Origin of the sequence: Lysinibacillus sp. NPDC093210 (assembly GCF_044753985.1) — a bacterium.
GTDB lineage: Bacteria > Bacillota > Bacilli > Bacillales_A > Planococcaceae > Lysinibacillus.
The window spans coordinates 1-88,233 of sequence record NZ_JBIVOE010000014.1; the positions used below are offsets into that span (position 1 = coordinate 1).

At 36.7% G+C, this 88,233-nt stretch carries 74 protein-coding genes, 1 tRNA gene, 1 rRNA gene, 2 pseudogenes and 4 riboswitches; of the genes and pseudogenes, 17 read left to right on the forward strand and 61 right to left on the reverse strand.

Annotated elements, in window-relative coordinates; all coding sequences use genetic code 11:
• Window positions 1-435: 435 nt before the first annotated feature.
• From ACIP9C_RS21835 to ACIP9C_RS21875, 9 genes are all read right to left on the reverse strand, one after another.
• Complete coding sequence (locus ACIP9C_RS21835) at window positions 436-1,740, reverse strand: NCS2 family permease (RefSeq protein WP_401014580.1); 1,305 nt, start codon at window positions 1,738-1,740, stop codon at window positions 436-438.
• Window positions 1,741-1,871: 131 nt separating this feature from the next.
• Window positions 1,872-1,973, reverse strand: a riboswitch (purine riboswitch).
• 406 nt (window positions 1,974-2,379) lie between these two features.
• Window positions 2,380-3,048, reverse strand: a complete 669-nt coding sequence (locus ACIP9C_RS21840) for an MOSC domain-containing protein (protein ID WP_401014583.1) — start codon at window positions 3,046-3,048, stop codon at window positions 2,380-2,382.
• Between the two features lie 249 nt (window positions 3,049-3,297).
• Window positions 3,298-4,851, reverse strand: a complete 1,554-nt coding sequence (guaA, locus tag ACIP9C_RS21845) for a glutamine-hydrolyzing GMP synthase (protein ID WP_401014586.1) — start codon at window positions 4,849-4,851, stop codon at window positions 3,298-3,300.
• A 155-nt stretch (window positions 4,852-5,006) separates the two neighbouring features.
• Window positions 5,007-5,108: riboswitch (purine riboswitch) on the reverse strand.
• A 35-nt stretch (window positions 5,109-5,143) separates the two neighbouring features.
• The gene (locus tag ACIP9C_RS21850) at window positions 5,144-7,348 is read right to left on the reverse strand and encodes a transglutaminase TgpA family protein (RefSeq protein ID WP_401014589.1); all 2,205 of its coding nucleotides are present in this window, start codon (window positions 7,346-7,348) and stop codon (window positions 5,144-5,146) included.
• Entirely contained in the window at window positions 7,345-8,526 is a 1,182-nt protein-coding gene (locus ACIP9C_RS21855) for a DUF58 domain-containing protein (RefSeq protein WP_401014592.1), read from the reverse strand. The genes ACIP9C_RS21850 and ACIP9C_RS21855 overlap by 4 nt, the downstream gene beginning before the upstream one ends.
• Window positions 8,523-9,467 carry an AAA family ATPase gene (locus tag ACIP9C_RS21860; RefSeq protein WP_401014595.1) on the reverse strand — a complete coding sequence of 315 codons (945 nt, stop codon included), beginning with the start codon at window positions 9,465-9,467 and terminating at the stop codon, window positions 8,523-8,525. The genes ACIP9C_RS21855 and ACIP9C_RS21860 overlap by 4 nt, the downstream gene beginning before the upstream one ends.
• Window positions 9,468-9,864: 397 nt before the next feature.
• Window positions 9,865-10,185 (reverse strand): NAD synthetase, encoded by a 321-nt coding sequence (locus ACIP9C_RS21865; RefSeq protein WP_401014598.1) that lies wholly within the window; start codon window positions 10,183-10,185, stop codon window positions 9,865-9,867.
• 157 nt (window positions 10,186-10,342) lie between these two features.
• Window positions 10,343-11,167 carry an ammonia-dependent NAD(+) synthetase gene (gene nadE, locus ACIP9C_RS21870; RefSeq protein WP_401014600.1) on the reverse strand — a complete coding sequence of 275 codons (825 nt, stop codon included), beginning with the start codon at window positions 11,165-11,167 and terminating at the stop codon, window positions 10,343-10,345.
• A gap of 15 nt (window positions 11,168-11,182) precedes the next feature.
• Entirely contained in the window at window positions 11,183-12,652 is a 1,470-nt protein-coding gene (locus ACIP9C_RS21875) for a nicotinate phosphoribosyltransferase (RefSeq protein ID WP_401014603.1), read from the reverse strand.
• 312 nt (window positions 12,653-12,964) lie between these two features.
• Here ACIP9C_RS21875 and ACIP9C_RS21880 point away from each other — a divergent pair, with 312 nt between their 5' ends.
• On the forward strand, window positions 12,965-13,306 hold the full coding sequence (locus ACIP9C_RS21880) for a P-II family nitrogen regulator (RefSeq protein ID WP_401014606.1): 342 nt from the start codon (window positions 12,965-12,967) through the stop codon (window positions 13,304-13,306).
• A 13-nt stretch (window positions 13,307-13,319) separates the two neighbouring features.
• The gene (locus ACIP9C_RS21885; RefSeq protein WP_401014609.1) at window positions 13,320-14,615 is read left to right on the forward strand and encodes an ammonium transporter; all 1,296 of its coding nucleotides are present in this window, start codon (window positions 13,320-13,322) and stop codon (window positions 14,613-14,615) included.
• Window positions 14,616-14,728: 113 nt separating this feature from the next.
• Here the strand turns inward: ACIP9C_RS21885 and ACIP9C_RS21890 are convergent, their stop codons facing one another.
• Window positions 14,729-15,229, reverse strand: a complete 501-nt coding sequence (locus ACIP9C_RS21890) for a methylated-DNA--[protein]-cysteine S-methyltransferase (protein ID WP_401014612.1) — start codon at window positions 15,227-15,229, stop codon at window positions 14,729-14,731.
• 117 nt (window positions 15,230-15,346) lie between these two features.
• On the opposite strand from ACIP9C_RS21890, the gene ACIP9C_RS21895 reads away from it, so the two are divergent.
• From ACIP9C_RS21895 to ACIP9C_RS21905, 3 genes are all read left to right on the forward strand, one after another.
• A complete protein-coding gene (locus tag ACIP9C_RS21895; protein ID WP_401014615.1) occupies window positions 15,347-16,078 on the forward strand; it encodes an ABC transporter ATP-binding protein in 732 nt (243 codons plus the stop codon).
• The gene (locus ACIP9C_RS21900; RefSeq protein WP_401014618.1) at window positions 16,075-16,827 is read left to right on the forward strand and encodes an ABC transporter permease; all 753 of its coding nucleotides are present in this window, start codon (window positions 16,075-16,077) and stop codon (window positions 16,825-16,827) included. The genes ACIP9C_RS21895 and ACIP9C_RS21900 overlap by 4 nt, the downstream gene beginning before the upstream one ends.
• A gap of 75 nt (window positions 16,828-16,902) precedes the next feature.
• Window positions 16,903-17,877, forward strand: a complete 975-nt coding sequence (locus ACIP9C_RS21905; RefSeq protein WP_401014621.1) for a proline dehydrogenase family protein — start codon at window positions 16,903-16,905, stop codon at window positions 17,875-17,877.
• Between the two features lie 238 nt (window positions 17,878-18,115).
• On the opposite strand, the gene ACIP9C_RS21910 is transcribed toward ACIP9C_RS21905, so the two are convergent.
• The 11 genes from ACIP9C_RS21910 to ACIP9C_RS21960 all read right to left on the reverse strand — a co-directional run bounded on the left by ACIP9C_RS21910 (window position 18,116) and on the right by ACIP9C_RS21960 (window position 34,607).
• Window positions 18,116-18,832, reverse strand: a complete 717-nt coding sequence (locus ACIP9C_RS21910; protein WP_401014624.1) for a 3-ketoacyl-ACP reductase — start codon at window positions 18,830-18,832, stop codon at window positions 18,116-18,118.
• 86 nt (window positions 18,833-18,918) lie between these two features.
• The gene (locus ACIP9C_RS21915; RefSeq protein WP_401014627.1) at window positions 18,919-19,524 is read right to left on the reverse strand and encodes a response regulator; all 606 of its coding nucleotides are present in this window, start codon (window positions 19,522-19,524) and stop codon (window positions 18,919-18,921) included.
• Between the two features lie 15 nt (window positions 19,525-19,539).
• Window positions 19,540-20,685 (reverse strand): sensor histidine kinase, encoded by a 1,146-nt coding sequence (locus ACIP9C_RS21920; protein WP_483869677.1) that lies wholly within the window; start codon window positions 20,683-20,685, stop codon window positions 19,540-19,542.
• A gap of 148 nt (window positions 20,686-20,833) precedes the next feature.
• A complete protein-coding gene (gene desA / locus ACIP9C_RS21925) occupies window positions 20,834-21,865 on the reverse strand; it encodes a Delta(5) desaturase DesA (protein ID WP_401014630.1) in 1,032 nt (343 codons plus the stop codon).
• Between the two features lie 175 nt (window positions 21,866-22,040).
• Window positions 22,041-22,541 carry a GNAT family N-acetyltransferase gene (locus ACIP9C_RS21930; protein ID WP_401014784.1) on the reverse strand — a complete coding sequence of 167 codons (501 nt, stop codon included), beginning with the start codon at window positions 22,539-22,541 and terminating at the stop codon, window positions 22,041-22,043.
• Window positions 22,542-22,767: 226 nt separating this feature from the next.
• The gene (gene metH / locus ACIP9C_RS21935) at window positions 22,768-26,199 is read right to left on the reverse strand and encodes a methionine synthase (RefSeq protein WP_401014633.1); all 3,432 of its coding nucleotides are present in this window, start codon (window positions 26,197-26,199) and stop codon (window positions 22,768-22,770) included.
• Complete coding sequence (locus tag ACIP9C_RS21940) at window positions 26,192-28,039, reverse strand: bifunctional homocysteine S-methyltransferase/methylenetetrahydrofolate reductase (RefSeq protein WP_401014636.1); 1,848 nt, start codon at window positions 28,037-28,039, stop codon at window positions 26,192-26,194. Before ACIP9C_RS21940 ends, metH begins: the two co-directional genes overlap by 8 nt.
• 91 nt (window positions 28,040-28,130) lie before the next feature.
• Window positions 28,131-28,230: riboswitch (SAM riboswitch) on the reverse strand.
• 125 nt (window positions 28,231-28,355) lie between these two features.
• Window positions 28,356-29,744: a protoporphyrinogen oxidase gene (hemG, locus tag ACIP9C_RS21945; RefSeq protein ID WP_401014638.1), complete on the reverse strand. Its 1,389-nt coding sequence runs from the start codon at window positions 29,742-29,744 to the stop codon at window positions 28,356-28,358.
• A 526-nt stretch (window positions 29,745-30,270) separates the two neighbouring features.
• Entirely contained in the window at window positions 30,271-31,560 is a 1,290-nt protein-coding gene (locus tag ACIP9C_RS21950; RefSeq protein ID WP_401014641.1) for a methyl-accepting chemotaxis protein, read from the reverse strand.
• Between the two features lie 673 nt (window positions 31,561-32,233).
• Window positions 32,234-33,520 (reverse strand): SEL1-like repeat protein, encoded by a 1,287-nt coding sequence (locus ACIP9C_RS21955; protein WP_401014644.1) that lies wholly within the window; start codon window positions 33,518-33,520, stop codon window positions 32,234-32,236.
• A gap of 73 nt (window positions 33,521-33,593) precedes the next feature.
• The gene (locus ACIP9C_RS21960; protein ID WP_401014647.1) at window positions 33,594-34,607 is read right to left on the reverse strand and encodes a YdcF family protein; all 1,014 of its coding nucleotides are present in this window, start codon (window positions 34,605-34,607) and stop codon (window positions 33,594-33,596) included.
• A gap of 186 nt (window positions 34,608-34,793) precedes the next feature.
• On the opposite strand from ACIP9C_RS21960, the gene ACIP9C_RS21965 reads away from it, so the two are divergent.
• A complete protein-coding gene (locus ACIP9C_RS21965) occupies window positions 34,794-35,267 on the forward strand; it encodes a hypothetical protein (RefSeq protein ID WP_401014650.1) in 474 nt (157 codons plus the stop codon).
• Window positions 35,255-35,542: a DUF2653 family protein gene (locus tag ACIP9C_RS21970; protein ID WP_401014653.1), complete on the forward strand. Its 288-nt coding sequence runs from the start codon at window positions 35,255-35,257 to the stop codon at window positions 35,540-35,542. The genes ACIP9C_RS21965 and ACIP9C_RS21970 overlap by 13 nt, the downstream gene beginning before the upstream one ends.
• 133 nt (window positions 35,543-35,675) lie before the next feature.
• Here the strand turns inward: ACIP9C_RS21970 and ACIP9C_RS21975 are convergent, their stop codons facing one another.
• From ACIP9C_RS21975 to ACIP9C_RS21995, 5 genes are all read right to left on the reverse strand, one after another.
• Window positions 35,676-37,295, reverse strand: a complete 1,620-nt coding sequence (locus ACIP9C_RS21975) for an S-layer homology domain-containing protein (RefSeq protein WP_401014656.1) — start codon at window positions 37,293-37,295, stop codon at window positions 35,676-35,678.
• A 113-nt stretch (window positions 37,296-37,408) separates the two neighbouring features.
• Window positions 37,409-38,578, reverse strand: a complete 1,170-nt coding sequence (locus tag ACIP9C_RS21980; RefSeq protein WP_401014659.1) for an endonuclease Q family protein — start codon at window positions 38,576-38,578, stop codon at window positions 37,409-37,411.
• 68 nt (window positions 38,579-38,646) lie between these two features.
• A complete protein-coding gene (locus ACIP9C_RS21985) occupies window positions 38,647-38,817 on the reverse strand; it encodes a hypothetical protein (protein WP_401014662.1) in 171 nt (56 codons plus the stop codon).
• A gap of 327 nt (window positions 38,818-39,144) precedes the next feature.
• Complete coding sequence (locus ACIP9C_RS21990; protein ID WP_401014665.1) at window positions 39,145-39,927, reverse strand: heme ABC transporter ATP-binding protein; 783 nt, start codon at window positions 39,925-39,927, stop codon at window positions 39,145-39,147.
• A gap of 5 nt (window positions 39,928-39,932) precedes the next feature.
• Window positions 39,933-40,979, reverse strand: coding sequence for a FecCD family ABC transporter permease (locus ACIP9C_RS21995; protein WP_401014667.1), 1,047 nt, complete (start codon window positions 40,977-40,979; stop codon window positions 39,933-39,935).
• A 148-nt stretch (window positions 40,980-41,127) separates the two neighbouring features.
• A riboswitch (cobalamin riboswitch) is annotated at window positions 41,128-41,320 on the reverse strand.
• 176 nt (window positions 41,321-41,496) lie between these two features.
• Here ACIP9C_RS21995 and ACIP9C_RS22000 point away from each other — a divergent pair.
• Window positions 41,497-42,078, forward strand: a complete 582-nt coding sequence (locus tag ACIP9C_RS22000; RefSeq protein WP_401014670.1) for a YdhK family protein — start codon at window positions 41,497-41,499, stop codon at window positions 42,076-42,078.
• Window positions 42,079-42,135: 57 nt separating this feature from the next.
• Here ACIP9C_RS22000 and ACIP9C_RS22005 read toward each other — a convergent pair whose 3' ends face one another.
• The 14 genes from ACIP9C_RS22005 to ACIP9C_RS22070 all read right to left on the reverse strand — a co-directional run bounded on the left by ACIP9C_RS22005 (window position 42,136) and on the right by ACIP9C_RS22070 (window position 56,307).
• Entirely contained in the window at window positions 42,136-42,819 is a 684-nt protein-coding gene (locus ACIP9C_RS22005) for a response regulator transcription factor (RefSeq protein WP_401014673.1), read from the reverse strand.
• Between the two features lie 6 nt (window positions 42,820-42,825).
• A complete protein-coding gene (locus ACIP9C_RS22010; protein ID WP_401014677.1) occupies window positions 42,826-44,190 on the reverse strand; it encodes a sensor histidine kinase in 1,365 nt (454 codons plus the stop codon).
• 530 nt (window positions 44,191-44,720) lie between these two features.
• Window positions 44,721-45,263: an NADPH-dependent FMN reductase gene (locus ACIP9C_RS22015; protein ID WP_401014680.1), complete on the reverse strand. Its 543-nt coding sequence runs from the start codon at window positions 45,261-45,263 to the stop codon at window positions 44,721-44,723.
• 63 nt (window positions 45,264-45,326) lie between these two features.
• Window positions 45,327-45,944: a nitroreductase family protein gene (locus ACIP9C_RS22020; protein WP_401014683.1), complete on the reverse strand. Its 618-nt coding sequence runs from the start codon at window positions 45,942-45,944 to the stop codon at window positions 45,327-45,329.
• Window positions 45,945-46,009: 65 nt separating this feature from the next.
• On the reverse strand, window positions 46,010-46,993 hold the full coding sequence (locus ACIP9C_RS22025) for a ring-cleaving dioxygenase (protein WP_401014686.1): 984 nt from the start codon (window positions 46,991-46,993) through the stop codon (window positions 46,010-46,012).
• A 51-nt stretch (window positions 46,994-47,044) separates the two neighbouring features.
• A complete protein-coding gene (locus ACIP9C_RS22030) occupies window positions 47,045-47,479 on the reverse strand; it encodes a MarR family winged helix-turn-helix transcriptional regulator (protein ID WP_401014689.1) in 435 nt (144 codons plus the stop codon).
• A 166-nt stretch (window positions 47,480-47,645) separates the two neighbouring features.
• Window positions 47,646-48,116 carry a YusW family protein gene (locus ACIP9C_RS22035; protein ID WP_401014692.1) on the reverse strand — a complete coding sequence of 157 codons (471 nt, stop codon included), beginning with the start codon at window positions 48,114-48,116 and terminating at the stop codon, window positions 47,646-47,648.
• 133 nt (window positions 48,117-48,249) lie between these two features.
• Complete coding sequence (locus tag ACIP9C_RS22040) at window positions 48,250-50,472, reverse strand: YcdB/YcdC domain-containing protein (RefSeq protein WP_401014695.1); 2,223 nt, start codon at window positions 50,470-50,472, stop codon at window positions 48,250-48,252.
• Between the two features lie 123 nt (window positions 50,473-50,595).
• Complete coding sequence (locus ACIP9C_RS22045) at window positions 50,596-51,885, reverse strand: LysM peptidoglycan-binding domain-containing protein (protein WP_401014787.1); 1,290 nt, start codon at window positions 51,883-51,885, stop codon at window positions 50,596-50,598.
• Between the two features lie 389 nt (window positions 51,886-52,274).
• Entirely contained in the window at window positions 52,275-52,835 is a 561-nt protein-coding gene (locus ACIP9C_RS22050; protein WP_401014698.1) for a hypothetical protein, read from the reverse strand.
• Window positions 52,816-53,376 (reverse strand): hypothetical protein, encoded by a 561-nt coding sequence (locus ACIP9C_RS22055; protein WP_401014701.1) that lies wholly within the window; start codon window positions 53,374-53,376, stop codon window positions 52,816-52,818. Before ACIP9C_RS22055 ends, ACIP9C_RS22050 begins: the two co-directional genes overlap by 20 nt.
• Window positions 53,376-53,885, reverse strand: a complete 510-nt coding sequence (locus ACIP9C_RS22060) for an RNA polymerase sigma factor (RefSeq protein ID WP_401014704.1) — start codon at window positions 53,883-53,885, stop codon at window positions 53,376-53,378. The genes ACIP9C_RS22055 and ACIP9C_RS22060 overlap by 1 nt, the downstream gene beginning before the upstream one ends.
• A 357-nt stretch (window positions 53,886-54,242) precedes the next feature.
• Complete coding sequence (locus ACIP9C_RS22065) at window positions 54,243-54,977, reverse strand: hypothetical protein (RefSeq protein ID WP_401014707.1); 735 nt, start codon at window positions 54,975-54,977, stop codon at window positions 54,243-54,245.
• Window positions 54,970-56,307 carry an AAA family ATPase gene (locus ACIP9C_RS22070; RefSeq protein ID WP_401014710.1) on the reverse strand — a complete coding sequence of 446 codons (1,338 nt, stop codon included), beginning with the start codon at window positions 56,305-56,307 and terminating at the stop codon, window positions 54,970-54,972. Before ACIP9C_RS22070 ends, ACIP9C_RS22065 begins: the two co-directional genes overlap by 8 nt.
• Window positions 56,308-56,476: 169 nt before the next feature.
• Here ACIP9C_RS22070 and ACIP9C_RS22075 point away from each other — a divergent pair, with 169 nt between their 5' ends.
• The 4 genes from ACIP9C_RS22075 to ACIP9C_RS22090 all read left to right on the forward strand — a co-directional run bounded on the left by ACIP9C_RS22075 (window position 56,477) and on the right by ACIP9C_RS22090 (window position 63,185).
• The gene (locus tag ACIP9C_RS22075) at window positions 56,477-56,950 is read left to right on the forward strand and encodes a hypothetical protein (protein ID WP_401014713.1); all 474 of its coding nucleotides are present in this window, start codon (window positions 56,477-56,479) and stop codon (window positions 56,948-56,950) included.
• 506 nt (window positions 56,951-57,456) lie between these two features.
• Entirely contained in the window at window positions 57,457-59,205 is a 1,749-nt protein-coding gene (locus tag ACIP9C_RS22080; RefSeq protein WP_401014716.1) for a methyl-accepting chemotaxis protein, read from the forward strand.
• Window positions 59,206-59,358: 153 nt separating this feature from the next.
• Window positions 59,359-62,526, forward strand: a complete 3,168-nt coding sequence (locus tag ACIP9C_RS22085) for an amino acid adenylation domain-containing protein (RefSeq protein WP_401014719.1) — start codon at window positions 59,359-59,361, stop codon at window positions 62,524-62,526.
• Window positions 62,526-63,185 (forward strand): 4'-phosphopantetheinyl transferase family protein, encoded by a 660-nt coding sequence (locus tag ACIP9C_RS22090; protein ID WP_401014722.1) that lies wholly within the window; start codon window positions 62,526-62,528, stop codon window positions 63,183-63,185. Before ACIP9C_RS22085 ends, ACIP9C_RS22090 begins: the two co-directional genes overlap by 1 nt.
• A gap of 521 nt (window positions 63,186-63,706) precedes the next feature.
• Here ACIP9C_RS22090 and ACIP9C_RS22095 read toward each other — a convergent pair.
• The 3 genes from ACIP9C_RS22095 to ACIP9C_RS22105 are packed head-to-tail and all read right to left on the reverse strand — an operon-like array spanning window position 63,707 to window position 66,543.
• A complete protein-coding gene (locus tag ACIP9C_RS22095) occupies window positions 63,707-64,717 on the reverse strand; it encodes an ABC transporter substrate-binding protein (protein ID WP_401014725.1) in 1,011 nt (336 codons plus the stop codon).
• Window positions 64,718-64,727: 10 nt separating this feature from the next.
• Window positions 64,728-65,489, reverse strand: a complete 762-nt coding sequence (locus tag ACIP9C_RS22100; protein ID WP_401014727.1) for an ABC transporter ATP-binding protein — start codon at window positions 65,487-65,489, stop codon at window positions 64,728-64,730.
• Between the two features lie 4 nt (window positions 65,490-65,493).
• Window positions 65,494-66,543: a FecCD family ABC transporter permease gene (locus tag ACIP9C_RS22105; RefSeq protein WP_401014790.1), complete on the reverse strand. Its 1,050-nt coding sequence runs from the start codon at window positions 66,541-66,543 to the stop codon at window positions 65,494-65,496.
• A gap of 246 nt (window positions 66,544-66,789) precedes the next feature.
• On the opposite strand from ACIP9C_RS22105, the gene ACIP9C_RS22110 reads away from it, so the two are divergent.
• Window positions 66,790-67,545 (forward strand): GNAT family N-acetyltransferase, encoded by a 756-nt coding sequence (locus tag ACIP9C_RS22110; RefSeq protein WP_401014729.1) that lies wholly within the window; start codon window positions 66,790-66,792, stop codon window positions 67,543-67,545.
• A gap of 277 nt (window positions 67,546-67,822) precedes the next feature.
• Here ACIP9C_RS22110 and ACIP9C_RS22115 read toward each other — a convergent pair whose 3' ends face one another.
• From ACIP9C_RS22115 to ACIP9C_RS22125, 3 genes are all read right to left on the reverse strand, one after another.
• Window positions 67,823-69,301 (reverse strand): MDR family MFS transporter, encoded by a 1,479-nt coding sequence (locus ACIP9C_RS22115; RefSeq protein ID WP_401014732.1) that lies wholly within the window; start codon window positions 69,299-69,301, stop codon window positions 67,823-67,825.
• A gap of 814 nt (window positions 69,302-70,115) precedes the next feature.
• On the reverse strand, window positions 70,116-72,158 hold the full coding sequence (locus tag ACIP9C_RS22120; RefSeq protein ID WP_401014735.1) for a HAMP domain-containing sensor histidine kinase: 2,043 nt from the start codon (window positions 72,156-72,158) through the stop codon (window positions 70,116-70,118).
• Window positions 72,145-72,831, reverse strand: coding sequence for a response regulator transcription factor (locus ACIP9C_RS22125; protein ID WP_401014738.1), 687 nt, complete (start codon window positions 72,829-72,831; stop codon window positions 72,145-72,147). Before ACIP9C_RS22125 ends, ACIP9C_RS22120 begins: the two co-directional genes overlap by 14 nt.
• Window positions 72,832-73,171: 340 nt before the next feature.
• On the opposite strand from ACIP9C_RS22125, the pseudogene ACIP9C_RS22130 reads away from it, so the two are divergent.
• A pseudogene (locus tag ACIP9C_RS22130) lies at window positions 73,172-73,471 on the forward strand (transposase); the annotation flags it as partial.
• Between the two features lie 79 nt (window positions 73,472-73,550).
• Here ACIP9C_RS22130 and ACIP9C_RS22135 read toward each other — a convergent pair.
• The 3 genes from ACIP9C_RS22135 to ACIP9C_RS22145 all read right to left on the reverse strand — a co-directional run bounded on the left by ACIP9C_RS22135 (window position 73,551) and on the right by ACIP9C_RS22145 (window position 76,657).
• On the reverse strand, window positions 73,551-73,994 hold the full coding sequence (locus ACIP9C_RS22135) for a hypothetical protein (protein WP_401014741.1): 444 nt from the start codon (window positions 73,992-73,994) through the stop codon (window positions 73,551-73,553).
• A gap of 657 nt (window positions 73,995-74,651) precedes the next feature.
• Window positions 74,652-75,572: an iron-hydroxamate ABC transporter substrate-binding protein gene (locus ACIP9C_RS22140; RefSeq protein ID WP_401014744.1), complete on the reverse strand. Its 921-nt coding sequence runs from the start codon at window positions 75,570-75,572 to the stop codon at window positions 74,652-74,654.
• A gap of 224 nt (window positions 75,573-75,796) precedes the next feature.
• On the reverse strand, window positions 75,797-76,657 hold the full coding sequence (locus ACIP9C_RS22145; protein WP_401014747.1) for an alpha/beta fold hydrolase: 861 nt from the start codon (window positions 76,655-76,657) through the stop codon (window positions 75,797-75,799).
• A 184-nt stretch (window positions 76,658-76,841) separates the two neighbouring features.
• On the opposite strand from ACIP9C_RS22145, the pseudogene ACIP9C_RS23135 reads away from it, so the two are divergent.
• Window positions 76,842-77,073, forward strand: a pseudogene (locus ACIP9C_RS23135) (site-specific integrase); the annotation flags it as partial.
• A gap of 53 nt (window positions 77,074-77,126) precedes the next feature.
• Here the strand turns inward: ACIP9C_RS23135 and groL are convergent.
• Both groL and groES read right to left on the reverse strand, forming a co-directional pair.
• Window positions 77,127-78,761 carry a chaperonin GroEL gene (gene groL, locus ACIP9C_RS22150; RefSeq protein ID WP_173478891.1) on the reverse strand — a complete coding sequence of 545 codons (1,635 nt, stop codon included), beginning with the start codon at window positions 78,759-78,761 and terminating at the stop codon, window positions 77,127-77,129.
• 56 nt (window positions 78,762-78,817) lie between these two features.
• Window positions 78,818-79,102, reverse strand: coding sequence for a co-chaperone GroES (groES, locus tag ACIP9C_RS22155; protein WP_173478892.1), 285 nt, complete (start codon window positions 79,100-79,102; stop codon window positions 78,818-78,820).
• Window positions 79,103-79,274: 172 nt separating this feature from the next.
• Between groES and ACIP9C_RS22160 the strand changes: the two genes are divergently transcribed.
• Window positions 79,275-80,039, forward strand: a complete 765-nt coding sequence (locus ACIP9C_RS22160) for a CPBP family intramembrane glutamic endopeptidase (RefSeq protein ID WP_401014752.1) — start codon at window positions 79,275-79,277, stop codon at window positions 80,037-80,039.
• 39 nt (window positions 80,040-80,078) lie between these two features.
• On the opposite strand, the gene tatC is transcribed toward ACIP9C_RS22160, so the two are convergent.
• The 3 genes from tatC to ACIP9C_RS22175 all read right to left on the reverse strand — a co-directional run bounded on the left by tatC (window position 80,079) and on the right by ACIP9C_RS22175 (window position 81,888).
• Entirely contained in the window at window positions 80,079-80,900 is an 822-nt protein-coding gene (gene tatC / locus ACIP9C_RS22165; protein ID WP_401014755.1) for a twin-arginine translocase subunit TatC, read from the reverse strand.
• 20 nt (window positions 80,901-80,920) lie between these two features.
• On the reverse strand, window positions 80,921-81,136 hold the full coding sequence (locus ACIP9C_RS22170) for a twin-arginine translocase TatA/TatE family subunit (RefSeq protein WP_228134172.1): 216 nt from the start codon (window positions 81,134-81,136) through the stop codon (window positions 80,921-80,923).
• A gap of 116 nt (window positions 81,137-81,252) precedes the next feature.
• Window positions 81,253-81,888 carry a redox-sensing transcriptional repressor Rex gene (locus tag ACIP9C_RS22175; RefSeq protein WP_401014759.1) on the reverse strand — a complete coding sequence of 212 codons (636 nt, stop codon included), beginning with the start codon at window positions 81,886-81,888 and terminating at the stop codon, window positions 81,253-81,255.
• 384 nt (window positions 81,889-82,272) lie between these two features.
• On the opposite strand from ACIP9C_RS22175, the gene ACIP9C_RS22180 reads away from it, so the two are divergent.
• Window positions 82,273-84,216, forward strand: a complete 1,944-nt coding sequence (locus ACIP9C_RS22180; RefSeq protein WP_401014762.1) for an ABC-F family ATP-binding cassette domain-containing protein — start codon at window positions 82,273-82,275, stop codon at window positions 84,214-84,216.
• Between the two features lie 464 nt (window positions 84,217-84,680).
• Here the strand turns inward: ACIP9C_RS22180 and tsaD are convergent, their stop codons facing one another.
• The 7 genes from tsaD to rrf form a co-directional block, all read right to left on the reverse strand.
• Window positions 84,681-85,700, reverse strand: a complete 1,020-nt coding sequence (gene tsaD, locus ACIP9C_RS22185) for a tRNA (adenosine(37)-N6)-threonylcarbamoyltransferase complex transferase subunit TsaD (RefSeq protein WP_401014765.1) — start codon at window positions 85,698-85,700, stop codon at window positions 84,681-84,683.
• Window positions 85,700-86,152 (reverse strand): ribosomal protein S18-alanine N-acetyltransferase, encoded by a 453-nt coding sequence (gene rimI, locus ACIP9C_RS22190; RefSeq protein ID WP_401014768.1) that lies wholly within the window; start codon window positions 86,150-86,152, stop codon window positions 85,700-85,702. Before rimI ends, tsaD begins: the two co-directional genes overlap by 1 nt.
• Window positions 86,145-86,852 carry a tRNA (adenosine(37)-N6)-threonylcarbamoyltransferase complex dimerization subunit type 1 TsaB gene (gene tsaB, locus ACIP9C_RS22195; RefSeq protein ID WP_401014771.1) on the reverse strand — a complete coding sequence of 236 codons (708 nt, stop codon included), beginning with the start codon at window positions 86,850-86,852 and terminating at the stop codon, window positions 86,145-86,147. Before tsaB ends, rimI begins: the two co-directional genes overlap by 8 nt.
• Window positions 86,849-87,301 carry a tRNA (adenosine(37)-N6)-threonylcarbamoyltransferase complex ATPase subunit type 1 TsaE gene (tsaE, locus tag ACIP9C_RS22200; RefSeq protein WP_401014775.1) on the reverse strand — a complete coding sequence of 151 codons (453 nt, stop codon included), beginning with the start codon at window positions 87,299-87,301 and terminating at the stop codon, window positions 86,849-86,851. Before tsaE ends, tsaB begins: the two co-directional genes overlap by 4 nt.
• A 111-nt stretch (window positions 87,302-87,412) precedes the next feature.
• On the reverse strand, window positions 87,413-87,766 hold the full coding sequence (locus ACIP9C_RS22205; RefSeq protein ID WP_401014778.1) for a hypothetical protein: 354 nt from the start codon (window positions 87,764-87,766) through the stop codon (window positions 87,413-87,415).
• 163 nt (window positions 87,767-87,929) lie between these two features.
• Window positions 87,930-88,005 (reverse strand) — tRNA-Asp (locus ACIP9C_RS22210).
• A 136-nt stretch (window positions 88,006-88,141) separates the two neighbouring features.
• Window positions 88,142-88,233 (reverse strand): 5S ribosomal RNA (gene rrf / locus ACIP9C_RS22215); the annotation flags it as partial.

Genomic DNA, 88,233 nt, shown 5'->3' on the forward strand with positions numbered 1-88,233 from the left:
GCCAGGATCAAACTCTCCATAAAAGAAATTTGATTAGCTCAAATTGTTTTGCTGGCATCAATTTTGATGTCCAAAATTTTGTTTCGTTCACTAACTAAGTTAGCTAGTAAAAACTATATTGATTACGTTTTGCTTGTTCAGTTTTCAAGGTTCATTTTGCTAGCTACTTAATAAGTAACTTTTTATAATTTAACATACATTCAATATGATGTCAACTATTATTTTCTTTCTGTATGTTGTTCGCTTGTTTCGTAACAACGTGTTTAAATATATCATCTCACATTATAGTTTGCAAGTGTTTAATTAAAATAAAACTATTCAGTCAATATATAATAGTAGTTTCTTCTATATTATTAAGTGCCAGGCACTCAAACAATTTTAAATGAAAAAAGCTCCACTTAGTTTTCACTAAGCAGAGCCCATTTCGGCTTTACATTATCGAACCCAGATAAAGTATGCAAGGAAAACAAAGAATAATCCGTACATCATTGGGTGAATTTCCTTTTTACGACCTGCTAAAAGCATTGTTACTGGGTAGAATACAAAACCGATTGCGATCCCTGTTGCAATGGAATAGCCAAGAGGCATCATTAAAACAGTGAAGAACGCTGGAACTGCAATTTCGAATTTATCCCACTCAATTAAACGTAGTGACGAAACCATTAACACACCTACGATAACAAGTGCTGGGGCTGTTACTGCTGAAGTAACGACCGCAAGTAATGGTGAGAAGAATAATGCTACTATAAATAATACAGCTGTAACAACTGCAGCAAAACCTGAACGAGCACCTGCTGCTACACCAGAAGTTGATTCTACATAAGCAGTAGTTGTTGAAGTACCAAATAAAGAACCAATTGTTGTTGCTAGTGCATCTGCCATAAGTGCACGGCTTGCACGTGGTAATTTATCGTCTTTTACTAATCCAGCTTGTGTTGCCACAGCCATTAATGTGCCGGCTGTATCGAAAAAGTCAACGAATAAAAATGTTAATACAACAACTAAAAATTTAACGTTTATTAACGAACCGAAGTCATGAATAATTGGGTTAAGTGCAACCATAAATGTTGAATCTACACTTGGTATTGATGAGACAACAGCTTCAGGTGCTGCAATAACACCAGTAATCATACCAACGATTGCTGTAATAACCATTCCTAAGAAAATACCGACACTACGGAATTTAAGGATTAGAATGATTGAAATAATAATACCGAATACTGCTAAAAGAGTTGAACCTGTAAATGCTCCTAGTGTTACTAAAGTTGCTGGACTATCAACTACAATGCCAGCTCCTTGTAACCCTACAAATGTAATAAATAAACCAATACCAGCTGATACAGCATATTTAAGTTGTGCTGGAATTGCATTAATAACTGTTTCACGAATACCTGTTAATGAAAGGATAATAAATATAATCCCCGAGAAGAACACACCTGTTAAACCAGTTTGCCAAGGAATGCCATACGTTCCTACTACCGTGAAGGCAAAGAATGCATTTAATCCCATACCTGGGGCCAATGAGATTGGGAATTTAGCGAAAATACCCATAATCAAAGAACCTACTGCTGCTGCTAATGCTGTTGCCACGAAAACAGCACCTTTATCCATTCCCGCACTTTCCAGAATCCCTGGGTTAACAGCTAAAATGTATGCCATAGCAAGGAATGTTGTAATACCACCAATTATTTCGCGGCGATAATTAGTACCTAATTCATCGAACATGAAATATTTTTTCATTTTAAAAATATCCTCCGTATTGTCGTCTTCAATATCGAAAACAAAAAAGACACGCTGACTATTCTACTAGTCGCATGTCTACGATACATTTCATCACTAATAATGTGTGAAATAAATTAGTTATTATACATTCGTATAAAAACTAAAATCGTAGTCAAGTTATTTACGGTAACTTGGTAGAAACTCACGGGCCATATTCCCGACATTATACGACGACTTATTTACTTTACAATCGTAATATATCATTTCGTTTTTTAGATTTCAACCCCATTTCCGAACATTTCTTATAAAAAAAATACGAAAGTTCGTGTAAAATACGGTATTAATGTTCTGATTTTGTAAAAACAGCGTAAAAAAACAGGAAAAGTACTACATTTATACAAGTTGCTTTTCCTGTTTTTTATTTTTGATTAAAGGCTATAATCAACCATTTTGCATTTTTAACATGAATGTAACTAACTATTGAGTAGTCAAAAAACTCCCTTTTATGCGCACATAAAAGGGAGTTTTTCAAATGTATGTAAATGTGTCAAAGACTATTATATCAATTACTCGCCCTACACCCACACAACAAGAAGTCCTTAGGCAATAAATATGAAACCTCAAATACCCATTACGTAAGAGCTCCTACCATTCACCTTACTTCTCTACTCGGCTCTCTAATGCTTGAATTCTTTTTTCTAATTTTAGTTTCCAATCCATCGCTAATGCATCTACTGCTTGAATCCGTTTCATCGCAAGTGCGTTATTGTTTTTAAAATATACTTCATTGCAATGTAAAACCGATATACGAGCAGGGTGTCTTTCAACTATTTCAATTTTCGAATCTGCACAGATTGTTCCCTCACTTAGCACACGCGCTAGAAAGCCTGTATAACCTGTTTCAATTAAACGTTTAAGTAATGTGTCTGCCTTTGTATATTTATCAATCGTACTACACGGAATACGTCCTTGCGTAATTTGAATGACGGCATCACCAATTCTATAAATATCTCCAATACAAACATCCGCTTCTAGCATATTTGTTACCGTTAAGTTCTCACCAAATGCTGCTGTTGGCAATGCTTTACCAAGCTCCCTTTCCCATTGTCCGTAATGCTCAGCAGGATATAGACAAACAGCACGATCAGGTCCACCATGATGCTTTTTATCTGCAACATCGTCTCCTTCAAATCCACGAGTAGCCAAATAAACTTCGTGCACTTTTTGTTTTTCAATCCCTGTAATCATTGATCGCCCTTTACTATAGTCCATTTCTTTCGGCATACCAACAGCAAGTGTATAAATCGTCGCTATACTTTTCTCCATTTTAATCCCCCTAAATTAAACAACAGCGTAATCATTTTACATAAATTCAGTTTACTATATCTAACGCTTTGCCAGCAATTTGCCTCTCTACATTAGTTTATATCATCTTAATATTTCTAGTTAAAATGCTTCAATGGTTACAACATTTGGCACACATTGAGTAACTCTGAAGATTGAAATGGCACAACAATAAAAAAAGCCCTAAAAACCCTGGATTATTAGGGTTTTTAGGACTCTTGTTATTAGCGATTATTCCCACTCAATCGTTGCTGGTGGCTTAGAAGTAATGTCATACAGCACGCGGTTCACGTGTTTTACTTCGTTTACTAGGCGGACAGAGATTTTCTCTAATACATCCCAAGGGATACGTGCCCAGTCAGAAGTCATACCGTCGATAGACGTTACAGCACGGATACCGATTGCGTAGTCATACGTACGAGCATCGCCCATTACGCCTACTGAACGAATATCAGGTAATACCGTGAAGTATTGCCAAACGTCGCGTTCAAGGCCAGCTTTTGCGATTTCTTCACGTAAGATGAAGTCAGATTCGCGAACAATTTCTAGTTTTTCTTCTGTTACTTCACCAAGTACACGAATACCTAAACCAGGACCTGGGAATGGTTGACGCCAAACGATTTTTTCATCAAGACCAAGCTCTAAGCCAAGTGCACGAACTTCATCTTTGAATAATGTTTTTAATGGCTCAATCAACTGGAACTGCATGTCTTCTGGAAGACCACCTACGTTATGGTGAGATTTAATTGTTTGAGCAGTAGATGTACCAGATTCAATAATGTCTGTGTATAAAGTTCCTTGTGCAAGGAAATCCATACCTTCTAGTTTTGAAGCTTCTTCATCGAACACGTAAATAAACTCGTTACCGATAATTTTACGTTTTTTCTCTGGATCAGACACACCTGCAAGTTTGTCCATGAAGCGTTGACGTGCATCAATCTTAATTAGGTTCATATCGAAATCTTCTGTGAAAGTTTTCATAACCTGTTCAACTTCACCTTTACGGTTTAAGTTGTGATCTACGAACATACATGTAAGCTGATCACCAATTGCTTTATGAATAAGTACTGCAACAACAGAAGAGTCTACCCCGCCTGAAAGTGCACATAATACTTTTTTATCGCCAACAATTTCGCGAATTTTTGCGATTTCAATTTCGATAAAGTTCGCCATTGACCAATCGCCTTTAGCACCACAAATATCGAATACGAATTGACGTAGTAAATCGTTACCATATACAGAGTGACGAACTTCTGGGTGGAATTGTACTGCATATAATTTACGTTCTACGTTTGCCATAGCAGCGATTGGGCAAGATGCACTTGTTGCGATGATTTCAAAGCCAGCAGGTACTTCTGTTACGTGGTCGCCATGGCTCATCCAGACGATTTGTTCTGTTGGTAATTCACCGAATAATTTATTTGCAGTAGTCACTTGAACTTCCGCTTTACCGTATTCACGTGTTTCAGCGCCTTCAACTTTACCGCCTTGAGTATAAGCCATTAATTGCATACCATAGCAAATACCTAGGATTGGTAAGCCTAATTCAAAAATGGCTTGATCTACATGGAAAGCATTTTCATCATAAACTGAGTTAGGACCACCTGAAAAGATGATACCTGTTGCGTTCATTTCTTTAATTTCTTCTGCTGTAATCGTATGTGGATGTAATTCACTGAAGACACCGAACTCACGGATACGACGTGTGATTAATTGGTTAAATTGGCTACCGAAGTCTAGAACGACGATTTTTTCTTGCTCTTTTAATAAAGGGCTTGCTGACAATATTTCCACCTCTTCTTGTATTTTTAAAGGACGTTTTCATATGTTCAAAGAAAAACGCGTATGAAAGTAAAAAAACTTCCTACGCGTCCATAAGTTCATGATATATAAAGGGGAATGCGTAACAAAGAAAAGTGATTTATAAAAACTCCTCACCTAACCAAAACATTCACCTTCATAGAGAAATCATTTACGGTGATTTCGTAGAAACATCCGAACCCTATTTTCGAACTTATATGAAAGCCATCCTAATCATATATAATTTTTTTCATTTTACTCTTTGTGCCCATTAAAATCAACTGATTGTGCGATTGATTAAATATTCCCAACTTTCTCTCAGTTTAACGTAGTCAACATTCTGCGTATTCTTGCTATAAATATGTTGTTCGTATACCGCTGTTAACTTCCGCATTTCCTCCGTTTCTAAAGCGGCATCCACCCGTTCAGCAAACGCTCGTAATGTCTCGCCATTTTTTCGACTTAAGCCAATGCGTACTAATTGTTTCGTTAATGCCTGATAAGATGAATCAAAGTTCGTCCAATCCGCTTCTTTTTTACGATAGGCACGCACATGCATTTTAGGGATCCATGTTTTTCGTTGTACAAATAATGTCACACCAATAATTATTAGCAAGACAATGAGTGCCAACCAAACATATTTTAATGTTTTTATCCACGTCCATACACTATCAAAACTAAATGCTGATTGCGTATTTGTTTTCTTAGTGGGTTGCTCTTTCTTTTGTTGTTGCTCTGGTTTTTCTTCCGGTTGCAGTTCCTGTTCTTGCTGAGGAACATCTCGTTGTAAATCATAATTGATGTTAACAGTACCAGAAAAACCAATTGTAGGTTCAAATTCTATCCAACCTGTACCAGGTACATACGCCTCTACCCATGAATGCGCATTATCATTTGTTACCGTATATTCGCGATAACCATCAGACAATCCACCTGCATTACCTGGTGCAAAACCCTTCACCCAACGGGCAGGAATACCAATAGCCCGAAGCATGACGACCATTGATGTTGAGAAATTATCACAGTATCCTACTTTCGTATCGAACAGAAATTGATCTACATAATCTTGATTTTCGGAAGGATAGGCGGCAGCTGTTTTATCATAACTAAAGTCACCTTTTGAAAAATATCCTTCTATCGCCTTTATTTTTTCATATATCGATGCTTTATCCTGCGTAATATCAATCGCTAAATCTTGTACACGCTGCGGAAGCGTATCAGGTAATTGTAAGAAACGATTATAGGAACTATCTAATGTTTCTAACATAGCTGGCTCTGACCTTTGAAGTTGCTGCAAGCTATAATTTGGTTCACTATAAGATATCGTGTAACTTGACAGTAATTTATTACTACCATTACTCATAGTTACTAATTCACCACTTGGTTGTTTCGTCACTATTTTTTCCGTTTGTCCATCCTGTACATACAATGTTGGATCCTCTGCTGAAACAGACAGCATACCATACGTTTGAATTAAAAATGGCATAGGTACAGCCATTTCCATCTGTATTTGTCGTTCATTCTGTGTTGGTCCAACAGGCAGAGAAGTAAAGATTGGGGTATCATTTTCAAAAACTGCTTCCCCTATATATTCACCAGACAATACCCAACCTTTTGATGTATACGTATCTTTTGTATCTATCCGCCAATAATGACGGTCGCGGGAAGTTGCAGTGAAAATTAATGTATTATCACCTTTATACGGTCCACCTAATCTACTATCATCATCACTATAGCCAACTGTTTTTTGACCATCTCCTACGCCTTGTCCTGTCACTCCTTTAATAAATGGTACTGGATCAGCCCATGTAGGTCCAGCTTTTGGTAAAAAGAATGCTACCATACTAATGAGTGCCACCGAAATTAACATCGGCAATATAATTTTCCACTTTCTAACTAGCTCACTTGGCGCATCAACTTGGAGTCTTAAACGTTTTAAGAAAAGCACACCAGTCATAATAAGACCTAGTACTACTACTTTAATAATAGCTGGCTTCCCATTATATTCGCTGAAAGTATCAAGAGTAGCGATGAAAAATACAGTTAGTACGAAGAAATAGAAAATATTATGATGCACAGTAATCCAATGGTGAATTAAATATATTAACATCCAGATCAATGCCAAAAACAGAACTGTTCTAAATGAATCTGATACTTGTCCGAAATTCCCTGAAAAAATGTTCACCATATTCAATGTCACTTCATTCACTAAAAACGGAATAGTATGGCCTGAGAAAAAAGGGTTCTCGCTATAAACAAATATAACGAACCATGTAATGTAGCCTAATTTCACAAGCCCCGACAATAAAGGCCGAACTTTAAATAGGCACAGTACTAGTGCTAAGCCAATAAAAATTAAAAGCAAATGACTTTCACCTGTATTTGTTAATAGCATTACTGGTGTTAACCACTCACGTAATATAAAGAAAATAATGATATAAGCTATAGCCAGTTCAATAAAACTCTCTAGTGACTTTTTCACGGCTTTATCACCTCCGTGAACAAGTGGTAATAATCTGTTGGGTCTACATACACGACTTGAATATGTTTATAACGCTTTATTACATCAGACTGTACTTGTGTCTGTTGTGCCACAACAAAACAAATACAGCTTTTCACCGAATTACCTAAAGTATGTAATAGTTCATCTGATATATCACTCGTAACATATAAAAGTGTTGCAACACGCTGAAAAACTTGTTGATCGCGTAATCGGGATTGTGCATTTTCAAGTGGTTTTACACTAGCTAAATGATGCATCACTTGATCTAGTTGCTTTTCCCCTTGAATGGAAGTGAACACTTTCATCTTTGCGCCTGTTGACACAAAAGAAACTTCTCCACGACCTTGCACTATTGCTTTAAGCATCGAAGCTATCAGCTCAATTTTCTCTTCAAATAATGGAGAAGCACCCTCATCAAGCATTAACAGAAGTTCCTGAGATTGACGATCCTCAAACTCCTTCGACTGTAGCGTTTGTGTTTTCGCAAAAGACTTCCAATGAATCCACGAAAAGCGGTCACCTGGTACATATTCGCGTAAACCAATGGCCATTGATGTATCTTTCACAATGGAATAAGGAGCCATCATAGACCCAACATCTAATTTTGCTTGTAATGTAGCATATTTCATATCATGCACTCTTGGATAAACGAGAACTGTTTGTTCTTTTTCTATTTGAATGCTTTTCTTTGCCCATCCGAAAAAATCATAGAAGATTATATTTTCACCTAAATATCGATGTTCACCGCGTGGCAAGCTTTCAAGTGTATAACTCCAATTAAAAACCTTTTTAAAGCCTACAAATTTGATAGCGTCTTTCTCTTGTACCTTTGACTCAACTAACATCGTGCTGCCAACAAGCTCTTCTACTAGCATATATGCAAATGGAAATCGTGTTTTTCTTTCAACGCTAATTGTCACGTTAACAGATTGTCCGCTTTCAACACGAGAAGGTTCAATTTTCCGCTCTACACGGTAAATGTCCTCCCTAACAAGTTGAAAAATAAAGGCATATAGCAAAAATGGACTCACTGTGAAAAATACAAACCAGCTTACAAAACCACCTTGAAACATTGCATAGCAAAACGTTATAAGCATTAGAAAGCTCACTAATAGAAAATGTTTACTTTTTTCAAAAAGAGCACGCCATTTCTTCATTGCTCTGCAAACCTCTTTGTCGGCACAGGTGTTTTTGCCAAAATGCGCTCAATAATTTCCTCTGCTGTAACATCATCATACCGCGCATCTGGCTTAAGCACTAATCGGTGACTAAAAACATATGGTGCTAAATGTTGAACATCATCTGGTATTACATAGCTACGACCCTTCATAAACGCATACGCCTGAGATGCCTTCATCAAAGCAATTGTTGCACGAGGACTGACCCCTAAATACACATAGTTATTCTCTCTCGTTTGAGACGCCAGCTCAACCATATAGTTTTTTACGGAGTCTTCGACATACACACCTTGCACAAGCTCCTGTAATTCAATTAATTGCGCAAGCGTAAGTACAGCGTCAATTTTTTCAATGGACTTACCGTTTTCTGCACGTCGCAATATTTCTACTTCCTGTCCTCTAGTTGGATAGCCCATTTTTATTTTCAGTAAAAACCGATCGAGTTGCGCCTCCGGCAGCGGATACGTCCCCTCATGTTCAATCGGATTTTGCGTAGCCATAACGAAAAATGGCTGGTTAATTTCAAGTGTATTGCCGTCTATTGTGATTGACGCTTCCTCCATCGCCTCAAGTAATGCTGATTGTGTCTTAGGTGATGTTCTATTAATTTCATCAGCTAATACTACATCGCCCATAATCGGTCCTGGACGAAATTCAAATTCCATTGTTTTAGGGTTATAAATAGAGACACCTACAACATCGGATGGCAGTAAATCTGGTGTAAACTGAATACGTTTAAACTGAGCATCAAATGATTTGGCAAGTGCACGCACCATCATTGTCTTACCAACTCCAGGCACATCTTCAAGTAATACATGACCTTTGGCAAGCAAAGCAACGATACTAAGTTCGGCAACCTCACGCTTCCCAATCATTACTTTTTCTATATTTTCTAATACCATTTGTATTTGTAAATTCATAAAACAAAACCCCTCCCATTTACACAAATCAATTATTTGAATTGCACGATAATTTTATTTTAAGCATATCGAAAACTGCATTGTAACACAATCAATGTGCCATTAGCCGTCGCATACACGAATTATATTTTAAATCTATAAGAGTATTCCCCTAGTATTTACCTCAAAAATAGCTTGTTTGAAGTTTTTTAAAACAAGCCTATTTAGTAGTATAACGTTCCACTTACAAAATAGTTACAAATTTTATTTTTTTAACCATAATTAAAAGGTGTCAAAAGCACTTCTTGTCGAGCTGATAACATCACCGATAACTCAAAGGAAATTAATAAAGGAATGTTAAGTAATATCCACCAACAAAAAACCCTATACCAAGTTTGGTACAGGGCTTTATTAACATTTATATGGAAGTTCGGTAACTATTGTGACGCTTCTTTAGCTTGCTAAGACGGCTCAGCTTTCCGGCTGTTTCATTTAGTTCATTATGAATTTGCACGTTGCCTTCACTATCAACAAAAGTAGCCTCAATTTTATTGTGACGTTGTTGTTGAATTTGTCTCTTCTTACTTAATAGCTTTTTATCTTTAATTTTTTGCATACTTTTTTTAAATCGTTGCTGTGCGTTATGGCTAAAGTCATGACTAAGATCACCAGCATGTAAATACTGTTGTTCATTACGAAAAGTACTACTTGTCGTCGCACTTACACTAGAAGTCCTCATAATTAGTTACCCTCCTTTTTATTTTACTAACTTTATAGGTATTTATATCGACATTATATGCAAGGAATTAAGCAAACAGAACTAAAATATATAAAAAAGAATAGAATTGTCAAATAAGTTTCTATCACTTTTTTGTACAACTCTATTCTTACAGGCTTTATTTCCAAAAATCATCAAAAATTGTGATAGGCATATGGCGTTTATGTTGAGAACGCAAATAGTGTTGCTCTAGTGTTTCGCGAGCATCCTCAGGAATTTCCTTCCCTTCTAAATAATCATCAATTTGCTCATATGTTAAACCAAGGGCCACTTCGTCTGGTAGAGATGGACGGTTTTCCTCCAAGTCTGCTGTCGGTACTTTCAAATACAAATGCTCAGGGCAATCAAGCGCAGCTAACAATTGTTTACCCTGACGCTTGTTGAGTCGAAAAATAGGCATTAAATCCGCCCCACCGTCACCAAACTTTGTATAGAAACCTGTAATTGCTTCCGCTGCATGGTCTGTTCCTAAAACGACTGCACTATTCATAGCAGCAATAGAAAATTGCACTTTCATGCGCTCACGTGCTTTTTCATTCCCTTTTACAAAATCGCTAAGTGAAACACCTGCATTTTCTAAAGCACGCACACTGGCATCGACTGCTTCCTTAATATTCACTGTGTAAGTATTCGTAGGTTTAATAAAATCAATGGCATCCTGACAGTCCTGTTCATCCATTTGAACACCATATGGCAAACGTACTGCCCAAAATGAATATTTCTCCTCGCCCGCTTGTGCATTTAACTCATCAATAGCTAGTTGTGCTAATTTCCCAGTTAAAGTAGAATCTTGTCCACCAGAAATACCAAGCACAAATCCTTTAACAAAGCTATATCGACTTGCATATGCCTTTAAAAAATCAATGGATTTACGAATTTCTTCCTGTGCATCAATTGTTGGCAAAACTCTTAATTCTTTAATTATTTGTTGTTGTAATGCCATAACATTCTCCACTCCTTAACCTTTCACAATTCGATTGACCATTTCGCGCACTTCTTCTATATTGCGCATTTTATTATCCCAGCACTTTTGACTTAGATCGACTGGATATTCTTCTGGATTCATCGCACGCTTGTATTCATCCCATAACAATTCTAAATTTTCAGCTGCATAATTGCGCATGTCTACCAAATTCGGATTTTGATAAATTATTTCACCTTTATTAATCACATGCTGATGTAGATTTTTCGCCTCGAAATTCGTCACGAATTTTGACACAAATGTATGCACAGGGTGGAACATTTTTATGCGTTCTTCGGATTGAGGGTCTTCATCGTGCATTGTAATGTAATCGCCCTCTGATTTACCATTTTTCAAGTCGATTATACGATATACATTTTTTAAACCTGGTGTCGAAACCTTTTCAGCATTTGCAGAAATTTTAATCGTATCTTCCAACTGACCATCTTCATTTTCAATAGCCACCATTTTATAGACGGCCCCTAACGCAGGCTGATCGTAAGCTGTAATAACCTTTGTTCCAATTCCCCACATATCTACGCGTGCGCCTTGAGCCTTTAAGTTCAAAATTGTGTATTCATCTAAATCATTCGAAACAACAATTTTCGCATCAGGGAATCCCGCTTCATCTAGCATACGACGTGCTTCTTTTGACAAGAAAGCAATATCACCACTATCTAGACGAATACCAATAAAATTAATTTTATCCGCTAGTTCTTTTGCCACTTTTATCGCTGTCGGCACACCAGATTTTAACGTGTTATATGTGTCCACTAAAAACACACAATTACGATGACGTTTAGCATAGGCGTGGAATGCATCATACTCATTTTTATATGCTTGTACAAGCGCATGAGCATGCGTACCAGCTACCGGTATGTTAAATAGTTTGCCCGCACGAACATTACTAGTTGAAGCAAATCCACCTATAAAGGCTGCACGAGTTCCCCAAATAGCTGCATCCATTTCATGTGCACGGCGTGTACCAAATTCCATAGCCATTTCATCTTTTACGATTTGCTTAATGCGACTTGCTTTAGTAGCAATTAGCGTTTGATAATTCACAATATTTAATAGAGCTGTCTCTATTAGCTGAGCTTCCACTAATGGTGCCTCAATGCGTACAATTGGTTCGTTTGCAAAAACGAGTTCCCCTTCCACCATTGAATACATATCACCTGTAAAGCGAATGTTTTTTAAATAGTCAATGAAATCTTCTTTATAACCAACTTCTTGACGTAAATATTCGATATCCGACTGACTAAAACGAAAGTCTCGTAAATACTCAAGCATACGTTCCAATCCGGCAAATATGGCATAGCCATTACCAAATGGTAATTTTCTGAAATATAGTTCAAAAACCGCTTTTCTATTATGTATACCATCAGCCCAATAAGACTCTGCCATATTGATTTGGTATAAATCTGTGTGTAGCGCTAAGCTATCATCAGCATAGTTTGATCTCATAGGAAATCCCTTCTTCCACTATCATTGTTAGTCTTAGTATACACTATATACCCAAAATCTTGCGTTTTACACGTTTTCTGTCCCATGTTAGGTTTTCTAACACGAATATTCAGAAAATTTAGAACTGTTCATAATTTAGACACAAATTTTAGTACCGCTTTCATTCCTTTAATAATTAGCTTTTTAGCAAACTATTACGAAAAACAAAATATATGATGTAATAAAACCTAACATGATAATCAAAAAAACAATTGCGTCGTTTAACAGCTCCCTATAGTATGTAAATTAAATTTACGCAAGGAGCTGGTGTGAGTGAAAAAAATCGAGGCAATTATTCGTCCAGAGGTATTTGGGATTGTACGAGACGGACTTGCAAAGGTTGGTATTGCAGGTTTAAGTATTTCTGAAATCGCTGGCTGTGGTCGTCAATTAGGTCATACAGGTTTGTTTCGTGGAAATGCTTACGAAATTGAGTTTTTACCAAAATTAAAGCTTGAAATGATTATCGACGACGAAAAAGTAGAACCGATTGTGGAGGTTTTATTACGTGATGCTGCAACTGGTAAGGTTGGAGACGGAAAAATATTTATTTATCCAGTAGAACAGGCAATTCGTATCCGTACTAAAGAAGTCGGATCAATTGCTGTAGATTAAGGGGGAGATAGCTATGGATGACGTTATATTATCTGTAAATTTAGTTTGGGTTATGCTTGGTACAATTTTAGTTTTCTTCATGCATGCAGGATTTGCAATGGTTGAAGCAGGTTTCACACGTTCTAAAAATGCCGTAAACATTATTATGAAAAACTTCTTAACTATATCACTTGGAGGAATTGTTTATTTTCTATGTGGCTATGCAATAATGTTTGGCGACACAGCTGGGGGCATCTTCGGAACAAGTGGATTCGCTTTAAACGGTGTGGATGACCTCTCCTTCTTTATTTTCCAAACGATGTTTGCTGCAACAGGTGCGACTATCTTATCTGGTGCTGTAGCAGAACGAACAAATATTTTTGCTTATATCGGTGTAATTATACTTATGACATTACTTGTTTATCCTGTAGTTGGACATTGGATTTGGAGCGGTCAAGGCTGGTTAACTGATTTAGGCTTTATCGATTTTGCCGGTTCTACAGTTGTCCATTTAACAGGTGCTGTAGCTGCCTTTGTAGCAGCAATAATGATTGGACCACGTCTAGGTAAATACGAAAATGGCCGCGTTAACGTTATTACTGGTCATAGTATTCCACTTGGCGCATTAGGCGTGTTTCTATTGTGGTTCGGCTGGTTCGGTTTTAATGGTGCCTCTACGTTAGCTGCAGATCCTACCCTCGTACCAAAGGTAATTGCCAATACATTTTTCGCAGCATCTGCAGGCGTTGTTGCTACTGCATTTTATACAAAATTCCGCTATGGTCACATTGATGGCTCACTAACTCTCAACGGTGCGTTAGCAGGGCTCGTAGGTATTACAGCCGGTGCAGCGAACGTCAGCATTATCGGTTCACTCATTATTGGTTTAATTGTAGCACCCTTATTAGTAGAAGGTGTCCGCTTTATTGAATGGAAATTAAAAGTAGATGATCCTGTAGGCGCAATTGCAGTTCATGGTATTTGTGGAATTTGGGGCACACTTGCGGTTGGGCTATTTGATATTAGCGGTCAAGGGCTATTCTACGGTGGTGGCCTAAGTTTGCTAGGCATTCAAGCAATAGGTGTAATTGCGACAATCGCTTGGGTTGGCGTTTCAGTCTCAGCGGGTCTATTTATCATTAAAGCATTTGTCCCTTTACGTGTCTCAGTAGAAGAAGAAATCACAGGGCTAGATGTTATCGAACATGGTACACCAGCTTATGAATATCAAGAAGTTTTTAAAAGCTCTGCTATAAATGGTGAAACATTTGCACACCGTTTAACTCACTTTGGTAAAACCCAAACGAGTGTCACAGAAGAACATGTCTAGAAATTAAAATCATTGCACCTATAAAGCAATTACAAAAATCTGCTGGATGTCCCTAGTGAAGTTATGGGAATCCAGTAGATTCTTTTTTTGTTACAGCACACGTTAAATATTTATTAAGCTCTTTCTATTTCAAGTAAAAATTCTTTCATTGTTAGCCCACTACGGAAACCTGTTAGCTTGCCGTTTTTTCCGATGACACGATGACAAGGAATAATTGCCAATATAGGATTGGCCCCTATTGCACTACCTACTGCTCTTACCGCCTTTGGATTACCAATTCGCTCTGCAATTGCAGAATACGTTGTCGTCGTTCCATACGGTAGCTCTTTCAACGCATCCCATACAGCTAGCTGAAATGATGTTCCTTTCACATGTATAGGTAAATTAAATTCAGTAAGCTCTCTATTAAAGTAAGCTGTTAATTGCTCAACATAAGGCATTAATTGCGCTTTATTTTCTTCAAAACTGTAGCCCTTAAACGTCTTTTGAGCCCATTTTTCAACTTCCTCAAACGATGTATTCGGTGTACCTATATATACTAGACCTTCATCTGAAGCAATAATATACATGTCACCCTGTACGTATGTTAGTGTATCTACATATAAAACATTCATTATTCCATTCCCCTAACTCGATTAGAAGTTTACTACAAAAAATGTAAAATACCTGTAGCATCGAATCATTTCATGCTACAGTTATTTTACCTATAACCCTAAAGGAGTTTCAACTACATGACTAAGTTATTTGAGCCCGCAATTCACCTTCAACAAGTGAGTTTTTCAGTGAGCGATAAGTCCATTTTAAAATCGATTACTGGGTCATTCCCAAAAGGAAAAATTACAACACTTGTTGGTCCATCCGGTGCTGGGAAAACAACCTTACTGAAAATGTGCAACGGACTACTATCGCCAACAGAGGGTAGTATATTAATTGACAACCAGGCAATTACAACCTATGAGCCTACTACTTTAAGAAAACATGTAGGAATTGCCCTTCAAGCAGCACCTATGATAGATGGAAACGTATTGGACAATTTAGCACTTCCACTCGTTTTACAAGGACAAAATCTCACACAGCAAGATGCATTACGCTATTTACTGGACGTTGGTCTTGATGAAAGTTTTTTACATCGCTCCATCAATAAGTTATCTGGTGGGCAACGTCAAAAGGTCTCAATTGCGCGCACCCTAATCAACCAATCTTCTATATTATTGTTAGATGAAATCACTTCTGCATTAGATCGTCAATCCGCACAAGATATCGAAACACTCATTGTGAAATTAAACAAAAAATATAATGTCACAATAATCTGGATTACACATAATTTACAGCAAGCATTAACGATTGGACATTATACATGGGTCATGATGGGAGGAGAGCTGATTGAAACAGGAGAAAGCTCATTATTAAAAGCTCCAAGTAATCCGAGAGTCTCTGAATTTGTACAGGGGGTAAACTCATGACTTATACATCGCTTTCGCTGACATTAATTTTCGTATTAATTCCACTAATACTTTCAAAAACGTTTAAACTAGGACTTGAAAAAGACACAGTTATTGCAACGATTCGTTCTATTATTCAATTACTTGCAGTCGGCTATATTTTAAAATTCGTCTTTGAAGCTGGAAGTTTTATTTATATATTTCTAATGGTAGCATTAATGATTTTAGTTGCAGCGCTAAATGCTCGTAAAAACGGTAAAGGGATTAAGGGAATCACTTGGAAAATAGTGATTACGCTTGTTGTGGTGGAAATTGTCACACAAGGTGTTTTACTTGGTTTCGGCATTGTCCCTACAACTGCACAGTATATTATTCCCATTAGTGGAATGTTAATTGGGAACACAATGGTATTATCTATTTTATTTTTAAATCGTTTCACTGCAGAAATTACAAGTCACCAAAATGAAATCGAACTCATTTTATCTCTAGGAGGCACACCTAAACAGGCCATTCATCGCCAACTAATCAATGCCATTAAAGCAAGCATGATTCCAACCATTGAAAGCCAAAAAACTATCGGACTTGTACAATTACCAGGTATGATGAGCGGTCAAATTATCGGTGGTGCAGACCCTATACAAGCAGTTCAATTTCAACTTTTAATAATTTTCGCGCTATTAACAACCGCAACATTATCGAGCATAATGATAGGCTTTTTAAGCTATCCTGTGCTTTTTAACGAAAGGTTACAGATGTTGGAAATGAAATAATTGTTTTCGTGATATCATGACATTCTCTATAAATATGTTATACTAGTAAGAAAAATGCAGTGAGGAGAATGACCCATGTTATTACGCGATTTTTTCATCCAATTATCTGAAAACCAACTATTAAATAGTGCTGCTAAAAAATACGGCTTAAAATTAGGTGCCCAAAGTGTGGTAGCTGGTACAAATATAGAAGAAACGATTGCAAGCATCAAAGAATTAAACGCACATAATATCTCTTGCACAGTGGATAATCTAGGGGAATTTGTTGCGAATGAAGAAGAAGCTACAAAAGCTAAGGATCAAATCCTCGCTGTCATTGAAGCTATTCATGAAAACGATGTTGATGCACATATTTCATTAAAGCCTTCTCAATTAGGCTTAGACATTGATGTTGATTTTTGCTACGACAATTTATATGAGATTGTAGAAAAAGCAGCAGCCTATGATATTTTTGTAAACTTTGATATGGAAAATTACGGCCGTCTACAAACATCATTTGATATGGTAGAAGAGCTTTCAAAAACATTCAATAATGTCGGCACTGTTATTCAATCGTACTTTTACCGAGCAAAAGACGATCTTGAGAAATTTAAAAACTACCGTTTACGTATCGTAAAAGGTGCTTATAAAGAGCCTGTCGAAGTAGCCTTCCAAGATAAGCTAGATATCGATTTAAACTATATCGAACTGATTGAATATCATTTATTACACGGTAAATTTACATCGATTGCTACACATGACCATAACGTCATTGCACACGTGAAGCGCTTTGTTGCTGATAACAATATTCCATTTGATAAATTTGAATTCCAAATGTTATACGGCTTCCGTACAGATATGCAAAAAGAACTTGCGAAAGAAGGCTATAACTTCTGCGTCTACGTTCCATTCGGCGAAGATTGGTACGGATACTTCATGCGTCGCTTAGCAGAGCGTCCTCAAAATCTTAACCTTGTGACAAAACAAGTATTTACAAAGAAAACGAATACGGTTCTTGCTGTAGCAGCTGGTGCATTCGTTCTTGGTCGCTTAACAAAGCGCAAAAAATAATAAAAAGACGGTTACAATAAATTAAATTTAGCAGATAATACTAGTTGATGATAGCGAAGGCGGTGGCTCCTGCGGGACCGCACGCAGCGTAAGCCGCGCGTTAGCGAGGGTTGCGGCTTACGTGTGTGCTCGCGGAAAGCATCCGCTGTAGCGGACATCAACGGCATAGCAAAAAAAGTGTTAGATTGATGGCAGTCAATCTAACACTTTTTCTCTTTTTCTGTTGAACATCTACTTTTTAAGGGTTTGTTGACCATAGACCTGCATGTTTTAAAACAACACGTGGATGTAATTTTAATTGGGCTACCATTAAGTCTGCTAAATCTTCTGCCTGCATAACTTTTTCCGGATTGCCATCAGTTAGTTGTAATTCTACTGCCATATCAGTTGCAACAGTACTTGGTGTTAACGTTACAACACGAATATTATGTTTTCGAACTTCTAACATTAATGATTCACTCATGCCAATAACTGCCGCTTTCGATGCACTATATGCACTCGTAATCGGGGCACCTTTTTGACCGGCTGTAGATGAAATATTAATAATATCCCCTGACTCACGTTCAATCATTTCTGGTAGGACCGCACGTGTTGTGTAATAAACACCTTTGACATTTACATCTACAATATTCGTCCAATCTTCAGGTGAAAGTTCTAAAAACTTACCGAATTTCGAAATCCCCGCGTTATTTACTAAAATATCGATTGGGCCTAACTCAGCACGAATACTTTCTACTGCCGTTGTGATGGATTGCAAATTTGCTACATCAGCTGTAGCAATCGCGACTTTCACATCATATGCCTTTAGTTGATTTTCAACTTGTTGTAAATTCTCTAATGTACGACCTACTAGCCCAACGTTGATTCCCTCTTTTGCAAAAGCGATGGCTGTTGCACGGCCAATACCACGACCAGCTCCAGTAATTAAAGCCGTTTTACCAGTAATTGTTTGCATATATCTTGCTCCCTTATGAATAGTGATAGATAAAATCTCTGTTTTTTAGCATACCTATTCGCCAATCAAAAGTACATTCAGAAGACTTACTTATTCCATCCTTTTTCCTTAAAGCGTGCAATTGCCTCAATACGGTTTCCGACGTGAAGCTTCTCTAATATCGTTGAAATATAATTGCGCACAGTCCCCGCCGATAAAAATAACTCTGCTGCAATTTCTTTTGTTGTTTTACCTTCTGCTACAAGTGTTAACACCTGACTTTCACGCTCAGTCAGTGGATTTTCACTATCGTCCTCGTAAACAAAATCAACAAGTTCTGGCGCGTAAATTCTTTTACCATCTACGATTGTCCGAATAGCACTCACCAATTCTTCGATAGGACTATCCTTTAATAAGTAACCTCGGACACCTGCTTTTCTTGCTCGTTCGAAGTAACCAGGTCTAGCAAATGTAGTTAATATGATTACTTTACAGTCTGAGCTCTGCAATTCTTCAGCCGCATCAAGTCCAGTTTTCACTGGCATTTCAATATCCATAATACAAATATCAGGATGATGCTCTTCTACAAGCGCCAATGCTTCCTCACCATTTTTTGCTAAGCCGACGACCTCCATATCTTCCTCCATACTAAGTAAGGAACGAAGTGCGCCTAATAGCATCCCCTGATCTTCAGCAATTACAATTCGTATCAAGCCATAACCCTCTTTCTATAGGTTCTTCAGATTTTCTTTAACTTTTTGATGTGTAATAGTCACCGGTATAGATACCGTTAATGTAGTGCCATTTTCACTTTCTATTTTAAATGAACCATTTATAAACTCTAAGCGTTCGTGCATTCCTTTTAAGCCATTACCAGACTTCAATGCTTGTTTTTTCGTAATACCCTGTCCGTTGTCACGAACAACTAAGTGTACTTCTTTAAAATTCTGATGGAAGGCAATCTCACATTTAGTTGCTCCACTATGCTTTACGATGTTCGTTACCGCTTCCTTTAAACACATAGATAAAACATTCTCCACGAGAGGTGGAACATGTAAGGATTCCTTATCCCCCTCAAAAACAAATTCCATCTCTGCCGCTTTTAAAATTTGAGAAATACGCATAAGCTCGTCTTCAAATCTAGTTGTCCGCATATCTGACACCAATTCTCGTACCTCTTTTAAGGCAATACTAGCTGTTTGACGAATATCCCTAATTTCAATTAAAGCTTGCTGTGGATCACGAGCAATCAGTCTCGAGGCTAAGTCGCTTTTTAAACCAATCATTGACAACTTTTGACCAAGCGTATCATGTAAATCACGTGCAATACGTTGTCGTTCCTCAAAGACAATTAATTCAGCAATTCGTTCATTTGCAGTTTCGAGTTGACCTTCTAAATTTTCACGCTTATTTTTCGAATAAATCGTTAAAGGTAAAAGTACCACTGCCAATATCGTTAGTACGACAAAAGGTAGCTGCGATAAAAATAAATGTAGCTCTACAAAGAAGCCAACTCCTGTAGAAATCACAGTAAAACCGATATGGAGCCCATACATTATGTAAAAGCCAACAGGTCTACGGATATTACCTATGAAAAAGGCAGTAAAAATAGATAAATACACATAACCATACAATATAGTTAAAATAATATTAATGACCATTTCAAAGCTAATCCACATATACACTAGTCCGTTTTTAGCGTTCACAGAAAATCGATAAAAAATAAAATAGAGCATTAAAAAAGTAATCCCAATTGATATTTCAATGTACGATGATTTTCTGAATATAAAGAAAAACGGTAGAAAACAAAAAATAACCCATAAATAAACACTGAGCATAGGACTATTCGGAATGATACTATGCCATTTCTTCATCATAATCTCACGCTCTTTCCTACTTTTCCCTACATTATAACAAGAAAAGAATATTTGCGCCTTCCCTTGCTATCCTGTAGCTTTCAAACGGACATATCCTTATTTATATAAAACAGCCATCCCAAAAGAGATGGCTGACTGTATTCTACTAAGCAGCAATACTGCCTTTCGCTTTTCGTTTTATAATTTCATTTACATCTTTAAAAGTTACAAATTTGCCAAGATCTTCATCGTATAATTTATAGCGTAAAGATTCTAAGCTTGTACGCAATGTAATTGTAGTAGCAGAGTGCAATGGCGGCGTTTCATTATGTGCTTTTTCAAGATTATAGTTCGGTACACGCGGTGCTAAATGGTGCACGTGGTGGAAGCCGATATTGCCTGTTGCCCATTGTAATAGCTTCGGTAGTTTATAGTATGAACTACCTTCAACAGCAGCTTTTACATAATCCCACTCTGAATCGTGCTCGAAGTAAGAATCCTCGTACGTATGTTGAATATAAAATAACCATATTCCAAGGGAACCAGCGACAAATAAAGTAACACCTTGAACTAATAAAAATGCTTGCCAACCCATAGCGTAAATAAGACCTACACAGATACCTAAAATAATAATATTTGTTACGTAAGTATTCGTGCGTTCCTTTTGTTTCGCATCTTTTCGGTTAAAACGATTCAAAATTAACACCATGTATAACGGTCCTAAGCCAAACATTACAAGTGGATTACGGTAAAAACGATACCATAAACGTTGACCTTTAGTACATTGTAAATATTCCTCTACTGTCATCATATCAATATCACCAATACCACGCTTATCTAAGTTCGAGCTTGTTGCGTGGTGGATTGTATGCTCACGCTTCCATTTTTCATATGGGAATGATGTAATTACCCCAGTTACTAAGCCAACCCAGTCGTTTGCTTTTTTACTTTTGAAAAATGAACCGTGGGTACAATCATGGAAAATGATAAATGTTCTAACGACAAATCCAGCAGAAATAATACTTAAACCTGCAGTTAACCATGGCGAAACATCCACTAACATATAACCAGCGATCCATAGGACAATTAACGGAACAATTGTATTGACCATTTGAAAAATACTTTTACCTGTATCTGATTTCGCAAATGGCGCTACATCTTGGCGCAATTTCTTCGTTTTTTCTTTATCTGTTGCCATTCCCTTTTCCCTCGTTTCCTTTTGCTTATGACCTCATCATAAAACAAGAGTATAACTAGCAACAGACGCAAACATCATGAAAAGTGCATGACATTTGTCATACACATCGACGGTAGCCAAGTAAGATCTTTACTCCCCACCAGGTATTACGTTTTTCCATTAAAGCAAATTCACATTACTTTTTTGGACCAGTTAAATGCAGTTGATAGAAGACTAAATCCAGCCATTCGTCAAATTTATAACCAGCATTTTTTATTGTTCCTGCATATTCAAAGCCTAGCTTCTCATGCGCCTTTATACTTCCAATATTTTCGCCATCAATACCAGCAACTAACGTTTTAACACCTTGCTCCTGTGCAATCTCAATCAACTGATACATTAACTTCGTTGCAATGCCTTTCTTATAATGGTCCTTGTGCACATATACCGAATGCTCCATTGTATACTTATAACCGGGATAAGGACGGAACTGACTGTAATTTGCAAAACCTGCGACTACTCCATTTTCTACAAAGACTAACAACGGATTACCAGTTGCTTTTTGCTCTTGAAACCATTGTTTCTTTTCTTCTAACGATTGTATTTCATACCTATAAACTGCTTTACTTGTTAATATAATGTCATTATAAATAACTAAAACCTCTGGTAAATCTTTTTCTTCCATAAATCGAATCATCATATTCACGTCCTCACCGTAAAAGAAATAGACCCCACCGATAACGGCAGGGCTGTACCTAGTGCAACTATTTTATTTGCCTCGCTACAAAGGGCATATTGGGCTTTGATTGGTCATACGATTACACCATTTCAATATCCGCAACATACCCTTCGTAGACATAGACATTCACTTTATTAAGTTGGCATTAAATCCTTCTCTTTAAAGATAACCTTTTTTATTTATATTACACGTTAAAATATCTTGCATCTGGATGTGCAAAAACAATCGCAGATACGGATGCTTCTGGCTCCATCATAAAGCCTTCTGTTAAATGAACCCCAATGTCCTCCGGCTTTAATAAGCCAAATAATTTTTCTTGGTCTTCCAAGTTCGGGCAGGCAGGATAGCCAAATGAGAAACGTTGCCCTTGGTATTTCGCTGCAAAACGGTCGCGCATTGTGAAATCTGTATTATCAGGGAAGCCCCATTGGTCACGAATTTCTTGATGCATACGCTCTGCAAAGCCTTCTGCAAGCTCAAGAGCTGTTGATTGAAGGGCATGGCTTTCAAGGAATTTTCCTTCCTCTTTTAACTGACGAGCTGTCGCCATAACACCTTGACCAGCAGTTACAACCATCAGTGCAATATAATCCATCTCTCCGCTATCTACTGTTTTCAAGAAATCAGCTAAACACATAAACGGTTCAACCTGCTGACGCGGGAAGGTAAAACGTTCAATTTCCGTTTTACTATCTGACGGATCATAAACGACAACATCATCTCCATCTGCTTGCGCTGGGAAGAACTGATACAAGCCTGAAGGTTTTAATAAGTCACTTTGTAAATAACCATCGACTAGTTGTTTTAGTTCTGTTGCCCGTTCATCCCCCGCATCAAGCAATTGCTGAACTTGTCCTTTCAGCCCTAAGTGATGACCAATCAATGTTCGCATATTCACATATGGATATAAATGTGATACTGAATAATCCTTTTTCACATGACGACGAACATCCGCAGGCAGGAACACAGGCGCATCTTTTACTGTACGTACAGGCTTCACAGTAATTTCTTTCGCAGGTCGCGCTGCACGTTTCTCGTCAGCCTCTAACCGTTTTTGACGTGAGTCTGCTATTTCAGCTAAAAAGTTTTCTCGCGTCTCTGTACCCATTAAAAGATTTACTTGCTCTAGCCCCTGCATCGCATCTTTTGAGTAAATAACAGGACCTTCATATTCGTTTGCAATTTTCGTTTCAGTAAAGCGACGAGACAATGCTGCGCCCCCTACTAATATAGGTACATTAATACCAGCTGCTTTAAAGTCCTGGGCAGTGATAACCATCTGCTGAGCAGATTTAACAAGTAAGCCCGACAGACCGATAAAATCAGGCTTTTCCTTGCGAATAGCCTCGATTAACTGAGATGGCGTTACTTTAATGCCTAAATCAACCACTTTATATCCGTTATTACTTAAAATAATATCTACGAGGTTTTTACCAATATCATGCACATCACCTTTTACAGTGGCAAGCACCATTTTGCCTTTACCCGAGCTGTCCTCATTTTTCTCCATAAATTGCTCAAGATGCGCTACAGCTGCCTTCATAACACCTGCTGATTGTAATACTTCCGCTACGATAAGCTGATTATCATTGAATAAGCGACCAACCTCAGCCATTCCTTCCATCAATGGTCCATTAATAATATCAAGCGGTGCGTCATAAATTTCACGAGCGGCATCAAGATCTTCAATAAGCCCCTCTTTCGTACCTTCTAAAATATAATAAGCTAAGCGTCCTTCCACTGTTTTCGGAATATCTGCTTCAGTTTTCTCTTTCTTTTTATCACGATAAAAATCAGTGAATACCGCCAATGTTTCATCATTTGTATTGAATAATAGGTCATTTGCAAGCTTAATTTCCTCTTCAGGAATCGATGCATAACGCTCTAACTTCTCTGTGTTGACAATCGCGTAATCCAAGCCTGCCTGTGTACAGTGATATAAATAAACAGCATTCAATACTTCACGGCCAACTGGTGGTAAGCCGAAGGAAATATTACTTACTCCGAGAACAGTTAACGTGCGAGGCATTTTTTCTTTTATAAGACGAATGCCCTCGATTGTTTCAAGTGCTGAACCTATATATTGTTCATCCCCTGTACCGACTGGGAACATTAGCGGGTCAAAAATAATATCCTCTGGTGCTAAGCCCCATTTCTCTGTTAATAATTGATAAGAACGCTCGGCAATTTCTAGTTTACGATGGCGATCTACTGCCATCCCTTGCTCATCAATCGTACCGACAACTAAAGAGCCACCATATTTTTTCACTAGTGGCATTACTGCGTCAAAACGTTCTTCCCCATCCTCCAGATTAATCGAGTTGATAATGGCTTTACCTTGTGAAAATTTCAGCGCTTCCTCAATTACTTTTTCATCTGTAGAATCAATTACAAGCGGTACTTTTACTTTTTTAACAACTTCCTGCATAAAGGCACGCATATCCGCTAATTCATCACGATCTGGGTTCGCTAAGCAAATATCTATAACATGTGCCCCATTTTTCACTTGTGCACGTGCGATTTCTGCCGCTTCCTCATATTTACTGTCAATGATTAAATTTTTGAACTTTCGAGAGCCAATAACATTAGTTCGCTCCCCAATAAACAGCGGACGCATCGAATCATCGTATACTAAAGGTTCAATACCTGATACAACATGACCATGTGTGCTTTCAGGTAATTGACGCGGCTTTTCATCCTTCAATACCTCACGAATTGCCGCAATATGTGCTGGTGTTGTTCCACAACAACCGCCAACAATGTTAAGCCAGCCTTTTTCAGCAAAACCTTTTAATTTTTGAGATAAAGATTCTGGTGATTCATGATAGCAACCTTCCTCATCTGGCAAACCAGCATTTGGATAACAGCTAATATAGCCGGTAGAAAGCTCCGCTAACGAACGAATATGATCTGTCATAAACTCTGGACCTGTCGCACAGTTTAAGCCGACAGATAACGGCTTAATATGCTCAATTGATATGTAGAAGGCATCAATCGTTTGCCCTGCTAGCGTTGTGCCCATTGGCTCAATCGTGCCTGAAATCATAACAGGTAGTTCTTTTCCAGTTTCCTCAAACGCACGTGACACTCCCAGTGTCCCCGCTTTTACATTTAGCATATCCTGACTCGTCTCAAGAAGCAGTACGTCTGAACCCGCTTCGATAAGCGCCTTTGCCTGTACATAAAAGTTTTTTTCAAGTTCATCAAAGGTAATACCGCCAGTTACTGATAATGTTTTCGTCGTTGGACCCATTGCTCCGGCAACAAAACGGGGCCACTCTGGAGTAGAAAACTCATCCACTACTTTGCGCGCAATTTCCACCGCACGTTTATTAATTTCTTCTGCCTTAGACCCAAGATTGTATTCATTTAATACGAGAGGTGTACCTCCAAACGTATTTGTACAAATAATATCCGCACCAGCCTCTAAATATTTACGGTGAACCTTTTCAAGCACATCAGGTCTAGTTAATACAAGATTCTCGTTACAACCATCAAGCTCCTCGCCACCAAAATCTTCTGCTGATAAGTTTTCATTTTGAAGCATTGTACCCATTGCGCCATCCAGAATTAATATTCGTTTCTCTAGTTGCTCTTCAATCAAGTGCTTAGCCATCTATACTTACCCCTTTTTTCTGTTCATCCAATTGCTCAATAAATTTCATTAACTCTAGCGTCATATCATAGCGTAAAAACGGTGTAATTAAGTAAATACCATTGAAATACTCTGCAGCTACTTCTACTAACTCTTTAGCAATTGCAATCCCTTCTAATGTTGAACGTTCCTTATCTTCGCCACATGCCTTCATGCGTGACAGTGCATCGTCAGATAGTTTGATACCTGGTACTTCATGGTGTAAAAACTCAGCGCTCTTATAGCTCGTTACTGGCATAATACCAATATAAATTGGTGCTTCTAAATGCTTTGTTGCCTCATAAATTTCAATGATTTTTTCTGTCGAATAAACTGGTTGAGAAATAAAGTAATCCGCACCATGCTCTATCTTTTTCTCTAGTCGAGTCACTGCTCGGTCTAGTACACGTACATTCGGGTTAAATGCTGCCGCTACAGAGAAGTTTGCCTTTTTACGAAGTGGCTTTCCAGAAAATGAAATACCTTCATTTAACTGTTTAATCAGCTGGATTAGTTCCATAGAAGATACATCATAAACGCTTGTGGCACCCGGGAAGTCACCTACCTTAGTCGGATCTCCAGTAACCGCTAAAATATCATGAATGCCAAGTGCATTTAAACCCATCAAATGCGACTGTAATCCAATTAAATTACGATCACGGCACGTTATATGCGTTAACGGTCGGACACCGTGCGTTTCCTTCAATAACGCCCCCATTGCCACATTACTAATGCGGGGCGATGCGAGTGAATTATCTGCCATCATCACTACATCAGCGCCTGCTTCATATAATTTTTTCGCCCCTTGAATAAAGCCATCAATTTCTAAATGTCTCGGTGTGTCTAACTCCACAATAACCGAACGCTCGCGCTTTACCTTCTCATGCAATGGCTCATACGTCGCAGGCTCTGCTTCACGTACAACCTGTACTTTTTCAGGCTTGGCAAACTTCTCTTCAATAGGCGTTAACTCTTCTAAATATTTTTTCGCTGCTGCTATGTGCTTTGGTGTTGTTCCACAGCAACCACCGATTAAACGAACACCTTGGTCAACTAGTGCAACTGCGGCACGACCAAAATAATCTGCTTCTGACTCATATACGACACGCCCATCCTCTAAATCTAGCAAGGATGCATTGGGATATGCAGACATAAATGCTTTTTCAGGAAGCTCAACTCCTTCAAATGCTTGAATTGTATGATGCGGCCCTAAACGACAATTTACGCCTACTACATCTGCACCAAGCGCTTCTAGCTCGTGCAATGCCTGATTTAATGCAATTCCATTTTGTAACACGCCTGGTTCATGCATCGACACCTGCGCAATAATTGGTAGCTTTGTTTTGGCACGTAACATTTTCAACGTTGCGCTTAACTCTTCGAAATCATAATACGTTTCAAGTAAAAGGCCATCTGGATTGCCTGCAAGTAACACATTTGCTTGCTCTTCGACTGTCGATAAAATGTCCTCTAACGTTGCATCACTTTTACGAATACCACGAATGCCTCCAATTGTGCCTAACACAAATTGTCCGCCATCTGCTGCGGCACGTTTCGCAATCGTGATTGCCGCTTCATTAAACTGCTGAACTCGCGATTCTAAACCATAGCGTGCTAATTTAATAGCATTAGCACCGTAAGTATTTGTCTGAATCACATCTGCACCAGCAGCAATATATTCTTTATGGATTTTTTCAATTAACTTCGGTCTCTGTACATTCATTTCTTCATGGCAGTACTCCAAGCCGTAGCCATATAATACAGTACCAATGGCACCATCTGCAGTTAATACATGTGTTTTTAACTTTTCTAGCAATCCCATAAAACGTAACCCTCACTTTCCTTGTATCCAAAAATATAAAAAGCCTTCTTTTACAAAAAAGAAGGCTTTAACGAATCGTAATTGTTTTTCCTTCTCATCTTCGACCAAAAAGGTCTTCTGGATTTAGCACCTGACATTAGTTGGTTGCTGAAGCTTCATAGGGCCAGTCCCTCGGCTTCTCTCGATAAGAATGTAGTATGAATTTTTCAAATAATTAAAAGAATCATATCGTTTACAGGCGATAGAGTCAAGACTATTTCACTCAACAAAGGAGATTTCTCCAGAAAAATATCAAATTTCCGCATTTGTTTTACGGTTATACTAGTTTTTCTGCAAGCTCTTCGCCTATTTTTTTACCATTTTGAATACAAGCACCAATGCCTACTCCGAAATAAGAGCAGCCTGCAATCGATAAATTGGGATAGCTTTCTGCAAGCTCAGCTGTTAAGCCCTTCAATGCCTCATGATGTGCTAAATCGTATTTTGGCATTTGATCAATCCACTTGGCCACATTAACTACAGTTGGCTTTTCATCAATCCCTAAACTTTTCTTTACATCGTCTAATGCGACAGCAGCTAGTTCTTCATCTGTCATCTTACATAATTTTTCATACGCAGGATTGATGCTCTTATAAAAGAGTCGTACAAGCAATTTACTATTAGCAGATGTATGCTTCCATTTTCTACTTGTCCAAGTTGCTGCATTGCATTGGACATTTGAATTATGTGACACAATAAAGCCCGTTCCATCTGCTGGTAGCAATGCATCCGGTACATCAAAACCTAGATAAATTGTTATTGCAGAAGCTGTAGTAAATTTCTTAAAATAATGATCTAACGATGGGTCCTGTAATAAGCTTTGCACCGCTTCATTCGGCAGCGCTAATACAACGTGATCAGCCTCAAGCTTTCTATTATTTGCTAATGAAATTGTATATTGCCCTTCATGTTTCTTTACACTTGTTGTTGCTACGCCCTTGATAATTTCTACTTCTGTTAACGTTTCTTCAAGGCGATCAATCAGAGACGATAAGCCTTTTTTAAATGAAATAAACTTTTTATTGGAAGCTTTTATAAATTGTTCACGATTTGCATCAAACCCCTTGATGATGCTACCGTAATCATCTTTATAATCGATTAAGTATGGCAGTGTAGAAGCAATCGAAAGTTGATGTAGGTCACCAGAATATACTCCTGCTAATACTGGCGCTATTTGATTTTGCACAAGCTCTTCACCTAAGTAATACGTTAAAAACTCGCCTATTGAGCTTTCTTTAGTAAAGCCTTTATTCGGCATCGTTAAGTCCTGTAATGCGATTTGCTTACCAGCTTCTGATACAAGCGTACTTGCTTCCAGAGATGCTAAACTCATAGGAATACCGAATGTTGAATCAGCTGGTATTGCATGTAATTCGTCGTTTGTATAGATATAAGATACTCCTGTTTCGTTGTACACTAGCTCCTGTTCAAAATTAAGCTCCTGTACTAGCTCCATGACGCCTTTATGACGAGCTACAATTGAATCAGCGCCTGTTTCCATAATAAAACCCTGGTCATATGCGGAGTGTAGCTTTCCACCTAAGTAAGCATTTTTTTCAACAAGTACTAGGTTTACATCTATTTTTTTCTCCAATACTTGACGTTGTAAATAATGCATCGTACATAAACCTGTAATTCCTCCACCTAATACAACTATTGTTTCCATGAAGAATCGCCCCTAATTTCTTTATTTATCTCCTATTAGTATAAACTGTTTTTGCAAACATTTACGTTCAACCCATTACAAATTTAGCAAAAATGCAGCAATCAAAAAATAAATAGATGAATACTGCCGTTGATTCCGCTACGGGTAAATTGTTTGCGTGCCTGACACCTTACATAACACCTAGCATAACTTTGGCTTCCTATAGCGCAAATATCCACTGTGCTTTTCGCATGCATACTGTGAGCCACAACCTTCACTGTGGCGCGGTTTGTTGTGGCTTACAGTGCGTGCGTTCTCCAAAAGTTTTCGGGGATTTTTACTTAGTTAGTCTTAAAATGCATGCTTGAAATTGTTTGAGTGCCTGACACCCGTTTTCCGATACAAATAAAAATCCACTTCGTTTTCTGTAAGGGGCAAGAGCACAAAGACAATAAAGCTCCTATCCTACCTGCGGAAAGCAAAGCGGATTTTAAATTAATTTTTATTTGAAGGACTTTTTAGCCCCATTTTATAAAAAATCATTAATTTAGTTTAAATTTTGGGCAACATTCGCTAATTTATCTGCTGAAATTGTGACTTCATTAAATGCAAGTCCAAGCTCATTAAGAATCTGAGCCACAGCCATCACTTCTTTTTCCATACGATCACTTTGACATTTAGCTTGTGTCATAGCATCTAAAATTTTATTAAATTGCCCCTCAGTCTGAGCCATGTTTTCCTCACCTGATGCAACTTCTTCCTGAATATGACTAAGCGTGTGGGCAAGCTTATCCGTTCGCTTCGTCGTTTTTTCTAATAATTTAGCTACGGATGTGACAGATTCCTTTGTTTGACTAGATAATTTACGAACTTCATCCGCTACAACACTAAAGCCTTTCCCCGCTTCTCCAGCACGAGCTGCTTCAATCGCTGCATTTAAAGCTAATAAGTTTGTTTGATTTGCAATGTTTGTCACAACATTCATAATCGCTTCCATTTCCTTAGACATTTCTGACAATTGCTTAATATTGTCTGTTATATCATCTACTGATTGAATAATGTTACTCATATTTTTTGATTGATGTTGTAGACATTCCCGACCTTCAATCGCCTGACTTTCAGCTAGCGAACTGACCTGTAATGATCTTTTCGCCAATTCCTTAATCTCATGCGATTGATTATTTAATTGATGGAATGAAGCATTTGTTTCTTGAGAAATTGCAGCAAGACCCTCTGAAGATTCCACGATTTTTCTCTCAACTGCCTCTTTCTCACGTTCTACATTTTCCTTTAGGCGTTCGACTGTACTTTCAAAAGCCTCTAATACAAGCTGCTGCTCAAAATTAGAAATTTTAGAGATTGCACGAATCGTATTAAATTGGTCCATAGGATGTTCTACATATTTTTCTACCAAGTCAATAAATGAAATGGCTAAATCTTGGAAAGCACAAATATACCATTGTGTTCTAAGGCCGATATGTACATGTACTTTTGCGATACTTACTCGTCTTTTATAAAACTCTTCATCTATTGTACCGTTAAACATTTCAATAATATGCCGACGCAATGTGACCTTCAACTTATCTACAGAACTATGTTTATTAATAATATCTACTAAACTTTGCTCAGTTCCAATCATTCCATAAAATCGGTCAACGATTTGATTGATGTTGTCCTCAACAAATGGTTTAAAAGCCTTTAAATATTGCAAATCCAGTTTGGTTAAATTTAACATTTCAATCTGCTTCACCAATGTTTGTGAGTTCGGAACATCCATTGTCACTGAGTATTGTTGTAAATCTAATGCCATTGCCTTTTTCTGTTTTTGAAAAATCACACTTTTCCCTCTTTCATATACGTGTTCTTTTGAAGAGCTGAGCATAATCTATTTCCGTTTACCCAAATATATTTATAAATATACGAAAAAATACCACGACCGCTAATAAATTAACAAGAAAATAATATAACAAAATAACATCATAATAATCAATAATGCATTAATTTTACATTTTAAAATTACTCATTTACAATATACACTTTAAATATAATTGTCAATTTATATTAACCTATATTTTACCATTTAACACTATAATATTTAATGCTAAACAAAAAAGTTATCCATCCTGGAAATGTGATAAAATTACTAATTCAACATTTTTCGTTAGCTATATCGACGGTCTTTTTACTAATTAAAGAATATAGGTTGAATTACTCCAAGCATAATTAAGTATCAGCAATTTCACTAACTATCATTTATTCATTCTGACGAGGTCATTAAACCTAAAATCACATCTGAAAATGGTTCAAAAAGACCAATAGCGATATGGTTAATAAATAGTTTTAAATAACCACTCTAATAATTGACCAATTATGCAAAGTTTTAATCCATTGCGTACTTAATTCTTTGTAATGACGTAAAAGCATTATTTTCTTTATAACAGCAAAAAACCGCAATGGTTATTTTATAACTAACCATTGCGGGTAATTCCAGTATAACAACATTTGGGGTTTTACAAATTATCTAACTCCTCAAGTAATTGAGACGCTTCTTCTATTCCTGCTTCTGCAGCAAGTCCATACCACTTCTTCGCTTCTTTAATATTCCGTGGTATGCCTTCACCTTTATTGTAAATGTGGCCAAGTTGTAATTTTGCTTCAGGGTCTCCTTGAAGTGCCGCTTGCTTGAACCAATGAATACCTTTTTCAATATTACGGATTCCTGTTAACCCCTTGCTCCAAATAAAGCCCAAATCATAAAATGCATCTACATGATATTGTTCAGCAGCTCTTTCAAACCAATATAAACCTCTATTTACATCACGAGTTTGCCCTAAATGACCTTCTAAATAAATTCCCCCAAGCCTATATTCCGCTTCAACATAGCCTGCCTCAGCCGCTTTTTTATAGAAGTTAAATGCCTGCTGCTCATCTATCGCAAGCCCTAGACCTTGCTCATGAATAATACCTAATGTAAACATTGCCTCTGCCACACCTTGTGTTGCAGCGACATCAAACCATTTCTTAGCAAGCACCATATTTTCTGGTACGCTTTCCCCATTAAAATACATATCAGCTAAGTTATTGGCTGCATCTGCATGCCCCTGATTCGCAGCAGCTTCATACAATTGGAACGCTCGATCATAATTCTCGTCTACACCAATACCCTCAAAATAATAGTTACCAAGTGCATATTGAGCATCTGCATTACTTTGTTTTGCTGCTAGTTCAAACCATTTTATCGATTTTTCGGGCTGGAATGGTGTATCATCGTTTGTACTATAATATTCTCCTAGCTCAAACTGGGCATCTGCATCTTGTTCTTCAATGGCTGTTTTGTATAAATCAATGATTTCTTCATGATCTAAATCTTCTTCTTCAAATTGTTCGACCGCTTCGTCCTGTTTCATAACATACCATTCCAGTATATCGAGAACATCATCCACAACTTCTGTTGTATAAGCTAACTTCTCTAAAGAAGTAATTTGCCATATTAAAATATAAATAGGGAGTGGTATTGCCTCACGCAATAAGTCATCATATTCTGCTAACAGTGTTAAAACATTATCTTGTACTGTTTGTGTTTGCTCTGGATGTACAATTTGCAAGTGACGTTGTTGTTTTTTTCTCAACAACCCTTGAATAACTTGATACAGCATTTTTTGCAAGGTCGTCAGTTGTACTTCATCCAAAATGAGTAAAGATAAATTTTGTGCAAACCATGTATTCTGTATATGTGTTAGCTGTTGTAAGGACTCCGTTCGTTCCTTATTTTGCTTTGCTAAAAATTGCCCATACATTTGTTTTCCCCCCTTGCACACTATGTAAAAAAACTGCCTTGCTACTATTATATGGAAGGCAGTTCAATAATGGTTACACATATGCTCTTAACATAAGTCCTATTAATAATGTAATGACGAAAAAGACCGTTACATGTACCCATTTATACATTTCTAATAAACCGATAAATTCCCGAGTAAAAGCGTTAGGTATATAATACAACGCTGTTTTAGAACCTACCCCTTGTGCATCTAACTTTGCCCTTCTTGCATAAATACTTGCGCGAAATACATGGAAGTTATTCGTAACAAAAAGAGATCGATATTTCCTACCTTGCGCATGCGCATCCATAATTGCTTTAGAGAAAGCCATATTCTGTTCTGTATTTGTTGATCTATCTTCCATCAATATTTTGCGATGCGGTATTTGGTATTCATCTATTATATATGTTTCCATCGCAAACGCTTCTGAAACTTTTTCATCACTTCCACGCCCACCCGAGACAATAATAAACGGACGTTCCCCATATTTTTTATATTGCTTAACAGCTTCATCTAAACGACTTGCTAGCAGAGGGGGAACTTTGTCTCCGATAAGGCCTGATCCGAGCACAATAATATAACGAGGCTCGTATGTTATTGGTGTAAAATGATAAATAATAGCGTAGACCATCACACTTGTATATAAAAATACTGTATAAGCAAAAATCAAAAAAGCATAAAAGAAAAGAATATGCCAAAATCCATTTTCTATATTCGTAAAAAATACGAAGACATATCCAATCATCATTAATAAGAAAGCCAATCCGAAAACAGCTAATAATAAATTTCGAATTCTTCGCCCTTCTTTTTCAAGTAGAATTTTGCTATTGAAAAACATCGCAATGGATAGTAACAACATTATACTAGGGATAATGCCAAACAACGTCATGATGCCCATCTTGGACACAATCCCTTGTTCGTTAATGAATAATGCATAACGTGTTGTTATTCCTACAAATAAATTCAAGCCTATTAATCCTAAAACTACAGCATTCAAGAATCGCCTTTTTTCCATAATATATAGCATTAAAAATACTGAAATCAATAATGTCATTGTTGGAAGCATTACCTTTACCCCTTTCCTTCCTTTCTATTCCCCATTCAGCAGTATACTGACACTACTTGTTCATATATTGCAAATTTCCTAAATTACAGGTAGTGAATATTTTATTTTTCACTATAGTTCATGTAAAATTACTATTAAGAACTAGTTTATGACAAAATATAAAATTATATTGGAGGAATGTAAGTAATGAAAAAAATTCTTGCTGCTCTTTTCGCAGCGACACTTATGTTTGCGTCAGTTGGTGCAACATTATTAATATCGGACACACCGACTGCTGAAGCAAAATCGTATAAGTCAGGTAAAAAAGGCTTCTCAAACAATAACAATAGTTCAAATATCCAAAAATCTCAGGATAATACTAAAGACCAAAATAATGCTACAACAAATAAAAATAATACTACGTCTACAAACAAAACAGATACTACTGCGAAAAAAGGTGGCTTTTTCTCTGGTGGCCTAATGAAAGGCTTAATGCTAGGTGGTTTAGCAGGTCTATTATTCGGTAGTCTATTTAGTGGTTTAGGAATGCTTGGTAATATTTTAGGCTTATTAATCAACGTTGCTGCAATTGTTGTTATTGTGATGCTTGTCGTTAAAATTATCAATATGTTTAAAGATAAAAAACGTAAAGAACAGGAAGCTACGCAATGGCACAAATAATTAACGAGCAAGATATTATTAATGCGATTTGCCTATCACAGGCCTATCATAAAAATCTTCGCCCAGAAGATGTACTTGTTGAGTTAACTTATGAAGATGAAACAGGCTTCGGCGCAGAAGTTGAAACAAATGGTCAAATGGAAGTTTTCAATACCGCTGCTATGATTGGCGCTTTACGTGTATGGATAAAAGACGTTCTACACCAAGACCCTTTCTCAACTGGTATTGAGCTAATATTGGATGATGAAGAAGGCATTATTGCCAAATTATCATAATTCTTAACAAAAAGAATAGCCGTTCAATAAATCTTACAGTCGATTTATTGAACGGCTTTTTTTAAGATTTATGGCCGTAATTCTCAACTAGATGAGCGACATTACATTGCTCTCACTAACTCTCTACTGTTGATTATTTCAATAGATCACTAAAGTTCACAAAGATTTTAGCTGCATGACTACGCTTTGTTGGTGCCTCTGGAGAAAATCTTCCTTCACTCCCTATTACAATCCCAAGCTCATAGAGCATTGTTATAGCATTTTTCGTCTCATCATTATAGCTATCTATATCTGTAAATGGTGTACGACCTTTCGCAGCATATGCTTGATTGAGCTGCTTATTATATGCGCGGTTAATCATTAGTGCTAATTGTGCACGTGTAATAGGCTGACTCGGATTAAATTTGCCATCAGACCCTTTAACAAGTCCATGTGCGTAAGCTGCTGCAATTTCTGCTTGTGTTTCTGCATCGTAGCTTGCAATATCAGTGAATGGAGCTTTGTCTTTCGTTGTTAAACTTAAGCTTCTCACAAGCATAGCCGCAGCTTGAGCACGTGTTATATTTTGTTCGGGCCTAAATGTTCCATCCTCATAGCCCTTCAAAATGCCTGTTTCCGCTGCTTTTTGAATAAACTCCGTTGCCCAATGATTTTTTATATCTAGAAATTGTACTTTACTACCTGTTGTAAATGTTGCAGTTGGACTTTGAACACTTTCATTACCAGCTGCATCTAACGCTTTTATAGCAACTGTATAAGCAGTATTTTCTGTTAAACTATCGAGCGATATCGTCATTTGATCAGCTTTAACTGTAGAGTAGAGCTTATTATTTACATAAACATTGTATTTCGTAACACCCTCATTATCTGTTGCTGCTTGCCAATTTACCTTTGCCGCTGTACTACTTTCAACATTGACTTGGATTGCAGAAGATGCATCCCATAATGGGCTTGCTTGTATAATTGGTAAAAATGCTTGATTTGCCACAGCTAGATAGCCTGCTTCACTTAAATGAATGTTTTCTGGATTTGGTAAATAAGTTGGCACATCTTTAGCCACAACGTCGAAAGTCGGTACAAATATTGCACCTGCTTTTTCAGCGGTTGTTTTAATAGAAACATTCATAACACCTAATAGCATTTTAAATTGTGTCTGCAACTCTTCACTATAATAAGGGAAAGAATTATAGTAGCCCATAACATAAATTTGCACTTGCGGATTCAGTTTTTTAATTTCGGCTAAAATTGCGGCTATATTATTTATAGCTTCTTGCGATGTCTTTAAAATGGTCGCAGTATCTATACCAGTTGTTGTCGCTTCTTTTAAAATGGGTAATAAATCATTTGCACCAGCAGTTAATGTAATCAGCTCTGCTTCCTGAATTGAAGCTCTAAGCTTTGCACGATCATTAGTATAACCAAATCCAGTCACAGGTTTTTCTACGTCACCTTGTAAGTCTTCCAACACATTTTTCGTTGTATAGCCTGAATACGCAAAGCCTTTATTATAAGATGTTAACAAACCCGCTTGTTGCAATGCCTGTGCAACAAAATCTGTATAACCAAGACCAATGGCTCCAACCTCATTCATGCCATGTGCCAATGAATCACCTAGTGCCACATAATCAGCTTGTACGACCCAGCTTGGCGCAATGTCATCTTGCTTATTCGCTGCATTTGCTCCTACAGGAACTATTAACTGTAAAGCTAGTACACTTGCAGCTAAAAAACGAAATTTCTTTGAAAATTGCATATTCCCACTCCTCCTGCACGTCTAATAATTTCTAGTTTACTAGATTGAGGATAAAAATGGGAACATTAATAGTAAATACCTGAAATTGCCCTATATACACTTATTTATTTCCCCTATTCAGGCTGGACCTTTCCGTAGACACCTCCTCCACCAACTGCAATATTTAATTGTCCTGTTCTAGCTAAATCAATCATCCTTGCTATTTTAAGTGGCACAATTTCCGCAAGCTGCTCCGTTGAAATACGATGTAAAATTGTCATTTCAGTTCCAAATGCGTGAAGTAATCTTTCCATCATTTTTGGACCTAAACCTGGTATAAAATCAAGTGGTACTTGATGAATATACGGTGGTCTCTCACGTTCAGCACTTTTCAAATCAGATAGTTCCTTAATTCGAGTCGCAACGCCTTTAACGATTTGTGAACTTCCACACGACCTGCAAATCGTATCCACATCGTTTAACTGCTCACCACATTTAGCGCATACTGTTTGATGATATTTGCCAAGCAATGGGTTTAACCCATAATTAGCTATTACGCCTCGCCCTTCCTGTTCATGGAGTGCCATCTTTAATTCCGCAAAATTTGCTGCCTTTAGTCGTAGCTTTTGATATTCACGTGCAATTTTGCCAAGTGAATGGGCATCAGAATTAGTTACAAATGTATAACGCTGAATTTCTCGTATATTTTTTACCATATTGGTATCAGAGCTTAAACCAAGTTCTATAGCATCTATAAGCTGCGGATCAAACACTTCCGTTAAACTGTGGTGAACGCCTCTTCCAAATAAACTTTTAAATGGTGTAAAAACATGCGCTGGAATAAAAAGACCCCCTAATTCTCGAACTTTTTGTTGTAGCGCTTGTCCATCACAATAAATACGCTGTGAACTTAAATGAATGTTTTTCATATAGCCTCTCATCCAATTCGAAAAATCCTCCATCACTGCGATAGTAGGAAAATAAGCTAGCACATGAATTGGACCATGACAGTTGCTATCATAAATTTCAATTTCCGAGCCTGGAATAAGCGTAGTTTTTTGAAACCTCAGGCCCCCTTCTGATAATTCTTCTAGTTCACCTCGATTTATCATCATCTCCATTTCAGCAAGTACTTCTGGCGAATGACAATCAATAATGCCGATTATATCAAGCCCTTTTTTTGCACTAGCCATCTCTAAAATTCGAGATAATGTTAAAGTTTTACTTCCCGTAATCTTAACTGCTCGCCCACTCATTGTTCGTCCAATATGAATATGTAAATCCGTATAATAGTCCTGAAACATGTATACAGCTCCTTTTGCTCGATTATAAAATGAAAAAACCTTACATTGCTGCAAGGCGTTTTCATAATTTAAGATGGATGGTTTTGATTTGTGCCATGATCAGTGTCGTATGAACCTGAACCTTGATTTGGTGTTGCCGCTGCATCATAAGCAACTAAAGTAACACCAATTTTCTTTTCTAGCTCATTAATTTTTTCAAGCTGTGTGTGATCTAATTGTGCAAATTTAATCTCTTCCATATTCGTCACGCATCCTTTCAAAAGTAACGTTCCCCGAATATCTCACAACTATGCAAAATCCAAATAGCAAAAATCTTCCGAATTGTTCGAGTGACTGGCACTTAGCATAGACCCTAACAAAAGCATCAGACTTCCAATATCGCAAAAATCCACTTCGCTTTCCGCGGGCACGTTGTAAGCCGCAACCGTCGCTACGCGCCGTTTGTTACGTCTTACGTTACGTGCGTTCCCGCAGGAGTCTGCGTGGATTTTTACTTGGTTATTTATAAATACCCTACTTGCAGTGCTATATGCAAATTGTTTCAGAATTGTTTGAGTGACTGGCACTTATGTAGTTTTTGTGAATTGTTCAGATACATATGTTAAATAAGGCTTGCCTGTCAGGGGATGTGTTTGAATATCGGCGTAAACTCCAAAAACATCTCGAAGTAGTTGAGGCGTTAACACTTCTTCTGGTGTACCATAATGAACAATACTACCTTGTTGTAAAACATAGATTTGGTCACAGTACATAGCAGCCATATTCAAATCATGTAAGGCAGCGACAACAGTCAAATGCAATGTTTGAATTAAGTCCATTAATTGTAATTGATGCTGGATGTCTAAATGATTAGTAGGCTCATCTAAAATAAGCACTTGCGCTTGTTGTGCTAGTGCACGTGCAACCATCACTCTCTTTTTTTCTCCTCCAGAAAGGGAACTAAAGCTGCGCGTTTCTAAATGGGCAATACCTGTTTGAGACAATGCCTCTTTCACAATTTTAAAGTCTTCCTTATCATCCATTTCAAAAAGCTTCTTATGTGGCGTTCTTCCCATGCTCACCAAATCTTTCACTTTAAAATCGAATAACACAGGTGTTTCCTGACTAACAACGGCTAAATTTTTGGCAATTGCTCTACTTGATTGCTTAAGAATATCTTCCTCATTCAATAATACAGTTCCACTTTCGGGCTTTAATAACCGATACATATTTTTCAATAGTGTAGACTTTCCACTACCATTAGGACCAATTAAACCGACAAATTGCTTTTCCTTTATTTGAATGCTTACTTCTTTTAATATGCGCTGATCATGAATGGAGAATGATACATGCTTCGCCTCTAATGTCATAGCCTTTAATCTCCTTCACCAAATGAATAATTGTTACGGCGTAGTAGCCAAATGAAAAATGGTCCGCCACAAAAGGCAGTAATGATTCCAATTGGCATTTCTTCTGGAGCTATTATCACGCGTGCAATCGCATCAGCCCACACTAAGAAAATCCCTCCTAATAATGCGCTAATAGGGATAACATATTTATAATTAGACCCCACTATTAATCGCACGATATGTGGAATTATTAAACCAACAAACCCAATGGAGCCACTTACTGCAACAAGCACACCCGTTAGTAAAGATACGAGTAGTATCAATTGAATTCGAAACTGTTGAAGATTAACACCTAATGTGACCGCTGCTTCTTCCCCAAGTAATAATAAATTTAAATTTCGATAATATAACCATAGCAAACTAAAAACGATGAAAAAAATAATAGCTGGAATGAATAAATTACTCCATTTTGCACCCGCAAGACTTCCGAGCATCCAATACATAACGGCTTTTATACCGCCCTCTTCCTTAGACATCATTAACATAAAATTTGAAGTAGCAGATAAGATAAACGATACCGCCATTCCTGCTAGCAGCAAACGGAAAATAGAAATACGCCCCCCTACACGTGACAAGAAAAATACCAACACAATTGCTATAAAGGAGCCTAGAAAAGCAGCTACTGAAAGGGCATAGATACCTAAAAATGAAAAAGCCCCTAAAATGATGACAGCCGTGGCACCAACTGTCGCACCTGAAGAAATACCTAAAATATATGGATCTGCAATTGAATTACGGACAAGTGCTTGCACAGCTGCACCAGCAATGGCTAATCCTGCTCCAACAATAGCTGCAAGCATGACACGTGGGACACGTATTTGCCATATAATGATTTCCTGTGAGCGGCTCCAATCAGGCTCTATCGTATTTGAGAAAATAGGAATTTTCGAGAAAATAACCTTCCATACATGTAGTGGTGTAATTGACACTGAGCCAATCATTATAGCAACTGTCATTGAAGCAATCAGTACTAAAAGAAGGGTCAATGAAAATAACATAAATTTTTTATTCATTTGCTTATTAACTCCTTATCAATCTTGATAAATACGAAGCAATAAAAAAGGGTATTCTACGCACGAATGCATAGAAATACCCTAGGTTAAACAAAGTTGGAGAAGTATCCATCAATTGTCCGTAATTGCTTGCATCCTCGTGGGCATTACAGGTATGAACTAATTGGCAGGTCTCCTGGCTTCGATTCAACGTTACTATAATTGCCTTCCCATTCTAAAAACAGTGGCTACTACATCATAGAACTCCTCGTTACAGTTGCGGGACAGCGTCGGACTTACACCGACTTCCCTTTTAAGTGGCACTCGTTAACAAGCGTCACACCATTAGTTTCTGAAATTTTAAAATTATGACGATTCTATCATACATAATTATCCGAGTCTATAGCTCCTTTCATCTAGGAATCAATCTTTCCTCTTTTCAACTTCATATAAATGGATTTTTGTACAAAACCTAATCCATAATTTCTGCACATTTACTTGTTACATTAAAACAATAAATATTAAGGAGGAAATGCATATGGTATTAAAAAGAAACTGGTTCCTAGGTTTAATGACAGTAACGGCTTTACTAATATTATCAGCTTGCTCTGACGATACAGCGAAGTCGGAGCCTACTAATAGTGAAGCAATAGATCATAGTGCAGAAGCAGACCATGGTGAAGAGATGAATCATTCAAGCTCTAGTGAAGTTCCATCTACTTTAAAAATTGCGAAAAATCCTAAATTCCCAGTAGGGAGTACTGCTATTATTACCGAGGGACATATGTCAGGGATGGCAGGAGCAGAGGCAACGATTGTTGGGGCATATGATACAACTGCCTATATTATTTCCTATGAACCGACTACCGGTGGAAAGAAAATAGAAAATCATAAATGGGTAATACATGAGGAATTAATTGATCCAGGTGCTGCCCCGTTGTCTCCTGGTACTGAAGTCAAAACAACAGCAACCCATATGAAAGGCATGGAAAATGCTACTGTTCGCATTGATGAAGCAGTACAAACGACTGTTTATATGATTGATTTCCCTTTAACAACAACTGGGGAAGAAATGAAAAATCATAAATGGGTTACAGAAGGCGAACTAGCGTCAAAATAATAACGAAACAACCTCTGAGATTTATTCCTTCAGAGGTTGTTACTAATTATTTGTCTATTACTTTTTGTCAGCTATCTTATGCCATTTATAGCCGATTCCCCATACTGTCTGTAAATAATCGTCTACAGGAAAGCCACATTTCCGCAGTTTTTCCCGTAAATTGCGAACATGCGAATCAATTGTTCGATCTTCAATTGTTACGTTATAGCCCCAAACTGTATTTATTAAATGTTCTCTTGAAAACACTTTATTTTGATATTCAAGAAATAACACTAACATCGAAAATTCTTTCGGCGTTAAAAGAATAACCTCTTGTTGAAAAGACAATTCAACGGAGTCTTTATTTAATCGTAGCCCCTCAAAAAAAACTACTGTTTCCTCAGTTTTTGTTCTTCTTAAAACAGCATGTATACGTGCTAATAACTCTTCCTCGTCGAAAGGCTTTAAAATGTAGTCGTCTGCTCCCAAATTTAAGCCTCTTATAATATCCGTCTGTTCCGCTTTTGCTGTTAGCATAATGACTGGTACATCCCAATACTTTCTTATTTCCTGACAAGCTTGCCAACCATCCATATCTGGCATCATAATATCCAACAATACTAAATCTACATGATTTTCTTCTAAATAGTCTAAAGCATCTCTAACTGATGATATAGCTCTGCAATAAAAAGAAGGTTCTAAATAAAGAGTTAGTAACTCTAACATTCTTGGTTCATCGTCAATTAATAATAATGTTTTCATTCGTTCCTACCCCTTAAATAATAATTCAAAAGTAGTCCCTTTGTTTTCTTCACTAACAACGGTTACTTCTCCTCCGTGTGCTTGGACAAGCTCTTTAACAATAGCAAGACCTAATCCCAAACCGCCATGTGCACGCGCTCGAGATTTTTCAACCCTATAAAAGCGTTCAAAAATATAAGGTAATTCCTTCTTTGGAATCCCCTTCCCAGTATCTTTAACAATGATTTTTATTAAGTTATTCTGCCTTTTTACTATTAAGAAAGTTGAATCACCTGAGGAACAATAAGACAAAGCATTATTTAGCAGATTCAACATAATTTGTTCTAGCCTTACTGAATCTGCCCTTAATATTAATCCCTCTTCACATTCAACAAAAAAGTGAATCTGTTTTTCCTGAAAAGCAGGTCTTAGCTTTACCTCTATACTTGCCACTAATTCATCCAAATGAAGACATTCTTTGTTAATTACAAACGCGTTCTCATCCATTTTTGCTAAATCAAATAAGTCTTTAATTAACGTTGAGAGTCGATTCGTTTCTTCCATAATAATACCTAAATATTTTTGGCGATCCTGCTCCGTTAAATCTCGCTTGTAAAGAATATCAGTATAGCCTTTTATAAAGGTAATGGGTGTTCTTAGCTCATGAGCGATACTTGCTAAAAATTCCTTTCTTTCCTCTCTTAAATGATTTAAATCATCAGATAACTGTTGAATAGCATTCGCAAGATCGCTTAATTCATCTTTGCCATTAGTCGAAAGGGCAACAGTAAAATCTCCTTTATTCATTTTCAACGTCGCTTCCTTCATAGCCATTAATGGTTGGGCTAATTTTCGAGATAACACAATAATGACGGCAATCGTCACCAATCCTGAAACAAGGCCGACAATTAAAAAATGTTTGTTTAATCGTTCCATTAACGCATGAATGGAATCTGTGTTTTGAAACATAAACACATAGCCAATGGTCTTTTGTTGTTTTAGGATAGGACTAATTGTTGCAATATATTTTTCATCCTGCCAATTTTTCTCCAATACCTGCCCACTATAAGGCACTCTACCCTTAAGCTTCTTTAAATAAGCATGTATTTCAGGGTGAGAAGATGAAGCGGCTAAAATTGTTCCAGCCTTATCTGTGATAACAACGTCTGTATTTTCTCTTGATTCCATTAATAATATATGTGATAGCGTCTCCTCATGGAAATTTTGCTCTAATATAGTTCGATGTGAATTTCCAGTTGTCTGTAAGTTTGTTAATTCTTCTTCAACACGCGAGTTAGTCAAAGAAACATGTAAAAAAAACATCATAAATGTTTCTATACAAAACAATGTAATAAAAAAGATTATTCCAAGCTTCAATGAAAGTTTTTTCATGCCTTAACCACCTATATTTCAAAATGATATCGTGTAAGTGTGAAGATTTTATGCAGAAGAACGATACTTTTACAAATATTATAAAATAAAAACTTCTCGCTCATTAATTTTCATCATCATGTTGTAATTATTTATGTAGCAATTAGGATTAGCATGATTTCCATAAAAAGAGGTGCCAGGCACCCACACAATTCTGAAAACTGTAAGATGTTTATAACTAAGTAAAAACCCACGTAGACTCCTGCGTGAATGCACGCAATGTAAGACACAACAGGCGACGTGACAGCGACGGTTGTGGCTTACAACGTGCACGCGGAAAGCGTAGTGGATTTTTACGATTGAGGAGCTGCTATTATGCTAGAAATCTAAGCGAGGTGACAGGCACTCAAACAATTATTATACCTAGTTGATTCGAGTGAAGGGCGGCGACTCCCGCAGAAAGCGTCCGTCCGCAACGGAAATCAACCTCCAACCTCCATTTCAAAAAAATGCCAATAAGTATGTCGTATACTTATTGGCATTTTTTATTATTAAATATATTTTTTAACCCAGTCTAAGAAGTTTTCAATTACTGTATCAAGGAATTTCACAGTACCTTCATCTGTTAAATTGCCTTCAGCATCGAATTTTGTGTGTACAGCACCGATATATACATCATTACCGCTAAGTAATGGAGAATTAATTCCAGGTGAGAATAAAATATCACGTAAATGTAATTGTGCTTTAACAGTACCTAAATTCCCCATTGATGCACCCATCATGAAGGATGGTTTGCCAACCATTACTTTGTCTACACGAGATAGCCAGTCAATAGCGTTCACCATAACACCTGGCACAGTTCCGTTATATTCTGGTGTTAACCAAAGTACCGCGTCAGCTGCTTTTACTTTTGCTTTAAAATCTAATACTGTTTGTGGTGCATCATTTTCGATATCTTGATCATACATTGGTAAATCACGTAAGCTTAATACTTCTAGCTCAAGCTTTTCTGTATAACGTTTTTGTATAAATTTTGCTAATTGCATATTATAAGATTCTTTACGGATACTACCTACGATTGCTACTACTTTCATGTTGTTTCCTCCTAAATGGTTACTGTCATTAATATTTGTTAAGCAATTTTATTTTATACCGCCCTAATAATAGGTTGCAAATTCTTCAACTGGTTTACGATACCCACGTAAGCGGTGACTACTTTCCTTTTCCTTGCCAATTGTCATCATCAAGACAATCTCATGTGTTGCGGGTACATTGAATAATGCGCGCATTTGTTGTTGATCAAAGCCAATCATTGGACATGTATCCCAGCCTCGATTTTTTGCTGCTAACATAAAGAGCATAGCTGAAAGTGATGCGTTACGAATCGCGTCCTCCTTCATAAACTCCTCACCACGTTCTTCGTAAAACTTCGCATTATCATCAATAAGACCTTCAAGCTCAAAGTTTGTAATAATACCTAAATCAACCATACCTTGACTAATGTGAGCCGTTTGCTTGTATGCTTCCTTATCGCCTAGTACTAAAATAACACCGGAAGCTGAATGTACTTTATATTGTCCATACGCAGCCTCGCGAACTCTCTCTTTCAATTCTTGATCTAACACAACAATATATTCTGTATGTTGCAAGTTGAATGCTGAAGGTGCAAGCTTGACGTCCTCTAAAATCGGTCGGATATCCTCCTCCGTCATTACAACACCGTCTATAAAATTATTTGCCGATCGACGTTTATCAATTAACTTTGTAAATTCCATTTTGACGTACTCCATTCATCCATTATGCTTTAGTAGAATTGTGTTCATTAATTACTAATGACACCTTACTCATATTCTTTTTCAAATGAAACTGTACTTCTTACAGTATCAATTGGACGAACAAGTCCTTCAATTTGTGCACGCTTAGGCTCTAAGAAAGGCGGTAATGATAGTTTTTCCCCCAATGTTTCATAGGGCTCATCACCCATAAAACCAGGGCCGTCTGTCGCCCATTCAAATAAGATTTGGGGTGCTACACGTGCATATAGCGATTCAAAGAAGTGACGGTTAACATAACCAGACGTATTGAAACCAAAGCCTTCTAATCGTTCTGTCCATTCATTTAAAACAGCACGATCTGCTACGCGAAATGCAGCATGATGCACAGTACCAAAACCTTGACGAGCTGCTGGCAGGATTGTGTTATATTCCACAACAATTTGTGCACCGTTGCCTCCCTCTCCGACCTCAAATAAGTGGAAGTCTCCTTCAGCTGCAATTTCTATGAAGAGCATTACTTTTTCTAGCATTTCTTTGAAATAATCAAAATTCGCTACACGCACAAATATCGGACCTAATCCTGTAATAGCGTATTCGAGTGGGATAGGACCATCTTGCCAAGGTGTACCTGTAGCAACTCCCTTGTTGTTTTCATCAGAAATTAGTTGATATTGCTGATCGTCAAAATCAACAAATGATAATGTTTGCTTGCCGAATTGTTCTTTTATGCCTGTATGTTTGACATTTAAGCGCTCAAATCGTTTTACCCAGTAAGCTAATGCTGCATCTGTTGGCACTCGGAATGATGTTTTTGAGATTTCATTTGTTCCATGTACACCTTTTGGTATGTTTGGGAAGTCAAAGAATGTCATATCTGTTCCAGCACTACCCTTGTCATCTGCAAAAAATAAGTGATATGTTTGAATATCGTCCTGATTTACTGTTTTTTTAACTAAACGCATGCCTAGTACATACGTGAAAAATTTATAATTTTCTTCTGCGCTACTTGTTATAGCAGTTACATGGTGAATTCCTTTTAAATGATTCATATTAAGTTCCTCCTACTTATCTCGAATTCGAGATATATGTTTAAAAAAATTTTATTTATTAATGGCATTAAGACCGACCTTTTTCAAAGCTACATTCATTGTTTCCAACTCCTGTTGGTCTAATACTTCAAAAATTTCATTGATCTTTTGTTCATGGAGTGGGAAAATTCTATCCATTAAGACCTGTCCTTCATCTGTTAACAATGCATAAGTAACACGTCGATCTTTAGGACAAGCACGTCGACAAACGAAACTCTTTTGCTCCAGCTTATCAATAACATACGTAATACTACTACTTGCAATTAGTATTTTCTTGCCAATTACTTGAATTGGCTGTTCACCGTGGTGGTATAAAAAATCTAATACCCCAAACTCAGTCTGGTTTAAATCATATTGAAGCAAATCTTTTTTGGTCGCATCCTGAATCGATTGATAAGCACGGAACATAATCGTAAAAGCTTTTAAACACCGATTTTCTTCCTTCATAAGATACCCTCTTTCCATTTACCTCGAAATTAAATATCTTTAATTCGAGATAATAATATCACAGATATTCCCTAACAGCAATCATTTTTATCTAATTTAATTTAAATAAAAAAATTTTTTCAAAAGCTAAAAGCCCCTATACAAATTAGTGTACAGGGTGCTTCTATTATTTCATTCGTTTAAATTCTTTTTCTGTTCCATCAGCAAACTCTACTTCTACCTCAATCGATTGATAGTCATCTGTAATATTAAACACTTTAATGACTTGCTCAATAACTTCATCATTCGATGTTGTAGAATCGAAAGTTAGTTGCTTAAATAAAGGTTCTAACTTCGTATAAGCCTCATCACCTTGAATTTTTTCATTATTACGGTCATCTTCCAATTTAGCCTCTATACCGTTCTTCTTGTTCTCATATTCAACCTCATAAGATTCTGTTGCTGAATAATCGACGTCCAATGAAAATTCTATAAAGTTAAAGGGCACTTGATCTGTTACATTTTCACCAGCCTGTTGATTAGTGTTTTCCCCTGTTGGAGCATTCGTAGGTACGTCCTTTACCTCATCCTTATTACAGCCATAAAGTAATCCAGCTACTAATGAGAATACTAATAACATTTTATAATTACGCATCATTTTCCCACTCCTTTTCTGTCATTATTCTTCCCTAAAAACATACTAAGTAAACGCAAAAAGGATATCTCCTAAAATCAGGAGATATCCTTTTCTATCATCTTCTTATAGATGAAGGACCATCAATCAAATCAAATTAATAGAAGTAATTGCGCCCAGTATTATTTTCATGAATGGCACGAGCCAAACGAAGTGTTGAAACAGCTAAATCTGCATAACTTACTTTTTCAGTTGCATTAAAGTTGTTTTGTTGTGCATCGATTAAGCCCATTGCACTTGCTAATGCTACGTAACCTGCAAATGCCGGATCAATAGTACTAGCATCAGCAAAGTTCAACTTGTAAATATCGTTATGCTTTGCAGCACTTTCTAAACGTAGTACACGAATAAACCATTCTGCAAGCTCTTGACGAGTCAATGTCGCATCAACAGCAAATTCATCTGCTGGTTGTAAAACGCCCATTCTTACTGCTTGTTCAACTATTGCATATAACGGATGTTTAGGGTCAATATTATTAAACGATTGATATGATTCTTCTTCATTTCCATATCCATAATAGCCATATGTCAAAGATTTAAGAATAATTTTTAACGCTTCACCCTTCGTCACTGCAGTATCAGCATTAAAGTTTGCTGGATCTTTCACTTCCAACACATTTTGTGCTAATAAGTAGTTTAATTCCTCTGCAGCTGTTGGGTGAGAAATTTGCGGTTTATTATTTGAATCATCAACACTACTTACCCATTTGCCTGTTAGTGCATCAATTTGATTATATATGCTGCCCTCATATGACGGTGCATACACTAAATCATAATGATTACTATCTTCTTTATCCTGTTTAGTGTATTGTAACTTCAGCTTTAACGCATTGCTAAATGTTTCCTTTGCCTTATCAGCTGAGACTACCTTACTTACAGATGGCCAGTTATCAATTTTTTGTTGATTAATGTTTAATCCACGTAATGAACCGTCAGTACCGACGCTCACATAAATTTCATCACCAACAACAGGAATCCCGTTTACAACACGCGGGAATGAGAAGCCATATTGGTTGCTATAATTATCATATCCATAATCATCTAACGGTTTTGCATAGTTATGGATATAGGACGGAGCCCACTCTTTTAAGTAGTCAATAGCCTTCGCCAACGCAGCATCTTTCGTAATCTTTTCTGCTTTTTTATCTGTCAGCATGAAATCTCTACTGATGTCATAGTATTGTGTAATTTCACCAGTTGCCTTATTAATTTCAAATGAAGCACCTGAACCACCATTCTCATACATATACATGTAATTTACAGAGTAAAGTGTTTCACCATTTTCATTTTCTCTTTCATCAACCATATCAATTTGTAGCTTTGCCTTATCAGGGTCCACTTTTAAGAAGGATTTTGCAAATTCTTCTACTTCTTCAACCGTCATACCAGGTTTTCTCGGATTAAGTTGTTCTGAAGATAGCTTTTCAACACCTTTTACGCTTGGTGCTTGTGCCACGAAGCCATTTGCTGTTTGCCATTGTCCTGTTAATGCATGTACACCATAGAAGCTTGATGTTGGCATATACACTAGCTTCACTTCACGCTTATCAGATGGATAGTTATAGTCTAAATAATAGCGTAACTCTACAGCAAAGTTATCACGGATTTGTGCAAGTACATCTGCCTCACTCTTTTTCTGTTCTAAACCATCGAATGTTGCCTTTTTAGATACATTTGAATTGCGATATACGTTTACAACTTCACCATTAGCAAGCACACCAATAGAAATAGCGTGGTTACTAAGTGTTACACCGTTATGTGTCGGTGCATATGAGAATGCATAACTAATTGGCTCTGATAATGGTCGCGTGTAATTAAATCCATAATCAAAATCATTTTCTTGCAATTTGTAGTTTGCTGTATTCGGGAATTTTTTCAAGAAATCCTGTGCAATTTTTTGTGCATCTTCCTTTGAATATTTAGCAGGATACAGCGCGTCTGCAACATTTGCAGGCTGGTAATAGAAACTTTCTAGCTCTAAATCATCACCCATAAAAGTAATACTACCATACACATCTTTACCATTTACTGTTTTTTGGAAGCTCAGATCATAACGGATCGTTTTATCATCGTTATAGTAATGTCCTCGCCCCGTATAGAAATCATTATCTGTTAAAAAATTGAACTTTTCTGGGAAAAGCTCACGTAATTTTTTAATAAGTGTACTTTTTGTTACCTTTGTTTCTGTTGAGGCTACTTGAATCTCTATTCTCTCTGGAGAATCCTTAACATTAGCAGAAGCTTGTGCCATTGGAGAAAGTACTCCGACAGAAAATGCAGTAGATGTTAGGATAATCCCCAATTTTTTAAATTTACCCAAAATATCCCTCCTAAAATACAATTTACATAATTATATATTATATTCCCAAAATAGGAAATAGTATTTACAGATTATTTCCAATAAGAAGAAAATAGATTGGGTATACCATTATCCCTATCATTGTCATTTCTTCACCACATTAAAATTTGAGTCTATCAATAACCAATTTTGCGGGAACGGTAACCCAAGCTTCCAGTAGCCTATACCTCTAAGCTTGTACTGCTTAATTAAATTGAATTTCGCTTGAATCGACCGTGCATCTTCAAACCAGACTATATGCGCTCTTCCTTGCTCATCATAATATTCAAAGAAAGGGGCTTGTGCATTCCAATCATATTGGATAGCTGCATTATATTTTTTTGCAATCTCAATAGCCCTTTGCGGACTTACGGCCTCTGCATATGGACCTCCTTGTACAAACGGCAGTGTCCAATCATAGCCATATAAATTTTGTCCAAGCAATATTTTACTTGGTGGTATTTCTGATACAGCATATTTGACAACCGCCTCAACTTCGCGAATTGGCGAAACAGCCATAGGGGGTCCAGCAGAATAGCCCCATTCATAAGTCATCAGTAATACGAAGTCCACAATCTCCCCATGGGCTTTATAATCATGTGCTTCAATCCATGGCCCTTTTTGATTGGCACTTGTTTTTGGCGCAAGTGCTGTTGATACCGTATACCCTTCTGCATGGAACCGCGCCACTGCTCTTCTTAAAAAATTGTTATATGCTTCTCGCTGATCGGGTGGTAAATTTTCGAAATCAAAATGGATATCTTTTATGCTTTCTACACGCTTTGCTTCTATAAGAATATTGTCAAAAAGTAAATCTTGCACTGCGGTGCTCTGGAAAATATCCCTTGCAAGGTCGCCACTAAATTGAAAGTTCTCCAAATTCGATACAACCATTGCAACAGCTGCTCCTGAGTCTTTCGCAATTTCAGACACACCGTTTCTTGGAGGTTGCTTCAATGTCCCGTCTCTCCGTGCTTCATAGCTAAATAAGGCAAGGTAAGTTAAATAAGGTGCTGCTTCTCGGGCTGAATTTAATAATGCTTCACTAACGGCTGTTCCTCTTGGCTCTAAATATGCCAATGTTTCCGCTCTAGTTTTCGGTGCTGGTGGAATATAAAGACGCAAACCAACTGATAAAGTCTGGTTTGGATGTATGCCATTGACCTGTGCAAGTGTTAAATAATTAATCCCAAAGCGTTGCCCAATCGACCATAAACTATCCCCAGGCTGTACATAATAAAAGCTACCGACGATTGGAATCACAAGTGCTTGGCCAACAACTAATCGATTAGGCTCTGGAATTTGATTGGCATCTACTATACTTTGAACCGTCGTGCCATACGCATTTGCAATTCCATATAAGGACTCTCCTGCTCGTACAACATGTATTTGAATGCGATTTGCCTCCTTTTTACGTAATGAAACCATAGCCATAAAGCTTATGATATAAAATAAGAAAACATGTCACCTTGAAGCAATCACATCTGGAGTGCAACCAATTTTTAGTACAAATAATTATAGAGGATTTCTGCCGGTGATTTTCTCTATGTGCGGACGCTTTTCTCTCCAATTAACTGAGGTAAAAGCATTAAGTTGTCTCCATAAAATTGCATTGATTGTAAAATTTTTTATTAGGGCAGTCCCATTAGCAGATGACTTTGGAATGCGAGGTAGTTTTATTTTTACCTCTAGAATTTTTACCATGTTAGGCGCAACACTCCTGCGGAAAGGGAGCGCCTGGAACGGAAATCAACGATTTATCTCCACTCTGAATTCATTACTTTTTATAGTGATTGTGATTGGACATTTCCTTGTTGTTTGCTTTTAAAGTATTTAGTACCAGAACGGCAATAAAAATTAAAATTAAGAAAAGCTATAACCTGTAGAATTGCACTTATAGTAAGAACCTTATCTTGCATGCTTACATCTACATTGATTGCAAATGCTTGAATGACAAACGCGCATAGCATAAGCCCCATATATATTTGATACGTTTTAAATGTTTTAGCCTCTAATGCTTTATTTTCATGAATGTGCAATAATAATTGAAATAGAAAATACATAAAAAGAATCAATAAAAATTGCATCAACTGTACACCTATTTGCCCTAGCAGTTCCGTCTCAGTCCATTGGTCGAGCTCCACTAAAAAGGAGAATACAATTAAAACAATGGCAAAATTTTTGGTCCAGCGCTTTAATTGATGAGAAGTTGGCAATAAATAAATGCCATAAGCAAAAAACATATAGCCAATAAAATCCGGTAAAATGTCAGGTAGTCCAAAAAATTTCATGTCTAAAAAAATCCAACATAATGCACTAAATAAATTACCGTAAGGATCTTTCATCAACATTCCCCTCCTGCAATTGTTTAACGTCCTTATTTAAAAAGCTTAGTAATACCTCACTGTCTCCATCTAAAAATCTGCTAGCACTAGATTCAGAAATTCCACTTTGAAACGGTACAATCGGTTCAGCTACACGCAGCCAATTGGCGTACATTAAGTTCCCTAGCCATACAGCTAGTGACAGAGCAAATGCCAGATAGATAAGTTTCCCTTTTGTATAACCCTTGCTAAACACAAAAATGATGAATATTAGCAGGGAGAGTATTACACATAAACCTCCAGTAAAAAGCAGCTTCTTCTCTTGACTGATAATAGGCGCTGCCGCACTCTTGATTTCTAAAGATTGACCTGTAGTAATCATAAGTAAAAATACGAAAACCGCTATTGTCATTGGAATTGTAAGAATTGTTGCAACAGTTATCCTTTTTGATTTTAATCCTTGATTGTTTTGTAAGTTTTGACGCAACTTATTTAAAAATGCTTGATCTGGCTCAATATTGGGATGATTTTTTAATGTTTCAAATAACTCACGGTCCTCCATCAGTTTCTCCTCCCTACTTTTTTACGAAGTCTTGTCATTGCACGATGAAAGTCAACACGTACCTTCACTTCTGAAATTCCAAGAATAGCTGCTGTTTCTTGAATCGTGTAGTCCTTTAACATGCGACAAATAATAATTGTTCGATCATGTGACTTTAATGTCATTAATGCTTGCTGTACAATCTGCCATTGCTCGTTTTGTTCAACAATCTCCAGAGGCTCTGTTACTTCTTTTAAAATAGGCTGTTTATTAAGTTTCTCCATTAATAAACGCTTAATTTTTTGTTTTCTATGTATATCTACTGCTGTATTTCGTGCAATCGTTAAAATCCACGTCTTAACCTTCTCTTTATCATTTAAGTGGTGCAATTGTTTAAGTACTTTAAAAAAGGTTTCTTGCGTAATATCCTCAGCCTCTTGTTTGCTATTTGTATAATAAAGCGCAAAATGATAGACATCACGATGATAGGCATCGTATAGCTGCTCAATCTGTAATTCCTTTTTATGCAAAACTTCACCCCGCTTTCTACATTCCTAAATAAGTCGTCGGTATCCAATATTTGTTACACATTATATAAAATTTTTATACCATTGAAAAAACCTCTCCATTTAATGAGAGGTTTCGGATTGTATACATAAGGCATCAAGAAGCAAAACTCGGAGCTTTTTTATTCAGTTGATGGAGTGAAAGGTGGACGACTCCTCTAGAACAGCACAAAATGCAAGACGAAACTTACCACGCGTAGCAAGGGTTGCGGCTTACGTCGTGCCCGCGAAAAGCGTCAGCCCGTAACGGAAATCAATGGTATTCATATACAAAAATACTGTAGACAAAATCCCAACTTTTATGAGAAGTTTGTGTATTCTTTATTTCTGCGGATTAGACGTAATCATGTCAAATAACAATGGCACATTCGTACTGCGTTGCAAAGAATTACATCCCTTTGTTAAGTAAGACCAGCTTTCTTTCATTTTTTCTCGGTAAGGTAGTGACGGATCTACATGCAGGAATTCTAAAAGATACTCTTTAATAGAGCCTGATAAGTTTTCCATAAATTCATCTGCTTTCAGCATTTTTTCCGTTGCAACCTCATTGCGCTCATTCCATAATACATGCTCTAAATTTGTAGCAAAATAAAACAGCTGATAAGGTACTTTTAATCGATCAATACTAAAATGGTCATTTGCAAGCAAAGTCTTAACGTTATTAGCTTTCATTTCATTTCGCTGTTCAATTTGCTCTTTACGTTTCTCTGTTTTTACAAAAATGGCGCCCTCAGTATAATATAGATTTTGTTCAATATCTGCATTGATTTTGACAAACTCTGGAGCGATAAAACAACCATCTGCATCAGTAATATGAATGACTGCTGATAAATCTTTCGCTAAAAACTTATACTTTTCTAGATAGTTATGAATTACTCGGCTGACACTATTTTTAATATTGGGGATTCGCTTTTTCGCATCCCACTTCGTCAAAATATCTTCACGTTGCACATCAAAGCGGATGGTCGATTCGGCAAAATGCTCATCCAAAAAATCCTCTAAAATTATTTGCTCTGTTTGTCCTTCTACAATCACTAAAAGCACTTTTTTAGTCATGTTGCACACCAGCTTTTCTAAAAGCACGTTTAATCTTGAACGTTTTCGTTTCTTTATAAACCTCTTCATCCTGTCCACCTAGCTGTATAGCACGTAAATAGACATCTCGTGCATTATTGACCTCTTTAATACCTTTTAGCTGCATATATCGGTAATTCTCATTCGTTGTTGTAAACCATAAGTTTTTAATGGCAAGCACCTCTAACACACGTAAATTATGGGACGTAAAAATAAGCTGCCCTTTTCCGCCCTCATCAATCACTGTTAACAACTCACCTAACAAATATTCAAAAACGCCAGAATCTAATTCATCGATCACGACACAAGCAGTTGGATTATTGTAAACAGCTATCAGTACACTAAGCACAGAGATAATTTTCAAAATTCCTTCTGATTCTGTTCGCAATGGTAGTTCACGATCACCTCGTTGCGATAGAAACTCAAATCGCACTCCCTTTTCACCATTATCTAATAATTGCTCTGTAATGACATGAATTTTAATAGTAAGTCCAGGAATAATAGTTGATAATACTTGATTGCTTTGCTCAATCACTTCACATAATACATTGAAAGCATTCTTTGGCAGTAATGCCGGTCCTTTCAAATCATAGGAAATGGAGCCACGCGTTTTTTCAAGATGGATACTAAAGGGCATAATGCGCTCTTCAAATAAAGGCGCGATATTTTGATTGTTGATAACATGTAAGTCTTGATTAAAATCAATTGCTAAATTATGAAGCAACTGCATTTCTAATTCTGTTAGCTTTTCTTGTAGCAATGGCTTTAAATCTTTATGGAAGATAAATGACATATATTGTTTTCGCGTTAGTTGTTGAATAACGAGCGTTTTAATACGCATTTTTTCATTCATATCTCGTAAAAAGCTTTTTCGAATTTGAACGTCATCTTCTGTGACACTTACTAAAACTTTTGATCGTTTTCCTTTTTCATCTTCTCTATATGTGAGACGCTCTGCAATAATATATAGCCGTTTTTCATCCTCACGTAATGTTACATAATAGTTCACAAAAAATGTACCGAATTGGTTGTCCACTAGAAATTCAAAATCAATATTAGCAGTGTTTTCTCCTGCCATGATTAAACGCTTGTCTTGTGACGGTAATTTCACTTCAGCAATCCAACCAGAAATAATCGTCTTTAATAAGCTAAATGCATCAACAATCGTCGTTTTCCCAGAACCATTTTGTCCATACACACCAACAACATTCGCTTTCATAAGCGAAGCAAAATCCACTGCTAATTTCAGCTCACCATTTCGTACATTCCTTAAGTTTTGTACCTTTATTTTCTTAATTTTTATAATAGCCATATCGAAACACCCTTTAAGTCTTTTCTTTCTATTATAATGAAAATCGTTATATTTTATAACAATTTTAAATTTATTAACCTTTCCTTGTTTTTATATTGAGCCATTTGCCTATGACAAATACATGACGGGACATATGTTAGATAAGAAAAATGAAGAAAGGTGTGTTTCATTGGTCAATCCTAGATTAGCTCCGGAAGATTTTAATCAACAGTTCCGACCTGGTATGAGAATATGGGTTACGCTCCCTACTGGCACATATTCTGGCACATTGATTCGAACATTTGGAAAAGATGGAAGAACAGCCGAAATTCAATTAGATTCTGGTCAATTAATAACGGTTGATGTTAGCCAAATTACAGTAGCAGGGACAGGTTTCCCTCCAGGGGGCGGCTCATATCCACCTCCATATCCGCAACCATATCCACCTCCATATCCACCTCAACCGTACCCACCACAGCCATATCCGCCACGTCCTTATCCGCCACAACCATATCCACCTCAACCATATCCATACCCACAACCATTCCCGCCTATGCCATACCCTGGTGGACAATACCCAGGTGGTCAATTACCTGGTCTCCCTCCCATACTGCCTCCAGGCCTTCCCAACATTTTACCTGGCATCTTTGGTAACCCGAGATAATAAAAAAAGCTTTCCATAAGTTCAGTTATGAACAAGTGGAAAGCCTTTTTTATTTTCTTTACACAAAGTATACACAACTTTTTTCAAACATTTGTAATAATATTTGTCTAAAATAACAATCAGTAATTTTAAAAGTTGGTTACTAGAAACAAATTATACTATTATTAGCACAATTTCTATTAATAATATGCCAGCACTCCGTTATTCTTTGTTATAAAAACACTATATTTTTATTTCACACTTCGAAATTTCATAGTTGAAATAGTAGGATTTTTGGGTTGTGAATCGTATTTTTTGGCAGTATAGTTGTTTATGGTTAGGGGATGAATGGATTATTTTACTAACAATGAAATAATGATAAAAAGTATAGGAACGTACTTCACTATATGAAATTATCATGACGGTCAATTGTAACATTGTACTATTCCCATTACATTTGGCTTTCACATTATCGGCCGTCCCTTTTTCACTTGAAATATGTTTTTTACAATTTTAGGAGGAAGAGTATGAAGAAAAGTAAGAAGCAGCAAATGTCAATAAGCAAGAAATTAACCTTCACAATGGTTAGTATTTTATTGCTATTTGGACTAGTTACTATGGGATTTTCCTATTATATAGTGAAAAACAGTAACTTAAAAGATATGGATGAATCCCTCTATGATAAAGGCATGATTTTATCAAAGACAATAGATCAAAAAGCATTGAAATCTGCACTGCAACAACCAAATGCTAATAACAATGATGTCGTTCGTTTAACAGAAGAAATGGATGCCATCAATGATAAATCAGATATTATTACCAATCTCTTTCTTATTACAGTAGATGGTGAAAATATTAATGCGCCGGTTCTATCCTCAAGTGTTCTTGAAGTTGGTGCAGAATATAACCAAGATATGATTGCCATGGGTCTCTCTCCAGATTTCCTCGCAAGAATAAAAGAAGTTTTTGAAACAAAAGAGGCAACTGCTACAGAGATCTATAAAGATGAGTTTGGAAGCTATAAAACAGGACTTACTCCGATATTAGATGATGATGGTTCAATGCTAGCTGCGTATGCCATTGACTACGATGTATCGATGGTAACTGCTAAAGCACTTTCTGAAGCAATGTGGGTTCTGTTAATTACTGTTTTATTCCTTATTGGGTCTTCCATCGTCGTTTACTCACTATTAAAAAAGAAACTAACCCCTATCCAACAGCTATCCTTACAATCTAAAAAAGTTGCTGAAGGTAACTTGGAGCTAGAAGCTTTACCTATTCAATCAAATGATGAAATTGGCGTACTAACAAATAATTTTAATGTAATGATTGGAAGTTTACGAACAGTCATTCAAAGTGCAACAAATGTTTCTTCACGTGTTTCAAATACTGCACAAGTTTTATCAAGTAATATGCAGGAAGCAACGGATTCTTATAATAGTGTGGCTTCATCGATGCAAGAAATAGCAAGTGTAGCGGATTTACAAGTTCAAAAGGCGAAAGAAAGTTCAATTACGATTGAGGAAATGAGCATTGGTATTCAACGTATTGCCATGACATCTAATCAGATTTCTGAGTCCTCTATTCTTGCATCTGAGGAAGCGGAAAAAGGCAATGATTCAACGAACAAATCTGTCGCTCAAATGAATGCAATTAGTAAAGCTGTAAATCAATCGGCATCTTCTGTCAAAATGCTCGGTGAACACTCAAATAAAATCCAAGAAATCGTTGGTATTATTACAGGTATCGCTTCCCAAACAAATTTACTTGCATTAAATGCTGCGATAGAGGCTGCTCGTGCAGGTGAAGCAGGAAGTGGTTTTGCTGTAGTCGCTGATGAGGTGCGCAAGCTGGCAGAGCAATCAGAGGCATCAGCAAGAGAAATTTCTACGCTAATCTCACGTATTCAACATGACACTAATGAATCTGTAAATGTCATGATACATGCGGTAGAGGAAGTGGACAATGGTTTAATAATGATCAATGATTCCGAAAAATCATTTGGCCAAATTTTAACTTCAATACATCATGTTACTGGTCAGATTCAAGAATTATCGGCAACTATTGAGGAAATGGCAGCTGGTATGGAAGAGGTTACATCAGCCGTTCAAGATATGGAACAATTCTCTGAAAATTCAAGAAACAATACTAGCACAGTAGCTGAAACATCTGCTACTCAGCTCAACACAGTGCAAAGAGTTTCAGAAGAAGCACAAGTATTAACAGATTTATCAGATGAATTATTAACTGTTGTAAATACTTTTATTGTGAAATGATTTATTAAACAAACCTTATAGCTTTATTCATCTCGTCGATGCATACCGCATCGGCGAGGCGTTTATTCATGTCATTTCCTATAAATAATGTTTACTTCTAGTTGCACTAATTGGGCACTGTCCCTCTACTTTCAAAAATAGGAGTTGTGATGATTGAATAGAAAACTAAATTTACTTACAGCAGATTATCAAACGAACTATAATGAGCAACAAATCCTTCCAGCCCATTGTACGCAATTGTTAACAGAAGCAGATAAAGTAGTTTATCAAGCTTTAAATCAAACAAAAGCCTTTTATGCGAAAGATCAAACAATACCTGAAGTATTTTATCAAGCTGTAGAACAGTTTGCTGATAGAATTGCATTATCATTTACTGGTGGCTCAATGACCTATCGACAGCTCAATGAACGATCCAATCAAATCGCTCATATGCTTCGAGACAACGGTTTGCAAAAAGGGGACAAAGTGGCGATTGTTATGGAACGTAGTCAAGAAACTGTTATTAGTTTACTTGGTGTTCTAAAAGCAGGTGGTATATATGTACCGATTGATCCTAGCTATCCTAAAGAGCGTTGTCATTACTTGTTAAATGATACAGGTGCGTTATTTATATTAATAAAAGAAGAACATACTCTATTACTTAATGATTTACTACATAACGATTCCAAAACTCGTAAAGTGTTTACACTTAATCGAATGGAAATCACTTTTTCAAAAAACAATATCCATATCGATCTCAGCCCTGCTGATTTAGCCTATATTATTTATACATCCGGCTCGACAGGCAAGCCAAAAGGCGTAATGCTTAAGCATGAATCTGTGATCAACTTAATTACTGACAATCAAAGAATTTACCAAGCAAGTAAATATGATGTCTTTTCGCAATTTATTTCCTATAGTTTTGATCCATCCGTCACTGAAACATTTACTGCTTTTTTCTCTGGCGCTCGATTACATATGCTCACAAGTATTGAACGCGTATCAATAGAGGCATTTGCTGAAATGCTTGAGCGTGAAAAAGTGACAACAGCCACAATTCCTAATGCATTCTTTACGCAGCTAGCTACTCATCTCTCAAGTGAACACCAAGATAAATTATCATCTCTAAAATATTTATCTGTAGGTGGAGAAGCACTTATGCCTGCCGTTATACAAAAGTGGCAAGAAAAATTCGGAACAACAACTGAAATTATTAATGTATATGGACCAACAGAATGTACAGTGCTGTCCTCCTACCATAAAGTGAAGGATACTGTAATTGATAATCAATCAAGCATTCCTATTGGTAAGCCTATCGCCAATTACGAAATGTATATTATTAATAAGGATGGTCAGCTTTGCCCTGTCAATGAAGCAGGGGAACTTTACATAGCTGGTGCTGGTCTAGCTGCTGGCTATTTAAATCAACCAGAAAAAACTGCCGAAGCGTTTGTCCCACATATATTATCAAATGAACCTGGAAGGTTAATGTATCGAACAGGTGATTTAGTTCGTTTATTACCGAGCGGTGTAATTGAATTTGTAGGACGCAAAGATTCTCAAATTAAAGTGAGAGGGTTCCGAATTGAGCTAGGCGAAATTGAAACGGTATTAAGTAATCACCCAAGCATTCAAGAAGGCGTTATACTTGCTAAGAAAATGGACGATGGAAATAATAGCTTGTTTGCTTACTACACTTTAATTGGCGGTAGTAAGGAAGAACAAACAGCAATTAGACAGTATTTAGCAGGTCATTTACCAGACTATATGGTGCCTGAACGATTAATTGAAGTGCAGGAAATGCCCTTGTCCCCTACTGGCAAAATCGACCGAAAGCAATTAGCGGCCATTGAGGTAACAGCACCTCTACCAAGTCATTATGATGCACCGGAGAACCCAATACAGAAGCTACTAGCGACAGCTTGGCAACATGTACTCGGTATTGAACGTGTCGGTATTCATGATAATTTCTTTCATATCGGTGGGCATTCATTAAAAGTACTTGAAATTTTAGTACAAGTGAAAAAGCATATTCCGTTTTTAAAAATACAAGACTTTTTCCAATATCAAACGATTGCCGAACTAGATCATTATGTTTGTAACTATCAACCAGAAACTAATGATACACCACAACTACAAGTAGATTTTGTTCGTAAAGATTTGATGGAACCAAGCCGTCTTTCCGTTGCGCAAACACCAACACCTTTAGCTATGAATACGGTCCTGTTAACTGGCGCCACAGGCTATTTAGGAAGTCATGTTTTAAATGAGCTTTTAATTAATACAAATACACATATTTACTGCTTAATTAGACAAAGCGCACAAACAACACTTAATGAAAAACTTAAAGATAGCATGGCATTTTATTTCGGTGAAGACATTGTGGCAATGCTACATAATCGAGTGACTGTCATACAAGGTGATTTGAGTAAAGAAAAACTAAATTTATCAAATAAAGATTACGGTACACTTGCTGAGGAAATTGATGCAATTATTCATTGTGGTGCAGATGTAAGACATTTCGGGGCTGCCACTCATTTTAATGATGTCAATGTTGAAGGGACTAGATACTTGCTCGAGCTTGCTAAAAGTAAAGCAGGTGTGCATTTCCACTATGTTTCCACAATTGGTATTCCTGAAGAACTTGCGGCTACACAATGGGGAGAAAAGCAAGCACGTGGTGAATTTGATTACGATGTTTCACTTACAAATGTTTATACCCAAAGTAAGTTAGAGGCTGAAAATCTTGTTAGAAATGCCGTAAACGATAAAATTCCTGTTTCAATTTATCGTGTTGGCAATTTAACATGTCATTCCCAAACAGGAAAATTCCAGCGCAATATAGATGATAATGCGTTTTACCGAATGATAAAATCGATGCTTCATTTAGGAAAAACACCGACAGCTAATTGGCATGTTGATTTTACGCCAATCAATTATGCGTGCCAGGCACTTATAGCATTAGCCCGTCAACCAAAATCTAATGGGCACATTTTCCACCTATGTAACCCTGTCCCCCTAGCCTATCTTGATTTTATTGAAGCAATTAAGGACATGGGCTATGAGTTAGATATAGTTTCGGCAAATGAATATGAAGATTGGCTTTTAAATTCGGAGCATCCTAAAGCATTACAAGAATATTTATCATTAGCTATTGCACAACTTGAAGGTGATGGCGCAAGTGATTCTCCATTTATATTTAATAGTGAAAAAACACAGGAATTTTTAGTTAGCTCGGGTATTGTATGTGCAGAACCAAATTCAGCCTTTATCCGTACGATGATTACGTATGGTATCGAACTAGGTTATTTCCCTGAACCTAAACCCGTTGCAGTTCGATAATGTTAAGATTCAATGGCGTACAAGTATTTGCACTCCCCATTGGACCACAATTAACAACATTTGAATGGGAGAAGTATTATACACAACTGCCTCCTGATGAGCAAATCAGGATATTGCATTACCAACATTGGCAGGACCGACAACGAGCCTTAATGGGAAGCATTATTTCCAGATGGGCAATTCAGCAATTGACTGCTACACAAGATGTACAGATTGTAAGAAACGAACTTGGTCGGCCTTATGCTGTAGGAAATGTTAGTTGGAGGGGTGATTTTAATCTTTCCCATTCAGGAGATTGGCTTGTCATTGCAGTGACGGCAAATGGTCATGTCGGCATTGATGTAGAGGAAATTAATCCTGTTACGAAAGATGTCATGCACTATGCCTTGACTAACAATGAAATAACAAGCATTGAGGACATTGTGGAACCGCTACGATTAAAAAAATTTTATGAACTGTGGACATTAAAAGAAGCTCTCTATAAAACTGCCTTATGTCCACATCCATCACCACACTTAATCGATACGACGGATGGACAGATAGTTCATAACATTTCTACACAGCTTTTTTACCTTGATGAACGACACCCTGTATCCATCTGCTGGGATCAAGCATCGCATATAAATTTAACCGTTTTGCATAGACATCAGCTTCTATAACGTTGCTCAGCGTATGGCAAAAGGCATCAAAAATTTGATGCCTTTTGTCTTTTTTATTTAAATAAATATAGATGAGGTGCCAGGCACTCAAACAATTTCCTGGCATTTCTTTGAAGCGCTAAGGGAAAATCCACATAGACTCCTGCGGGAACGCACGTAGCGTAAGACGCAACAAACCGCGCGTCAGCGAGGGTTGCGGCTTACGTCGTGCCCGCGGAAAGCGTAGTGGATTTTTCCGAATTAGGAGTCGATACTGTACTAGGTACGGATGCACGGTGCCAGGCACTCAAACAATTTTCTTGCATTTTTTTGAAGCGCTAAGAAAAAATCCACGTAGACTCCTGCGGGCACAGCACGAGTTGTAAGACGCAACAAACCGCGCGTCAGCGAGGGTTGCGGCTTACATCGTGCCCGCGGAAAGCGTAGTGGATTTTTCCGAATTAGGAGTCGATACTGTACTAAGTATGGATGCACAGTGCCAGGCACTCAATCAATGTTTCCCTTTCAAAAAAAGAGCTCTATTATTTAAACAAATCTGGATACATTTCTTTTGCTAGAGCTTCCATTCCATCGATCGTGTTGTAACCATATCCGAACATATAATTGTAATCTACAATATACATCTGCTTATTTTTAATAGCTTTCATACTAGATAGTTTCGGATTCGCATAAATTTCTTCCCTCACTTTTGTAAGATCAGAACCATCCCAGTTTGGAATAATTATAACATCTGGATCAGCGGCAATTAACGTTTCAATGCTAACATCACCTGTCTCATCCTTAAAAATATTATCTAATTTCACCATTTTGAATGCATCGTTGAAGAATGTTTCATCGTGTGCTGGATAAACAAAAAGCTCTTTTGGATCGTTCGTATGCAAATAAGCAAACGTTTTTTCGTCTTTAATGCTTTCTAATTTTGAAGAAATGTCTTGTTGTCTATCTTTTAATTCTTTAATAAAGCTCGCTGCTTTGTCTTGAACATTAAAGATTTTACCGATGTTTTCAATATCATTATAAATTGAATCATACGTACCACCTGTGACTGATGATTCTAATACATATGTTTTCACACCTAGTTCATTAAGTGAATCAACCGTACCTACTCCCCATTCAGCATTATCAAATAAACCACCTCGGCCAAAAACTAAATCTGGATTAGTACCTAATGTAACTTCTTTTCCAACGTACGCATCACTTAAAATATTTAACTTTGAATACTCATTCTCTACAGCTTTATCAACTGCACCAAAGTTTGCACCAACACCAACAATTTTATCACCTAAGCCTAAATGCAATAATAATTCTGCCGCTGGGCGCGTGTTGGCCATTATTCTTTCAGGTGCCTTATCGAATACTTGATCTTTCTTTTCCCAAGTAGAACCACCCTCAGCCTTTGAATAGTTTGTAATTGTCAATGGATAATGCTCAGTTGCTTCGGATTCCTCAGTTGTATTTTTTGTTGTGTTACCACAAGCTGTTAACATTAATATAGTTGCTAAACCAATTCCTAATAAAAGTTTATTCCTCATTGTGATCCTCCTAAAGACCATATGCAAATCCTAATCCCTTCGTTACAGGATTAATAAATGTTTGGCATTTTATTTGATATAAAGCTTCAATGGTATCTGGTATTAGTACTTCTTCTGGTGTACCGTGTGCATAAATTTCCCCATCCTTTACCGCATAAAGGTAATCGCAGTATTGTGCTGCCATCTCTAAATCATGGAGCGCTGCTAGTACACCAATGTTTAAATCCTTTACACAAGATAAAATCTCAATTTGATAGCGAATATCCAAATGATTTGTCGGTTCATCTAAAATCATGAATTTAGGCTGCTGCGCAATTGTTCTTGCTAAAATTACACGTTGCTTTTCACCACCAGACAATGATAGAAAACTACGATTTTTATAATCTAGCAAGTTCGTTCGTACTAACGCTTCCTCTACAATATCAAAATCCTGTTGTGTGTCAGACTCTAGCATTTTTTTGTGTGGTGTTCTGCCTAACAGCACCATTTGCTGAACCGTTAAATCAAAATGCATTTCATTGAACTGACCAACTACACCTAAGTGCTTTGAAATCTTTTTCTCTGAGCACTTTAAAACATCTAGATTATCTAAAAATACCATTCCCTTCTGCGGAACAAGGCTTTTATATATACTTTTTAATAAAGTTGATTTTCCGCATCCGTTTGGTCCGATTAAGCCCACAAAATGTTGCTTTTTAACCTGTATAGATATATTTTTAACGATTTCCTTTTTGCCGATCTTAACTTCCATTTCCTGTGCAACTAATTCCATTTTTCTACCCTCCGAAGTTGTAACCTTTTTTTACAATCATATAGATAAATAATGGTGATCCAATAACAGAAGTAATGATCCCGATAGGTAATTCAACATTTTGAATTAATGTTCTGGACAAAACATCTGCCCAAATCATGAATAGTCCTCCTAAAAGTAATGTACCTAGCATTAATCGTTTATGATCTGCACCAAATATTCCTCTTGTAATATGAGGAATAATTAATCCTACGAAGCCTATCATGCCTGCGTAGGCAACCATTGTGCCTGTTATAAGTGAAGTAAGAATCATATATAATTTACGGTATGCGCTTAAATTGATACCTAACGTTATAGCTGATTCATCACCTAATAGCATTGTATTTAACACACGATACTGGAAAAGAAACAGTATGGCCCCCAGTACAATAACGATCGCCAAAATGGGCGTTTTATCCCAGCTTGCAGAGGCTAAACTTCCCATTGACCAAAAAGTAACTGTTTTAATACCTTCTGCATTATTTGCAAAAAAGATAATAAGGCTTGAGAAAGAGCTACATAAAGCCCCAATGACAACACCTGATAATACAAGTTTTATTGACGTTGCCTTCCCACCAATACTCGATAATAGAAGCACTGCCATTGATGTAATCATTGCCCCAGCAAATGCTCCGAAAGCTACACCAAACTGTGATAACAGTGCACTGCTGCCAAACCCTACTAAAATCGCAAATGTCGCTCCTAATGAAGCTCCTGAAGATATACCAAGTATGTATGGATCAGCAAGTGGATTTTGTACGACCGCTTGCATAACAGTTCCGCATAAAGCAAGTCCTATACCAATTAGTAAGGCAAAAATCACCCGTGGCATTCTCACCTGTAAAATTATATTCAAAAAGGATTCACTATCCACATTATCAAGCGATCCAAATTTGCCATTGGACATTGCATGCAAAAGAATGCTCATAGTTTGCTTGAAGGGTATGTTGACTTGCCCAATTGAAACAGAATAAACGGCAGATATAAATATGGCACCGATTAAAAGTAGGATAATCACATAATAAATATTGCCCATGCCTATTCTGCTAACATCCTGTTTATCCAAAACTTCACCTCTATCTAACAATTTAATTGATAATGATTTTCATTTTCAATTACTATATTAATTTATAATGTTGTGAAAAACAATATGAAATTTAAAATAAAATCATCCACAATTTCTCTTGCCAAAAACCCCCATTGCATTCAAACTTACAGCAATGGGGGTTAATTTTTACCTATTTAGAGTTAGTTCACAACATATTAAATAAGGAGATTAACAATGAGCAACATTACCTTTGACCATATCGAAAAAATTGGCCATGTCATTTATGAAGATGAAGTTTGTCAGCATGTTCATTATTCAGAAATGCTAAGTCGTTATGATAGTAATTTTATTCTATTTAAAACGATGCCTTCATTAACAGCATTTAAGAAAACGGAACAGATGCTACGAACCTTTCATCAAAAACACAATCAAAAGCATTTAAAATTTATTTTCCCATCTAACGAGAAGATATCCCCCAATATTCATAGTTATTTAACTGAAGAAAACTATGATATTGGTTTTTTAGAATTATATACAATTGAGCCAAGCCAATTTGTAATAAGGGTGCATCGACATGTTGATGTCCAGCTTGTGACAGAAGACAATTTAGAGGAATTTTTAAAGCTACAGTATGAAGAGGATTTGAAATATGGTGAAACTTTCGCCACAGAAAAACAAGCATTACTAAAACGGCGTTTCCATGATCCGTCCAAACATCAGCTCCTAGCATACTATGACGGCTTCCCAGCAGGTTCTATGGAGCTTATCGAGGAAGATACAACCGTTGAAATTGATAACTTATTTGTACTGGAAGCCTTTCAACGTAAAGGAGTAGGTACACAACTTCAGCAATATGTCATGCAGAAGTTTCATCATAAAATCGTTATTTTAGTAGCTGATGGCGAAGATACAGCGAGAGACATGTACCAGAAACAAAACTATGTATATCAAGGTTTTCAATATGAGGTTTTAAAGGTTGACGGCGATTAAACAGCTAGGTTTATAAAGAAAACACTTAATTCAGCGCCTTCGCATTTTCCATAATGCTTCCTTATAGACTTTCACAAAAATCTTCCCTCATTAAATGAAATGCTCCTTTAATCCAATTAAGCTACATCTACAACACCATGTACTTTAACTTACACACCTAGTAGTTTCAGTAGAAGCCTTCAATTTTTATAATCCATTCACAAAAAAAGAAGCTACTCAAAAGTTTGCACAACTAATGAGAAGCTTCGATTTGTTAACTACGATCTAAGAAAATTGGTCAAGATTTAGAGTCTGATTCTGTTTCAAACATTTCTTTTGGCACCGCACGGTAAACGGTAAATGACAAAATAATCGCTAATATTGTTATTACAAAAGCAATAAGATACACAAGTTCTACACCAGCAACCATAGCTTGGCTGACTGTAGCTGGATCACTTGGATTGGTCGCCTTTGATAAAAAGTGATTTTGTTTGGCATTCATAATACTTATAAAAATAGCAACACCAATCGCCCCTGCAACAGGCTGTAAAGTGGTCATGACCGCAGTACCGTGTGGATATAACGATTTAGGTAGTTGGTTTAAACCATTTGTCTGCGCAGGCATCATAATCGCAGAAACACTAAGCATTAGTAATATATAGCATAATACGATTATCCAAATAGGTGTTTCAGCTGTTAACCTACTTAACGTAAACACTGTACCACTTAAAACAAGTGTTGCAGGAATCATCAATACACGAGGGCCAAATTTATCGAACAATTGCCCCATGAATGGAGACATAAGTCCATTTAGCAAGCTCCCAGGTAGTAGAACGAGTCCTGCCGCTGCAGCAGTCAAGGCGAGTGGACCTTGCATAAATATCGGTAAAATGATTTCCGATGCAAACATCGCCATAATAATAATTAAAAACATTAATACTGCGTGTGTATACATTGGATATTTAAATACTCGTAAATTCATAACAGGCTCTTTCAGCTTAAACTGTCTTAAAGAGAATAATACAACACCAATAATTCCGATGATAATCGTCACAAATACACTTGGGCTGAGGAAACCTTTTTCTCCAGCAGCACTAAACCCATAAATAATTGATCCGAAGCCAATCGTTGAAAAGATTATAGACAAAACATCAATTTTCGGTTTTGTGACCTCCGAAATATTTGTTAAATATTTAGAAGCAAAAACAATTGAAAATAAGGCGAAAGGGATAACAATAATAAATAAATAGCGCCAGCCTAAATATTCAACAATAACACCCGATAAAGTCGGTCCGATTGCTGGTGCAAACGTAAAAATCAAACCTACAATCCCCATTATTTTCCCACGATTTTCTGGTGGATATAATAATAAAAAGACATTAAAAATAATCGGCATCAATAGCCCTGTTCCAACTGCTTGGATTAATCGACCTACTAATAATACAGGAAAGCTAGGTGCAATTGCGCAAATGATTGTTCCAATTGTGAAAGTGACCATTACACCAATGAACAATTGCCTCGTTGTAAACCACTGTAACATCAAGGCAGAAATTGGAATAACTATCCCCATTACAAGCATAAACCCTGTTGCCATCCACTGAACAGTTGGCAAAGTAATGTGGAATTCATGCATTAAAGTCGTTAATGCAATGTTTAACAATGTTTCGTTTAAAACTGCAAAGAAAGCACCGATAATTAAAGACACCATAATCGGTAATGTTTTAACGTTAGGATCCTGCGATAGGAATTCATATTTTATAGATTGATTTTGTTCCATTTAATTACTCCTTACTAGCATGTTATTTTTTGATGAACTTTTATTTTTTAAAAATATTCCATTATCGAGCAGAACATTGGATTAAGAATTGCTCCCTTCTTAGTTTAATATCAAACTAACCTAGGATTGAATAAACAATAAAATTGATATCCAAAACCAATCTTACCCAAATGATGACCTCATCAACCATCCCAGTAGTGGCAATTGTTCTACCCAATGGAAAATGGAAGCATGTGCAAATTAAGCTCAGTTAAAACAAGAGCCTTTATCGCATTGTATCCAGCTTAAAAAACGAAAAGATCACAAGCACCTGCCTGTGATCATAAAAGTAAAGGGAAAGAATCATCCATATTTCATTAAGTTGTCAGTAAGAACAAAAAACCTACCTTTGGCAAACCAAATAAAAGGTTAAATTAGACAAAAATAAAGAAAGGAAAAACAAGTCGCCTTTCTTTCATCACATATAACTAGCCCTCACAACTAAGTGGGAACAATTACTGAAATTTGGTGAATAACAATTTCACAATATGAAATGAAGATAATTAAAAAAGGACAGACTAATTCCATTTACTCTGCATACACAAACAGAGCCTTTGACAGTATTCAATTACTGGTTCAAAGTTGGGAATCGTAGTGTCATTTTCTAACATCCTCCTTAAAGCATTTTTTATACACAACGAATTATAACGAACTTATTAGCAGAAGTCAAAGTTTTCAAAAACAAGAAAAAATTATTGCAGTCGTTGTTGAATAACAAGAATTTATTACAGAAAAAGGAATAGGATACACTTAAGCATCCTATTTCTTTGCTACATCATTCAAATTTCGGCAAATAAATCATTGCTTTAAATAAATCACCATCTACTTGCACTAAAAATTTACCGTGTTGGATATGAATAAGGCTTTCAGCAATCGATAATCCTAATCCGCTACCTTGACTTGATCTTGATTCATCGCCTCGTGTAAAACGTTCCATTAGCTCATCTACGGAAATATTTAATTCATATGCTGAAATATTTTTAAATGTTACGAGTAGTTCATTTCCTATAACTTCTACATCAATATATACCCTTGATGCAGGCAGTGCGTATTTAAAAATATTCGAGAATAAGTTTTCGATGGAGCGCCATAGAAGTTTACCATCAGCCTTCACATACACTTTCTCTGTAGGGTGAGCTAACTTAAAGTTTAATGATGCCGCTTCAATTTTCTCACCCATTTCCCCTATTCCTTGCTTTAGTAATGCTACGATATCAATCCGTTCTAACTGCACAGGGATACTGCCACTTGACGCTTTAGCTGCTTCAAATAAATCATCGGTTAAGTGCTTGAGTCTCTTCGATTTTTGATCTAATACGTCTATATATTCAGCAATTAAATCAGGGTCTTTTTCTATTTTTAATAAATCGACATACGTAATAATTGATGTTAAAGGCGTTCGGATATCATGCGAAACATTCGTAATAAGTTCTGTTTTTAAACGCTCGCTTTTAATCTCACTATCCACCGATTTTTTTAAGCCATCTGTAATACTATTAATATTCGCTGCAAGTTGGCTAAACTCGCCTTTTCCATCTATTTCAATTCGATGATGAAGGTCGCCATTTTTGATTTGCTCTACGCCCTCTTTAATGCGATTAAACGACTTCACCTTTTTCAATGCAAACCAAGCAGCTAGACCTAGCGTAATGGGAAACATGAAAAATGTTGCTGCAACTACTAACGGATAACCAATAACAAGCAGCACGATTTTCACAGCCATACTGCCATTATCAAAAACATGTTTTATCATAATAAAAATCTTTTTGAAGAATTGATATATCAGGGTGTGCTGAAGTAGTGATCTGTTTTTAATATGCTTAACGAGCGATAAAATCAGCAGCAGTGCAATGATAAAAATTGGGACCGTGAGAAGAATGTTCATTTCACGTAACACTTCAACAATCATCGCCACCCACATCCCTGTTAAACCAGCGACTATGACAATGTTGACATCATTATATAGTTTATCAATAACATGAAAATGCATTTCTTTATCTTTAAATGACGTTCTTCCAATAACCATGATTAAATAAACAAAAGATACAATAAACCCTGCCAGAAATAAAATGAATTCATTAAGATAACTTTTAGCAACCTCTTTATTCTTTTCCCATTCCTGCATTTTTTGCTCTAAGTAAGAATCTTTATATGCCACATAAATAGCATCTGTTTGCGGGTTCAACTTTTCAACATCTTGTGTAATATAATCTAAGTATTTATTTTTTTTCATTTCATTTGGATAAAGCTTTTGTTGATAATTCGCAAATAGCATATATGCACTAAATGATGTAAATTGCTCTTTCTTATTTAGTTCACTATTAGAGAATACATGTTCACCATCGCTCGCGTAATATACGATTCCGTCAGATGCATCTAATGCGCTGAGTAAACGATAGAATACTCGTACTTGTTCTCTTATGCGTTCTTCTTTTTTATTTTGTATATCATCTGCGTATGCTTCTTGATATATCTTTCTATTTTCCACCTCACTCAAATCCGAAGATTGATATGAATAAGAAAAGTCATTATATAATTCTTCTTCGATTTCTCTCATTTCTTCTTTTGTAAGTGCCTTACCACTTAAAATATACTCTTCACTTTTATAAGTTCCGATTAATTGCGCCAAAGAGCTAATAAGGCTATAACTTTCATCGGCGAATGCTATGCTTTCAAAATAATTGTCTTGATTGATACTACTAAGATGAACTTCATTTAATTCCATGTTGACAATTACCTTCACAGTACCAGTTAAACAAGCGATGGCAATTAGAAACACAATAACTTTCGTAATAAGTGCATGACTAATATTTTTCAACTTTATACCCAACTCCCCATACAACTTTTAAATATTTCGGCTCTTTCGGGTTAATTTCAATTTTTTCTCGAATTTTCCGGATATGTACCGCCACCGTATTTTCTGGATTAATGGCACTTTCATTCCATACCTTTTCATAAATCTCTTCGATTGTGAATACTCTCCCCGTATTTGCTGTAAGTAGCTTTAAAATTTTATACTGCACTGGAGTTAAATGAACTGCTTGTTTATCAACCGTAATGACTTTCTTTTCATCATCAATCATAAGACCACCCGTTTGAAATACATGACTGCTCACATCAAGACTCCCAAATGCCGTATACCTTCTTAGTTGCGATTTCACTCTAGCCACAAGTTCTAATGGATTAAACGGCTTAGCCATATAATCATCTGCTCCAATATTTAATCCAAGTATTTTGTCATAATCCTCCGACTTAGCAGAAAGCATAATTAACGGAATCATATTATCTTGCCGAATCTTCATCGTCGCCGTAATGCCATCCATTTTTGGCATCATTATATCCATAATAATTAGGTGGATAACGTGATCTCGAATAAGTTCGATTGCCTCTATACCATTGTAAGCTTTGAATACTTGATATCCTTCGTTTTCCAAATAAACGCTAATAGCTCTTACAATTTCTTTATCATCATCACAAATCAAAACGTTCAACTACATTCACTCCTCCATCTCTTTAGGCTTTTGAAAATTCCCCTATAGGATTCGTATTAGAATATAATACTAATTAAATCTTAACAAACTCATGCATCAATTCTTAAGATTTTCTTATTGTTGTCCAATATATATTCATTATGCCGAATAGCCCAATTCGCCTTATGATTATATAAAATTCCAATTTAAACACATATTACTATTTATTTATAAAATTGATTTTCTTTAAAGAACACATCTGTCATTCGGTTATTAAAGGGCGTAGGGAAATGGAAGGGGATATTATAAAAGGGGTTTTTAATTGCAAAGAATAACCACTCCTCAACCAAGTGATCGGGTGATTCTTCATTCAGATCAAGGGCGGCATTATCAAATGAAAAAGTACCAACGAACATTAAAGCAACATGGAATTACGAAGAGTATGTACCGTAAGGGCAATTGTTTGGACAACGCTGTCATCGAAAATTACTTTGGCTTATTAAAATCTGAACCTCTGTACCTACAAGAATTTGAATCCTTGGCACATTTTGAACAGGAACTTAAAGAATATATATTCTATTACAAACACAAACGAATGAAGGAAAAATTAAAAGACCTAAGTCCCGTAGAATACCGAACTCAGATCTTAGAAGTTGCTTAACTAAATATGTCTAACTTTCTTGGATTGGATCAGATCAAATTTAGTTAACGTTGAAATTCCCTCTCTAATAAAAGAGGTTTTACGAAATGAAAAATCCAACTATATAATGACTAACAAAAATTGCAACATAAATTAAAGTAATATAAGGTTGATAATCAATATAAAATTCTTTGTGTGTTAGCCTGAATTTATGCGGAATTAAAACCCAACTTAAATAATCAATTATTATTGAAAGTATTGTCCATTGAATAACGGTATTAAGCATAAATTCTTTTACGTTATCCGTATCTATTCCTTTACTATATAGCCATAGAAAAATTGGAAATATTAAAACGTTGTAAAGAACCTGATAGGGTCTGGATTTTACATAAACTGGTGATTTTAAAAAAGCAGTGCCAGCCTGTTTTGCATTTTGAACACCAAAAAATTTATTGGAAATTATCATATGTATAAAAACTACTAACGTTGCGACTGTATATGCAAGTAACAGCCATAAAAAAGACATACCAAAATTATTAAACAATTAACTTCACCTTCCCTTTATATAGAAATAAATACCATTTTTAATACAATTATCCCATAAAACCAAGCATCAGTAAATGAAATATTCAAATAAAAATACCTTTAACCTCGATTGGATAGCTTCACTTATGGTACGAAACCGCATTGAAAAAACCATTCCTCATAATTAATAAAAAACATGAGAAATGGTAGTTGCTTTGTAATTTAATAGTGATTAACACTACCTCAAAAAAGGAAGTATTGAAACATGTATTTCTAGGCTCTCTAATGCGAAAATGCCCACCTTTAAAAGCTGTGTAAACCCTTGCTACGAAAATTCAACATCATGGCGCCCGTTAGGTGGATTGTGTTAGCAAAATTATAGAGAAAATAATAAGAGATGAATTTATTGCGAAATGTATTGGTATCATTGCCTAGCCTATGACCCTCAAAAGAAAGTTTTAAGGTATGGTAACATTAATAATACATTGAGCATTATAGCTGCACGCGAAAACAAGAGTATTTAAAAAGATGACTCCGGTACTGTACCGAAATCATCTCATTGCAGCCTAGAATTATAGTGTCTCTTTTTTTAACTGTCCATTAAACAGGGCTCAATTCAATTACCCCATTCTGTGTTTTCAATATTATTTAAAGTAAATATCTCTTATAAAACAGCTTATTTTAAAAATTGTTCTTCAAAATATTTTAGCTGATAATCTAAAGTTAGAGAATCGTTAAACATAAAGGCATTTCCATCCACTTCAATTACATGGTCGTTCTTCACTGCTGGCATTTCTTTATATAGTTCTGTCTTTTGGTAGGAATTATCTTGGTCATTGTATTTACTCACAACCAAGTAGTTTCCAACATAGTCAGGTAATACTTCAGATGATATCATGTAGTATCCTTCTTTACTTGTCATTTCTTTTACTTTATCAGGCATTTTCAGATCCATTGCCTGATAAAGAACCTCTGTGCCTCTTCCCCAGCTATTGCCAAGAATACCTATATCTTTATCGTAACTTTCCATTACAGTCACCGTTGAATTTTCGCCAACTTTTGCTTTAATTTTATTTCCTACAGTAGTTGCACGGCTTTTGAAGTCATCAATCCAGTCTTGAGCTTCTTTTTCTTTGTTTACCAATTTACCAATTTCTAAATGCTGTGTTAAATAATCGACTTTATTATACGTATAGGTAACTGTTGGGGCAATTTTTTTCAACCTATCCAGGTTATTATTATCGCTGTCTCCTATAATTAAATCTGGTTCTAATTCAATAATTGTCTCTAGATCCTCATCTGACACAGTTGTAACATCTTCTAATTGCTCTTTAAATAACGGACTTGCCTTAGCCCATTCGTCTACCCCTACGATATTGACGCCAAATGAGATTAAGTCACCTGCATTACCATTCAAAACTACTACTCTTTTCGGATGAGCAGGTACTTCAATAGGTCCATTTTCAGATTGATATGTAATTGTTTTACTTTCATCCTCTTTACTTGCATTCTCTACTGTTTGATTTTTTGCGCTATTGCCACAGGCACTAAGAAAAAGCACACACATGAAGATGAAAGGTATTATAAATCTTTTCAATTTAAGATTCTCCTTTATATTTATTATCATTATCGTTTTCACAGAATAATGATAATGATTATCATTACTATTTAAAAATGATAGTCTCCTTTTAATCTTTTGTCAATAGCAGTTTAAGATAGATAAATAATGAGATAAAAAAGTAGCCTTGTTAAAAACAATTTAACAAGGCTACTTTAACTATCTTCATCTACAATCGTAATTTGTTTAAGAAGAACATGTTGTTAATAAACTACGTGATTACTTTCTTGTTTCCACAATAGAATTTCATTAGCAACTTTTTCAGGAAAGTCCCAATGAAGGTGGTGTTTAGTGTTTTCTATACCTATTACCTTTAAATCTTTAATGCCTTTTTTAATTTCCTGTATTCCCTTTTTTCGGGCTGAATCTGTCGGTAGAATTGTTGCATGAAGTAATAAAACAGGACACTGAATACTTTCAAAAGTGGTTGAACAAGGCTCTTTATAGAATGCCTTAATAATCGCTAAAATACTGAAAACATCAGCCTTAAATATATAATTATCATTAACCTTTTTAAAGCTAGATGCTATTAATGAATTAAGATTTGCATCCCATTGCTTTGTTGTGTAACTTTGGTATTCTTTGACCACTTCGTCCCAAGAACCATATATACTGGACTCAACATATTCTTTCCATTCTATCAAGGCTTTTTCCTCTGTCAGTCCATCAACATGTTCAGGAAACGCATATCCTCCATCTAATAAAATAACGCCCCTTACCTTAGCAGAAGATATTTTTGCGATGTGTAGGCAAAGGTCTGCCCCCCAAGAATGTCCCAACATGTAAAAAGGTTTATTCGTAATCTGTTGTATTACTTGATAAATACTCTTTGCTAAGGAGGAAAACATATAATCCTCCTCCAGTTTTAGTGAATCAGTTTCTCCATGTCCTGGGTTATCTATAAGAATAAGATGAAAATCATTTATTAGGTAGTCAATAAGCCCAGTAAAACTTTTTAAATCACCAGTCATTCCGTGAAGACAAACAAGTGAAGGAAGGCTGTTATCACCAAATTCACATCCGTAAAAAGTATTGTTATCTACTGTTATTTGAAACTTCTTCAATTCTATTACTCTCCCTCAACTTCATCTATTTTGTTATATTCTTTGTTCTGTTAATTTTTAAATAACTTACCACGTAAAATTATCATATGTCCATTTTTATTGTATTTTACTGCAGCTTTATTAAAATGCATAATTTTACAATATATAAAATATTCCAGCATCATTTCACATCTATTTGTAAAATAATGGGGTGGCTAGACTGCTTACAATCGCAATGTTAAACCCTGACTTAACACCGCACACTCATTTAAACTTACACAAACTTCACTATTAGCAGGTGTCACACTCGAACAAATCATGGATAAACTTGGCCATTCAGATGGTCAAATTACCCAAACGTCTATCTCCATGTAACGAAAGAAATGAAAAAAGAGGCCTCTCACAAGTTCAGTGAACTTATGAGAAGCCTCCGTTAAAATGCTATTATCCCGTTCATCTTATACAAAAGATTAAAGGTTTCAGCGGCTTATTACATCATGCCGCCCATTCCACCCATGCCGCCCATATCAGGCATACCTGGTGCTGCTGGTTCTGGAATATCTGCAACAACAGCTTCAGTAGTTAATAATAGAGCTGCTACAGATGCTGCATTTTGTAGAGCTGAGCGTGTTACTTTTGCTGGATCTACTACGCCCGCTTCCATCATGTTTACCCACTCGCCTGTTGCTGCGTTGAAACCGACACCGATTTCTTCGCGTTTTAGGCGATCTACAATGATTGAACCTTCAAGACCTGCATTGTTTGCGATTTGGCGAACTGGCTCTTCTAATGCACGAAGAACAATTTTCACACCTGTTGCTACATCGCCATCAACTGCATCAGCTGCTTTTTCAACTGCTGCGTATACGTTTAGAAGTGCAGTACCACCACCTGATACGATACCTTCTTCCACTGCTGCACGTGTTGAGTTCAATGCATCTTCAATGCGAAGTTTGCGTTCTTTTAATTCTGTTTCTGTTGCAGCTCCAACTTTAATGACTGCTACACCACCTGCTAATTTTGCTAGGCGTTCTTGTAATTTTTCTTTATCGAATTCTGAAGTTGTATCAGCAAGCTGTGCACGAATTTGGCCGACACGACGCTCGATTGCTTCTGTACCGCCAACACCTTCTACGATTGTTGTATAGTCTTTTGTAACAACAACTTTCGCAGCACGGCCTAATGATGTAATATCAGCAGTTTTAAGATCTAAGCCTAATTCTTCTGTAATTACTTGACCACCTGTTAAGATTGCAATATCTTCAAGCATCGCTTTACGACGATCACCGAAGCCTGGTGCTTTTACTGCTACAGCATTGAATGTACCACGTAGTTTATTAACTACAAGTGTTGCAAGAGCTTCACCCTCAACATCTTCAGCAATCATTAATAGTGGACGGCCTTGTTGTACCACTTGTTCTAATAACGGTAATACTTCTTGGATATTCGTAATTTTTTTGTCAGTAATTAAAATGTATGGGTTATCAAGAACCGCTTCCATTTTATCTGTGTCTGTTACCATGTAGTGAGACGCATAGCCACGATCGAATTGCATACCTTCTACTACATCTAATTCAGTTGTGAAACCTTTAGATTCCTCAATTGTAATAACACCATCATTACCAACACGTTCCATTGCTTCTGCAATTAGTTGACCTACTTCGTCGTCAGCCGCTGAGATTGCCGCAACTTGTGCGATTTCCTCTTTATTGCTTACTGGACGAGAAATAGCATGTAATTCTGTAAGAGCTGCTGCTACCGCTTTGTCGATCCCTTTACGGATTCCTACAGGGTTCGCACCAGCCGTTACATTTTTAAGACCTTCACGGATAATTGCTTGTGCAAGAACTGTTGCAGTAGTTGTACCGTCACCAGCAATTTCATTTGTTTTAGAAGCAACCTCTGCTACTAATTTTGCGCCCATGTTTTCATATGGATTTTCAAGTTCAATTTCTTTTGCAATTGTTACACCATCATTTGTAATCAACGGTGAACCGAATTTTTTTTCTAAAACGACGTTACGTCCTTTTGGACCTAATGTCACTTTTACTGCATTTGCTAATTTATCTACACCTTGAAGCATTAATGCACGAGCTTCTTCTGAGAATTTAATATCTTTTGCCATTTGAATTTACCCTCCTGAAATGGAATATTCGTTAAGCCTAATTAATATAATAACTATTATTCAATAATTGCAAGAATATCACTTTCACGTAAGATTAAGTATTCATTGCCTTCATATTTAACTTCTGTACCTGAGTATTTAGAGAAAATAATGTGGTCGTCAACTTTAACGTCAAGCTCTACACGTTGTCCGTTTTCTAATATACGACCTGTCCCAACTGCTACTACTTTACCCTCTTGTGGTTTTTCTTTTGCAGAGTCTGGTAGTACAATTCCAAATGCAGATTTTTCTTCTACCTCGATTAGTTCGATGACAATACGATCTCCTAGTGGTCTTAACAAGTGAAACAACCTCCTATTAATTAAATATTTCTTAAAAGTTTATTAGCACTCTATAACAACGAGTGCTAATACATTTATTATGATAATCAATCAACTGTTTTTTTGCAAGCCAGAACTACGAAAAATTTTGTTTTCTTTCCATATTCCTCTACAATAGAAAGGTAGCTTATGAATGGAAAGGATTTTGACTGTGAATAATACTTTAAAAAACGTACAGCATAAAAAAACGGCTCTATATGTTTTAATCATTTACATTGTCATGCAATTATCAGGAAAGTGGTTACTTTTACCGTTTCATAAATTTGTGATGAGTACAACGGGTTTACCTCATGCACAAGCGGCCCCTATTACACAAGGCTGGTATATCGCACTCAGCTTTGCCATTGCATTGATTTTAAGTTTGACTTTAACTAGTCGCGATAAATCGTTTTGGGATATCTATCAAGGTAAAAAGGAGACTATTCCACTTACCATTATGTGGGGGGTTTTAGGTTTCTTCCTTGTGTTCTTCGGGCAAATGATTGGTGCAGCTATTGAAATGGCTGTATTTGGAATCGAAGGTGGCTCACAAAACACCGCTGATATTGTGGGGATAGCAAAAGGTGCTCCAATTGCCATTTTAGCGATTGTTGTTTTTGGCCCAATTTTAGAGGAATTCGTCTTCCGTCGTGTTATTTTCGGCTCACTTGTCCAAACGACCAACTTCTGGGTGGCAGCCATAGTCAGTGCCATTTTCTTTGCGCTAATTCATTTTGATTTTTCACATATCCTGTTATATACCATTTGTGGTTTAATCTTTGCTTTCTTATACCATAAAACAAAAAGGATTTGGACATCCATTATTGCGCACGTCATGTTGAACGGCTTCGTTACACTTGTACAATTAAACGCAGAACCGCTTCAAAAATTTTTAGAAGAACTGCAAAAAATGCAATAAAAAAAGGAGCTAGATGTGGAAAACATCTAGCTCTTTTTATTAGTCATTTAATTCTTCAATTTGTCGTCGTTGTTCAGCTAACAAACGCTCAACTTGCTCGCGTTCAGCTTCTTTACGCTCTTCCTCTAAAAGCAACGCCTCGGCTTGTAAAAACTTACGATAGCCTCTGCGTGCAATGATAATACTAATCTCATAAATTAAAAATAGCGGAATCGCTACGATAACGTTAGAAATAAAGTCTGGTGGTGCAAGAAATACCGCAATAACGATTAACACAAAATATGCATACTTTCTGAATTTCACCATCAATTCAGGATTTAATATACCTAACCGCGCTAAAAATAATGTCACAACAGGTAATTGAAAAATGATTCCGAACGGCATGACTAGGCGAAACAAAAATGAGAAATATTCGTTAATACCAATTGTTTGCTGTATATCTAAATTCGCAGATAAGCCCATCATAAAGTGCATGACATATGGGAATAAAACATAATAAGCAAATGAAGCTCCTGCTAAAAATAGAAAAAACGAATATGGAATATATTTTAAAGTAGCCTTACGTTCTGTCTCATGTAAACCTGGTGTAATAAATAACCAAATTTGATGAAGAAGCAACGGAGAACTTATAACAAACGCTACAATGACCGTCACTTGCAAGTATACGACAAGGGGATCAGTCACTTTAAACGCGTTTAAAGTTAGTTGCTCTGCTTCTTTACTATATTGAATATGTTTAATAATTGGTTCGGCTAGATAAAAGCCAACTATAAGTGCAATAACAAAGAAAACAGCGCAAATAAAGAGCCGTTTTCTTAGTTCTTCTAAATGCTCTACGACTGTTAATTCTCTTGGATTCATATTAACTTGACATCCTTAACTTACTTAACGTTATCATTTTCTTTATGTTCAATTATTTTCTTTTTTGTATCGTCATCGTCATCAGCTAGACCCTTTGTTGCATTTTTAAATTCACGAAGTGTAGAACCCATTGCTTTACCTAGCTCAGGTAATTTCTTTGGTCCGAATATTAGAATTGCAACCACACCGATAATAACTAGGCTAACTGGTGTAAAAGCACTTAAGTGCACAACCATTGCAGCCACCTCCTCTTATATATATATCATTTTAACTTAAATTTTTTCGTTTGGCGAATTTATTTCAATAGTTTAAACACCATCAATTGTAACAGTTTACAAAATTGTGAATACCTTTATTTATCACTATTTCGTATTAAATAAATGAGCGCTTGTAATTCTACCGACAAATCTATCGTTAATAATTTCATAGTATCTGGTACGGTAATACGCTCTGGCGTAAAGTTTAAAATGCCTTTTGCATTCATTGCTGCTAATCGATCAGCCATCTTTTGAGCAGAGCGCGAAGATACTGTTAAAATAGCAAGGTCTGCTCCATATTCAGCATACTTTTCTTCTAATAAATCAGGATGATAAACGGGAATATTACTTATCATTTTCCCTTCTTTTGGTGCCTTTGAGTCAAATGCAACCACAATATGAGTATTATGATTTTTTTGGAAATTATACTTTAAAAATGCATTCCCTAAGTTCCCCACACCGATTAACGCTACTTTTGTTGTTTCATGCTGATCAAGTGTTTGGCTAAAAAACTGCAATAGATGCTGAACATCATAGCCATATCCCTTTTTGCCAAGCGCACCGAAATAAGAAAAATCACGACGAATCGTTGCAGAATCGATTTTCATCGCCTCGCTCAATTCCTTCGATGAAATACGTTCCATTCCTTCTTGCGCAAAGTTTTGGATAAATCGATAGTAAAGAGGAAGTCTTTTAGTTGTGGCTTGTGGAATTTTTACTTCTTGTTTCAAACTTTTTCCTCCTTATAAACACATCAAATTCACCTAAGCGTATTTGAATACTCATTTTGAAACATGCTTATATGAATCAATTACATTTCAGCGTACATGCATCTAGAATTTTTTAAGCATGCTTGAGAGTCTCCTCATAAAATCTATGACATCCGCTGGGCCGCTAACTTGATTCAGACGGGTTTCAACCCACAGTTCAATGCATATCATATTCATCACCCACTTATAAAAGTGGAGGATTTCCCTTTAGTTAACGGCGTGTTTTACGCCACTAACTAAAGAGAAATCGTTTCAATCTTACATGACAGCATAGAATAAGTAAAGCACTGACATTGCAAGCAATTCCGTCATCCTTTACACTAAGAAAGAATTGAGGTGTCAAGAATGATTGTATTACAAGTCAATCAACTATATAAATCCTTTATTGCAGATGAAATTTTAAGTGGTGTCAAACTAGAAGTACAACACCGTGATCGTGTAGCATTAGTCGGACGTAACGGAGCTGGAAAATCCACTTTACTAAAAATCATTGCTGGTCAATTGTCATATGATTCTGGGGATATTATTATTCCAAAGGGTGTACAAGTTGGCTATCTAGAACAACATGCGGGTCTAAATTCAACTTTATCAATTTGGGACGAAATGATGACAATTTTCGAACCGCTTCTTGGGCAGGAAAAAACATTACGCTCCCTTGAACAGCAAATGGCTGATCCAACGGTTTACGAAAATCCAGAAATGTATGCAAAGGTCATGTCCGAATATGACCAATTACAGCATGATTTTAAAGATGCAGGAGGCTATCAATACGAATCTGATACGCGTTCTGTTCTTCATGGTATGCAATTTTACCCAGAGGATTATGAAAAAGCGATTAGCTCATTGTCAGGAGGTCAACGAACTCGTTTAGCTCTTGCAAAGCTTCTATTAAGTAAGCCAGATTTATTAATTCTAGATGAGCCTACAAACCATTTAGATATTGAAACACTATCTTGGTTAGAGACTTATTTAAAAGGCTATGAAGGCGCTATTTTAATCGTTTCACATGACCGTTACTTCTTAGACCAAGTTGTCTCCATCGTCTATGAAGTTTCTCGTCATCGCGTTACGAAATACACTGGAAACTACAGTGCTTATTTAGACGAAAAGGCGAAAAACTATGAGCGCGATGTAAAAATGTTTGAACGACAGCAAGATGAGAAAGCAAAGCTTGAGGATTTTATTCAAAAAAACATAGCACGTGCCTCTACGACAAAGATGGCACAAAGCCGACGCAAAATGCTCGAACGTACGGAATGGATGGACTCTCCTGACGGTAACGAAAAATCAGCTAGCTTTGGCTTTACAATAGAAAGACAAAGTGGCAATGATGTGCTCTCAATTGACTCCTTAGCTGTGGGCTACGGTGACAAGCAAATATCTAGTGGCATTACACTACGAACTTTTCGCGAAGATCGCATCGCACTAGTTGGACCAAATGGTGTTGGTAAATCAACATTATTAAAAACGATTGTCAAAGATTTATCACCACTTGCAGGGGATATTCGTTATGGTACCAATGTGCAAATTGGCTACTACGACCAAGAACAGGCAAAGCTATCTAGCAATAAAAGCGTTTTAAAAGAATTATGGGATGAATGGCCGTTAATGAATGAAAAAGACATTCGCACTGTACTTGGTCGCTTTCTATTCAGTGGAGAAGATGTAGATAAAGCCGTCAACTCTTTATCTGGTGGTGAGAAGGCTCGGTTGGCATTGGCAAAGTTAATGATGCAAAAGGCGAATTTCTTAATTCTCGATGAGCCTACCAACCACTTAGATTTAGATAGTAAAGAAGTGTTGGAAAATGCCTTAATTGATTATCCCGGAACGCTCCTATTCGTATCGCATGACCGATATTTTATTAATCGCATTGCAACGAAAGTTGTTGAGCTATCTGGTGAAGGTTCTTTTGAGTATTTAGGTGATTATGATTATTTTCTTGAGAAAAAACAGGAACTTTTTGAAATTGCTCAAATGAAGGCTGCTTCTCAGCCGCAAATACAAGCTACAGCTACTGAAAAGACCTCTACCTCCAAAATAGATAGAGAAGCAAAAAAACGTGAGCGCCAAATTAGACGTTCAATAGAAGAATTAGAGGTCAACATGCAAAAGGCAGCTACTGAAATCGCTCGTTTAGAAGAAGCTCTCTGTGACCCTGAAATTTTCACTGACCATGAGAAAATTTCACAACTACAAGGTGAGTTAGCATCTATAAAAGAGCAGCATGAAGTCATTGAAATGGAATGGCTCGAGCTAAATGAGGAACTAGAAAATATTATTTTATAAAATCTAGAAAAGTCATATGCTATGTCATATGGCTTTTTTCTTTACTCGCCTTTATTTTTCATATATATTGGTCAAGTGCTATTTTTCGACAAAAAATGCCCACAACTTTATACACACTATAAAACTAGTAATACCAACATATCAACAGACTTTTCCACACTGTCCACAATTTCAAATTATTTAATCCACATGGTTCTGTGTAAAATGGGCTACTATATATAGAATAATCACAACTTATGCACAAGTTATCCACAATTTGTGCATAAGTACGAATGTTCGCAGTTTTTTTATGCACTTTTTTAACACTTCCTGTGGATAATTTTCTGAAAAATTTGTCAATTAATTATTTTTCTAATATACGTTTATATTTTCTAGCATTATTCATGTTTTTATATGCCATAATATTTTTATAAAAATAAAAAAAGAGACGACTCAGATCAAACTCTGAGCCATCTCTCAAGTGCTTACTCAACCCATGATTTCAATTCCATACCTGGGCGACCATTCATCATCATATTTCCTCGAATACCTGCTTCAAACATCGGGGTTGCAGCAGCCCCTATCATTGCTGCATTGTCTGTACATAATTTCAATGGTGGTACAAAAAAGGGAATACCCTCTTTAGAAAAAATCGCCTCAAGGGATGTACGCAAACCTTTATTAGCAGCTACACCACCTGCTGCGATTACTTGCTTAACTTTATATTCGCGCGCTGCACGCAATGTTTTTGCAGTAAGTACTTCAACTACACTTTCCTGAAAGCCTTTTGCAACAGCTGTTGGAGAAATCTCTTCACCACGTTGATCCATATTGTGCTTATAATTAATAACTGCTGATTTTAAACCGCTAAAGCTAAAATCATAGGATTGTTCCTCAAGCCATACACGTGGAAAAGCAACTGCTTCTTGACCTTCATGTGCTAATTGATCTATACGAGGACCTCCTGGATATGGTAAGCCTAACACGCGTGCAACTTTGTCATAGGCTTCCCCTGCCGCATCATCCCGCGTTTCTCCAATTACTTCAAATGAGCCATGTTCTTTCATATAAACAAGCTCCGTATGTCCCCCTGATACTACAAGGGCTAATAGTGGAAACTCCATTGGTTGGACAAGTGCATTGGCATAAATATGACCTGCAATATGATGTACGCCCAAAATCGGTACATTGTTAGCAAATGCAAACGCTTTTGCTGCGTTAATGCCAATTAACAGTGCCCCTACCAGACCAGGACCTTCTGTAACAGCTACTGCATCTAGATCAGATGGCTGCATATTTGCTTGTCTTAATGCCTCTTCAATAACAACCGTAATTTGCTCTACATGGTGACGTGATGCAATCTCGGGTACAACGCCACCAAAACGCTTATGACTCTCAATTTGTGAAGCAACTACATTTGAAACAATTTCAGAACCATTACGAATAACAGCTGCTGCCGTTTCATCACAGCTAGACTCAATTGCTAAAATAACTCGATTTTCCATTATAAATTCACCCACATGACTAGGGCATCCTCCCCATTATCTGTATAGTAACCTTTACGTATGCCACCATCTTGGAAGGCAAGCTTGCGATAAAGATTTTGTGCCACCGTATTCGTTTCACGTACCTCTAGACTCATAACGTCCATTCCGTGCTCTCGTGCAATACGCATCGCTTCCCGCATTAAGCCTTCTCCAATTCCTCGACCACGAGCTGCCTCTGTAACAGCCACATTTGTAATTTGAGCCGCATCTATGACCATCCACATTCCACAAAAACCTATTATGCTATTGTTTTCATCTACTGCTAAAACATAGTGTGCATATTGATTTTCATGCATCTCATAGTAAAAAGAATCCAATGTCCATGGCGTTGGGAATGTAGCAAGTTCAATCGCATAAACCGCTGGTACATCCTCCGATACCATTTTACGATACATTATATTACTACTCATGTGCTTTCTCCTTTTGCTCTTTTAACCAGTTTGCTTCAGCCTCAGCAATACGTTTATATTGCGGAGTAAAATGATGTACTTCCTCCACACTCGGTAATTTCGCTGTGCTTGCTAAACTAATGGCTGCACTCGCACGTGGCAAGTCCTCATGAAGAGGTGCACGATACGCATTATGTCCAAGGACTTCAACAATTTTATCCCAAAATAGATCGACATCTACTCCTATAAATAATATAGGTGCATCTAAAGCCTTCAAACGGCCTAACAGTCCTTCAATATGATCATGATAATCCTCTATAACTACATCCAGCTCTGACCCTTTATAAACAGCTGTGTATACATTGCCACGACGTGCATCAAATATAGGACATATTAGTCCTTCAAAAAGCGCTGCATTTGTTGCTAATACTTTTAAGCTTGAAACACCGACTAATGGCTTCTGTAATGTCCATGCCAATGTTTTAGCAAGCGTTACTCCAATTCGTACACCTGTATATGACCCTGGCCCTTCTGATACAGCAATTGCATCTAACTCATTTGGCTTTACACCAACATTAGCTAGTATCGTTTCAATTGCTGGCATTGCTCCTGCAGAATGCGTTAATTTTATATTTTGTACAACCTCTGCCAACACTTTTCCATCCTTAACAACTGCAACAGAAAGTGGCGCATTCGCTGTTTCAATTCCCAACCAAATCATTTCATTAGCTCCTCACATATTGCCTCATATCGCTTGCCATAAGGCATTAACACAAATCGTCGTTCGTATTCACTAACACGGTAAATTTCAATTCCTAAACGCTCTTTAGGTAAATCCGGTTCAATTAAATGTGCCCACTCGATAACGGATACCGCATCACCATAAAATAGCTCGTCCCACCCAAGATCCTCATCACTTTCAGCCAAACGATATACATCCAAATGATTAAAGGGTAAACGGCCTTCATATTGTTTCACAATAGTAAATGTAGGGCTATTAACCGTTCTAGTTACACCTAACCCTTTTGCTAAAGCTTTTGTAAATGTCGTCTTCCCAGCACCTAAGTCGCCCTCTAATGTAATTGTATCTTGTGCCACAAGTAAATTTGCTAGCTTCATGGCAAAATGCTCTGTATCTTCTAGTGAATTCATTATTTTTTCAAATTTCATCTCTATGTCCTCTCCTAGCTCATTACTTCTAGTTTACCGAAAGACACGCAAATGTTCAAAGTATCGGGTTAATTTCAAAAAAATAAACACGTCTCTATGTCGAAGACGTGTTTACTCCCTTGTTGAATATCCCTTCACAGCAATAACCTCTTTCCCTACTAATTTATCATCTTTAAATTGAACTATATAAGCTTGTGTTAATAGTATTTCATCATTCCATTGATAATAATTATTTCGAATCATCTCACTAGCGCCACCGCCAGCAATTTCAACTACTTCCATATAGGACATACCTTGCTTTAATTGCTCAAATTCATTTTCATTCATATGTTTTTGCCAATGATACGAATTCGCTTCTTCTATATCAATAATTGGATCTCCACAGCCAACTAGAAAGACATAAATCATTAATAGCAAGCTGCCATAATGTAATCGCTTGCCAATAGTGTAATTTCGCCTGGACACATCTCCATCCTCTCTTGAAAAACCTTTACTTACTATAGATATGCTACACGCACCAATATAGTGCCCCAATCGTAGTAATATCAGCACTTCTGCTAATTCTCAGTTCAAAATAAAAAAAGCCCTTACGATATATTCATATCATAAGAACTGTATATTTAATAAATGGCGGTCCCGACCGGGATCGAACCGGCGATCTCCTGCGTGACAGGCAGGCATGTTAACCGCTACACCACGGGACCTCTTTAAGACATATATAAATATAACATATTATATATAAAAGCACAATACTATTTTTATATTTTCAAGTATTTTTATTGACCTTTTTTGTAAAAAAATATAAAAATAACAGTCAGCACACAGCTGACTGTTTTAATTGCCTAGCGACGTCCTACTCTCACAGGGGGAAGCCCCCAACTACCATCGGCGCTAAAGAGCTTAACTTCCGTGTTCGGTATGGGAACGGGTGT

What these genes read in the sequence shown, in the direction of transcription:
- ACIP9C_RS21835 (WP_401014580.1), bottom strand. Translation starts at nt 1,740, where the DNA reads ATGAAAAAATATTTCATGTTCGATGAATTAGGTACTAATTATCGCCGC.
- ACIP9C_RS21840 (WP_401014583.1), bottom strand. Translation starts at nt 3,048, where the DNA reads ATGGAGAAAAGTATAGCGACGATTTATACACTTGCTGTTGGTATGCCG.
- ACIP9C_RS21855 (WP_401014592.1), bottom strand. Translation starts at nt 8,526, where the DNA reads ATGAAGAAATGGCGTGCTCTTTTTGAAAAAAGTAAACATTTTCTATTA.
- ACIP9C_RS21860 (WP_401014595.1), bottom strand. Translation starts at nt 9,467, where the DNA reads ATGAATTTACAAATACAAATGGTATTAGAAAATATAGAAAAAGTAATG.
- ACIP9C_RS21865 (WP_401014598.1), bottom strand. Translation starts at nt 10,185, where the DNA reads ATGAGGACTTCTAGTGTAAGTGCGACGACAAGTAGTACTTTTCGTAAT.
- nadE (WP_401014600.1), bottom strand. Translation starts at nt 11,167, where the DNA reads ATGGCATTACAACAACAAATAATTAAAGAATTAAGAGTTTTGCCAACA.
- ACIP9C_RS21875 (WP_401014603.1), bottom strand. Translation starts at nt 12,652, where the DNA reads ATGAGATCAAACTATGCTGATGATAGCTTAGCGCTACACACAGATTTA.
- ACIP9C_RS21885 (WP_401014609.1), top strand. Translation starts at nt 13,320, where the DNA reads ATGGATGACGTTATATTATCTGTAAATTTAGTTTGGGTTATGCTTGGT.
- ACIP9C_RS21890 (WP_401014612.1), bottom strand. Translation starts at nt 15,229, where the DNA reads ATGAATGTTTTATATGTAGATACACTAACATACGTACAGGGTGACATG.
- ACIP9C_RS21895 (WP_401014615.1), top strand. Translation starts at nt 15,347, where the DNA reads ATGACTAAGTTATTTGAGCCCGCAATTCACCTTCAACAAGTGAGTTTT.
- ACIP9C_RS21900 (WP_401014618.1), top strand. Translation starts at nt 16,075, where the DNA reads ATGACTTATACATCGCTTTCGCTGACATTAATTTTCGTATTAATTCCA.
- ACIP9C_RS21905 (WP_401014621.1), top strand. Translation starts at nt 16,903, where the DNA reads ATGTTATTACGCGATTTTTTCATCCAATTATCTGAAAACCAACTATTA.
- ACIP9C_RS21910 (WP_401014624.1), bottom strand. Translation starts at nt 18,832, where the DNA reads ATGCAAACAATTACTGGTAAAACGGCTTTAATTACTGGAGCTGGTCGT.
- ACIP9C_RS21920 (WP_483869677.1), bottom strand. Translation starts at nt 20,685, where the DNA reads ATGAAGAAATGGCATAGTATCATTCCGAATAGTCCTATGCTCAGTGTT.
- desA (WP_401014630.1), bottom strand. Translation starts at nt 21,865, where the DNA reads ATGGCAACAGATAAAGAAAAAACGAAGAAATTGCGCCAAGATGTAGCG.
- ACIP9C_RS21930 (WP_401014784.1), bottom strand. Translation starts at nt 22,541, where the DNA reads ATGATTCGATTTATGGAAGAAAAAGATTTACCAGAGGTTTTAGTTATT.
- metH (WP_401014633.1), bottom strand. Translation starts at nt 26,199, where the DNA reads ATGGCTAAGCACTTGATTGAAGAGCAACTAGAGAAACGAATATTAATT.
- ACIP9C_RS21940 (WP_401014636.1), bottom strand. Translation starts at nt 28,039, where the DNA reads ATGGGATTGCTAGAAAAGTTAAAAACACATGTATTAACTGCAGATGGT.
- hemG (WP_401014638.1), bottom strand. Translation starts at nt 29,744, where the DNA reads ATGGAAACAATAGTTGTATTAGGTGGAGGAATTACAGGTTTATGTACG.
- ACIP9C_RS21955 (WP_401014644.1), bottom strand. Translation starts at nt 33,520, where the DNA reads ATGTATGGGCAATTTTTAGCAAAGCAAAATAAGGAACGAACGGAGTCC.
- ACIP9C_RS21960 (WP_401014647.1), bottom strand. Translation starts at nt 34,607, where the DNA reads ATGCTTCCAACAATGACATTATTGATTTCAGTATTTTTAATGCTATAT.
- ACIP9C_RS21965 (WP_401014650.1), top strand. Translation starts at nt 34,794, where the DNA reads ATGAAAAAAATTCTTGCTGCTCTTTTCGCAGCGACACTTATGTTTGCG.
- ACIP9C_RS21970 (WP_401014653.1), top strand. Translation starts at nt 35,255, where the DNA reads ATGGCACAAATAATTAACGAGCAAGATATTATTAATGCGATTTGCCTA.
- ACIP9C_RS21975 (WP_401014656.1), bottom strand. Translation starts at nt 37,295, where the DNA reads ATGCAATTTTCAAAGAAATTTCGTTTTTTAGCTGCAAGTGTACTAGCT.
- ACIP9C_RS21980 (WP_401014659.1), bottom strand. Translation starts at nt 38,578, where the DNA reads ATGTTTCAGGACTATTATACGGATTTACATATTCATATTGGACGAACA.
- ACIP9C_RS21985 (WP_401014662.1), bottom strand. Translation starts at nt 38,817, where the DNA reads ATGGAAGAGATTAAATTTGCACAATTAGATCACACACAGCTTGAAAAA.
- ACIP9C_RS21990 (WP_401014665.1), bottom strand. Translation starts at nt 39,927, where the DNA reads ATGACATTAGAGGCGAAGCATGTATCATTCTCCATTCATGATCAGCGC.
- ACIP9C_RS21995 (WP_401014667.1), bottom strand. Translation starts at nt 40,979, where the DNA reads ATGAATAAAAAATTTATGTTATTTTCATTGACCCTTCTTTTAGTACTG.
- ACIP9C_RS22000 (WP_401014670.1), top strand. Translation starts at nt 41,497, where the DNA reads ATGGTATTAAAAAGAAACTGGTTCCTAGGTTTAATGACAGTAACGGCT.
- ACIP9C_RS22005 (WP_401014673.1), bottom strand. Translation starts at nt 42,819, where the DNA reads ATGAAAACATTATTATTAATTGACGATGAACCAAGAATGTTAGAGTTA.
- ACIP9C_RS22010 (WP_401014677.1), bottom strand. Translation starts at nt 44,190, where the DNA reads ATGAAAAAACTTTCATTGAAGCTTGGAATAATCTTTTTTATTACATTG.
- ACIP9C_RS22015 (WP_401014680.1), bottom strand. Translation starts at nt 45,263, where the DNA reads ATGAAAGTAGTAGCAATCGTAGGTAGTATCCGTAAAGAATCTTATAAT.
- ACIP9C_RS22020 (WP_401014683.1), bottom strand. Translation starts at nt 45,944, where the DNA reads ATGGAATTTACAAAGTTAATTGATAAACGTCGATCGGCAAATAATTTT.
- ACIP9C_RS22025 (WP_401014686.1), bottom strand. Translation starts at nt 46,993, where the DNA reads ATGAATCATTTAAAAGGAATTCACCATGTAACTGCTATAACAAGTAGC.
- ACIP9C_RS22030 (WP_401014689.1), bottom strand. Translation starts at nt 47,479, where the DNA reads ATGAAGGAAGAAAATCGGTGTTTAAAAGCTTTTACGATTATGTTCCGT.
- ACIP9C_RS22035 (WP_401014692.1), bottom strand. Translation starts at nt 48,116, where the DNA reads ATGATGCGTAATTATAAAATGTTATTAGTATTCTCATTAGTAGCTGGA.
- ACIP9C_RS22050 (WP_401014698.1), bottom strand. Translation starts at nt 52,835, where the DNA reads ATGAAAGATCCTTACGGTAATTTATTTAGTGCATTATGTTGGATTTTT.
- ACIP9C_RS22055 (WP_401014701.1), bottom strand. Translation starts at nt 53,376, where the DNA reads ATGGAGGACCGTGAGTTATTTGAAACATTAAAAAATCATCCCAATATT.
- ACIP9C_RS22065 (WP_401014707.1), bottom strand. Translation starts at nt 54,977, where the DNA reads ATGACTAAAAAAGTGCTTTTAGTGATTGTAGAAGGACAAACAGAGCAA.
- ACIP9C_RS22070 (WP_401014710.1), bottom strand. Translation starts at nt 56,307, where the DNA reads ATGGCTATTATAAAAATTAAGAAAATAAAGGTACAAAACTTAAGGAAT.
- ACIP9C_RS22080 (WP_401014716.1), top strand. Translation starts at nt 57,457, where the DNA reads ATGAAGAAAAGTAAGAAGCAGCAAATGTCAATAAGCAAGAAATTAACC.
- ACIP9C_RS22090 (WP_401014722.1), top strand. Translation starts at nt 62,526, where the DNA reads ATGTTAAGATTCAATGGCGTACAAGTATTTGCACTCCCCATTGGACCA.
- ACIP9C_RS22095 (WP_401014725.1), bottom strand. Translation starts at nt 64,717, where the DNA reads ATGAGGAATAAACTTTTATTAGGAATTGGTTTAGCAACTATATTAATG.
- ACIP9C_RS22100 (WP_401014727.1), bottom strand. Translation starts at nt 65,489, where the DNA reads ATGGAATTAGTTGCACAGGAAATGGAAGTTAAGATCGGCAAAAAGGAA.
- ACIP9C_RS22105 (WP_401014790.1), bottom strand. Translation starts at nt 66,543, where the DNA reads ATGGGCAATATTTATTATGTGATTATCCTACTTTTAATCGGTGCCATA.
- ACIP9C_RS22110 (WP_401014729.1), top strand. Translation starts at nt 66,790, where the DNA reads ATGAGCAACATTACCTTTGACCATATCGAAAAAATTGGCCATGTCATT.
- ACIP9C_RS22115 (WP_401014732.1), bottom strand. Translation starts at nt 69,301, where the DNA reads ATGGAACAAAATCAATCTATAAAATATGAATTCCTATCGCAGGATCCT.
- groL (WP_173478891.1), bottom strand. Translation starts at nt 78,761, where the DNA reads ATGGCAAAAGATATTAAATTCTCAGAAGAAGCTCGTGCATTAATGCTT.
- ACIP9C_RS22160 (WP_401014752.1), top strand. Translation starts at nt 79,275, where the DNA reads ATGGAAAGGATTTTGACTGTGAATAATACTTTAAAAAACGTACAGCAT.
- tatC (WP_401014755.1), bottom strand. Translation starts at nt 80,900, where the DNA reads ATGAATCCAAGAGAATTAACAGTCGTAGAGCATTTAGAAGAACTAAGA.
- ACIP9C_RS22170 (WP_228134172.1), bottom strand. Translation starts at nt 81,136, where the DNA reads ATGGTTGTGCACTTAAGTGCTTTTACACCAGTTAGCCTAGTTATTATC.
- ACIP9C_RS22180 (WP_401014762.1), top strand. Translation starts at nt 82,273, where the DNA reads ATGATTGTATTACAAGTCAATCAACTATATAAATCCTTTATTGCAGAT.
- tsaD (WP_401014765.1), bottom strand. Translation starts at nt 85,700, where the DNA reads ATGGAAAATCGAGTTATTTTAGCAATTGAGTCTAGCTGTGATGAAACG.
- rimI (WP_401014768.1), bottom strand. Translation starts at nt 86,152, where the DNA reads ATGAGTAGTAATATAATGTATCGTAAAATGGTATCGGAGGATGTACCA.
- tsaB (WP_401014771.1), bottom strand. Translation starts at nt 86,852, where the DNA reads ATGATTTGGTTGGGAATTGAAACAGCGAATGCGCCACTTTCTGTTGCA.
- tsaE (WP_401014775.1), bottom strand. Translation starts at nt 87,301, where the DNA reads ATGAAATTTGAAAAAATAATGAATTCACTAGAAGATACAGAGCATTTT.